Genomic DNA, 115343 nt, shown 5'->3' on the forward strand with positions numbered 1-115343 from the left:
ATCTATGGATGTTGGTTTTTACTACATGGCTAATGCGATGGGACGTCTTGTCGGTACGGTGCTTTCGGGCTGGGTCTTCCAGACAGCAGGTTTTGCAGCTTGTCTCTGGGTGTCGTTTGCATTTCTTGTGTTAGCGAGCTTAATCTCAATAAAATTACCGAGACATGCTGCACAAGTCTCTCCCGTTTAATGCTGAGTTCGTCTGTTTTAGTTGCAGGCTTATAATCGCCATTATTTAGCTAGATACTTGTTATAACAGCAAATTTTTAGAAAAAACAAACAAAAAAGCTGATTAAGGTATCCTTGATCAGCTTTTTTATTGTTATGATACTGGTCGCACAATAAAAGGAAGTGTTGTAATGAGACAAAGGGTTTTGTTTTTTGATCTTGCGAGATGTGTTGCTGCAATTGCTGTCATCGCAATTCATGTGTTGGCCCCTTATCGCTATCAATTTGGTGTCATTCCATTTGACGAATGGTTTACCGCAATAAGTATTAACAGCGTGAGTCGTTGGGCAGTGCCTGTATTTATTCTCATCTCAGGTGCGTTAATGCTTAGTGATAAACGACCTTTTGAGTTTAAGTATTACGTTAAACGCCGCCTTGGAAAGGTATTAGTTCCTTTTATTGTTTGGTCAATTTTCTATGCGTATTTATCGGGTTGGAGCAGTTATGGCTTTGATGCGACTAACGCCAAAGATACCTTGATTGAAGGGTTAGATCATGCCACTTACTACCATCTAGGTTTCTTTTATTACTTCATCCCGCTGTATTTTGTTATCCCGTTCGTGCAGATATTTGTGCGTCGCTATGATGATCAAGCATTGTATGCGCTCACGGCGTTGTGGCTTATTACCAGTACCCTATTTTTACTGCGCATTGATGGTTTGTGGAGCAATCAAATATGGCTTTACTCTGGTTTATTGCCCCTTGGCTATATCCTGTACCAAAAAGTGCCATTGACTAAATCAGTGGTGAGCTTTTTTGTGTTGATTGGGGTCGCCTCTTTTGCCATTACCATTTACCAAGTGGTGTCACTGAGTTTAGAAGCAAATGAATACACTTATGGGCGTTGGTTGTCGTATAAGACATTAAATACAGTATGTGCTGCTAGCATGGTCTTTATGTTGTGTCGTTATTATGGTGAAGGACTGTCAGCGAAAGCCAACAAAGTTGTCGGTTTTATTAGCACACACAGCCTTGGTATTTATATCCTACACCCTATTTTCTTGTGGCCGATGAAAGAGTTAGGTTGGGGGCAAGGACATCCAGCTTGGACTATTCCTTTGTGGATTGTCATCAGTGGTGGTGGCGCATTACTGCTAAGCTGGTTGGTTTCTCGTTCTAGAGAAACCGCGTGGTTACTGCCGTAATAGCTAGGCTAACAAGATAGAAACGAGCGCAAGAATATGGAAATAAGAGCGGTCTCAATGATAGAGGCACGCTCTTATTTTTTATCTTTTTAAGGCAAAATGCATGAACTTGTCACCTTGATAGGTCAATTCACCTTGGTTGCCCGGTGATAAAGCATGATAGTAGTGAACACCGACCTTAAATTCCCGCTTTGGCCCAAAAAGCCCTTTTTGTACGTAAATCCAGTACTCTTGTTCTTCTCCAGGCTGTGCATCAGGTATATCGATGGCTTGTTTATCGATAACGGTCACGCTCGCTTTTTGCTCTGGTGCGTCAACGCCATGCACGTGTTTACTATAAATGTATTTGAATGCGAAGGCTGCTGTAGCAACAAGAATCGCGACCAAAACAAATAGAGATATCGGCATATATGTCTCCTTGTTATCTATTCGCTATAGAATTTTTAGCTATAGAGTGTAGCCCGCCCTTTTTTGCTAATAGAACTATTTACGAAATAGCGTGATCTGAGCGCGAAGTTGCAATGAAAAATGGTAATTAGCTCACAAAGTGAGTTGAACCACAGTTGTAACTAAAGGTCTTATTTTGTGAGGTGAGAGTAATGAAATTATTGCTAAGCTTGATTTAGGTTCAATAATCAGCGCTCTTGCTCGATTTTACTAACAGAATAGTAAAAGATAATACCAATCACACTAAGTAAGTGATCAGAGCTAGCGCAGGAAAAATGCTCGAGAACAAGGCAGAATTTTTTGATAAGTAGTTATTCTACAATCAAAAATTCTAACGCCGTTATCGAGTATTTTAACAAGCTAGAATGATCAGTTATTTAGTACGATTGGTATAATACACAAGAAGAACCATTTGATGGGATCTTTACAGGAATGGACTTTTTGCGGAGGTAAGGATATGTCCGATATTGATCAAGTTGTAACGCGAACAAGGCGTTTAGAGGGCATATTGCGTACTCGTTTTCGCGCTCGTGGTCGTGGGTTGCATCAGTTGATTTCAGATAGTGAAGAACGTTTACCTCGTGAGATTATTGGCAAGCTGCGTTATATCGCGACCATTCGCAATAAAATCGTGCATGAAGAGGGTTTTAAACTCGACGATAAAAAACAATTCGTACAAGCGTGTAATGTGTGTGAGAAAGAATTAACCCCTCGAAGTGGGCGCTTTATTTGGGGTTTTGCTGTTGCATTGGTGATTTTATTAACTGCTGCTGCTGGCCTTTTCTATTATGTAAATTGGGCTGAGTTTAGCGTGCATTTTTAAATGCTCAGATTGCATTTGATTTATGACATAGCCTTTATGCAAAAGCACTGTTAGAGTGCTGAGGTTCAAAATTTAGGAGTCTTTCATGTCGGTACATGCACACAAAATATTAAACCAACTTCGCCAGCAACCAATGTCAAAAGCAGAATTGAAGGACTGGGTTACTGCCGAGTTTGGTGAAAATGCTCAATTCAGAACTTGCAGCCAAGAAGGTTTCGACTTTGAATCTATTTTGGAATTTTTCCAATTAAGAGAAAAAGTAATATTTGCTAACGATAAATTTAGTATTAACGAGCCAAATGTTTGCTCTCACCACTAAATTGCCATCTTATTTGACGCATTGTAAGGCTCCTTTTTAAGGAGCCTTTTTTGTTTACAATTGTGTATCATTTTTACTATTTTTGAACTGTGAAAAATATCGCCAATATGCATATTGTTGGTGTTTAATCTTGTTTTGCATGTGATCTGCATGGTGTTGTGGGTGGTTTTTAAGCTATTTATTGGTTGTTTTTACTGTTGAGGGTGTTGGTGTTTTTGAGCATAAAAATTCGCTATTAGATTTCGTATCTTGTTCTTTTAATTAGTTATTTTATAAATAACCCTAATGATTTGCTAGGGTTGTTCTTTTCTCTTTCTTCGTGCGCATTCAGTTATTTGACTTTTTATTCATGCTATCAATATTTGTATGCACTGATATGTCTTTTATTTAGGGATAAAGCCAACTTTTATCCTTTAAATGTTGCTTTTCTGTGTCTTTTTTGCCAAATTGTGCGTCGAACACAATATTTATCATTGTATTCTGAACGAAGACGCCACTGAAAAGGCGCCGATCGAATATCAAATCGGTCACGTTCATTTCGAATGGATTCAATTTGCAGACAAGGCAGAAAACTGTCCAGCAGTAGAGGTCTGGTAATGTCATTATTAGAAGTAAAAAATCTTCGCATTGAGTACCCGTCAAGGCACGGTGTTCACGCAGCAGTCAAATCACTTTCTTTCAATATAGAGCGAGGCGAAATCGTCGGCGTAGTGGGTGAGTCGGGAGCAGGTAAGTCCACTGTGGGTAACGGTGTGATTGATCTATTGAGCCCTCCTGGTGTTATCGCTAATGGTGAAGTCTTTTTAGATGGAGAGAAAATATCGGGTTTATCTCCTGAGCAAATGCGCAAAGTGCGCGGCTCAAAAATAGGATTTATCTTTCAAGATCCTATGACATCTCTCAACCCTTTGTTTACCGTAGAACAGCAACTTAAAGAAACCATTCATGCCAATATGAAGGTGTCAGAAGCTGAGGCGTATAAGCGCTCTTTAGAGTTGATGAACAAAGTGGGTATCCCGCAACCAGAAAACCGCTTAAAACAATATCCTCATCAATTTTCTGGTGGTATGCGTCAACGTGTCGTTATTGCGATTGCTTTGGCCGGTGAACCAGACCTGATTATTGCGGATGAACCGACAACGGCTTTGGATGTCTCTATCCAAGACCAAATTTTAACCCTGATACGTGATTTATGTATTCAGCAAAACGTGGGTTGTATGTTGGTGACTCACGATATGGGAGTGGTATCGAACGTCACTGACCGTGTGGCGGTGATGTATCGAGGTGATTTGGTCGAATTTGGGCCAACAGAAAAAGTATTGGGTAATCCTGATCACCCCTATACGCGAAGCTTAATTTCAGCGGTTCCGCGCTCTGATATTAAGTTAGATCGCTTTCCATTGGTGAGTTATATCGAAGAAGCGGCAGAGCATCAGCCACTGGATGTAAAAAATCATTGGTTAGGTCAAAGCCAAGATCAGCGAGACTACACAGGACCGTTACTGAATGTAGAAAACGTTGACCTTCGCTTTATCACTAAAGATTCACTATTTGAAAGCCGCCGAGAGTACGTACAAGCATCCAATAATGTCAGCTTTGAAGTATTTGAAGGTGAGACTTTTGGATTGGTGGGGGAATCTGGCTCGGGTAAATCCACTATTGCACGTGTGATCGCGGGTTTATATGCCCCAGATGCGGGTAAAGTGACTTTTGAAGGTATTGATTTAACCGCTTTGAAGAGTGAAAAAGAACGCCGCCCAATGCGTCGTCAAATGCAGATGGTGTTCCAAAACCCTTATACCTCGATGAACCCTCGTATGAAAATCTTCGACATCATCGCCGAACCTATCCGCTTCCATAAATTAACTGCTAATGAGACTGAAACCCGTCAGATCGTCAACGATCTACTTGATCATGTGGGTTTAGGGCGTATGGCTGCCGTTAAGTATCCGCATGAGTTCTCTGGTGGTCAGCGTCAGCGTATTTCTATCGCCCGAGCTTTAGCGACACGTCCACGTCTATTGATTTGTGATGAGCCAACCTCAGCATTAGATGTTTCAGTTCAGGCGCAAATCTTGAACCTGCTAAAAGACTTACAGGATGAACTGAATTTAACCATGCTGTTTATCAGCCATGATTTACCGGTTATTCGCCAAATGTGCGATCGCATCGGGGTTATGCAAAGAGGTGAGTTACTGGAAGTTGCACCGACAGAGCAGCTGTTTAAGTCGCCACAGCATGAATATAGCCAACACCTAATTTCGTTAATGCCTGAGTTTAAAGGGATGCGCGAAGATAACAGTGCAACAACAGAATTAGCTTAAAAATTCTGCACAGAAAACGTTCTAATTAATAAGCTCACTGAGCAAAATACAAGCAACAAATAAGCAAACACAACATATAGCAAACATAACAGGGATTCCATCCCGCATGAAGGAGATATGCAATGAAAACCATTAAGACCAAACTGGCTGTAGCACTTGCAGTCGCTGGCCTTGCATTTGGCGCTGCCGCTGCTGATATCAAAGTTGCCTACGATGCTGATCCAGTATCTCTAGATCCACAAGAGCAACTGTCTGGTGGCACACTACAACTTTCTCATATGATTTTTGATCCATTGGTTCGCTATAAACAAGACCTATCATTTGAGCCTCGCTTGGCAACCAAGTGGGAGCGTATCAATGAGACCACTATGCGCTTTACTTTACGTCAGGGTGTTAAATTCCACTCTGGTAATACGTTGAGTGCTGATGATGTGGTTTGGACTTTTGACCGTTTACAAGATTCGCCAGACTTTAAGGCTATCTTTGCCCCGTTTGACAAAATCGTAAAAGTTGACGATTACACATTTGATCTTGTTTCCAAAGGCGCTTTCCCTCTAGTACTGCAAACAGCAGCTTACATTTTCCCTATGGATAGCAAGTTCTACTCAGGTAAAACAACAGACGGTAAAGATAAGTCTGAGATCGTGAAGCACGGTAACTCTTTTGCTTCTACCAACGTATCAGGTACAGGTCCTTTCATCGTTACGTCTCGTGAACAAGGCGTAAAAGTTGAATTTAAACGCTTTGATGGTTACTGGGATACAGAGTCAAAAGGCAACGTAGATAACCTAACGCTAGTGCCAATCAAAGAAGACGCAACGCGTGTAGCAGCACTTCTTTCTGGTGGCGTAGACATGATTGCCCCAGTTTCACCGAATGACCACCAACGTGTTGAGTCAGCAAAAGGTGTTGAACTAGTAACTCTGCCGGGTACTCGTCTGATTTCATTCCAGATGAACCAAGAAAGCAATCCAGCGCTGAAAGACGTGCGTGTTCGTCAAGCTATCGTGTATGCCATCAACAACGACGGTATCGCGAAGAAAATCATGAAAGGCTTTGCTACAACAGCAGGTCAGCAAGGCCCTGAAGGTTACGCAGGTTACGATGCCGAGCTTAAGCCTCGCTACGATCTGAAGAAAGCGAAAGCACTAATGAAAGAAGCGGGCTACGAAGATGGCTTCTCTCTTTCTATGATTGCACCAAACAACCGTTACGTGAACGATGCAAAAATCGCTCAAGCGGCGGCAGCAATGCTGGCTAAGATTGGCATTCGTGTTGATCTGAAAACTATGCCTAAAGCGCAATACTGGCCTGAGTTTGATAAATGTGCTGCAGACATGCTGATGATTGGTTGGCACGCGGATACTGAAGATTCAGCGAACTTCTCTGAATTCCTAACCATGACTCGTAACAAAGAGACAGGTAAAGGTCAGTACAACTGTGGTCACTACTCTAACCCTGAAGTCGATAAGCTAGTTGAAGCGGCAAACGTAGAAACGGACCCTGCGAAGCGCTCGCAAATGCTACAGAAAGTTGAGAAGACTTTATACGATGACGCAGCATACGTTCCTCTACATTGGCAAAACCTAGCGTGGGGCGCAAAGTCTAACGTTGAGATTAAACCAATCGTGAATGCAATGAACTTCCCTTACTTTGGCGACCTAGTTGTTAAATAAGAAATTGCATAACGAAAAAGGCACGCACTTTTAATCACGTACGTGCCTTGTTGCTAATTAAGTAACGCTTTTAAAAGCGCAGTAATGCGGTTTTCGGTGCCTGATCTTGTTTCAGTCGGATCAGGTACCATTTTTAAGACTGAAAATTTGTTCGATTGGAAAAAAGGGGCAAAGGAATGTTTTCGTTTCTAGTCAAGCGCCTATATCAGGCACTGGTAGTGATGTTTGTGATCAGTTTGGTGGCGTTTGCTATCCAAGATAACCTTGGTGATCCCTTACGTGAGTTAGTTGGTCAGTCCGTTTCAGAGTCGGAGCGTCAAGCATTACGTGATGATCTGGGTTTGAATGACCCGTTTGTGACTAAATACACCCGCTTTATCACCGCCGCAGTGCAAGGTGATTTAGGGACTTCATATTTCTTCAAACGCCCAGCTGTGGACGTTATTTTAGATAAATTGATTGCGACGCTAGAACTGGTGTTCGGCGCGACGTTAATCATCATCGTATTGTCGATCCCACTTGGCGTTTATTCGGCAATAAATCCCAAAAGTTTGTTTACCAAGTTTGTCATGGCGATGAGCTCGGTGGGTATTTCGATACCCGTATTCCTGACCGCAATCATGTTGATGTATATCTTCTCTATCACCTTGGGGTGGCTACCGTCTTATGGGCGGGGGGAGACAGCCAATGTTCTTGGCTGGGAGTCAGGCTTCTTTACCAAAGATGGTCTGCAGCATTTGATTCTGCCGTGTGTGTCTTTGGCCTCTATCATGCTGCCTCTGTTTATTCGTCTTGTACGCTCAGAAATGCTAGAGGTGTTAAGCTCGGAATACATCAAGTTTGGTAAGGCGAAAGGTCTGCCACTTAAGAAAATTCATTACCAACACGCTTTAAAAAATACCCTGTTACCTGTACTGACGGTCGGTGGTGTACAGATTGGTACTATGGTGGCGTATACCATCCTAACTGAGACGGTATTCCAGTGGCCAGGTACTGGCTTCTTATTCTTAGAAGCCATCAACCGCGTAGATACTCCATTGATTACCGCTTACGTTATTTTTGTAGGGCTTATCTTTGTTGTAACCAACACCATAGTGGATTTGCTGTACGGATTAATTAACCCAACCGTCAACATTACAGGTAAAGGAGCATAATCATGGAACAGACAGCACAAGCTCCCACTCGTTGGCAGCGTTTTAAAAACTCAGATATTGTTTACTATTTCGTGCGCGACAAAGTCGCCATGTTCTCGGCGTTTGTTTTTGCCTGCTTTTTAGTTGCCGCTATTGCCGCACCGCTAATTTCACCGACTGACCCTTATGATTTAACGTCCATCGATATTATGGATTCAGAATTACCGCCATCTTGGATGGACGGTGGTGAAGAACACTTCATATTGGGCACCGATGAGCAGGGACGTGATATTTTCTCGACCATTTTATATGGCTCAAGACTGTCCCTCACCATTGGCTTTTTGGCGGTTGGTCTGCAGCTGATCTTAGGCATAGTAATTGGTTTGTCTGCGGGCTATTTCGGTGGTCGTATCGACAGCTTCCTAATGCGCTTTGCCGATGTGCAGTTGTCGTTTTCGACTATGATGGTGGCAATTATTGTCTCCGCCATCTTCAAAGCCAGCTTTGGTAGTGCGTTTTACAGTGAGTATGCGGTGATCATGCTGGTGGTGATTATTGGTGTGGCGGAATGGCCTCAATATGCTCGTACTATTCGCGCCTCAGTATTGGCTGAGAAGAAGAAAGAGTATGTCGAAGCGGCTCGCGTGATGGGCTTTAAAGCTCCACGCATCATGTTCCGCCATATTCTTCCGAACTGTTTGTCACCGATTTTGGTTATCTCAACGGTACAGATTGCCAACGCCATTATGTCAGAAGCGGCGCTGTCCTTCTTGGGCTTAGGGCTTCCTGTTGACCAACCATCATTAGGGGCACTGATCAGCACCGGCTTTAACTACATTTTCTCAGGCGCTTGGTGGATTACCGCCTTCCCAGGTATTGTACTAGTGACCTTAGTGTTGGTGATTAACCTGCTTGGTGACTGGCTACGTGATGTATTTAACCCGAAATTGTACAAAGGTTAATACCTAACTTAAATCCCAGTTTGATTTAAAAGGAAGCGCTCAATACTATGTATTGAGCGCTCTTTTTTCAGCCAATTCTCGACCGGTGTAACAGAGCATTAGATATACCAATCGTACTAAATAATTGCTCATTCTAGCTTGTTAAAATACTTGATAACGGCGTTAGAATTTTTGATTGTAGAATAACTACTTATCGAAAAATTCTGCCTTGTTCTCAAGCATTTTTCCGGCGCTATTCCTGAACACTTACTTAGTGTGATTGGTATGATGCATTGGCGAATAACGCAACACTCGACTAATCTTTCGGAAGTGATTGATTTAACGGGTGAGAGGGTTGTAAGCAAAGTGAAGCCAATAACATTATCTCTGTTTTACAGCATTGCGTTGTTACTTACCTGCAGCAGTGTCCAAGCGAGCAACTTCTTATGTTCGGCAACTCAAGAGTCCTTTGATAAGCCCGCATTGCTAGGAGAAGAGTGCCCGATAGGGGTGTCTTTATGGGGTAAAAGCAAACCCATTTATGCCAAATCCACATTCTGGATCCAGTGCGGCTTTTTCCCTGAAGAACTCACCTTAGAGCAAGTCAATCAAATCTACCCCAACGTCTCATCTTCCATTTGGAACAAAGCCGAAAAGAAAGGCAAACGCTGCTTAATCGGCCCATACGATGACTTTGCTCAAGCCAGCCTTGAGGTGACTCAATTAAGAACCGTCAGTGGTTTCGAGAAGTCGTTTATTCGGGAGGTTGAGAAGTAGATAAATCGAACATCGGCGATAAGAAGGAAGTGGAAGTGCCCGTTTTTTGCCGATGTGATTAATGAGAAAAAGTATTGCCCTTGAATTTAAATATGCCCATCTTAGGGGAGTTATAATTTAGCCTTAAACTCTTCATACTCGCTTGGTACACCACAAAAAATAACTTCGTCATTTTTAATGAGGTGATAATGAATATCTCGTCCCTTTTCAATGAGGTGGTTGTATAAAGGAGCAATGTAAAGCTCTCCTTTCTCCCATTCACTTTGAGGTTTGGCGAGATAATTCTCATAAGCTTCTAAATAATCTTCGATGCGTTTGAAATGATATAGTCCCGTACTGCACAGGTTTGAGATTGGTTTTTTTTCTGCTGTTAGCACCACTTTGGTTGAATCAGCAGAGCTAGGCTTAGCAAATGACCAGTTTGGGCCTTCACCTTTAAATACTTCTAGATAACCATCAGAGCACTCGCTGACTTTTGGCAAAATGAACTCTGGCCTGAATGTATCAATATTAAAGACCGTTATTGAGCCTGAGTATTCAACGCCTTGTGCTTTTAGCTTCTCCAAACCCAAAGTTACGGTTTCGGCTTGGCCTCGTGTATCAATGTCTAGCGCAACAATATGGAACTGTTTAATCCCCATTTCTATAGCTTTATCTTTGACGAAATCAGGAGTGTCAAAAACGTTTTTCACAATAAATAGAAAAGGTTGCGAAGAAAAGTAAGCTTTGAAACTGTCAACTGAATGTTCAAATAGTGTTTTTCCATGAGCTTCTAACATGTACTTAGGTTTTGTATAGCCAGCTTTGAAAAAACGCGAGCTCATGCCCGCCATAGGAATAACGATCACTGTTCTAACCTCACTAGAATTTGATGGAGACGGAATGCGTTGGCAAATAATGCTTGCTGACGTTTTTTATCATCAGCATGCAAAGGCAGCATTGAAAGAAATAACTGAATTTGCATAGCGTAAAGGTTATGAGCCGTTACGTTAAACTTCTTAGTGATTAATTCTATAAAGGATCGCTGAGTTTCTTTATGCTGTTTCTCTTCAGCAATATCAAAGTGAATGTGTTGACCTTCAATTTTGACCATGTAGTAGCCGGCAATAATCCAATCATAAAGACCCAAAATAGAATGACTTAGTTTTGCAAGGTCATAGCGGATATCCCCAAACAGAGATTGCTCATCACTTGGCGTGATTCCTCTTGGGTCAATCGCTTTTACTTTACCTGCTCTAAAGTCATATAGAATGTTGCTAAAACAGAAGTCACCATGTAAAACGGAATCTTGCTCTTCCTGTAACGGTAGATGCTTATGGCTTTCTTCTAGCAAGTCATTGATTGATAGTGGTGCAGAGTGATTGATATGCCACTTTTGATCTAAAGTGATGTTTTGAACTCGGCAATATTCTTCTAAGCGCTGCTTGGTTTTATCCGTGAATAATTGCTCTAAAGAATTACCACTGTCGTTATTTGGTGCTTTAATTTCTTTACAAAGAGACAAAAACTCAACGCAACTTGTCAGTATTTGGGTCCAAATATGGCAAGGAAGTTTAGAAAATACGAAGAGCTCATTTAAGGCTGTAAGGTGTAAATATTCCAAGCGGTATGACGTTTTACCGTCTTCAAATTTTGAGCCAAGATATTGAGGTATATTCCCTCTTAGTTCGTAAGGTAGTTTTGCAAACCAGTTGGCTTCTGCCGCTATCTTCGCGTCTTTAGTGCTTGATTTTTCTATCCACTTTGAGGTGATGGTGAGTTTATTGAAGGCTCTTTGTGTCGTAAATTCTGCTTTTGAATTGTAATAGGTATTTACATGACCAAAATCTAACCAATGATTTGATTCTACAGTCGTAAGGCCAATACCTTTTTGGTAGAGGTTTAAGCTCTTAATAAAGTCCCATTCACTCTGAGTGATATTTTTGATCAACTCTCTAGGATTGCTGAACTTAAAATAACCGTCGATGACTTTTTGTGGTTCAGAACTTTCTAGAGAATCGCGATTGGTTAGCCAGTGACTTTTATCACCACTTAGCGTTGCCCAGTTGTAGCTGCCTTTTGCAATCGAAATACTGGCGATGTCATCGCCAACCGGTAAACTTTGATACAGAGTATCTCCGTAAAGGATGTGCAAAGGTTTATTCAGACTATGTTCAGAGATATTGACGGCAGCCACTAAAGAAGCTCCGAGACTTAACCCTTCAGGAATACGCAGTAGAGTCGTGTTGTGAGCATCTAGCCAAGCTTTATCTATGGCTGAGACCTCAAAGGAATCAGGTACCGATAAGAAAACATCCAGATTATTGGCTGCTAGGGCAACTTGGTGTTGAAAGAGTCGTTTATTTCCCAGAGGCAGAAAGCTTGGTGGGATCTTTCCAAATTCAGACTCTAGTTCTTGGCCTACATAGGCTCCTGACATAATTAAGAACATTGTTTTTCAGCCTTAAACAGTTGATTAATCTCATCGTAGCTTAAGGTAGCAAATTCTGAGGGTCTGACTGCACGATCATCAATATAGAAACCATCGTGTCCACACCATGGCTTTCCAACAATGATTTCGTCATAGGGAACATTATGTTTATTAAGCCATTCGGTGATGATAGGTAAAGTATGAATATTGATCTTACCTACATTCCCCTCGTAAGTTCGCATATTTCTTGCTGTCGATATGACAATTTCGAACCCTTGTTCTTTATAGTGACGAACTTGTTCGATGACATCTAATCTAGGTAGAACGTTCTTATAATCTGAGGTATTAGCTTGGGTTAGCGTTCCATCAAGATCTAAAATTAATTTTTTCATAATAGATATACGGTAGGCTGAGGTATAGGCGGACAATTTACCATAGATAAGGGGCTTATTAGCCCTTTTTATGTGCGTTATGTTTACCTAAGCACTTAATGATGTGTTGTTAAAGTAACGAATATCACTCTAAGATAAAAAACGCCTGATGAATATTATCAGGCGTTTTATTCTTAAATATGCCAACCTAAAATTGAGCTGGCGAAGACGCAAAGCGCGATTATCTCATCGTGACGAACTCTTCCGAGCCCGTTGGATGGATTGCGACTACGGCATCAAAGTCAGCCTTAGTTGCGCCCATCTTCATTGCGACTGCGAAACCTTGAATCATTTCATCAACAGTGAAACCAATGCCGTGTAGACCAACCACTTGTTCATTGTCGCCAGCACAGACCAGTTTCATTTTGCATGGTTGACGGTGCTTAGTGACAGCTGAATACATAGCGGTAAAGCCAGAGGTGTATACCTTAACTTTGTCTTCGCCGTATTGCTCAATAGCTTGTTGCTCAGTAAGACCGATAGTACCGATTGGTGGGTGGCTAAATACCACGGTAGGGACTAGGTTATAGTCCATTTTCGCTTCTGGTTTGTTGTTAAACAAACGCTCAGAAAGTTGACGGCCTGCTTTTACTGCTACTGGTGTTAGTTCAATACCGCCTTCCATGATGTCGCCAACGCAGTACACGCCTTTAACATTGGTTTGTTGGTATTCGTCAACTTTGATGTAGCCACGCTCGTTGGTTGCTACGCCAGTGTTGCTTAGGTTTATAGCATCCGTTGCAGGGTGACGACCAATTGCCCAGATAAGCTGGTCTACATTGTGGCTGCTGCCGTTTTCTAGGTGCAGAGTTAAACTGCCGTCCGCTTCTTTTACCACTTCTTTAGGAACAGAGTGTGTATGTAGCGTTGGACCTTCTGCGGCCATCACTTCTGTTAGGGTATCGATGATCATTGGGTCAAAGCTACGTAGAGGAGACTCTTTACGTACAAACAGGTCAGTTTGAGTGCCTAGAGCGCTTAATACGCCTGCGATTTCTACTGCAATGTAGCCTGCGCCAACAACCGCAACACGTTTTGGTTGTTCGTTTAATTCAAAGAAACCGTTTGAGTCGATGCCGTACTCAGCACCTGGAATGTTAGGAATCGTTGGACGACCACCTACGGCAATCAGGATATGATCAGCGGTGTATTGTGTACCGTCTACTTCAACAGTTTTAGCGTCAATGAATTTAGCAAAGCCTTTGATGACATTTACTTTGTTGTTGCCCAATACACGGTCATAAGATTGATGAATGCGACCTATGTATGCTTGACGGCTTTCGATAAGTTTTGACCAGTTGAAGCTTTTTAGCTCAACGTCAAAGCCGTAATCTTCAGCGTAAAGGTTGATAGCTTCCGCGACTTGCGCGCCATGCCACATTACTTTTTTAGGCACACAACCTACGTTTACACAGGTGCCACCAAGGTCTTTTGCTTCGATTAGAGCAACTTTGGCTCCATACATAGATGCACGGTTTGCTGATGCAATGCCACCGCTACCACCACCAATACAGATATAGTCAAAGTGAGTTGTCATTAAGTTCTCCAGAATTCTTGTAATCTTTATCGTTATATTGGGTGAATTTACTCGGGTACAACCCATTCAACCTTAAAATGCCCTGTCGCAGGGGCGATCGCTTGCTTCAATACTGGTAACAGAGCTTGCATTTGGCTTTCTAGTTTCCATGGCGGATTAATCACAATCATGCCTGATGCTGTCATGCCGCGCTCGTTAGTATCAGGAGATACCCCAAGCTCTATCTGCAATATGTTACGAATACCTAAGCCTTTCAAACCTTTAAGCATGTCGTCGATATCGTAGCGATTAACTACAGGATACCAGATTGCATAAATGCCTGTAGCCCAACGCTTATAACTTTGCGCGATAGCTTGTACTACATCGCGATATTCTTTGGCTAGCTCGTAAGGAGGGTCGATAAGCACCAGTCCGCGACGTTCTTTGGGTGGTAAGCTGGCTTTTAGGCGCACAAAACCATCGTCTTTGAACATGCGAACTTGGCGGTCACGATGAAATTCTTGTAGCAATAACGGGAAGTCGCTTGGGTGCAGTTCAGTGAGAACCATGCGGTCGCCACTGCGAATTTGTGCACGAGCCACACGAGGAGAGCCAGGGTAGTATCTAAGCTCGTCACCGTCGTTTAGGCTGCGAATAGCATCGAGATAACCAGTAAGTTCGGCAGGTAGGTCACTTTGTTGCCATAATTTGGCGATGCCTTGTTTGTATTCACCGGTTTTTTCTGACCACTCGTGGGTCAAATCGTAACGACCTACACCGGAATGAGTGTCGTGATAGACAAAAGGCTTGTCTTTCTGCTTTAAGGCATCAAGTATAAGGCTTTGAACAATGTGTTTTACCACGTCTGCATGATTTCCAGCATGAAAGCTGTGACGGTAGCTGAGCAAGGTGACTCCCAAATGAGTAGGTAATGATCAATTCATATTATACTCGACTATTGAATTTTGCATAAGTCGCCACTATCTAAAGAACAATAAGCCGGAAAATTAAAAGGAACACCTATGTCGAACCCACTTCTCAATATTGTGGATCTGCCACATTTCTCAGAGATCAAGCCTGAGCATATTAAACCTGCGGTTGAAAAGGCTATTGCTGACTGCCGTCAGAAAACAGAGGAAGTATTGAAAGACAACACTCACCCAACTTGGGAAAACGTATGTGTGCCTATCGATGAGGTAGATAACGTTCTTTCACGTTTATGGTCACCAGTAAGTCATTTAAACTCAGTTGCGAACAGCGATGAGATTCGTGAGGCTTACGAGAGTTGTCTACCGATACTTTCTGAATACGGCACTTGGGTTGGTCAACATAAAGGTTTGTATGAGGCTTATAAAGCAATTAAAGCGGATGCAAGCTTTGAACAATTAAGCCAAGCTCAGAAGAAAACAATCACCAATGCATTACGTGATTTTGAACTGTCTGGCATTGGTCTTCCTGCTGTAGAGCAAGGTCGCTATGGCGAAATTAGCAAGCGTCTATCAGAGCTAGGCTCTAAATTCTCAAACAATGTACTTGATGCCACTATGGGTTGGAGCAAGCACATTGAAGACGTTGCTGAGCTAGCAGGTATGCCTGAATCAGCGCTAGAAGCAGCACAGGCTGCGGCGCAAGCAAAAGGTCTTGATGGCTACTTGTTAACGCTAGAGATCCCTTCTTATGTTCCAGTGCTAACGTATTGTGACAGCCAAGAACTGCGTAAAGAAATGTACGAAGCATATTGTACTCGTGCCTCTGATCGCGGTCCAAACGCAGGCAAATGGGACAACACTGAAATTATTGCTGAAGAGCTAAAACTGCGTCATGAAATTGCTCGTATGTTAGGCTTCTCTACCTTTAGTGAGCGCTCACTAGCCACTAAGATGGCTGAATCTCCAGAACAAGTTCTTGGCTTCTTAAATGACTTAGCCACTAAAGCGAAACCTCAAGGCGAGCGTGAAGCGGAAGAGTTGCGTCAATTTGCAGAAAAAGAATTTGGCGTGACTAAGTTAAACGTGTGGGATAACGCTTATTACAGCGAAAAACAAAAACAGAAGCTGTTTAGTATTTCTGATGAAGATCTACGTCCTTACTTCCCTGAAAGCAAAGTTGTTGCGGGTCTATTTGAAGTGTTGGAGCGCGTTTTTGGTCTTGTAGTGCAAGAGCGTCAGGGTGTGGATGTTTGGCATGAGTCTGTTCGTTTCTTTGATATCAAAACCAAGCAAGGTGAACTAAGAGGTAGCTTCTACCTTGATCTTTATGCTCGTGAACACAAGCAAGGTGGTGCATGGATGGATGACTGTCGTCCTCGCCGCATTACTGAAGCGGGTGAACTTGAAACGCCAGTGGCTTACCTAACTTGTAACTTCAACAAACCTGTTGGGGATAAACCCGCTCTATTTACTCACAATGAAGTCGTGACTTTGTTCCATGAGTTTGGCCATGGTATTCACCATATGCTGACTCAAGTAGATGTTGCTGCGGTTTCTGGTATCAATGGTGTTGCTTGGGATGCGGTTGAGCTACCAAGTCAGTTCCTTGAGAACTGGTGTTGGGAAGAAGATGCTCTTGCCTTCATCTCTGGTCACTACCAAACAGGCGAACCATTACCAAAAGAAATGCTGGAAAAAATGCTAGCGGCGAAGAACTTCCAATCCGCTATCTTTATTTTGCGTCAGCTTGAACTTGGTTTGTTCGACTTCACTTTACACACTGATTACGATCCTGAAATTGGAGCTCGCGTACTGGAAACTCTTGCAGAAGTTAAGAGCAAAGTCTCCGTATTCCCAAGTGTAGAATGGAACCGTTTCTCACATGCATTTAGCCATATCTTTGCTGGTGGCTACAGCGCTGGGTACTACAGCTACCTATGGGCTGAAGTGCTGTCTTCAGATGCGTACTCTCGTTTTGAAGAAGAAGGTATTTTCAATACTGAAACGGGTCAAAGCTTCCTAAACAACATCCTTGAGATGGGCGGAAGTGAAGAACCAATGGAGCTATTCAAACGCTTCCGTGGTCGTGAACCAAAAATTGATGCGCTACTGCGCCACGCAGGTATCGACGCTTAATCGCGTAATGTTCTTGTGATTATATAGCCACCTCAATTGAGGTGGCTTTTTTATGGGTTTACGTTTCTGTTGATTGGGTTTTGTAAGGAGATAAGGGTTTCGGTGGATTGCACTTCATCGATAGCTTGTAATTTATTAATCAGTACATGTTGTAATTCTTCAATGGATCGACACATGAGTTTGACAAAAATACTGTAAGCGCCAGTGGTGTAATACGCCTCTACCACCTCATCCAAAGCATTCAATTTTTCTAATGCTGAGTGATAATCTTTAGCCGCATTCAGGTTGATACCGATAAAACAGCACACGTCGTAGCCGAGCTTTTTGGTGTTGACGATAACCTCTGTTCCTTCAATAACCTCGGCAGCTCTCATCTTTTCGATTCGCACATGTATGGTGGCGGGGCTAACATTAAATCGTTTGCCCATTTCTGCGTATGGAGTACGCGCATCTTCCATTAATGTTTTCAAAATGTCTTTATCGAGCTGATCTAGCATCGGGTTATTGTTCATTAACGTTCCTTAAGAGACAGAGATAAGTAGAATGCGGTAAACTAGGAGCATCTTAATACCAATGACGATGATTGGTATAATCAAGGTCTATAGGCCCCTAAACTTTAGAGAGATGATGTTGCAGATTCAACTTCTAGCGCAGTCCGAAGACAAACAACGACAAATTCAAGCCTTAGCTGAGCGTTGGAATTTACAACACGATCCTGATAGTCAGTTTGCACTGCAGTTGGGTGAACGTCTAGAGCTAAAGAAGCTTGATGAAGCAAAGTTGGGTGCTATCTGCGTCGATTTTGTCACTGGAGCAGTAGCGCACCGCCGTAAGTTTGGTGGCGGTAAAGGTCAGGCAATAGCAAAAGCGGCAGGGCTGAATAAAGGAGCAATGCCAACGGTATTAGATGGCACGGCTGGCTTAGGCCGTGATGCGTTTGTGCTGGCGTCTTTGGGATGCAAAGTGCAGATGATTGAGCGTAATCCGGTTGTCGCGGCATTGCTTGATGACGGTTTAGCTCGAGCTCAGCAAGACCCTGATATTGGCGGGTGGATGAGTGAGCGAATGTCCTTACTGCACGCTTCTAGCTTAGATGCGTTATCGCAATTGGCGCAAGATAATGAATTTCAGCGCCCTGATGTTATCTACCTAGACCCTATGTATCCGCATCCTGAGAACAAGAAAAAGAGCGCTCTGGTTAAAAAAGAGATGCGTGTATTTCAAACATTAGTTGGGGCAGACCAAGATGCGGACGGTTTGCTTGCTCCAGCATTGCAATTGGCGACTAAGCGAGTTGTGGTGAAAAGGCCGGATTATGCGCAGTGGTTAGATGGAGTCAAACCGAGTATGGCCATTGAGACCAAGAAAAATCGTTTTGATGTGTATGTCATTTCATCAATGAAATAAAAAATAATAGCATTCCCATTGCTAGGAATGCTATTGCTGTGATTAAAGGCGATATTTGAGTATATCGCCGTTAGGTACTTTTAGCTTTTTAGCGGTACAACCAATAGGTCAACAGGCACTTCGTGAATCATATGGCGAGTGTTAGAAAGCAATTTTCCCCAGAAATCTTGGTTGTGTCCACACACCACCAAATCAAATCCTTTTTCATCAATTGCTTCAGAGAGTTCATCGACTAAATCTCCGCGACCAACCAATATACCGTCTATCGGATAATCAATTTTGTCACCCAGTTCTTGTAACTGTTTAGTTGAGTTTTTAGTTGAGGCGACTTGGCTATCCATTAAGTTTACTTCAATTAAACCTGTGTAGATCTCGGTGTAGTTGATATCGATATGGATGAAAGAAAGCTTGGCATCAAGTGCCCTTGCAAGGTTTGCCGCTCGATTGGCTAAGTACTCACTTTGCTCTCCTAGGTCGAGGGCAACAACAATATGTTTGTAACTCATAATCGGCTCCTTGTTAAAATGATAAATAATGTGTCTATAATTTTATTTTAGCAGGGAGTGACACTATTTTTGTCTCAGTGATCTTAAGTTGAGCTTTTAAACGCACAAAATAAAGAGAATGTTGATTTAGGGCAAAGTCTGGTAACGTATATTCATACCAAATCGGTAGCATATTCGCTTAAACAACACATAAAGCTAATAAGAAGAGGAATGTCTTATGCTGTCACAGCAGATGGTCGAAAATTTAAACGAGCAAATAAACCTAGAATTTTTCTCATCCAATCTATACTTACAAATGAGTGCTTGGTGTGAAGACAAAGGTTTCGATGGTGCAGCAGAATTTATGCGCAAACATGCCGTTGAAGAAATGGAACATATGCAGCGTCTATTTACCTATGTAAGTGAAACGGGTGCATTGCCTATTCTTGGGGCTATTGAGGCGCCAAAACACGAATTTGCGAGCTTAGGAGAAGTTTTCCGCGAAACTTATGAGCATGAGTGCATGATCACTGAAAGGATCAACAAACTCGCTCATGTGGCCTTCACAAGCCAAGACTACTCAACGTTCAATTTCTTACAGTGGTATGTGGCAGAGCAACACGAAGAAGAGAAATTGTTTAAAGGGATTTTAGACAAGCTAGAGTTGGTTGGTGAGAACGGTCAGGCATTGTTCTTTATCGACAAAGACCTAGCAACAATGGCTAAAGAAGGTTCATCCTCTATCATGGATACGGCAGCTGAGTAATTTGTTGTTACTCGCTTAAACAACCGGTTCTCATTGGTTGTCTTGTCGTCTCCCAGAGGAAATAGGGAGGAATAAAGATGATCAGTGGGGATTTGATTATTTTTGCGCTTATGAGCGTCACTGCGGTTAATTGCGTGCGTTACATTAGCACTTTAAGAGCACTTATTTTTGTTATGCGTGAAGCGCACCCACTACTGTATCAGCAGGTAGATGGGCGTGGATTTTTTACCACTCAAGGTAATGTAGTGAAGCAGTTTAGGTTGTTTAACTACTTAAAAAGTAAAGAATACTCTCAACACCATGATCCTGTGTTTGTCGGGAAGTGCGACAAAGTGCGAGAGCTGTTTATACTAAGTTGTGCTTTACTTGGGGTGACATTATTGGCCGCCTTTAGCGTGTAATCATTATGCTGAGCATTGCTCAAATAAGGTTTCGAATCGCTAATAACACAAATCTTGTTTGAAAGTCTGCCTTGCATCTGGGTAGAATGTGCCAATTAAGAAGGGTATGCGATCGTTCGCATGCCCTTTTGTTGTTCTAACAGCCCGAGATATAAAAAATGAGTGAACACTTTGATGTCGTGATTATTGGTGCCGGTGCCGCAGGTTTAATGTGTGCAGCAGAAGCCGGAAAACGGAATAAACGCGTGCTGGTGGTCGATCATGCCAAGAAGCCGGGCCGTAAAATTCTTATCTCTGGTGGCGGACGTTGTAATTTCAGTAACTACGATGTCTCTGCGGCTAACTTTATTTGTAGCAACCCACACTTCGTAAAATCAGCATTGTCGCAATACACCAATTGGGATTTTATCTCTATGGTAAGCAAGCATGGCATTGAATTTGAAGAGCGTGATCATGGACAACTGTTCTGTGTGGATACTGCCAAAGATATCGTCAAAATGTTGTTAGCAGAATGTCCTCCTGCATGGGTTCAATTCCGCTATCAAGTGGCAGTGACAGAGATTGAACAAGCAGAACAAGGCTTTACCCTTTTGGCCAATGGTGAACCAATCCGCTGCGACTCTTTAGTTGTGGCAACGGGCGGCCTATCTATGCCCAAACTCGGAGCTACCCCATTTGGCTACCAAATTGCTGAGCAGTTTGGCCTAGATGTGATACCGACCACCGCAGGCTTGGTGCCATTTACCTTGCACAAACAAGACAAGCTGGATTTTAGCGAACTCTCTGGCATTGCTATCCCTGCAGAAATCACCGCCGAAAATGGCACCGTTTTCAAAGAAGCACTGCTATTTACTCATCGTGGTCTATCTGGCCCTGCCGTCCTGCAAATCTCCTCTTATTGGCGCGCAGGACAAAAAGTGACCGTCAACCTTGTACCAGAAGCCGATATCGCAGAGTTACTGGCTCAAAGTCGAGAAAGCCATCCCAACCAATCGCTGAAAAATGTCTTAGCCAAAGTGCTGCCTAAGCGCCTGATTGAAGTATTGATGGAGCGTAAGCTATTTACCGATAAGCCACTAAAGCAGTTGAACCATAAAGAATACGATCAAATCAGTGAGGCCCTAGAAGGCTGGCAAATAGTACCTAATGGCACTGAAGGTTATCGCACTGCGGAAGTCACTTTAGGTGGCGTCAATACCGATCATCTGTCCTCTAAAACTATGGAGTGCAAAACCATTCCTGGTTTGTACTTTATCGGTGAAGTGATGGATGTAACGGGCTGGTTAGGAGGGTATAACTTCCAATGGGCATGGTCGTCAGGTTGGGTTACAGGTCAAGCTGTATGATATTGTTTGTGAACAATAAAGTTTGTACGGAACTTTAGATAATTTAGGCCAGATAGTTGGAGGGAGTCCCCCCTTCAACAGCTAATAGCATTGCGTGATTGGCTTCTTCCTATGCTAATGAACGGGCAGGTTACGGTAAAATCCAATATTGAATTATAGGAGGCTCAACATGGCTAAAGATCTCACAGAGTCTTTGCATGATAGACAAAATATTCTAAATAATCGTTACGCTTTGCAAAAAGCTGAGCAACACCTCGCTTTAGGTGGTGTGCCGTTTGACGGTGAAACAGTATTTACCAAACAACAGGTGATAGAGCTATATGATATCAGCGATGCCACTGTAGAACGCTACTTGTCTTCACACGGAGATGAGCTAAAAGTAAATGGTTACACCTTACTAAGAGGTGCTAAGTTAAGGAAATTCAAGGAGATAGCTATTGGTACCCTCATCAGTGAGGGTACCAAAACTACGGTGTTAGGGGTTTTTACTTTTCGCGCTATTTTGAACCTAGGTATGCTACTCACTGACAGTGAGCGAGCAAAAGAACTGCGCTCTCGCGTACTCGATATTGTGATTGATGTACTCGCTGAACGCGCAGGAGGTCACACCAAGTTCATCAACCAGCGCGATCAAGACTACTTGATGGCCGCGTTCCAGGAGGAAAACTACCGCAAACTGTTTACCGACGCCTTAGACAAGTACGTAGACGGCAATAAGTGGAAGTATGGCCGCTTTACTAACCTGATCTACCAAAGCATTTTCCATGAGAATGCTGCGGAGTATAAGAAAATACTCAAGCTGGCCGAAAAGGATAAGATCCGTGAAACCATGTACTCCGAAGTGCTCACACTTATCGCCAGTTTTGAATCTGGTATTGCTCACGAGCTAGAGCGCCAGAGTACCAGCATGGGCCGTCCATTGACGCAGAAAGAGGCAGAGCTGTTATTCGGCAGCTTTGAGCAGCATCCACTCTTTAAACCGCTGATAACCGATGCTAGAACAAAAATGGCCAGCAGAGACTTGTGCTTTAGAGATGCTTTGCATGAAAAACTGGAAGCCTATATTAAATCGGTTCCAGAAGCTGACTTTGAGCGCTTCCTTGGTGAGAAAAGCAAGTCTCTAGAGGAGCAACTCAGTGATCCAGATACATTAGATGTATTCAAACGGTTGAAGGATCGTTGATATGATTGGAGAGATTCAACCAAGATTCTTTTATTTTGATGTATCGTATGCTGTCAAAATACATGACTGGATAATTGAGAATGCTGGAGGGAAAGCTGGTACGAAAGACATTGGTCTTTTGGATAGTCCATTGGAGCACATTCAAAACGACACTTACTACCCAGAAATTGAAGACAAACTTACACACTTGGTATTCTCAATCAATAAAAATCACGCTTTTACTGATGGGAACAAGCGCTCTTCACTTGCACTTGGAGCCTACTTTCTGGAGCTCAACGGGTTTGACTACATGGTGCGGCATTTCGTTCGGGAAATGGAAAACATTGTAGTTTGGGTCGCCGATAATGTTATAAGCAAGGAATTATTGCATAAGATTATCAGTTCTATCCTGTATGAGGATGAGTACTCTGAGGTGTTGAGGCTAGAAATCTATGAAGCGGTCCAACGGGCAGAAGAAAGTAAGCAACAATAAGAAATGATTAGTTTTACCTTTAGTTAAAAGTGACATTAGCCTTAAGCCAGTTAGTTTCAACCGGATATTTAGAGTCAGCAGGAAACCATAAAAGCAAGATCTATCATCTAAAGGGAATTGAAGTTCCAACTCTAGATAATGAGGCAGGAAAGAGTATTACTTTTGTTGCTTCTCCTAGTGTTGCTCAATTATCACTGTTTGAGCAAGCAAGTCCGGACCTAGATAAAAAAGTGCCGGACCTAACTCCGGACCTTCCATGTCAAGGTCCGGACTTTCAAAATGAAAGTGATGAATTATTGTGGGATGAGCTAAAGCAAATCGCGTTGCCTATTTCACAAAATACAAAGCGAAACTTAAAAGTTGATGTAGAGGAAACAATCAAACAGCTATGTAATGAAGCGGTTCCTCATTGTTTAAAACTAGCGGATTTGGCTGTGCTGTTGAACATGAAAGCAGACACTTTGAGGAAAAACTATCTTAGCTATATGGTGAAGACTCAGCAGTTATTTCTTGCATACCCCACAACGCCAAATCACCCAGCGCAAGGATATACAACTAAAAAAGTACAGGACGGTAACCTCACAACTTAGTGGGTTAATTCTTGATAACGTTTTTCTGCGCGTTGCATTCTCATCTTTCGTTGCTCAACGTGCATTTTTAGCTCGTTAAGCGCAAGGTTATTGGCTTGTTGTTGGGCTGGGTTTTGACGGTTCATGTCGGCAATTTTGTGCATGAATTCAGTGTGTAATCTTTGGTAGCTGATTTGTGCGTGTCGATACTCTTCTGCCCAGTAATGGGTTTCTTTTAAGTACTGAGTGATCTCTTCTGAAGCTTTATCGCTGCTATTTGGTGTTTTCTTTTTTAGGATTTGTATGGCACCTAAACTTACGCTGGAAACTGCCAATACTGAGTACATCAAAACCATCATCGCGAAACACCTCAAATTACAACTTTGCGCGGACGGGCATTCTGCCATTGATTAATCTTTAATCAAAAGGGTTGTCGAGTAATGTTATTTCTCATTTTTATGCGCATTGAGCATAAGAGTCTTGAATGAGTTCATCTTTATACTGAGTTTACGTGAGACTCAGCAGTTAATGTTCATCTTAACTTGTTATATTTGGTGTACTTTTAGTTTATTAACAATTGTTTCTATGGCGTTGTAATTGGGGGGGAATGTTCGTACTCTGCTCAGTTACGCTGTTTGTACGATAAAAATGGATTGCACTAGGGAAGGAATCTGCGCAATTTGCGACAACCCTAAAGTGAGAAATATGCCTAAATTAAATCTACACCGACCTGATCACACTTCATCACTCAGTTCAGATCTCGACTCCTCACTGCGTAATGAGGCTCTGCAACCTCACTTTGAGCCTCCAACGACAAAACTGACCAAGAGTCCTTATTTAACAGAAAGAAATGTTCAGCGACGTTGGGCGACTCTTGATAATGATGACGCACAGCAGCACCTGTTGGATGAACATACCCAGCAGCACATGTTGACGTATGCGAAAAATATTGAGCACTTTATCGGTACGGTAAAAATGCCAGTGGGTATGGCGGGCCCTTTGCGTGTGAACGGGCTATTTGCTAAGCAAGATTTTTTGGTGCCTTTGGCAACCACTGAAGCAGCATTAGTCGCCTCATACAACCGAGGTTCACAACTGTTGACCGCCGCTGGTGGCGCTAGTGCGATGCTACTTAATGAAGGTGTTACTCGTACACCGGCTTTTGCTTTCTTTGATCTTAGCCAAGCAGGGCAATTTGTGGCTTGGGTTGTGACTCAGTATGCCACCTTCAAATCTATTGCCGAGCAGACCACCTCTCATGGGAAACTAACGGATATTAGCGTTAGCATTGAAGGTAATCATGTGTACTTGGTGTTTGAATTCCTAACGGGTGATGCATCGGGGCAGAATATGGTGACTATCGCCACCAATGCGGTACTTGAGTATATTTTACAGCATACGCCGGTTGAGCCTGAGCATGCGTTTCTTGATGGTAATCTTTCTGGCGACAAAAAAGCCAATGCGCAAACCTTGCGTAGTGTGCGAGGCAAAAAAGTGACCGCAGAAGCGCATATTCCAGCAGCTCTTATTGAAAAGTACCTACATACGACGCCTGAAAAAATGATGCAATTTGCCCAAATTACCACTGTAGGTGGCGCGCTCAGTGGCACGATTGGTATTAATGCTCATTATGCCAATGCATTGGCTGCTTTATACATTGCTTGTGGTCAAGATGCTGCGTGTGTTGCTGAATCTGCGGTGGGTATGACAAGACTCGAAGTGGATAAAAATGGCGACCTGTATGCCAGTGTTACCTTACCCAACTTGATGGTGGGTACGGTCGGTGGTGGTACGGGCCTACCAAGCCAGAAAGCCTGTTTAGATTTAATGGGGTTACATGGCAATGGCAAATCGCAAGCATTGGCTGAGGTAGCTGCCGCTCTTTGTTTAGCCGGTGAGCTGTCTATTGTGGGCGCTTTTTGTGCCGGGCACTTTTCGCGTGCCCATCATAAATTAGCGCGTAAATAATCGATAAGCGATTAAGTCTGCCGTTGTTTAGACGGACGTTTTGCTCGTTTTAGTTGCTGGATAATCAGTCCAGCAACTATTAATACTAAGCCAAATAGGGTAGAAGGATGAATTTCCTCGCCTAAAATATTGGCCAGCAACAACAAAGAGATAAACGGCGAGATAAAAATTAGGTTACTAATTTTTGCAGTGTTTTGAGTCGCTTTGAGTGCGCCCAACCACAACACAAAAGTGATCCCCATTTCAAATAGACCAACATAAGTGACAGCCAACCATCCTTTGCTGCTCATTTGCCAAGCTGCACCTTCCCAAATTGATAAAGCGATAGCCAGCGGTATTGCCACTAAAAACCCAAGCAATACCGCCACCACAGGGTCGGCTTTGTTTTTGGCGTTTAAAATCCAATATCCAGCCCACAATAAAGTAGATAACAGTGCTAATGCAACACCGCTAGGGCTAGAAAACTGCATCCCTAAAATATCCCCTTGGGTGGCAATAACCACCACTCCAAAGTAGCCAAACAGACAAGCTAGCCAATCTTGAGGGCGTATTTTTTGCCCTAAAAAGAGAGCCGCCATTAATGTCAGTGTTATCGCCCAACTGTAGTTTATGGGTTGAGCTTGTGAGGCAGGTAAAAGGTCATAGGCTTTAAATAAAATAAGATAATAAGCCAGAGGGTTAATTAGCCCTAGCATCAGATAATAAAAAGGGTTAGCCACAAAAGTGCGGATAATGAGGTGGGTTTTGTTTTGCAGTATGCACACGATTAGCAGTGCGATTGCCGAAACAATACTGGCACAAGTTAGCATTTGAATTGGCGTGAACTCGGCTAACGTCAGCTTAAATGCGGTTGCAACCGTTGACCAAAGTAATACGGCACTGAGTCCTAAAATAAGAGCTTTACGTTCATTCATTAAGGGCTTTAAAGCTCCAGAAAGTTGAGGGAATCAAACAGAGCTTAGTCTATAGATTTTGTGGTTATGCGCCAATCTTCAATTGAAGAGGCTAGATAGTAAAGTAACAAGATGAGGTGCTGTTGATGTATTTATTCACAGTTATGCAACTTCAATAAAATTGAGCGTATTTCAACAAAGACAAGCGTTGATGTATAAAGTAGACTTGTTGGTTCGTTTGCAACTAGATTTGCGAGCGTGGTAGGGAGGTGTGCTTGAAGTTAATGGCTTTTTGTCATATCTCTCTGAAATATGAATTCAGAGATAGAACATAGATATGAGCGTTAAAGAACCCCTAGAACAAACCTCACAAGACACTACCCATTTTGGTTTTAAGACCGTTGCTAAAAATGAAAAGGTAACTAAAGTGGCCGAGGTTTTTCATTCGGTTGCCAGTAAATATGACCTGATGAACGATTTGATGTCGGGTGGTATTCATCGCTTATGGAAACGTTTCACTATTGATTGTAGTGGTGCACGTTCAGGGCAGAAGATACTTGATCTCGGTGGCGGCACTGGAGATCTTACCGCTAAGTTTTCACGTATAGTGGGTGATACAGGACATGTTGTTCTAGCTGATATCAACAATTCAATGCTGAATGTCGGTCGTGACAAATTAAGAAATACTGGCGTGGTAGGTAATGTTCATTACGTGCAAGCCAATGCTGAGGAATTACCATTCCCAGATGATTACTTTGACTGCATTACCATTAGCTTTTGCCTACGTAATGTAACGGACAAAGACAAAGCTTTGCGCTCAATGTACCGAGTGCTTAAGCCCGGTGGTCGTTTATTGGTACTTGAGTTTTCTAAACCAATCTTCTCGCCACTTTCTAAGATTTACGATGCCTATTCGTTTCACATCCTACCGAAAGTAGGGGGCATCATCGCCAACGATAAAGAAAGCTATCGTTACCTTGCTGAATCGATCCGTATGCACCCAGACCAAGAAACATTAGAAGGTATGATGCAAAACGCAGGATTTGAGCAAACCACCTATTACAACCTAACCGGTGGCATTGTTGCTTTGCACCGTGGTTACAAATTTTAGTGGAACACTTTAATGCCCATTGATTCTTTAGTAACAGCAGCTGTTGAGTTTTCTTTTAATTCGCTGATAAAACAGCAACCTGAAAGTCAAAAACAATTAGCTCGTATGAAAGGCTCGACTATTCGTTTGAACTTAAAAGAGCTGAATAAAAGTCTGATTTTTGTTTGTAGCCAACAAATTGATGTGTTGGCAGCATTTGAGGGGACTCCGGATTGTGAGTTGACCTTAAGTCTTACTGCGCTACGCGATTTACAGCAACAGGCCAACATTAACGAGCTCTTTAAACAAGACAAACTGTCTGTTGCTGGAGATATGCAAGTAGGGCAACAGTTTGCGACTTTGATGCAGTTGAGTAAGCCAGATATAGCAGAGATTCTGTCTAAGGTTGTTGGTGATGTTGCCGCTCACACGCTCGTGTCAGGAGCAAAAAGCGGACTGTCATTTCTACAAAGTAGTGCGCAAAAACACACCACTCACCTTAAACACGTTATTACTGAAGAGTGGGAATTAGCCCCTTCACCGTTGGCGGTCGCCAACTTCTGCGATCAAGTGGACGATGTGCAAGCTAAGTTAGTTTCTCTTGAGCAACGCCTAGCGCGTTTAACGGAGAGCCAGCAATGACTCCTTCTGAGCTAAAGCGTTTATACCAGATTACACGCGTTAAACTTGAATATGGGCTCGATGAGCTGATACCTGAGCATGATCTGGCTAAGTTTCCACGCTTAGCTCGCAAGGCACTGTTTTGGATAAAGAACAAACATCCAGATAAAGAGTTAGGCCATCGCATGCGTTTGGCATTGCAAGAGCTAGGTCCGGTTTGGATTAAGTTTGGGCAAATGATGTCTACCCGTCGCGATCTATTCCCTCCGCATATCGCCGACCAACTGGCACTGCTGCAAGATCGCGTAGGCCCGTTTGAAGGGCACTTAGCAAAGAAGCACATTGAGCTTGCTTTAGGTGGGCCAGTAGAGCAATGGTTTGATGATTTTAATATCGAGTGCTTAGCATCGGCTTCGATTGCGCAAGTGCATACCGCTAAGTTAAAAGATTCTGGTCGAGAAATTGTTCTAAAAATTATTCGTCCTGATATCCGCCCTGTTATTGATGCGGACATTAAGCTGATGTATCGCATGGCGAAGTTATTGGCAAAAGCGGTTCCTGAAGCACGCAGGCTAAAACCTGTCGAGGTGGTTGCCGAGTATGAAAAAACCTTAATTGATGAGCTAGACCTGCGCCGAGAAGCCGCCAATGCAATGCAGCTGCGTCGCAATTTTGAAAATAGCGAAGAGCTGTATGTTCCTGAGATCATTCCAGATCTGAGCAGTAAAAACTTAATGGTGTCTGAACGTATCTACGGCATTCAAGTGTCAGATATTGAAGGGCTAAAAAACAACGGCACCAATATGAAGTTGCTCGCCGAGCGTGGCGTGACTGTCTTTTTCACTCAGGTTTTCCGCGACAGCTTTTTTCATGCTGATATGCACCCTGGTAATGTCTTTGTGCAATATTCCCATCCAGAGAATCCACAATGGATTGGTTTAGATTGCGGTATTGTTGGCACACTTAACGCCGATGATAAGCGTTACTTGGCCGAAAACCTGTTGGCATTCTTTAACCGTGATTATCGAAAAGTAGCTCAATTACATGTCGATTCTGGTTGGGTACCTGCCGATACCAATGTTCAAGAATTTGAGTTTGCGATTCGCATGGTGTGTGAGCCGATATTTGCTAAACCGCTGTGTGAAATATCGTTTGGTCATGTGTTGCTTAATCTATTTAACACAGCCCGTCGCTATAATATGGAAGTTCAACCACAATTAGTGTTACTACAAAAGACCTTATTGTATGTTGAAGGTTTGGGACGACAGCTTTATCCGCAACTTGATTTGTGGGCGACAGCGAAGCCATTTTTGGAAAAATGGATGGGTCAGCAAGTGGGGCCACAAGCTGTGGTGAATTCCATTAAAGAACGCGCGCCATTTTGGGCAGAAAAGTTACCCGAATTGCCTGAGCTACTTTATGACAACTTAAAGAATAGCAAGCATTTATCTCAAAAAGTCGAGAATTTATATGAGGGATATCGACAAACGAAGAGACAACATGCTACAGGCCAATTTATGTTTGGAATAGGGGCTACATTTATCGTATGCTCGTCCATACTTTACGTTAATGATAACCCTTTGATTTCTTCAGGGGTTGGTGGTTTAGGATTGCTAGCTTGGATGTTAAGTTGGTTTACCTACCGTAAATAATTATTTATATAAAAATAGATACAAGGGTTATTACACATGGGTGGAATTAGTATTTGGCAACTTTTAATCATTGCAGTGATCGTAGTTCTATTATTTGGAACAAAGAAATTGCGTGGTATTGGTGGCGATCTTGGCTCGGCAGTGAAAGGCTTTAAAAAAGCGATGTCAGAGGAAGAAGCTGTCACTAAAGAAGCTAAAGAGTCAAATGATGCAGACTTTGAGAAGAAAAACATTTCTGAGCAAAAAACTGCAGAACAGAGCACTGAGAAGCAAAAAGACAAAGAGCAGGTTTAATCTGTGTTCGATATTGGTTTTTGGGAGCTGATACTCATCTCCGTTTTGGGGTTGATTGTCTTGGGGCCTGAGCGCCTCCCTGTTGCTATTCGTAGCGTGGCTCGCTTTGTTAATTCAGCAAAATCTATGGCAAATAATGTCAAAGATGAGTTGGATCATGAGCTCAAAATTCATGAACTTCAGGAAAACCTGAAAAAAGCAGAGCAGTTGGGGATGAAAGATATGTCTCCAGAACTGCGTCAATCTGTAGAAGAGCTAAAAGAAGCTGCACAAAGTGTTCAGCAACCCTACAAGTCTTCAACAAGCACCAAAGAGTCGTCTTCTCCTAAGTCGCAAGATTAATCAATAGGGGCACTGCTGCCCCTTTTGTTATTTATAGAGGTTTCTATGTCTTCGGTTGATTCCAACCAGCCATTGATGAGCCATCTGATTGAGTTACGCACTCGTTTATTGCGTGCAATTAGCGCAGTGATGGTGGTGTTTCTATGCCTGATTTATTTTTCAGGTCATATCTATGAGTTCGTATCGGCTCCTTTAATTGATCGTTTACCCGAAGGGGCAACGATGATTGCAACGGATGTCGCGTCACCGTTTTTTACGCCACTTAAACTGACTTTAATCGCTTCAGTATTTCTCGCCGTTCCGTTTATCTTGTATCAAGTGTGGGCCTTTGTTGCGCCAGGGTTGTATAAGCATGAGAAACGCTTGGTGATGCCACTGCTGTTCTCTAGTTCGCTATTGTTTTACTGCGGTGTAGCGTTTGCCTACTTTGTGGTATTCCCGCTGGTGTTTGGCTTTTTTACTGCCATATCGCTAGGTGGGGTTGAGTTTGCGACGGATATCTCCAGTTATCTCGATTTTGTTTTAGCGTTATTTTTAGCGTTCGGCATCGCATTTGAAGTACCGGTTGCCATCATCTTGCTGTGTTGGACGGGAGCAACAGACGTGCAAACATTAAAAGCCAAGCGACCTTTTGTGGTTGTGGCCGCTTTTGTGATTGGCATGATGCTAACTCCGCCTGATATTATTTCTCAGACCTTGTTGGCTGTGCCAATGCTGCTGTTATTTGAGGTCGGCTTGTTCTTTGCGCGCTTCTATACTCGAAAAGATGAGGACGAAGAGTAATACCAATCGTACTAAATAACTGGTCATTCTAGCTCGTTAAAATGCTCGATAACGGCGTTAGAATTTTTGATTGTAGAATAACTACTTATCGAAAAATTCTGCCTTGTTCTCGAGAATTTTTCCTGCGCTAGTTCTGATCACTTACTTAGTGTGATTGGTATAAGCAAAATAGATACTGCTTTCTCTATCGCTTAATCAATGAAAAAAATCCCCGTTGGGGATTTTTTTTATAGGTTGAATAACTGCACTGCGTTTTGAGTGGTGAGTGCATCTACCTCAGTCAAGCTCAGCTCTCTCAGGTCGGCAACTCGCTGTGCGACTAACTGAGTGTAGGCGGGTTCATTGCGCTTACCTCGGTGAGGAACAGGAGCAAGATAAGGGCAGTCGGTCTCTAGTATCAGGTATTGTAAGTCTAAGTGTGGAATGACTTTATCCATACCGCCATTTTTAAAGGTTGATACGCCGCCAAGCCCTAAATGAAAGCCAAGATCATTGATGGCTTTCGCTTCTTCGACACTGCCACCAAAGCAATGGAATACGCCACGCAAAGAACCGTCTTGTTCCTTCTTCAGTAGGCTAAGTGTTTCCTCGATAGAATCTCTGGTATGGATGACGACCGGAAGGTCGCGTTCTTTAGCCCAGTTTAGTTGGGTGGAAAACGCATATTCTTGTTCTTTACGAAAGGTTTTGTCCCAGTAGAGATCAATGCCAATTTCACCTACCGCGATGAAGTTGTGTTTATCAAACCAACTTTCTATCTCAGTTAAGGTTTGCTTGATGTCTTGGTTTACATAACATGGGTGCAATCCCATCATCGAACGGCAAATATCAGGATAAGCCGCTTCGGTCGCTAGCATAGGCTGAATAGATTCTAGGTCGATATTGGGCAGTAATATTTGATTAATCCCAGCTTGCAGAGCGCGCTCTACCACTTGGTCTCGATCTTGGTCAAATTCACTGGCATAAATATGGGCGTGGGTGTCGATCATGGATAAACATCATTTGTTGGCTATTTGTGCTCCAGTATATGTGCATTCGTTCTATTTTTCATGTTCTGTGCGTTCCTAGTGGAATGGTTAATGTTATGATTTAGCACAGTTGTTTCATACAAGGATCGAACCATGTCCGCACTTATTCAGAGCCCATTTCCTGCGCGTAGAATGCGCCGCATGCGTAAACATGACTTTAGCCGTCGTCTGATGGCAGAAAACAAAATTACCGTTGATGATTTGATTTACCCAATGTTTATTTTGATGGGCAAAGATCGTCGTGAGTCAGTTGAATCTATGCCGGGCGTTGAGCGTCTTTCTATCGATCTCATGTTGGAAGAGGCAGAAAAACTAGCAAACTTAGGGGTTCCTGCCATCGCGCTATTCCCTGTAGTAAACCAAGATGCAAAAAGTCTGTGTGCTATTGAGGCTTATAACTCAGAAGGTTTAGTGCAGCGCGCGGTGCGTTTGCTTAAAGAGCATGTACCGCAAATTGGTGTTATTACCGATGTTGCCCTTGATCCTTATACCACACACGGACAAGACGGCATCATTGATGATGAAGGCTATGTGCAAAATGACGAAACCACAGCGGTTTTGATCAAGCAGGCACTCTCACATGCTGAGGCAGGTGCGGATGTTATCGCTCCTTCAGATATGATGGATGGTCGCATTGGTAAGATTCGTGAAGCATTAGAAAAAGCCGGACACATTCATACTCAGATCATGGCTTACTCTGCCAAATATGCGTCTAACTACTACGGCCCATTTAGAGATGCGGTCGGCTCTGCGAGCAACTTAAAAGGCGCAGACAAAAAGAACTACCAAATGGACCCGGCAAACAGTGATGAAGCGTTACACGAAGTGGCGCTGGATATTGCTGAGGGTGCCGATATGGTCATGGTGAAACCCGGTATGCCGTATCTAGATGTGGTTCGCCGAGTGAAGACAGAGTTGCAAGTTCCGACGTTTGCTTATCAAGTGTCTGGTGAATATGCGATGCACAAAGCGGCCATTCAAAATGGTTGGTTAAAGGAAAGAGAAACAGTTTTAGAATCCTTGCTATGCTTTAAGCGTGCTGGCGCAGATGGCATTTTAACTTACTTCGCCAAAGACGTGGCGCAGTGGTTATCAGAAGACAAATAACCCTATTGCGACATGATGACTGAGGCCCTTTTTAGGGCCTTTTGTATTTGTAGAGGAGGCGACATGTCTATTGTCATTCGTGAAGGTTCATTGGCCGAAGCTTTGCAGGTAATGAGCTCTATTTCTGAATTTAATAAACCAGAGAGTATTGAAACTCTTAGCTTGCGTCTAAACAACAAAAAATCACTAATTCTTATCGCAGAAGAGTGTGGGGTATTGCTCGGCTTTAAAATAGGTTATGCGCAAGACGATGACACTTTTTACAGTTGGCTAGGTGGGGTCAATGCTGAGGCTCGCGGTAAAGGTGTTGCACAATTGCTATTAAACGAGCAGCAACGTTGGGTGAAAGAGGCAGGATATTGCTGGTTAACCGTTAAGTCACAAAATCAGTTTGCGGCCATGTTGAGGCTACTACTGAGAAATGGTTATTGGATTGAAGAATGCGAACCTTATCCAAACCCTCTACATAATCGACTCTATTTTAAAAAATCCCTATAGCGTGAAAAATGAGCTACTCTATTGAGGTTGTTTGTTGCGCAAGCGCGCTGTTTAATATTTCCCCTTTAAAATCTTTGTCCACACACGTCGATCAGGTGAGGATCTTTTAAATGATCGCTAAATTTGATTTAAATTATTGATTTTTAACGATTAAAAATCAATAAAAGCAACTTTATCTACAGGCTTTTGAAGTTCGCAAATAATTTGCTCACACACTTATCCACAGGCAATTCTGTTCAGATTCGCAATATTTGTTAGTGTGATTCAAGGGTATCTAGATAAGCGGAGTGACTCGTGGCATCCTATAGCAAAGTTATACCAATTGTCGTAAGTAAGTGATTGGTATTATCCCTCCTTCTACCTAAGCTGGACACCAATACATGGCAACTATCCCCGAAAATTCGCTGATACTCATTGATGGCTCTTCATACTTATATCGAGCATTCCATGCATACCCTGGCACCATGAGCAATGGTGAGCATCCAACCAATGCCGTTTATGGCGTAATGAATATGCTCAGAAGCATGATGCGTCAATTCTCTAGTGAGCGTATTGCGGTGATCTTTGATGCCAAAGGTAAGACATTCAGAGATGACATGTATCCAGAATACAAAGCGAATCGTCCGCCAATGCCAGACGATCTGCGATCTCAAATCGAACCTTTGCACAACATGATTAAAGCCATGGGCTTACCTTTGATTTCCATCACTGGGGTAGAGGCTGATGACGTGATCGGCACTTTATCTGCCGCAGCATCGAAGAAAGGCATGCCTGTGCTGATCAGTACTGGTGATAAAGATATGGCGCAGCTAGTGGATGAGAACGTTACCTTAATCAACACTATGACCAATGTGGTATCTGATAGAGAAGGGGTGATTGAAAAGTTTGGTATTCCGCCTGAGCTGATTATCGACTACCTCGCGTTGATGGGAGATAAGGTCGATAACATTCCTGGCGTGCCGGGTGTGGGTGATAAAACCGCGACTGCTCTTTTGCAAGGCATTGGCGGGCTTGATGATATTTACGCAAACCTTGATAGCATTGCCGCACTGGGCTTTCGCGGTTCAAAAACCATGGCGAAGAAATTGCTCGAACATAAAGAGTCGGCTTACCTTTCTTATCGCCTAGCGACAATTAAGCTAGATGTAGAGTTAGAAATGACTTTAGATGATCTGGTTAAAGCGACGCCTGATAAAGATTTACTGATTTCTCTATATGGAAAAATGGCGTTTAAATCTTGGTTAAATGAATTGTTAGAAGGTGGCACTGGTGTGGTTGAGGCTGATGAAAAATCAGGTCGAGCCGTCAGCGGTGCTGGGGCGAAAAAAGAGATTACGCCGACCATTTCTGAGAAGGCCATTACGATTGATCGCAGTAAGTACCAAACTATATTGGATGAAGAGAGCTTCAACACTTGGCTAGAGAAGCTAAAACAAGCCGATGTGTTTGCCTTTGATACGGAAACGGATAGCCTAGATTACATGGTGGCTAACCTTGTAGGTTTATCCTTTGCCACTGAAGAGGGTGAAGCCGCTTATGTTCCAGTTGCTCATGATTATTTAGATGCACCAGCGCAACTTGAGCGCAGTTGGGTACTAGAGCAACTTAAGCCTCTACTTGAAGATCCTAAACAGGCAAAAGTGGGACAAAACCTAAAATACGATGCTTCGGTACTCGCTCGATACGATATCGACATGCAGGGTATTGCCTTTGATACTATGCTGGCGTCATACGTCTATAACAGTGTGGGCGGTAAGCATGATATGGATAGCTTGGCACTACGATTTTTACAGCATCCATGCATCTCTTTTGAACAAATTGCCGGTAAAGGCAAAAAGCAGCTTACCTTCAACCAAATTGACTTAGCCGAAGCTTCACCATATGCGGCAGAAGATGCCGATGTGACGCTACGACTGCACAATCATTTGAATGCATTTTTAGAACAGAATGAAAAACTTAACTCTGTTTATCAAGACATTGAAATTCCACTCATACCGGTACTTTCGCGCATTGAGCGTCGCGGGGTATTAATTGATGACATGCTGCTAGGGACTCAATCACAAGAGATTGCCCAGCGTTTGGATGAGTTACAAGCCAAAGCATTTGAGTTGGCAGGTAAAGAATTTAACTTAAGCTCACCAAAACAGTTGCAAGGAATTCTATTTGAAGAGATGGGATTACCGGTTATCAAGAAAACACCCTCTGGCGCACCGTCAACTAATGAAGAAGTGTTGCAAGAGCTTGCCTTGGATTACCCACTGCCGAAACTGATTCTTGAGCATCGTGGTTTAGCGAAATTGAAGTCTACTTACACCGATAAGTTGCCGAAGATGATCAACCCAAGTACCGGACGTGTGCATACTTCTTATCATCAAGGTGTGACTGCAACCGGACGTTTGTCATCGACCGATCCAAACTTGCAGAATATCCCTATTCGTAATGAAGAAGGACGTCGTATTCGTCAGGCATTTGTGGCCCCACACGGCTGGAAAATTCTGGCGGTCGATTACTCGCAAATTGAGCTACGTATAATGGCGCACCTTTCCGGTGATAAAGCGTTATTGGAAGCCTTTAGAACCGGTAAAGATATCCACGCAGCGACTGCCGCCGAGATCTTGGGTGTCGATATTGAACAAGTGACTAGCGAGCAACGTCGCCGCGCTAAAGCGGTTAACTTTGGCCTTATCTATGGCATGAGTGCCTTCGGCTTAGCCAAGCAACTAGGCATTGCTCGTGGTGAAGCTCAGCACTACATGGATACCTATTTTGAGCGTTACCCTGGCGTAATGCAGTACATGGAAGAAACTCGTAGCCAAGCAACGGAGCAGGGCTATGTTGAAACCTTGTTTGGACGTCATCTATACCTGCCAGAGATTAACTCTCGTAACGGTATGCGTCGTAAAGCGGCCGAACGTGCGGCAATCAACGCACCGATGCAAGGCACGGCAGCAGATATCATCAAGAAAGCGATGCTGTTAGTTGATGAGTGGATTGAAAAACAACAAGGTGAACCTAAGGTTCGTATGCTAATGCAAGTACACGATGAATTGGTTTTCGAGGTTCGTGAAGATGCATTACAAGAGATTGAAAGTAATATACAGAATTTAATGGAATCTGCGGCTAAATTGGATGTGCCACTAGTGGCTGATGCAGGTCATGGTGATAACTGGGATGAGGCACACTAGACAATTATTGAAAGCGAATAGGTTGTTAGTGAGAGGTGTATCACTTATACAGCCTATAATCGTCTGTAATTTAAACAACAATAGGTTAGGTAGAATTTTTCAAAGGAAAGGTTTTTTTTGAAAAAAAACTACAAAAAGTGTTGGCATTTGTTCTCAGATCGGGTAGATTTATCTGTGTAGGGTACAGAGGTAAGATGTTTCATCTTTCAGACCTTTTGTTTCACGTTATTAGAATTTATATAAATTCATACGCCTCAGTCGGTATTTGACTGAGGCGTTTTTTATTGCCCAAAAGAAACCAATAACCCTTGTCTGATAAGGGTTTAAGCCACTCTTCTTGTATTAAATTCCGTTAATCTTCCTGTTGCCTTACTTCGGCTGGTATTAAGTCTCTTTCTGTTTGTATTGATCTTACAAAGTGTTGAAAAATAATAAAATCAGCATTTTTATGTTACAAACAGCGCAAATTACTCAATAAGTATTCTGTAATTTAGAAACAAAAAAACGCGACCCAAATAGTGGGTCGCGTTGTTGTCTTTATAAAGCTATTGCGTGATGGCGTTATTCTTGCTCTGGGGTGCTTTGCTCATCATCTTGTTCAAGCTCTGCAAAAGCAGGTGCAAACCAGCTATCTAATCGAGCTCGTAATTGTTCAACACCAAGACCTTTTAGAGATGAGAATACTTCAACGTTAACATCACCACCGAAACCAATCGCATCTTGGCGGATTTTAAGTAATGTTGCTTTGCGAGCGCCACTTTTTAGCTTGTCAGCTTTAGTTAACAGCACTTGTACTGGAATACCTGAATCAACGGCCCAAAAGATCATTTGTTGATCAAGATCTTTCATTGGATGACGAATATCCATCAATACCACTAGGCCCTTTAAACATTGACGCTTTTGTAGGTATTCACCCAAGCTTTTTTGCCATTTCTTTTTCAGTTCTAGAGGAACTTGAGCAAAGCCATATCCAGGTAAATCAACAATGTGGCAGTTTTCATCCACTTTAAATAAGTTGATTAGCTGCGTACGACCCGGGGTTTTACTGGTTTTTGCAAGTGCGCGTTGATTAGTTAGGCGATTGAGCGCACTAGATTTTCCCGCATTAGAACGACCTGCAAATGCGATTTCGATGCCTTCATCTTCAGGAAGGTGACGAATATCTGGGGCACTCGTTATAAAATGGGTATTTTGGTAATGAATTTTTGCGCTCACTGTTAACTCCATCGCGACTTTGTGTAGTCGACTGATTACTTTTTTGTGAATTTGTGTAAAATAACCGTGTTCGGCATTAGTTCGCCTATTCTAGCACGACAAAAGGCGACACCTATGGCTTGTTCATCTTTTCGGGTACTTTTATTCAATCTAGAACATAAAAACTGAGCATACCTTAGCCACGGAAGCTCAAATTATTATAATGGAATGTCATGAAGAAATTAGCGCTAATAGTAACTCTTTTTGCTAGCTGCTCAGTATGGGCTGCAGGTAGCATAGAAGCAGGTAAGCAAAAATCAGCAACATGTGCGGCGTGTCACGGTGCTGATGGAAACAGTCCTGTTGCTCTTTATCCTAAATTGGCTGGCCAACATGAAGGCTACCTTACCAAGCAGCTTAAAGATTTTAAGTTGGGTGCAACCAGTGGCGGTAAGCAAGGTCGTTACGATCCCGCGATGAGTGCCATGGCAATCCCTCTATCAGAACAAGATATGGCTGATATATCAGCTTACTATGCTTCTTTACCAATATCTGAGAATAGCACTCCAGAAGATGTTGTGGAGCAAGGACAAGAATTATACTTAGCTGGCAATGCTGAGCGTGGCATTACTGCTTGTGTGGCATGTCACGGCCCAAGAGGTAATGGTACTAGCTTATCCGGTTTCCCGAAGATATCTGGACAGCATGCTGACTATATTAAGTTGCAGTTACAAAAGTTTGCGTCGATGGATCGTAATAACGACCTTAATGAAATGATGCACGATGTCTCTAAAAAGCTGACCGAAGAAGAAATTGACGTATTGTCTAAATATGTGGGTGGTCTTCACTAATATTGCTTATTAATAGCACTTTTTACTAACAGCATTTTTCCCAATCACATAGAGGCTCGCACAGAGTCTCTATGTCTCATACCCCCCCTACAATCCGGCCATTTCCGATAGCTAGCTCACAGAATGCAAGTAACAGTTAACTTTATGTCATGACAGTTATAACTATATTTAACCTATTGAAAAATAAACATTATCAATCTAATTTGTTGAAAGTGTGATCCATTCGTATTGTTTAGTAATTGCACATTTTTATATCAGTAGTAGAGTAGTGTCAGTCGAAGGATGTGATGATTGAAATTTTCAATCTTACTCAGGAAGAGTAAAGGAAAGCACCGCCTTGGGCGACTTTGGGTAAACAACGGATGGTTTTTTTTCTCATGTTGAGGACCCTGATAGGAATGGCTTAGGATTAGCCCAGCAAATGGATATTTGCTACGGATTTTAAAAATCATCAGGACGATGAATAACAAAATTTTGGCACGGAAAGCATTAATAACAAATGGAATTTTGCGAGCGATAGGGCAACCTATCGCTTTTTTATTTTCTAAGCATAGTTAACAGCCAACCACTACTATGAGTATAAAGACTGGTTGAGAGTAACCTCGCACTGTTTTGATGTTGGCGTCTATTTCCTTTGCAAATAGAAAAAATCCACGAAATTGCAGATTTTTTCTACACTCTTTCTTCATATTTTGGTAAGTTGCGCCTCTTACGCTAAATAGGCATCTTGAATGTTAGATTGTCCACTTTGTCATCATGATGACATCCAATTTTATTGGGAAGATAAGCGCAGGCAATATCTGCAATGCCAGCGCTGTGAGCTAGTATTTGTTGACCCCAATCAGAGATTAGATTCAAGCCAAGAAAAGGCGCATTATGATCTACATGAAAACGACCCTTCTGATGCAGGTTACCGCAGATTTTTGTCTAGAGTTCAGAAACCACTTGCTGAGCGAATTGGCTCCCATAAGCAAGGGTTAGACTTTGGCTGTGGCCCAGGCCCAACATTATCTTTGATGATGGAAGAGGCTGGTCATCATGTAGACTTATATGATCTCTACTACTATCCAGATAGCAGTGTACTGAATAAGCGCTATGACTTTATCACCGCAACTGAGGTGATTGAGCACTTATATAAGCCCGACGAGATTTGGGCGCAGTGGATAGACATGTTAAAACCGGGCGCTTGGCTGGGTTTGATGACCAAAATGGTGCGCGGAGTTGAAGCCTTCGCCACTTGGCATTACAAGAATGACCACACACATGTTGTGTTTTTTAGCAGAAGTACTTTTGAGTTTTTAGCTGTCCGCGACAAGCTAGAACTAGAGTTTATTGAAAACGACGTAATTTTATTGAGGAAGTCGAGCAATGAGTCGACATAAGAAATCGAGAAAGCCAGGTTCAGCCGGTGAAGTAGAACAAGCAGTAACTCGCAACCGATCAGCATCAGATGTTGAAGGGCGTTTACGCAAGAAGCTGAAAAAGCGCAAAGGCCAAAAAGCCGGTAACCGCCACTCGGTAGAAAATGAATCAAAAGATAGCTCGGGCCGCGCTAAACGCGATCCGCGCCTTGGTTCTAAGAAAAAGATTCCACTAATTGTAGAGCCTACAGTTAAACCAACTAAGCAACAGCGTAAATACTCAGCTGAGCAAGAGTTGGATGCGCTAGAAAATGATGCACAATTGAATGTGTTACTTGAGCGTATCGAGAGCGGCGAATCTCTAGGTGGTGGTTTACAAGCTTATGTTGACCAGAAGCTGGATCGTATCGAAGTGCTAATGAACCAATTGGGCTTATTAGAACCAGAAGACGAAATTGAAGTGCCAGTTGAACCGACTAAGAGCAAGAAACCGCGCACAGAAGATGAGCTACTGGCATCATTTGAAGAGCTAGATTTAGGCGATTTCAAGGACTAACAATCAATGGATATGGCTGTGTTGGCTTCTATCGGAGCTATCATCATCCTTGGATTAGCTGCTTACGCTGCTTATTTACTGATAAAACTAAATAAGCAGAAGCAACTAATTCAGCAGCACCAAGCTTTGGCTATTGCTAAGCGTAATGCGAAGATTTTTGAGAGTGTTGATACCTTGTGCCTTGCAGGCATACAGGGTCAATGCGATCTTTCTGAGCTGAGTATTCGTTTGTGCAACATTTTGGACTATGTTCAGGGTGAGCAGCGCATCGATGTGGCAACGCGTTATCCCGCGCTGAGTGAGCTGTTTCAGGTAGTGAAAGATATGGCTCGCGGTGATGATCGCCAACAACTGGCTAAGCAAGAGCGCATGCAACAAAATCTAGCTCGCCATAAAGCGGAAACTCGTTTGAACGATGCCATTATTGCAGAGTTGAAAGATTTGCAAGGCCGAGTGGCTCCACTCAATCAACAGATTTCAGTTCAAATGAAATAGCATCTATTATTGGCGTGATCTAGCTATCAAATATTGATCGCTCTCTATGATATTTTTTGGTTATAAAAAACGCCTCTTTATAGCTGTGGCACAATAACCACCCCTTTCTTAGTTGTTCTTAGGATATTAATATGTCTAGCCGACAAATTATCTGGGATCAGAGTGTATTGGATAAATACAATTACTCTGGACCTCGTTACACCTCTTACCCAACGGCCGTGGAATTTCACGAAGCATTTACTGTTGCTGAGCTAGACATTGCTTATATGCAATATCCAGAACGACCTTTATCTCTGTATATTCATATCCCATTTTGTCACAAGCTTTGCTACTACTGTGGCTGTAATAAAGTGATTACTCGCCATCAAGAAAAAGCCGATGATTATTTGGATGTACTTGAGTTTGAAATTCGCCAACGTGCCGCTTTGCTGTCGCAACGTAAAGTCAATCAATTGCACTTTGGCGGAGGCACTCCAACCTTCTTAACTAAGCCACAAATTACTCGTCTAATGGCGGTGATTTATGAAGAATTTAACTTTAATGCTGATGCCGAAATTAGTATTGAAGTTGACCCGCGTGAGATAGAGCTAGATATGCTGGATCACTTGCGTGACAGTGGCTTTAACCGTTTAAGTATTGGTGTACAGGACTTCAATAAAGAAGTGCAAAAAGTGGTTAACCGTGAGCAAGATGAAGAGTTCATTTTTGCTATGGTGGCGCGAGCAAAAGAGCTAGGTTTCCGCTCAACTAATTTAGATCTTATCTATGGCTTGCCGCTACAAACTGCCACATCTTTTGCGGAAACAATGCGCCAAGTATTAACTATGCGTCCGGGTCGTTTGTCCGTCTTTAATTATGCGCACATGCCACAACTGTTTGCAGCGCAACGCAAAATCAAAGAAGAAGACCTTCCGGTGGCTTCTGAGCGTATGTCGATTCTGCAACAAACTATTGAAACTTTGACTTCTGAAGGCTACCAATTCATTGGTATGGATCACTTTGCCCTTCCAGAAGACGAACTGGCAATTGCCCAGCGCAATGGTGAGCTACACCGAAACTTCCAAGGTTATACCACCCAAGGTGATTGTGACTTAATTGGTTTTGGGGTGTCGGCCATCTCTATGGTGGGCGATACTTATGCGCAAAACCAGAAAGAGTTGAAGCTGTATTACGCACAAATGGAAGAGAAACGTCATGCTTTATGGAAAGGGGTTTCTTTAGACAGTGATGATCTGATCCGCCGTGAAGTTATCAAGCAATTGATCTGTAATTTCACTCTGAACAAGAGCGAGATTGAACAACAGTTTGGGCTTACTTTCGATAAGTATTTTGATGAAGACTTAGGCTTGCTACAAACCTTCGTGACCGACGGTTTGGTGGAAGTGTCTGACTCCGAAATTCATGTGAATTTACGTGGTCGTTTGTTGATTCGAAATATCTGTATGTGTTTTGATAAATACTTCAGAGCGAAGGCGCGTCAGCAACAATTCTCACGCGTAATCTAATTCGTTAATTCTAATCTATTCATTACAAAAAAATCAGGGTAAGAAGCCTTCTTACCCTGATTGATTGCATGTTATTCCATTGAGACAAATAGCTCTCGACCTTTCTTCTCCACTCTAGCTTCACCGGTCACCGAACTTCTAGAGACGTTATTTACTACAATCCTTTCTCCGCGCCATCCATATTGATACAGATAAGGTCGAATATAGTGATAGCGTAAATTAGACGAATTAGTAAACGATCTTGAGCCAGTTTTATCTAGCATATATTGGGTCATTTTCTCTTCATCCACACTGACTGTGACCTTATCAAACGCTTGTGACTGACGAAGATAATGGTGCGGATCGTGCTCTTCTAAAATATGGGTAATCACACTGCGGTTAAATGCATAGTGGTAATTGTAGCTATGCATTTGGTATGAAAACGGTATAAACAAACAGATCAGAGTCAGCAGTCGCCAGTGCTTATTGGTAATCAATAACAGCAGCATTGCCATACCAATCGGCAATGTGACTCCTGAGCGCAATGGTACATCAACCCCTAGTGGCACAACGCTGGCATACAATGACACCACTACAATCAACACTATCGCTGTGTATTTGAAGTGCTTTACCAGTGCCCAGATAAAGGTCAGTGCAATGGGAACATAAAATAACGGGCTTAGCTTGGCTAAGTACTGCACTTCATAGTTAAGGTTGCCAGCACTTTTGCCAATATTTGCCAGCAATGCAGATAAGCTATTGGACGGCGTTTCATGTCGCCAGCTGACAAAATGAATCAGAGTGGCGTGGTCGGTAAATATTGAGGTGTATAAATACACCAAACCATTGGCAACTGCGTACCCCAACACATAACCTAAAACCCAAAAGCACAGAAATTTGCAGATATCGGCATAGCTAGACTTACCTAACTCGGCTACAAACAATAGCGGAATTAAAAAGTAAAAGGCAGGGTAGGTGGCAAAGAGTAAAATGCCTGCCACAACAAGCAGCGCATGACGATTAAACTTATCTTTGTAACATGCAAACAATGCCAACATTAAACAGCCAGTAACAAGCGTCATTGGCCATTTGAGTAGCATAGTAAAGGATGGGACATTGACGATGAGTAAGGCAATCGCAATGGCTAGCCAGCGCTCCTTTTTAACACCCATCACGACTTTATAAGCAAAGATAAAGATAAATAGATTGGCTAAAGAAGCCGCCATTACAGCAGGTAATTCCTTTAACACAGCATATAAAGCAAAGTTAATCCAGCGTCCTTCGGTGACAAATTTTCCGCTGTAACCGTCCATATACGGTAAGGCATCATGTGCGATATTGGACGACATAGCTAAGTGCAAATTGAACACAGTCACACAGGCAAAAATAGCAATCAGTAGCCACTGCAATACAGATAACAGGTCTAGATGACCATCGTCATCATAGAAGCCTTGTAGCAAAGTTGGCATTGAGACCCCTTCAGTAAATATTTTCTTGTAGCCAAGGTAGTTAATTGCCATTGAAACGCACACGGCGAGCGCCTGTCCGACGTAAACGTGCAATCCAACATAATGCACCAATACAAATAAAGCGCCGGTTGAGCAGGATAAGGAGGCTAAATTCACCACACAAAAAGGGATGAATTGACCGCCTTTTTTCTCGCTGTTGAATACAAAGGTGCGATTTAAGACATAGCTGATCAACATGCCAATAAGATATGATAAAACCGAACACACTAAGTAACGTCCAGACAGCTCATACAAAGCCATAAAGGCCAGATAAGCGGCGACGGTATTGACTCCGCCAACCAAAGCAAAACGAATTTTTTGGCGTAGATCTGAATACAGCAGATTACTCAGCAGTTGGGTGGTTTTGGTCAACATCGTGTTCTCGGTTTTTCTTGATGATATACAGTGGGCGATCTTTCGATTCGTTGTAAATACGCGCGATGTATTCCCCCAAAATGCCAATAGAGATCAGTTGAACTCCGCCGATGAATAAAATCGCAACCAGTAATGATGCCCAGCCAGATTCCCAATGGTCGGTCATTAAGCGAATGTAAACAGAGTAAAGCATCATCAACATAGCCACACCCGAGCACATAAAGCCCATCATAATGGAGAGTTTTAATGGTTTGACTGAGAAGGATAAAATGCCATCAATACCAAATTTCAGCATCTTAGTGAGTGGGTACTTAGATTCACCAGCAAAACGAGCATTACGCTCATAGCTAATTGAGGTTTGATTAAAGCCAATCCAACTGACCATGCCGCGAATAAAGCGTGATTTTTCTGGCATCGCAATTAAATGATCAACCACTTGGCGATCCATCAAGCGAAAGTCGCCCGTGTCGAGAGGGATTTTTACTTCTGATAAGTAATTTAATAAACGGTAAAACCATTTTGCGGTAATGAGCTTAAATTTAGATTCACCATCTCGGCTTGCGCGGGTGCCATACACCACGTCGAAACCCTCTTCCCATTTGGCAATCATGTCTTCAATGAGTTTAGGTGGATCTTGCAAATCAGCATCAATCAAGACGACAGCATCACCTGTGCTGACATCTAAACCGGCACTGACAGCTTGCTGGTGACCAAAGTTACGCGAAAAAGAAATCACACGGATATTGTCATGAGCCTTATTGTGTACCAGCAATTTTGCTTCCGTATCGTCAGCACTGCCATCATTCACAAAGATCAGCTCAAATTGATAATTGGCAATATTGCTGGTGACAGAAAGCAATTCTTGCACTGTCGTATCAATGACTTCACTCTCGTTATAACAAGGTATAACTATCGAAACCGTTTTATTCATAATTCACCCAAACTTTATCACGCAGGTCTCCGCTGTTACTTATTAACGGTGAGTTATTAACATACTCATAGCTGTATTAAGCTCAGCGGTTCATATAATCAAAAACGATTCTATAAAAAAATGCACAATTATGGATTAGTACAATCTTACATCTAATCATTAGCTATTAAATAAGCAGTTAAATGTAAATAATTAACGGCTTAACGATCTGTGTGTTTGCTAAACGGTTGCGACGGTGTTAATGCTTTTGCGTATGCAGTATGGTTTAAGCAAAAAAATGCTAGATAGAGAGAATAAACGAAAGGCTAGATAGTGTTGCTGGGATAGATGAAATAACGGCTGTGTTTGGGTTTTGGAGAGTGAAAGTGGTCACCAGAAGGTGACCACTTTTTCCTCACGGATGATCAATGTAGAGGGTTAAGTCATGCTCAACTCTTTTAGCTTGCGAGTGAGGGTGTTTCGTCCCCAACCCAGAACTTTAGCCGCATCTTGTTTGTGTCCATTGGTGTGGTTAAGAGCCACTTTTAATAAGATACGCTCAAACTCTGGCAATGCATGTGCGAGGATTTCGGTTTCCCCCGAAGCGAGCGCCGAGCGTGCCCACATCTCTAATAGTTCCTGCCAATCAGAGCCTTCATTAGTGGAGGCGAGGCTGCGCTCTTCGACTAATTCTTGTGGTAAATCGGCCGGTAATATTTCGCTACCACTTGCCATGACGGTTAGCCAACGACTGGTGTTTTCTAACTGACGTACATTTCCCGGCCAGCTAAGTCGAGTTAGTATTTCGGTCGCTTCTTTGGAGAGGGTTTTCACTTCCACCGCTAATTCTTCGGCGGCTAAGTTTAAAAAGTGTTGAGCCAATTTAGCGATATCTTGCTTGCGTTCTCTAAGGGCTGGTATGTGCACTCGAATCACGTTTAAGCGGTGGAAAAGGTCTTCGCGAAAATCGCCATCTTTTACTAGTGACTCAAGGTTTTGGTGAGTAGCCGCAATGATTCGTACATCCACTTTTATCGCTGAATGTCCGCCCACGCGGTAAAATTGTCCATCGGCCAGTACGCGCAGTAAGCGGGTTTGGATCTCTAGCGGCATATCACCTATTTCATCAAGAAACAGAGTACCGCCATTGGCTTGTTCAAAGCGTCCTTGGCGCACGCTATTCGCGCCGGTAAATGCGCCTTTTTCATGTCCGAAAAGCTCTGATTCTATTAAGTCTTTTGGAATGGCCGCCATGTTCAGGGCAATAAATGGATTTTTACTGCGAGGACTGTGCTTGTGCAAAGCGTGCGCAACCAGCTCTTTACCTGTCCCCGATTCGCCATTGATCAGCACTGAGATTGATGAGCGGGACAGACGCCCTATAGCGCGAAACACTTCCTGCATGGCAGGTGCTTCACCAATAATTTCAGGGGTATCCGTATGCAGGGTGTTAGCGGCATTGTTGGTTTGCTTTTGATCGTGGCTGTGAGTAATGGCGCGAGTTGCCAATGCCAGCGCTTCGTCAATATCAAAAGGCTTAGGCAGGTATTCAAAAGCCCCTTCTTGATAAGCATTTACTGCTGCATCAAGGTCGGAGTGCGCCGTCATAATGATGACAGGTAGCATAGGGTCGGCTTTGTGGATTTGTTTAAGCAGTTCTAAGCCATCCATGCCGGGCATGCGGATATCGGAAATGATGACATCAGGCACTTCACGCTCTAGTGCTAAAAGCACACTCTCTGCGTCAGCGAAGGTTTCACATTTGATATTAGCGTTGGATAAGGTTTTTTCTAGAACCCAGCGTATAGAACTGTCGTCATCGACGACCCATACATAGCCTTTACTCATAATTCTGTCTCCTAGCGCTGTTTTCTAATAATCTAAAATGGGTAGATAAATGGTGAAGGTGGTTTTTCCGGGCCAACTGTCCACATCAATTTTGCCTTGGTGCTGGTCTATGAGATTTTGAGAAATAGACAATCCAAGTCCTGTTCCTCCTTCTCGTCCACTGACCATTGGGTAGAACAAGGTATCTATCAGCTCGGGTGGAATGCCCGGCCCGTTGTCAGTCACTTCAATTCTGGCCGCCAGTTTGATGCGTTTACCGTGAATGTTTACTTGATGCTCGGTGCGAGTGGTTAAGGTAATTCGGGCATCCTCATTACCTTGTAAAATCTGCGCGGCATTGCTGACGATATTTAACAGTGCTTGTTCTATTTGTTCACTATCTATGGCGATATCAGGAAGGCTAGGGTCGTAATCTCGCTCGATACGAACATTCTCTCCCAAATCTAAACTGACCAATTGACGCACTTTTTCTAAGATAACGTGAACATTTTCAGGTTCTTTGGTGCCCAGTTTTTGCGGGCCAAGCAGTCGATCCACTAAGTTTCTTAGCCTATCGGCCTGCTCAATGATGATTTGTGTGTATTCACGCAGTGACTCTGAAGGCAACATTTTTTCAAGCAATTGTGCCGCGCCACGTAATCCGCCTAGCGGATTTTTGATTTCATGTGCAAGGCTGCGTACCAGTAACTTAGCCGCTTGTTGCTGAGCGTGTTGATTGAGTTCTTGATTGAGCCTTCTTTGTTGCTCCACTTGGCGAAGCTCTACTAACAGCATGACTTTCTTGTCCCAAGAAATAGGGCTAATAGTGAGTTCAAGCAGCAGTGGTTTGCCATCGATAACAAAGGTTACGCCGCTGTCTGTTATTCCTTGTCCAGAAATAAGGGGCTGCTCAAAGACTGAAAAGTCTATCGAGGAGTGTTCAACCATCTCAGGAAGATGCTGATGAATACACCGATTTTTGCTTTGCCCAAATAGCTGTTCGGCCGATGGGTTCAAGTAGCAAACGGTCAACGATTCATCGAGCAACAAGGTGGCTGTAACAAGTTGCTCTAAGACAGTTTCAGCTAATGGTTTACTCACAGAAAGTCCTTTTTAGTGCGTAGGGTCAATTCAGTTAAATTATTGCACAAATTTGGTGCAATGAGAGCTTATGAATGTAGTTATTCGCCCATAATCTAAATGATGCAAAAACCTTGCCGTTTTTGGTTTTATTGAGGCTTAATTTGTTACAAGCCTGTGTTCAGAAATAGTGCAGACAAAATGCTTTCTGATGAATACCAATCACACTAAGTAAGTGATCAGAACTAGCGCAGGAAAAATGCTCGAGAACAAGGCAGAATTTTTCGATAAGTAGTTATTCTACAATCAAAAATTCTAACGCCGTTATCGAGTATTTTAACAAGCTAGAATGACCAGTTATTTAGTACGATTGGTATAATAGTTGAGCAAGAAAAAGGGCCTACCAAATTGGCAGGCCCTTACTTAATTAAACTGACTATTTACAGATTAAACTGAGTAGTAAAGTTCAAACTCAACTGGGTGAGTTGTCATGTTCAGTTTCTCTACATCGCTAGATTTTAGAGTGATGTAAGAGTCGATGAAGTCGTCAGAGAATACGCCGCCAGCAGTCAAGAACTCACGGTCACCATCAAGAGCTTCTAGAGCTTCTTGTAGAGAAGCTGCAACTGTTGGGATTTCAGCGGCTTCTTCTGCAGGTAGGTCGTATAGATCTTTATCCATAGCTTCCCCTGGGTGAATCTTGTTCTTAATTCCGTCAAGGCCAGCCATTAGCATTGCAGAGTATGCTAGGTATGGGTTAGCCGCTGGATCACCGAAACGAAGTTCGATACGACGTGCTTTAGGGCTTGGTACCACTGGGATACGGATAGAAGCAGAACGGTTACGTGCAGAGTATGCAAGCATAACTGGAGCTTCGAATCCTGGAACTAGACGCTTGTATGAGTTAGTTGCAGGGTTAGCAAATGCGTTGATTGCGCGAGCGTGCTTAATGATACCACCGATGTAGTAGATCGCTAGGTCAGAAAGGCCGCCGTATTTGTCACCAGCAAACAGGTTTACACCGTCTTTAGCTAGAGATTGGTGAACGTGCATACCAGAACCGTTGTCGCCAACTAGTGGTTTAGGCATGAAAGTTGCTGTTTTACCGTAAGCGTGAGCTACGTTATGAACAACATACTTATAGATTTGAGTTTCATCCGCTTTAGTTGTTAGCGTGTTGAAACGAGTAGCAATCTCGTTTTGACCCGCAGTAGCAACTTCGTGGTGATGCGCTTCAACAACTAGACCCATTTCTTCCATGATTAGACACATTGCAGAACGGATGTCTTGAGAAGAATCAACAGGAGCTACAGGGAAGTAACCACCTTTAACGCCAGGACGGTGACCTTTGTTGCCTTCTTCGTAATCAGTACCTGAGTTCCAAGAAGCTTCGATGTCATCAATCTTGTAGAAAGAACCAGACATGTCAGTGTTAAACTTCACGTCATCAAATAGGAAGAATTCTGGTTCTGGACCGATTAATACGGTGTCAGCAATACCTGTAGAACGCATGTATTCTTCAGAGCGTTTAGCGATAGAACGTGGGTCACGGTCGTATCCTTGCAGAGTCGCAGGCTCAAGAATGTCACAACGGATGTTTAGCGTTGAATCTTCAGTGAATGGGTCAAGGACAGCACTTGCTGCATCTGGCATCATAACCATGTCAGATTCGTTAATACCTTTCCAACCAGCTACAGATGAACCGTCAAACATTTTGCCTTCTTCGAAGAAGTCAGCATCAACTTGATGTGAAGGAATAGAGATATGTTGCTCTTTACCTTTAGTATCTGTGAAGCGTAAGTCTACAAACTTAACTTCGTTTTCTTGAATCAGCGATAATACATTTTCTACTGACATGTTGGATAACCTCCAGTGTTGGTAAACGTGATTGCTCGATAATGGTGAGCGTAAAGTCCTAGAACACAATCTACACTCTTTTTTAGTCATCGAACAATGAATATTTTTCGATTGTTCTCTCTAATACACTCTCTTATGCGAAAGCTGTGCCAACTTTTATATTCCCTTATTGTTCAAGGGGTTGGTGGTATTTTGATAGCATTCCCAAGCACTGATTGCACCAAAATGATCCGCGTTTGCTTTATTTTGGTGCAAGTTTAAGGCTGATTTTAGTGATCTATGTATCGTTGCAAGTTGATTTTGAGAGATTCATCAGCATGTAGAACCGATTCGCCCAATGTTGGTGCGTAATTACAACTACAGAGAGACGGACTTGGATGGCTCTGGTGGTATTTTTTGCTTAAAAATTTGTGGTTTTCGATAAACAGTAAACAGAGGACGGATATGAAAATAATGTTTTCTTACTATATAGATGTGAATTCTTGGTGTGGGAGAGGAATGAAGTTTCATACTAATTTCTACAACCAAGTCTGAATCGGGCTGCCGCTGAGTATTAAAGTATCATGCTGATTATCTTCATCATCCGTTGAAACACATTTCCGGGCAAAACTGTGTCAGTTATATTACTTAATTAGGATATAACGGATTAGCTGAGGTATTGGAAAGTAACGTCCAGTTAAGGTGTGAGCAATGCAATACCTAATTTACGATACTTAGGTGAGGTGAGATATCCAGCAGACACCGAGTCGCTTGCCTGATGTGACTGGAGAAACTGAAAGCTTAAATCAGGTATAAGAAGCGCCGTGGAATGTAATAGTGATCTGTCGGCACTTATAGCTGGAAACATATTAGACTGTGAGTTCTCACCATCTGAACCAAATCAATCTTAGGTAACCGACATCACTTATATCAGGATACACGAAGGTTGACTGTATCTAACTGTAGTGCTCGACCGTATCATGCACGTCCAAATCTAATATTATCGAATGCTTATCCCACGAACGCATCAGAGCGTTTGAGTTCATTGTATTTGGTTCGATATAATTATTTTATGCTCGTCAAATCATAGTCACAGCGTAAATTCAACAGGTATTATATGAGCAATTACTATACAAATTTTATAGATCCTGGAAACAGCGGTGGTTCAGTACCAACGCCAGATACCAGCATCCCTTTTGTTCCTCGGAAAACGGTTTATCCATGTCGTTTTTGCGCAGCTATATTCGACAACGACGAGTTGAGAATTCAACACGAATGGAGTAAGCATCCTAGTAAGAATCCTCAACTACATATTCAAGGAAAGGCTATTGGTTCAGCTCGACTTACAGTTTGTACCAAACTATCTCCCGAAGATATTGAGTTTACGTACTGTGAGCACCTCACCATCAACGGATATGAGGTAACAGTTGAAGATGCGTCACTCCTACTTTCCTCAGAAGAAAAACAGTTTTTTGATATTACAGCGAGCAACCAAAGTATCTCAAGAGAGTTCAAGATAAATGTTGATGTAGCAAACCCAACTGAATTAGCACAAGTTGACACCTTGTTTTGGCTAATTCTCAACCGTGAGGACTTCACCGAGGAGCTTGTGACCCAGTTTGTTCGAGCTTGTTCAGATCTCAGTAGTACTCGCGATTATATAGACGGCATCATCAAATACTTGCAAGGTATAATGGCTAAGGATGGTAAAGCTCAGGTATTAACATTCGAAGATTTTGACCACCGTTTCAGCCAAGCTAGGACAAGGCTGCAACAGTTCAACACTCCATTATCAAGAGCTATTCAAAGTGTTATTGATTTTAACCAAAACCAATTTGATATTAATGGATTAGAATGTGTGCCATTTTTGGCTCAGGCTATGTCACTTTTCCTTAATGATGACCAAATACGCACGGATTTACTCCCTCCAAATGATCCCAAAAAACTACCGGTAGATCGAATCACTGCTTTTTTGCTTGACGATGTTATTGACCAGTTTAACTACCACTCGGTTGAATCTATCCAGGAGCTTCTGAATACTCTCCCAAGGCAAAATGTTAGCCTGAACGACCGTAAGAAACTTCAGTTTTTATTGCTAAAAAAAGCTTACAATAGCGACAATAGCGACCTAATAACATCATTGAAAAATCGATTTTCATCCAATGATGCGTTTAACCTTAATTTTATAGAAGATACTGACTATGAGTAACACACTCTCAATACCTAAAAAGAAACTCATCAACTTCAGTAGCCTTGAAGAACTGATAGCCGATCTTTTTACCTCAGAGCTAGATAGAAAAAATGAGAAAAAGAAACCACTTAAGCTAACAAACTCTCACATCAAAGCTTTGGTCGATATGCCTATCTCTGCAAAACTAACTAGTGAGCAACGTCAATCTTTAAGCAAACTACTCATTGAATCTGACGTTGAGTTAAAAGTTCTGGTTTCGTTAATGGTAGCATCAGCCAAATGTCGCCATTCTGAAGTTCGGAAAGAGATACTCGGCTTTGCAATTCACACGGTTAATAACATTACTTTCCTAAATCCGATGGAAGACGCGAATATATTCTTGCTGAGAGACATCTCTGAAGGAAATTCGGGATACCTTGCTCGTTTGATTAATCAACTACGGAATCGATTTGAAAAATATCAAGGTAAGAACCTCAAACCAGCCCAAAAACGCCATCTAGAGTCAAACATTCTAGCGATTGCTCATATTTGGGCTTTCGAGAATGGTAAGGCTGATATTGACAAAACCTTAGATAGTTTCAGCCGTTTACTGATAACGCTCCGGCCCGACGAGGCTGAAAAAAGTGTGAACATAGAAGTAGACACCCTAGCTGCTACTAGTATGGTGTACTTTTTAGCTTCTCAAACAACTAGTACTTTGTTGAAAGATTTTTCTTTAATTTTGTCTTTTTTTAAAGCTAAGCAAGATGTGGCACAAAGTGAAAGTTCTAGATCAAAGAGAGAGTCACTAGACTTACAAGAAAATTACAAAAAACTTGAAACACAAACTGACATACTAAAAGCAGAGAGCTTCAAAAAAGACGAACTCATCAAGCAATTGGCAGATGAAATACTCTCTCTAAAAGAGCAACAAGTTGAAAGCCACCAATCTATAGCCGCTCAAAAGGTTCACCTAAAAGACGACACCTCTAAAGCAAAGGCTAAGGCATTGAACTTCCTTGAAGAGGAAGTACTACCCAACCTAGAAAATTCATATAAAGCGTTGGATCGCGAAAACCCCAAATTGCACGTAGCTTTACACAATCTGGACGTAATGATTGAACGCGTAGAAGAGGAATTGAAATGGTTCAGAAAATAGGTATCGATTTTGGCACTACCAACAGCTTGATATCTGTTGTTACTAAAGAGAATAAAGTAAAGTCCTATACTGAGCGAGATAGACCCCACCCTTCTGTAGTCTCTTATGAAGGAGGCAGAATTGTGTGCGGTACAAAGGCAAAGAAAAGACTAGAAGACAGCGGTATTGGTGTGTTTGGTCATACGATTCGTGGCCCCAAAAAATTTATTGGTAGCGATCACATCCCTATTGGCGGTGAAATCAAACACCCTAAAGATGTAGTTGCCGATTTAATGAGATTTTTGGTTGAACACGCTGAGGATGAAGATGGACATGAAGTTGCCGACCTCTCTACAGCCGTTGTCACCATACCTGTCGCAATGGATGGTCGTTCTCGACAAGCACTTAGGGAGGCATTCCTAGATGCTGGTATTAACATTGAGTGTATGGTTCATGAACCGCTTGCTGCGCTCTATGGCTATTACCAACGTCAAGAAAACCCTCAGAATGCTCTGCTACGTGATGATGGTAAAACTGTGTTAGTTTTCGATTGGGGTGGTGGGACGCTCGATCTAACCTTATGTCAGATTCGCAATGGTACGATCGTACAAATCATGAATCGTGGGAACAACAAGGTTGGTGGTGATTATTTAGACGATGCTATCTGTAACTATGTAGAAGAGCAACATGCCCTAAAGTTTGGTTGGTCCGAAGATACAAAAAAATCTCGTCATCCAGGCATGAGAGCTAAGCTCCTTGAGAGATGTGAACTAGCGAAGATCATGCTATCTAAACGCGATAGAGATATCTTGTTTATGCCTGATTATTTCAATGCTGATTCAGAGGAAGAGTCTGATATTGAGCTTGAACTAACACGTGAAACACTTGATCAAATTGCGAGTCAAATCGTCAGACAAGGGATTGGAGAGATTGAAACTCTTTTAAGTGTTGAACAAGCGGATATTGATCATCAAATCATAGGTTTGTGTCTAGCCACAGGTGGAATGGTTAATATGCCAATTATTGAGCAACAGCTAAGAGAAATTTTTGGTGTTGCTGTCTTAGAAGTTGCATCTAAAGGTGATCGAATCATCTCAGAGGGTGCAGCGTGGATTGCCTGCCACAACTTAGATTTGACTCTTGCAAAACCATTTGAACTCGTTGAGGCAAGAAACTCACTACTGTCTCTTATCCCTGAAGGAACACAACTACCTAAACGCGGAAACACTAACTTTATGACTCAGGGACTCTATTGCGCTGACCCTCGTGATGGTAAAGCTGTATTAACCTTTAAGCGTCCTCAAATGGTTGGAAAATCAGCAGCTAGTGACAGGCGTACAACCTATGCAAACCTTAGTGTGCCTGTAAACCCAGATTTTCCACCGATGAAGGAGCGAATCGACGTTAAGTTGGAGATCGATGAAAACTACATTGTAACAATAAGCGCTAAAGCAAATGACTTGAAGTACCCAGTTAATCAGCAGATATACGATTTAGAATTTGCACTTCAAACTAAAAGACAAAATCTGGAAGGTTACACCGGAAAAAAGTCGTAAGGGGGCAAGGTGAGCACAATGGTGTGGCAGTGAGATCCAACGTCACTCACCGTTCAAATGCATGGAACCTGGTCCCTGGAGAACTTCTCAAAGAATTTAACGATAAAAACCCTTACCTAAAGCAACCTATGACTAGTGAGCAGTGGGACGAACACTTGTTCTATCAACCATGTTCAAACTGTGGCTCTAGATGGAAAGTTGGGTGTTGTTAAATCAGTTCTGAATTAGTACAGATAATCTGCAACATCAAAGAGCACTTTTTGCTCTTTGATGTTTTAGAAAATCGCTAGAAGTTCCAAGTATTATTACTAAAGAACCTTTCTTTGAATGGAGCAAATGATTTTTCTAATTGTTCTAGGTACTTAGGATCATTTTTTGCTTTTTCTTTTCTTAGATGATATTCCATTACATATAGACTTTTAGCATGTCTATCCTGACCAGCTTTATTTTGCATCTGTTGCCCCAAACGCTCCCAGTTTTTCTCAAGCATTTTCATACCATCGTACATATCTTCCTCGACTCTCAGTTTGTAAAAATATAAAGCTTATATCATACACGATCAGTTTCATCAAAAGTATCATCGTTTTGCAGTGGATGTGTAATTTTGACCACATAATCAGAACTATAGGTATGATTATGTGGTCAAATAACAGGGTTTGAGATAAGAGTAAGTCCACTTCTAGCTCGTTTCGGGGCACAAATGTTTTAGAAAAGGTAGCGTGCCGATGTGATCGCCGCCTTTTTAGTATGACACCTTAATACTCAGTATGATTCTTTATTACTGGGTATGAGACTTTATTACCCTCCCATACTCGGCTTTCGCTGAGGTGTTTTTGCTGTTTATGTGCGGCTGATTTGGCGAGATTTCTTAATCTATAACAAATAAATTAGGAAATAAGTTGGGGGATAGATCACATCTAGTTGGGATTTTGGCTAAAATCTGATACATTAGCGCGAAATTTTTATTCCCTGTCATCGGCACACTGCCGAGACTCTACTGAGTGAACTCTATTCATGTCTACTCCACAGATTGATAAGTTAAGAAACATCGCCATCATTGCGCACGTTGACCACGGTAAAACAACTTTGGTTGATAAGCTGCTTCAACAATCAGGTACGCTTGAATCCCGCGGCGAAGTTGAAGAGCGCGTGATGGACTCAAACGATATCGAAAAGGAACGTGGTATCACCATTTTGGCGAAGAACACCGCCATCAACTGGCACGATTACCGTATTAATATCGTTGATACTCCTGGACACGCAGACTTCGGTGGTGAAGTAGAGCGTATTATGTCTATGGTTGACTCAGTGCTACTTATTGTTGATGCAGTTGATGGTCCTATGCCTCAAACTCGCTTCGTAACACAAAAAGCATTTGCACACGGTCTTAAACCAATTGTTGTAATCAACAAGATTGACCGTCCTGGTTCTCGTCCTGATTGGGTAATGGATCAAGTATTTGATTTGTTTGATAACCTAGGTGCAACTGATGATCAACTAGACTTCCAAGTTGTTTACGCATCAGCTCTAAACGGTTGGGCAACACTTGAAGAAGGTGAAGTTGGCGAAGATATGGAACCATTGTTCCAAGCTATCGTTGATAACGTAGAAAAGCCTAATGTTGACATTAATGGCTCTCTACAAATGCAAGTATCGCAACTTGATTACAGCTCTTACGTTGGTGTTATTGGTGTATGTCGTGTTACTCGCGGTAGCATCAAACCAAACCAACAAGTGACTATCGTTGGTGCTGATGGCAAGAAACGTAACGGTAAAGTCGGTACGGTTCTTGGTTACCTTGGCCTTGAGCGTCATGAAGTTGATCAAGCAAACGCTGGCGATATCATCGCAATCACAGGTTTAGGCGAGCTGAAAATTTCAGACACTATCTGTGACCAAAACAACGTTGAAGCTATGACTCCTCTATCTGTAGATGAGCCAACAGTAACCATGACTTTCCAAGTAAACACTTCTCCGTTTGCTGGTAAAGAAGGTAAATTCGTTACTTCACGTAATATCCTAGAGCGTCTAGAAAAAGAATTGGTTCACAACGTAGCACTACGTGTTGAACAAACTGACGATCCAGATAAATTCCGCGTTTCAGGTCGTGGTGAGCTTCACCTTTCTATCCTGATTGAAAACATGCGTCGTGAAGGCTTCGAGCTAGCGGTTTCTCGTCCTGAAGTAATCCTGAAGGAAGAAGACGGTCAACTTCTAGAACCATACGAAACAGTAACCATCGATGTGCTTGAAGAGCACCAAGGTGGCATCATGGAAAATATCGGCCTACGTAAAGGTGAGCTAACAGATATGTCTCCAGATGGTAAAGGCCGTGTACGTATGGACTTTATGATGCCTTCTCGTGGTCTTATCGGTTTCCAAACTGAGTTCCTGACTCTGACTTCTGGTTCTGGTTTGATGTACCACACATTTGATCACTACGGCCCGCACAAAGGTGGCGTAATCGGTCAACGTAACAACGGCGTTCTAATTTCTAACGCAACAGGTAAAGCACTGACTTACGCATTGTTTAACCTACAAGAGCGTGGTCGTCTATTTGCTCAGCACGCTGATGAAGTATACGAAGGTCAGATTATCGGTATTCATAACCGTTCTAACGACCTTACAGTTAACTGTCTTAAAGGTAAGCAGCTAACTAACGTACGTGCTTCTGGTACGGATGAAGCTCAGGTTCTTTCACCACCGATCAAACACACACTAGAGCAAGCTCTAGAGTTTATCGATGAAGATGAACTAGTAGAAGTAACTCCAGAAAGCATTCGTATCCGTAAGAAACTTCTTACTGAAAACGAACGTAAACGTGCGAGTCGCCCAGCAAAATAAGAGACAATTAGCGTTTCGCTAGTTATCTAACGTATTTAAGCCCCACTGAAGTTGTCATTTGACTTACCTCAGTGGGGCTTTCTTTTATCGACGAATTAGTTTTGCTAAACTGAGACGACTTTTTGATATCAATCTAATATCTGAGTGTGTCAAAAATGACTCGAGGAAACGTTCATATAGTGAAATGTGTATCAGGATTGATATAAGGGTCACTACAAGGGATTGGTATAATTCACCCTAAGTCTTTTAACTTTCTCTGCCTCAGATCGAGTAGGCTAGAAACTAAGTTCGGTGTTACAGCAGGATGCAGAAAATTCCAAATCTTCCAAACCTTCCAAGTTGGGTGCATGTATTACTGCACTATTTCAGCTACCTTTACCAAAGAGCAAAGCATGATAGGTTGCCCGTCAATGCCGGCTATATGGCCTATATTACTTTGCTGTCTTTAGTACCGCTGACCACTGTAACCTTAACGGCATTGTCTCGAGTACCAATGTTTGATGGGGTTGGTGATACCGTTCAGCAATTTGTGTTTAGCAATTTTGTTCCCACAGCGGGTGAGGCGATTCAGCACACCTTAAATGAGTTTATTGCCAATACAGGCAAGATGACGTCGATTGGATTGATCTTTCTGTTTGTGGCTGCGGTATTGTTGATTTCGGCAATTGATAAGAATCTGAATTACATTTGGCGAGTGCGCAAGAAGCGCCGCACCGTGTATTCATTGTCGATTTATTGGATGGTATTGACCTTAGGCCCAATCTTAATGGGCACTAGCTTAGTGTTTTCTTCTTACATTGCCTCACTCAAAGTGTGGAGTGAAGATACCGTCCATCTGGTGTACGGTTTGTTACCGATTATTTTTTCTTTCATCGCATTCTTTGGGCTTTATCTATTAGTGCCTAATATTAAGGTTCGCTTTAATCATGCGCTAGCGGGCGCATTAGTGGCAGGCTGCTTGTTTGAAGTCAGTAAAAAGTTGTTTGCTTATTATGTGTCGCAGTTTCCATCGTATCAGTTAATTTATGGCGCTTTAGCCGCTGTACCTTTGCTCTTTATGTGGATCTATCTGTGTTGGATGATTGTATTAATCGGCGCGGAAATTACCGCAAGTCTTGGTGAAGATGAAGTTTGGCGAGTGGATAAGCCATTTGATATGAGCTCATTTTTGCATTACCAAAATATATTAATGAGAAAAAGGATTCGACGTGATAGCTCTGATACAGAGAGTGAGTGAAGCGGCCGTAAAGGTCGATGGTGAAGTGGTGGGTGAGATTGGCAAAGGCTTGCTGGTATTACTCGGAGTTGAAAAAGACGATGACGAAGCCAAAGCTAAGCGCTTAATGGAGCGCGTCACCACATATCGTGTATTTGGTGATGACGACGACAAAATGAACCTGAATGTGAAGCAGGTTAATGGCAGTGTGTTAGTGGTTTCTCAATTTACTTTGCCGGCGGATACTAAAAAAGGCACTCGAGCGGGTTTTTCGCGTGGCGCTGCGCCCGATGAAGCAAAGCGACTTTATGAATATTTCTCGGACAGATGCGAAGAAGTGTTGCCCACTGAGCGCGGTCGATTTGCCGCCGATATGAAAGTTTCTTTGGTCAATGATGGACCGGTGACTTTTTGGCTGCAAGTCTAGGGTTGCGCCCCATAACTAATGGATTCAATGGACCTGAAACACTATGTTTAAACTAATTACTCCCAGTACCGAAAATCAATTACAGAAGTATTATCACTTTCGTTGGCAAATGTTGCGTGAACCTTGGCAAAGACCAAAAGGCTCCGAAAGAGATGAATACGATGAGTTGAGTCACCACCGCATGATAGTGGACGGTCGAGGTCGCCCAGTGGCGATTGGTCGTTTATATGTGACGGCCGATGATGATGGCCAGATCCGCTATATGGCGGTGAAGAAAAACCGCCAAGGCAAAGGGGTTGGTTCCTTGATTATGGTCGCTCTTGAATCGCTCGCGCGCGAGGAAGGGGTAAAGCGACTGGTGTGTAATGCGCGTGAAGACGCGATTGAGTTTTATCGAAATAATGGCTTTGAAAGTCAGGGCGAATTGAGTGATGAGCGCGGCCCAATGCGTCATCAACAAATGGTTAAAACCATTGACCCTATGGCGAATGTCCTGCGTCGCCCTGATTGGTGTAATGAGTTGCAACGTCGCTGGGAAGAACAAATCCCGATTAGCGATAAAATGGGTATTAAGATCAATCAGTACACAGGATATAAGTTTGAATGTGTGGCGCAGTTGAACCCCAACCTTAATCCTCATAACACTATGTTTGCCGGCTCTGCTTTTACTTTAGCCACTCTTACCGGGTGGGGCATGGCATGGCTACTGATGAAAGAGCGCAATTTGCATGCTGATATTGTGCTAGCGGACAGTAACATACGTTACCGTCACCCCGTCAAAGAAAGCCCTAAGGCCAGTACTTCTTTAGATGGTATTAGCGGCGACTTAGACCGATTAGAAGGTGGTCGCCGTGCCCGAATCATCATTAAAGTGTTTATTTACAGCGGCACTCAAGAGGCGGTTGAGTTTACTGGAACTTACGTACTATTACCTAGCTCTCAGGCTAATGAGACTCTGAGTGTGTAGTGGTTAGCTCGTTACTCTCATCTTCGTTATCCGGTTTGGTACAAGTAACGGCAATATGACTGCGGCCTTTAGGTTGCGCTGAAGAAAAAGAGACGCAGTCGGTGGTCAAGTTAAACATAATATTGCCATCGTTGGGTTTTACTAAGTCGACGCGGCCTTGAATATTGCCTGCAAGGTGGTCACTGACAAATTGAGTATTCTCGACACTTAGCACGCCTCGTTGCGCTGTGAGCTTAATTTCAGGAATGATAAGAGATTGCGACCCTTGTGTGGCAAACGGTAGTTGTACTTGTACATCATGCGGCGCAATCTTCATGGTGCCATCTAAGCTATGTCTAAACATTAAATCATCACCACCTAAGCCGTTCAGATCCGCCGTTAAGTCAGTCACGCCATTCCAATGTATTGCCATGTTCAGCGGTGCAGTGACCGCTTGTAATGGGATGCCATAGGCTTGTACAGAGAGATCCCACGGCATGCTTGGTAGAGCTAGGTTCACATTTGAGTGTACCTTGATCAAGCCATCATCAATTGGCAAGAATAGCTGTTTAATGTTCCACTGCTCATCTTTGCTTGAGGCTTCGATATAAGGGTTAATCGAAGTCACACCCAGTAGGGTAAGGCTGTTGGCGCTAGCGGCTAAACTGCCATTCCAAAGCGCCCATTTATTGTCTTTCTTCAAGCTCAAGTTATCGCCTTCGGCATTCAAGTTAGAAATTTGCCAATGCTTATCAGTGGCAAGGTCGATGACTTGGCTACGTTCAATTTTGAGCTTGTTGATTTGCAGCTGTTGTAGTTGCTTGAGGGGCTGCTCGATAAGTGCATGCACCTGCGCGTCTTTGATGCTCCACTTGAGGTTTTTAATACTCAGGTTATCCAGTGCGATTTTCTCAGGGGATAATTGTCCTTGAGTCGAAATCTGTCCTTCTTCAAATAGAAAGTCCAGTTGCTCTAATTGAATATGTCCTGTTTGCAGTTGAGCAGAAAGTTGCGGCTCGAGGAACAGTTGCTTGTGCCAATCAACACTTTCGGCGGAGAAGCTAAGTTCACTCTCTTGCGCCCAGATGCTTTTATTTACATCCCAATTGCTCAGCTGTAAACGCATTTGGTTGACGGCAAATTGCGCTTGTTGCCAGCTCGATTGCTCGACAGTCAAATGCTCAATATGATGGATTTTATCGAGCAGGCTTAACACAGGTGAAGGGCCCGACTGGGTCATTAAAGGTGCCGATAAATGCAGGTCTCGTACTAAAGCATCGTTGAGTGTCCAACTATCACCATCTTGCTCGGCAATAAGTTGTATTTTCCCTTTACGCCATTCGAAGCTGAGTAGGTCGAGCTGAGTTTTGCCTTTACGGTAGTTTAGATTAGCTTTGAAGTGATTAAAGGCTTCACCTTTCCAATAGACCTGCTCACCATCGATATTGATATACCCTTCAGGAAAACCCTGACTAGGTGAATAGTTTAGTTGCAAATCACGGGCGACTAAATCATGGTCCGCAAAATCCATCCCACGTACTTCAATGTGTTGAGGTTGCCATTGCTTAACCCAAGAGGTTACTTCTTGCGAATCAGGAATGCCGTGGGGCAAATTCACACCAGAAAGAGATACCTTGGTAACAGAAACCGGCTTTGACCAATCTAGGTGGGAATCGAGAGTGATTTGTAGATTATTAACAGTGGCAATAAAATCGTTGGGTTGCTTGATGGTGATGTCAGATAAAACCACCGTATCAGGGTATTGGTAGTGGGAGTGACCAATATGAATGTTATCACTTGTGACGCGCGACAATACCTGTTGGGTTAACCAAGCGGTATGAGAGGTTTGTAAGAATAAAAATAGAGCTAAGCCTCCCGCAAGTAATAGCAGTAGAAGCCAGCCACAGATTTTAAATACTGCTTTCATCTTGTGTCCCAAAAGGTTTTTCGCGTAGGGGTAAAGATGACTTATATCTATTTGTTTATCAATAAAAAGCCCCTAAAAGCAGGGGCTTGATTGGTTATTGATGTGATTAATCTAACAAAGGTCCTGCTTTAACTAGAGCTTTGCCATCATCGTTGTCAGTGTATTTTTCAAAGTTGTTGATAAAGCGTGTTGCTAAATCTTTGGCTTTGCTTTCCCATTGCAGAGGATCGACATACGTATCGCGTGGATCCAAAATCTCAGGATTTACATCAGGTAATGCGGTAGGTACTTCCAAGTTAAACACTGGAATCATTCTGGTTTGTGCGCTTTCAATTGAGCCATCTAAGATAGCGTCAATGATGGCACGAGTATCTTGAATGGAAATTCGCTTGCCAGAGCCATTCCAACCAGTATTGACAAGATAAGCTTCTGCGCCAGCCGCTTCCATTCGTTTCACCAACACTTCTGCATACTTGGTTGGGTGAAGAGTTAAGAATGCCGCACCAAAACAGGCCGAGAACGTCGGAGTTGGCTCTGTGATACCGCGCTCAGTACCCGCTAATTTAGCGGTAAATCCAGAAAGGAAGTGGTACTTAGTTTGTTCTGGTGTGAGCTTAGATACTGGAGGTAGAACCCCAAAAGCATCTGCAGATAAGAAAATCACCTTGTTTGCATGACCGCCTTTAGAGACTGGCTTAACGATATTTTCGATATGCTCAATCGGGTACGAAACTCGGGTGTTTTCTGTTTTTGAATTATCATCAAAATCGATTGAACCATCATTACGTACGGTGACGTTTTCTAACAAGGCATCACGACGGATAGCATTGTAGATATCAGGCTCTGCTTCTTTAGACAGTTTAATGGTTTTGGCGTAGCAACCCCCTTCAAAGTTGAAAATACCGTCATCATCCCAGCCGTGCTCATCGTCACCAATTAAGGCGCGTTTAGGATCAGTGGAAAGAGTTGTTTTACCTGTGCCAGAGAGGCCAAAGAAGATCGCAACATCGCCTTCTTCACCCATATTGGCCGAACAGTGCATGGATGCCATTCCTTGCAGAGGAAGGAAGTAGTTCATCATAGCGAACATACCTTTCTTCATTTCACCGCCGTACCAAGTACCGCCAATCAACTGCATTTTTTCAGTGAGGTTGAATACGGTAAAGTTCTCGGAGTTCAGGCCGTGCTCTTTCCACTTGCTGTTAGTGCACTTAGCGCCATTCATTACCACAAAATCAGGTTCAAAAGTGGCCAGTTCTTCCGCTGAGGGACGCAAGAACATGTTTTTTACAAAGTGCGCTTGCCAAGCTACTTCGGTAATGATTCGCACCGCTAAGCGAGAATCGGGGTTAGCACCGCAATAACCGTCCACAACAAAAAGACGTTTATTCGACAGCTGAGTAGTCACTAGCTGTTTTAAGTCTGTCCATACCTCTTGATTAATCGGTTTATTGTCGTTTTTCACTGTATCTGTCGTCCACCACATGTTTTCACGCGTAGTGTCATCTTTCACAATGAATTTATCTTTGGGGGAACGACCTGTAAATATGCCTGTATCAACGGCAACTGCACCTAGTTCAGTTATAATTCCTTTCTCATAACCTTCTAATGTGTCGCTAGTTTCCTCTGCGAAAAGCATTTCATAACTTGGATTACGAATAATTTCAGTAGAGTCGCTGATTCCATATTGAGTCAGATCGATGTTTGCAACCTTAGTATGTTCTATAACAGTCATAGGTGCTCCTTGTGTAGGGCGTTTTTAGTTAAAAATTTGTGAAGCTACTGAATTTATAAGTATTTGATTTAATCAGTAGTTGTAACATTATTGACTATATATGGCTTTATTGAATGTTTTATAAACAAGGATCACGTTTTTGTAGTTCAGAATGCTAGGTTGGGTGGGGATTGAAGTGATTTGTAAAAACGGTTTTTTACCGCTTTTTGTTGTTAAAAAACGCGGATAATGACGCTTTTTGAGTTTTTTATGCTATGAATAAGAGTGAATATAAAAAGCCGGCTACTTAGAGCCGGCTTTTTAATTATAAAATTGTGAGCTTAGTGCAGTGTGGGTTTATCTACCTGAGCGAATAATTCTTCAACTTCGGCGGCATTAAAGTCGTAAGTTGTCCCGCAATAATCGCAGTGTAAACCTATGCTACCTTCGCTGGCTAAGATGTCGTTAACTTCTTCTTTTGCAATGGTAATAATGGCTGCGCCACTGCGCTCTCTTGAGCAACCACAGAAGAATTCAACCGGTTGAGGATCAAACAATTTAACGGTTTCTTGGTTGTATAAACGATATAGAAGTTCGTTCGCTTCTAAGCCAAATAGCTCTTCATTTTTAACGGTATCGGTAAGCTGTTCTAAGTGCTCAAAGTCATCCGCAGAGCCTGTACCATCGGGAACGACTTGTAGCAACATACCTGCGGCATGTGCTTTACCATCTAATTCACCAATACGGAACCATAAGCGAGTTTTTAGCTGCTCTGAGCGTTCGAAGTAAGTTTCTAGTACTTCTGAAAGAGTATTGCCTTCTAAACCAACCACGCCTTGGTAACGCTCTCCTTTATTTGGAGAAATAGTGATTACTAGGTGACCTTTGCCCAACATATCGTGCAAAGAGGCAGTGTCGGCAATTTCGCCTTCAAAGCGAGCGACGCCACGGACTTTTTGGTTATTGTCACCATTTATTACCGCAAGAGTCACAGGACCGTCACCTTGCAGCTGTAAAGTAATTGAGCCTTCAAATTTTAAGGTAGCGGTGAGCAATGAGGTCGCAACAAGCAGTTCACCAAGTAAGTTTTGAATCGCAACTGGGTATTGTTTGCTATCTAGGATGGCTTGGTAGGCGGTATCTAGCTGTACTAACTCACCACGTACAGATAGGTCTTCAAATAAATAACGATTTAATACGTTGCTTTCCATTAGGAAACTCCAGCTTATTGGTTCTTAAATTTAATCAGATCACGTCGTTGTTTTTTATCTGGACGGCGATCAGGACTTGGATTGTGTGCGTGCATCTTGCGTTCTAGTGCTGTGCGTTCTCGCTTCGCTATACTTTCCGCCGTTTCGGTGTAAAGTAGTTGTGCTTCAGGTGCACCACGTCTTTGGTCCGATATTTTTTCTATCGTGACCGTTTTTTCAACGAGTCCTTGTCGCAGGGTAATTGTAGCCCCTAGTTCTATCATTTTACTTGGTTTGCTACGCTGCCCATTATAATGAACTTTGCCGCCATCGATCATATTTCGAGCGATTGAACGGGTTTTGTAAAAGCGCGCAGCCCATAACCATTTGTCGAGCCGAACAGACTCAATCGTGGAACTCATAATGATCTTTGCTCTCTAAGTGATGTCTGGCAGGAGGGTAATGGTGACGTATATAGCATTTTTCAAGTAAATGTCTTTATTTACAATCGAAATTATTCCCTGTTTAATTATTGGTAATAATATGTATGGTAGTCTTGCTCATCCGTTTAACCCAGTAACACCAATGCCTGCGTGGCATATTGTATAAAAATCGGTATATCAATAGGGACTTGTCTTGTCTAAGTTTTCCACATATTCGCACAAAGCCAATCAATTATTGACGAGTGTCGTGAATCAACAGGCGATCATAGCTAAAATGTTGACGTTTATTTTGCTCGTCAGCACAGCTTGGTTATGTGGTCATTTATTATGGCATCTAATGGGTTCAGAATCAGATGTTGAGCATTGGAGACCTGTTGCAGGCTCCGGCAGCGGTGTCGCTTCGTCACCGCATCAAGGTATGGATATTTCTTCGTTAGTAAACGCAAATTTATTTGGGGTTGAATCGAAAGAAAGCACACCGAAAGTAACACAACAAGTTGTTGACGCACCAAAGACAAGATTAAACCTTGTGCTGGTGGGTGTGGTAGCAAGTTCAATTCAAAAAAACAGCCTAGCGGTTATTGCTAATAAAGGCAGCCAAGATACTTATGGCGTTGGCGAGACTATTGATGGTACTCGCGCGAAATTAAGTAACGTCTTAAGTGATCGCGTGATTATTGAAAATCAGGGCCGTAACGAAACCTTAATGCTAGAAGGTATAGAATACAAACGTGTAGCAAATAATGCGGGGGCGGTTAAAAAACAGCCTCAATCTAATGTTCAAGGTAACAATCCTAAAGTAGACACTGCTAGCCTAGATAAAATAAAAGCAGAAATTTCTGAGAATCCTCAACAGCTTCTTAAATATATCCGCCTTTCTCAGGTAAATCGTGATGGAAAATTAGTCGGGTATCGCGTTCGTCCAGGACGAGAACGTACTTTGTTTGATTCTATCGGTCTGCAAGATGGTGACATTGCGGTAGAACTAAATGGTGCAGATTTAAAGAATCCAGCATCAATGGGCGCCATTTGGAAGTCTTTAGGTGATTTGAGTGAGCTTAACCTCACGGTTGAGCGAAATGGTCAACGCTACGATATTTATTTACAACTATAGTTTGATAGCTGTCTAGCTATCATTGCGAGAGCATGAGCCTAATTATATGCGCCATGCTAGGCACTTTGTGCCATTGATTTTTGGGAGTATCACGTGAAAGGTTGGTTTAGCAAGAGTGCATGGCTACTGTTAGGTAGTTTGGTATGCACACCAGCATTTAGTGCCGATGAATTTAGCGCCAGCTTCAAAGGCACTGATATTGGCGAATTTATTAATATTGTCGGACGAAACTTAGAAAAGACCATTATTGTTGACCCTTCGGTGAGGGGCAAGATTGATGTGCGTAGCTATGATGTTTTGAACGAGAAACAGTATTATCAGTTTTTCCTTAGTGTCCTTGAGGTGTATGGGTTTGCCGTTGTCGAAATGGAAAACGGCGTCATCAAGGTGATTAAATCTAAGGATGCGAAAACCTCTGCTGTTCCTGTAGTCGGGGACAACAAAATCAAAGGTGATGCGGTAGTAACTCGTGTAGTAGCAGTGCGTAATGTATCGGTACGTGAACTCTCGCCACTACTTCGTCAATTGAACGATAATGCGGGTGCCGGTAACGTTGTTCACTATGATCCAGCGAATATCATCCTGATTACAGGTCGTGCGGCTGTAGTAAACCGCTTGGCTGAGATTATTGAGCGTGTGGATAAAGCCGGCGATAAATCAATTGAAGTTGTACCACTAAAATTTGCTTCTGCTGCAGAGATGGTGCGTATCGTTGAAGCGCTAAACAAAACCACGGAAGCGAAAAATACTCCAGCTTTCCTACAACCAAAACTGGTTGCTGATGAACGTACTAACTCCGTATTAATCTCTGGCGATCCACAAGTGCGTAAGCGCTTGAAGAAAGTGGTATCGCAACTTGATAAAGAGATGGAAGTTAAAGGCAACAACCAAGTTATTTACTTAAAAAATGCGAATGCAGAAGATTTAGTCGAAGTTCTTAAAGGTGTGTCAGATAACTTAGCTGCGGCTAAGAAAACAGCACAGGGCGGCGCTGCGACTCGAAACTCCAAGTCTGATGTAATGATTTCAGCGCATAAAGGCACCAACTCCCTCGTTATTACTGCTCCGCCAGATATCATGAAAGCATTACGTGATGTGATCGCTCAGCTAGATATTCGTCGTGCTCAAGTATTGATTGAAGCCTTGATTGTTGAAATGTCGGAAGGTGATGGCGTTAACCTTGGCGTGCAATGGGGTAACTTAGAAACAGGTGCGGTAGTTCAATACGGTAACAGTGGCGCCTCTATTGGTCAGGTTATGGTCGGTAGAGAAGAAGCGAAAGATACTTCTCGTACTGAAACATACACAGATCCATCAACTGGTCTAACTACCACTAAAACCATTGATGAGTCAGGTGACTACTCAACGCTTGCAAGTGCACTTAGCGGCGTAAACGGCGCGGCAGTGAGTTTGGCGATGGGTGACTGGACAGCGTTGATTAGCGCAGTGGCAACGGACTCAAACTCTAACATTCTATCGTCTCCTAGCATTACGGTTATGGATAACGGCGAAGCGTCGTTCATTGTGGGTGAAGAGGTGCCGGTATTAACGGGTTCTACTTCGGGCTCAAACAATGAAAACCCATTCCAAACCGTTGATCGTAAAGAAGTAGGTATCAAACTTAAAGTTGTGCCACAAATTAACGAAGGTGACTCTGTTCAGTTGAAGATTGAACAAGAAGTTTCTAACGTACTTGGTGCAAACGGTGCGGTGGATGTTCGCTTTGCGAAACGTCAATTAAATACATCCGTTATGATCCAAGACGGACAAATGCTCGTGCTGGGTGGTTTGATTGATGAGCGTGCAATGGAAAGTGAATCTAAAGTACCGCTACTGGGTGATATTCCTTGGTTAGGACAACTGTTCAGATCAACCAGCACTCAGGTAGAAAAGAAAAACCTAATGGTATTCATTAAACCAACCATTATTCGTGATGGTATGACAGCCGATGGTATTACCCAGCGTAAATACAACTACATCCGCGCTGAGCAATTGTACAAAGCCGAAGAAGGCTTAAAACTGCTACCGGATGACTTGATTCCGGTAATGCCTAAGTTTGGTGATGAAGCTAGCCGTCCAAAAGAGCTACAAGCCTTTATTGAGCAAGTGGACCACAAGTAATGGACGAAGCATTTTCAACATATAAAGCAGGTACTACACGTCTACCGTTTGGCTTTGCTAAGCGCTTTAGTGTAGTGCTTGAGCCGAACGATAAAGGCGATGCATACCAGTTGTTTTATGTCGATCCAATGCAAACGTCGACACTGTTAGAGGTGATGCGAGTATCCCCTCTGCCAATCCAATTGGTTGAGATGGATAAGCATGATTTTGAATCGAAACTTTCAGATTCTTATCAGCGCGATTCTTCAGAAGCTAGACAGTTAATGGAAGACATTGGTGCAGACAACGATGACTTCTTCTCGTTGGCGGAAGAAATTCCGCACAATGAGGATTTATTAGAAGCCGAAGATGACGCGCCAATTATCAAGTTGATCAACGCCATGTTGGGTGAAGCAATCAAAGAAGGGGCTTCGGATATTCATATCGAGTCCTTTGAGAAGCACCTTTCCATTCGTTTCCGTGTGGATGGCGTATTGCGTGATGTCTTAGCGCCGAGCCGTAAACTGGCCCCTTTGTTGGTGTCCAGGGTTAAGGTTATGGCAAAACTGGATATCGCCGAGAAGCGTGTACCACAAGATGGTCGTATTTCACTATTGATTGGTGGACGAGCGGTGGATGTGCGTGTGTCTACTATGCCTTCCTCTCATGGTGAGCGTGTGGTTATGCGTCTATTGGATAAAAATGCCACTCAGCTTGATCTTGATAGCTTAGGTATGTCCTCGAACAACCACGTGCGTCTACAAAACTTAATTCAAAAACCGCACGGCATTATCTTAGTAACAGGCCCTACAGGTTCAGGTAAATCCACCACCTTGTATGCAGGCTTGCAGGAACTAAACAGTGCCGAGCGAAATATCCTGACGGTTGAAGACCCGATTGAATTTGATATTGATGGCATTGGTCAAACGCAAGTAAACCCTAAGGTTGATATGACCTTTGCGCGTGGTTTAAGAGCGATTCTGCGTCAAGACCCTGACGTAGTAATGATTGGTGAGATTCGTGACCTTGAGACCGCTCAGATTGCGGTACAAGCGTCTTTAACCGGTCACTTGGTAATGTCTACACTGCACACCAACACCGCCGTCGGTACTATCACACGTTTAAGAGATATGGGCATTGAGCCTTTCTTAATCTCTTCTTCTCTATTGGGTATTTTGGCGCAACGATTGGTGCGTACGCTGTGTAAAGAGTGTCGTGAACCTTATCAGGCCGATGCTGAGCAGAAAAAACTGTTCCACCTTGCTGCTGATGACGACTTAGTGCTTTATCGACCAAAAGGGTGTGAGCATTGTAATAACAAAGGTTACAAAGGCCGTACTGGTATTCATGAATTGCTGGTGGTTGACGAAAGCGTCCAGTCATTGATTCATGGTGAGCAAAGCGAGCAAGAGATTGAACACGTCGTGCGTCAATCTACGCCAAGCATTCGCCAAGACGGTTTGAACAAAGCAAGGGCTGGAAAAACGACCCTAGAAGAAGTTATGCGAGTAACTAGGGAAGAATAATGGCTGCATTTGAATATAAAGCGCTAGATGCGAAAGGTCGCCAAAAGAAAGGCGTAACCGAAGGTGATAACGCCAGACAAGTTAGGCAACGCTTGAAAGAGCAAGGCTTAATGCCGATTGAGATCAGCGAAACTCAGACTAAGAAAAAGTCATCAAAGTCTCGTGGTTTTCAGCGCGGTATCAGCACGCCAGATCTTGCGTTATTGACGCGTCAATTATCGACCCTTGTTCAAGCCGGCATGCCTTTAGAAGAGTGTTTAAGAGCGGTTGCGGAACAATCTGAAAAAGCGCACATTCGCAGTATGTTAGTGAGTGTTCGCTCTAAGGTCGTTGAAGGTTACACTTTAGCTGACAGTATGAGTGAATATCCTACCGTCTTTGATGACCTGTTCTGTGCTATGGTCGCGGCGGGTGAAAAATCTGGACACCTAGACGCGGTTTTAGAACGTCTTGCCGATTATGCCGAAAAACGCCAAAAATTACGTTCAAAACTACAACAAGCCATGATCTACCCAATTATGCTGACCTTGATTGCGGTCGCGGTTATTGGCTTTTTGTTGGCTACCGTTGTGCCAAAAATTGTCGACCAATTTGTTCAAATGGGACAAGAACTACCCACCTCAACTCAGATTTTGATCAATGCCAGTGCCTTTGTACAAGACTATGGTGTGCTATTGGTGGTTAGCGTTGTGGTGTTGGTTGTTGGCGTTAAAATTTTATTGAAAAAGCCAGAGTTAAGGCTGCGCTGGGACGGTCGTGTATTAAACGTTCCTGTGATTGGCCGCGTTGCTCGAGGCTTAAATACCTCTCGTTTTGCTCGTACCTTAGCTATATGCTCGGCAAGTGCTATCCCTCTTTTAGATGGGATGATTGTTGCCGCAGACGTTATGGGTAATAAGTTCTTTAAGAAGCAGGTCCTTGAAGCTTCAGATAAAGTGCGAGAAGGGGGAAGTTTGCGTCACTCTTTGCAACAGAGCAAACTGTTCCCACCTATGATGCTGCATATGATCGCCAGTGGTGAGCAATCGGGTGAACTTGAACAAATGTTGACTCGTGCTGCCGATAACCAAGACCAAGATTTTGAGTCTCAGGTGAATATGGCGCTGGGTGTTTTTGAACCACTGCTGATTGTTTTTATGGCAGGGATTGTATTATTTATTGTAGTTGCCACTATGATGCCACTGCTTGAACTGAATAACTTGGTATCGGGTGCTTAGTCATTAACCCGAGTGTATGGAGAAAAAAATGAAACGAAATAAGAAACAACAAGGCTTTACCTTGCTAGAGGTTATGGTTGTTGTGGTAATCCTAGGTATTTTGGCCAGCTTTGTTGTTCCTAACTTGTTAGGTAACAAAGAGAAAGCTGACCAACAAAAAGCGATCACCGACATTGTAGCGTTGGAAAATGCGCTAGATATGTACAAGCTAGACAACAGTGTTTACCCAACCACAGACCAAGGCTTAGATGCATTGGTAAGCCGTCCTACAGGTTCACCAGAGCCTCGTAACTACCGTGCTGATGGTTATATTCGTCGTCTTCCAAAAGACCCATGGGGTTATGATTACCAATACCTAAGCCCTGGTGATAACGGCAATATCGATATCTTCACGCTTGGTGCGGATGGTCAAGATGGAGGCGAAGGTTCATCAACTGATATTGGTAACTGGAACCTGCAAGACTTCCAGTAGCCTTAACTCGTGGTGAAACAGCATAAAAAACAGCGTGGCTTTACCCTGCTAGAAATCATGTTAGTCATGGTTTTAGTTTCGGTAAGTGCCATTGCTGTTGTCATAAACTTACCTCAAAGTGGTTCTGATGCCGCGCAAACGCGCTCACAACAGCTTTTTCAGCGTCTGACCATGTTGCATCAAGATGCAATTCTTAATGGTTGGGATCTTGGCATTCGCTTTGATCCAGCGGGGAAAAAGTATCGCTTATTGAAACTGACTAAAGACGGTTGGCAAGCGTTAGATCATCGCAGAATTCCCGCAGATACTGAACTTGAGGACGGCCTAACACTCACTTGGGAGTTAGGTGACGGCACTTGGGGTAAGCAAGACTCCTTATTTAAACAAGAATCATTGTTTGATGAAGAGATGTTTGCCAAGGAAGAAAAGAAAAAACAAGAACTGCCTCCGCAAGCCTTTATTCTTTCAAGTGGTGAGTTAACCCCATTTGAGGTGTACATCTATCCAAGCTCAGAAGCGCAAGGGGATGATAATTGGCGAGTTGTGGCGTTAGAGAACGGCAGTGTTAAGTTACTTAAGCCGGGTGAGGAGCTGAAAGATGAAGTCCGCTAAAGGCATGACTTTGTTGGAAGTTCTCATAGCTCTAGCTATTTTTGCTACCGCTTCAATGAGTGTCGTTCGAGCGGTCACTCAGCACATTAATAGCATTGGCTATTTAGAGCAAAAAACCTTTGCCGGTATGGTTGCCGATAATCAAATGACATTGATGATGCTCGCTGAGCCACCGAAAAGCCCGCGTAAGGGCACTTCTGAGTTGGCTGGGCAAGAATGGTTTTGGACGCAAACTCCGGTAGCAACCGGTAATGACTATTTGCGTGCGATTGATATTAGCGTGTCTTTAAATCAAAACGGGGATAACCCTCTAGTAACGGTGAGAAGTTATGTTCCGTTGCAATAGTATGGCTCGTTACAATAAAGCGAAAGGCTTTACCTTAATAGAGGTACTGGTCGCAATTGCGGTTTTTGCCAGTTTAAGTATTGCCGCGTATCAAGTGGTATTTCAGGTTCAATTGAGCAATACCCAGTCTCAAGAAAAATTGGGTCGCTTACAGCAATTGCAAGCCACATTAGTTTATTTAGACAGTGATTTTCGTCAAATTGCCGTGCGCCGCTTCCGTAATGATGGAGAGGAAGCGGGTACAGAAGAATCAGGACAATCCCTGTTGTATTGGAAAGACAATTTACTCGACTCTGATGCCAAAGGCGTATTGTTTACTCGTCTAGGTTGGATTAACCCGCAACAGCAATTTCCCCGTGGTGAAATTACCAAAGTGGGTTATCGAATTCAGGGTGACAAATTAGAGCGTGTCTGGTGGCGATACCCAGATACCCCAGCCGCACAAGAAGGCATAGTGACGCCACTTCTGGATAAGGTCGAGAAGTTCGATATGCGTTTTTACAATGGCGAAGCTTGGGTAAAAGAGTGGGTCGACAGTGATGCGTTGCCAAAAGCTATCGCGGTGGATTTAACACTGGAAGATTATGGCAAGTTAGAGCGTATCTACCTTACTGCAGACGGTAAGTTTGAGAGGATCAATGAAGATACGCCAGAATAATCCATCCCAGCTTATTGGTCGAACATATAAAGGCCACAAGCAACAACAAGGCGTTGCTTTGATCATTGTATTGTTGCTATTAGCTGTAATGACTGCCATTGCTGCCACTATGTCTGAGCGTTTAATGCTCAGTGTGGATAGAGCGGGTAATCAGGTGAATAACCAACAAGCCTACTGGTACGCAATTGGTGTGGAAGCATTGGCAAAATATGGTATTCAGCAGAGTCTGGAAGACGGCGAAACGGTAAACTTGAGTCAGCCTTGGGCTTTAGATGAACAAACATACCCGTTGGAATATGGTGAAGCTCGCGGTGTGATTCGTGACATGCAAGCGTGTTTCAATGTTAATGCTCTGGCCGCTGTTCAGTTGGACGCAACCACCAGTGCTCGCCCTTACTTGCTCGAGGTGTGGCGCACTTTATTAGAAGAAGCAGGCCTAGATAACTATCAGGCTGAAGTGGTTGCTGATTCTACGTGGGAATATCTAGACGAAAACGACGTTGTGACCACTCAATCTGGAGTGGAAGATGCCACCTATGAGGGGCTCTCTCCTGCGTATATGGCACCGAATGGTTTAATTGCCGATCTTAGTGAGCTAAGAAGTGTCTATCAAATGACGGGCCCGGCAATGAAACAAATTTCTTGGCTAGCGTGCGCGTTACCAACCGATGATTTGCGTATTAATGTGAATACCATCAGAGCTTGGCAAGCTAAGTTAATTGTGGCTCTGTTTAACTCTGAAATCAGTGAAGAACAAGCACAAAAAGTTATTGAAGACCGTCCATATGACGGTTGGGAAAGTACGGACGAATTTTTATCTGAACCCGATATTGCTGGCGTTAGTGATGACATCAAAAACAAAGCCAAAGCCTATTTATCGGTAGACAGTAAGTACTTTGAACTGGATACAGAAGTATTTGTGCAGGAAGCTCGAGTTCGCTTGAGAAGCCTGCTTTATAGTGAAAATAAAGACGAATCGCGGGTAGTACGCCGTCGATTTGGAGGAATTAGTGAGCGAAATCCTGACAGTTCGGCTCAGTAGGCAGAATTTAAATACAATCCCATGGCTGGTTTGGTCTTCAACCGAAGACGAAATTATCGCGAGTGGAGAACTCAACGGTTTACATGAGCTAGACGATCTCGCCAGTTATGTAACCGACCGCAACGTTGCCTTACTACTGAATGGGCAAGATATAGCCTTGAAAGAGGTTAATGTTCCTGCGGGCGCAACCCGTCAGTTTGCCACCATGTTGCCTTTTCTTCTTGAAGAAGAGCTAGCACAAGATATTGATGAACTCCATTTTTCTATTCTTAAGCTAGCGGGTGATAAAGCGTGGATTGCGGCGGTAGACAAGAGCTACTTCAAACAATGTATTGCACGTTTTGCGGAAGCGGGCATCGAATTACACAAAGTATTGCCCGATGTGCTATCACTTCCTTTGCAAGAAAATGCCATCAGCATACTTCCTTGGGATGGTCATTACCTGATTCGTCAGAATCAATTTCAAGGTATGACCTTACCAGAGCAACTGGTGCCTTTTGCTGTGACGCAGATGTCATCAGCGACAGAATCAGATGAAGACGCAGAGCAAGAAGCGACTCCTGTTGAGCAAGTGACGATTCAATCTTTTGGCGCGCTTCCTGAAGCACTGCAACAGCAAGTGACGGCAACCATTGATGAGCAACCGGCTGAATTGCCAATGGCATTGCTGGCAAAAAATGCTCAGCTTTCCACGGTGAACTTGCTGAGTGGTGAATTTAAGCGACAAGCGTCTTGGCTAAAGAACATTAAACTATGGCGTGCTCCTGCAATTGCAGCCGTCATTCTATTGGTTGTGTTCAGCGTTAATACTTACATGAATGTCAGTCAGATTGAATCAAAAGCAACCGCCTACCGCGCGGAAAGTGAACGTATTTTCCGAGCTGTATTCCCTGGTAAACGTCGAATTCCAACCGTCAGTTATCTGAAGCGCCAAATGACGGATGAAAAAACACGATTGAGCGGTGGCACAGTTGAGGCGCCATTGATTACGTGGATGCTTGAAGTTCAACAGTCATTGAAAGGCTCTGATAAAGTGAAGATCCAGAGTGTGAAATTTGATAGCAACCGTGAAGAGTTACGAATTCAAGCTCAAGCCAGTGACTTCCAAACGTTTGAAAAACTGCGTGTGGCTTTATCTGACAAATTCTCTGTACAGCAAGGCCAGATAAATCGTGATGGTGATTTGGTCAGCAGTAGCTACGTGCTGAAGGTGAAATAATGCGAAAATTACAAGAATCCATCCTTGGTTATTGGAGTGGCATTAGCCTGCGAGAGCAACGCATGCTCATTATTGCCATTGGTTTTGGCTTAGCGGGTTTGCTTTATTGGGGCGGTTTTGCCCCGTTAAAAGAGAAAAGTGAACTAGCTCAAACACGTTTGGTTCGTGAAACGCAGCTATTAAGCTGGGTGCAAAAAGAAGCCAATGAGATCACGGAATTACGTAAAACCAGTAATGCACCAACCATCTCTAATCAGCCATTAAACCAAGTGCTATCAACTTCGACACGTCGCTTTAATATTGAGTTGATTCGACTGCAACCTCGCGACGATATGGTGCAGGTATGGGTGCAACCGGTTGCCTTTAATCAACTAATGAACTGGCTATTGTTTTTGCGTCAAGAAAGAGGCGTTGATGTAGCCTTTTTAGACATCACTGAGACGGAAAAGCCCGGTGTTGTTGAAGTCAGTCGCTTACAGTTTAAGAGAGTAGGTAGTTAATGTTTGGTATCAGTTTTAAAAAGCTGTTTGGCTACAGCTTTTTGTTGTTAATCGTATTTTTGTGCAGTGTCATCGTGCATTTACCGGCAAAGTTCGCCTTAGAACAAGCGCCGCGTATTAATGGCCTAAGCATCTCTGGTGTGAGTGGGACATTATGGAAAGGTACGGCCAAAGAGGTAACTTGGCAGCAATATGGCCTTGGTGAAGTAAACTGGGATCTGCAAGGGTGGAAGCTGTTGCAAGGAAAGGCTGAGCTAAATGTGCGATTAGGCCGTAATAGTGCGCTTGATTTAACCGGCAGAGGCACGGTGGGATACAGCTTTGATGGCCCTTATGCCAGCAGTTTGATTTTATCGATGCCCGCTAAGCAAGTGCTTAAATACGTTGATGTACCTGCTCCAGTGTCTGTTGATGGACAACTCGACTTAGCGGTGAAAGACTACCAGTATGCAAGCCCGTGGTGTCAATCAGGTTCGGCAAAACTGGTGTGGAATAACAGTAAAGCCAGTTCTCCAATGGGAGATTTAGACCTTGGGAACATCGTTTCTGATGTGACTTGTACGGACAATCAATTAACCGCTAAAGGCAATCAAGAAACGGCTCAGGTATCGAGTCAATTTACCGCGTCGCTGCATTCGGATATGAGCTACGATCTCGATGCATGGTTTAAGCCCGGCGCTGAGTTTCCGCAAAAGTTGGGGCAACAGTTAAAATGGCTAGGTGAACCGAACGGACAAGGTCACTACCCATTTGTTTATTCTGGCCGGTTATAGTCGATTCTTTTATAAGTACGTTTCGCTTCTATAAATGATTTAACTGGTAAGAATATTCAGACATTTGCTTGAGTTGGTGTAAAGTTAATTTCGTGAATTAACGAAGAGGCTAATTAGAATGGCAGGTAATAAAAAGCCACAGATTTTACACAAGGCAGAAGTTGCGCGTTCGCGTTTGTTTTGCATTGAGGCTTTGGATCTCGAGTTTTCGAACGGTGAGCGACGTACTTACGAACGAATGCGTCCTTCTGGTCGCGATGCAGTGATGATGGTCCCCCTGACAGCGGATGGGGATCTGTTATTGGTTAGAGAATACGCGGCAGGCACAGAAAGCTACGAACTAGGCTTTCCGAAAGGCTTAATTGATGCTGGTGAAGCACCAGTAGAAGCGGCCAATCGTGAATTAAAAGAAGAAATTGGCTTTGGTGCGAAGGATTTTGTACCGTTAAAACAAGTCATTCTGGCGCCGTCATACTTTTCTAGCAAAATGACGCTGTTTATTGCTCAAGATCTTTACCCAGAAACTTTAGTCGGCGATGAACCTGAACCTCTGACATTGATTCGTTGGCCTCTGGCTCAAGCCGATGAGTTACTCTCACATATGGATTTTTGTGAGGCACGCAGTATTAGCGCCTTGATGCTAGCACAGCGATACTTTGCTCAATTAAAGGATTAACAGTAATGAGACAAGACTTTTCCCACTTATTGCCTAACGTTATAGAAATCGCCCGTTCCGCTGGTCAGCTCATCCTTGATATTTATCTAAAGCGAGATTACGAAGAGTTTATTAAGTCTGACGATACGCCGGTTACCAGCGCTGACTTAGCGGCTCATAAACTGGTTATGGAACGCTTGTCTGAACTCACTCCTGATATCCCTGTACTCTCCGAAGAAGACTCTGATATTAGCTTAGCTGAGCGTGAACAGTGGGAACGTTACTGGCTAGTCGATCCTTTAGATGGTACTCAAGAGTTTATTGCCCGTAGCGGTGATTTTGCCACCATTATTGCGTTAGTTGAGAACAACAAGCCGATTATGGGGGTGGTTTATGCGCCGGTTTCTGGTGTGGTTTACCATGCTTATCAGGGAAAAGGGGCGTGGAAAATTCCTGATATGGATGAGAATATTCGTATCAACACCCATACTCATGAATTGCCTAAACAAAATATTGCGATTGCCATCAGTCGCCGCCAAGACATCAATCGTATTACTGAGCGAATGAGTAACAAGTGGAATTATGAATTGATTCCGTTGGGCTCGGCTGCGTTAAAAGCGTGTTTGGTTGCTGAAGGTAGCGCCGATTGTTATCTGCGTTTAGGTCCAACAGGTGAGTGGGATACTGCGGCCACACAATGCATTGTGGAAGAGGCGGGCGGTACTATCCTTGATACACAACTTGTGCCTCTTTCTTATAATTTGCGTGAAACCTTGGAGAACCCTAACTTCATTGTTATCGGTGATCGCAACCTTCCTTGGAATGAAATCCTAACCCAAGACTGATTGCTCTATAACTGGGTTATCAAATCACAAAAGGCCTGTCTTTCGCTCATAAAAGGAGCGTGCGATGAGGCCTTAAATATATGTGATTCTGTCTGTAATTGTTTATCCAATACCGCTGCAACCTTAACCGGTACCAGTCCATCGAGACGACCGTATAAACGGTGCAGTGGTACGCTAATCTCATTTAATTGTTGGCGATAATCGACACTGGCTAATAATTCTAGTCCAAGGTGCAATGCATCAGGATTGGGCATAGGACGCGATAAAACGGCGCTCTTTAGCTGTTTTACATCTTGTCTTGCTGATGGGCTTCCCATTGCTTGTAGTGCCATAAATCGCTCTATAGTGCCTTGAAAATCATCGGTAAGTTGACTGGTAAAGTCGTCTAGCACTTTAGGGGCAATACCTCGCCATACTCGACCTTCGGCGGAGAAGCGTGGTGAACTGGCAAGAGTAATGAGTTTAGAGACACGCTGCGGCTGATGGAGAGCAACGTGGGTTGCAACCAATCCACCTAAAGACCAACCTAGCCATATTGCTTGTTGTGGTGCATCTTCTAATACCGCTTGTGCGATATCGGCAATGGAAGCACTCGCAACTTGATGGCTGTGCCCATATCCCGGTAGGTCGACCACATGTACACAAAAATGTTGGCTTAATTGCTCAACGACTTGATGCCAAACTGCGCCGTTCATGCCCCAACCATGGATTAGAATGAGGTTTTCACCTTTCCCAAATACATCCCAATGCAGTTTTGTTTTTAAGCTCATCCATTGTACCTATTTATTGAGTGCTTTTACTTAGCCCGTTGATTGGTCGAGCTAAAGTCATATCGTAGCCATGTCATACTCTTTTCAGCCCTGTAATCAATGTCGGTGAGCTAAAAATAACAGTAAGCACTGCTTAACATTAAGGGGAAGATTATTGGAAATCCGTCATTAACTCAATGCTTGAGTTTGCTTGTTCAGCGACTATCTGGTGTTGCATTTACGCTTTTGGGCTCTTATTGCTACGCTTGTGACAATCTACTCAAGGAAGGTGGGACGAGTAAATGGTGCGATGAATGTCTAGAAAGGCTTAAACCGGTAGCTCGTTGTCAGATGTGCGGGGTGAATACGGTAACCCCAATGGAACGGTGTGGACAATGCATTACCGACCCTCCACCTTGGGATAAGTTGATTTGTGTAGGGGAGTATCAAGCTCCGCTGTCTGGATTTATTCAGAAACTAAAGTATCGTCGACAAGTGTGGCACGCTAAAGAGTTAGCCGCGTTACTGGCAAAGCAAATCGAGTCACCTGCGCCTGTATTACTGTCGATTCCATTGCATTGGCGCAGGCATTTATGGCGCGGATTTAACCAAAGTGATTATCTTGCGGAGTCTTTATATCAGTGCCTCACAGAGCGTACTCAAGTGCCAATTTGCTTCCTACCTAAAGCCATTACGCGCAGTAAAATGACGAAAAATCAGATGGGATTGAATCGTCGGCAACGGCTGATTAATCTAAAAAAAGCATTTCTATTATCACCTAAGTATCTAACTAAATTGCAAGACCAACCTCATGTCGCTTTGCTTGATGATGTGGTGACTACGGGCAGTACCGTGGCCGAAATCTGTGTGCTGCTTAAAGAGAAAGGTGTACAACGGATTGATATTTATTGCATTTGTAGGGCATCTCGGCCTATTTTATAGAAGGATTTTTTGACAGTATCGGTTCAAGTTTGCTTGATGTTGGTGATTATCAACTCAAATTGTCACAATGATCTACAGCTAATACATGTTTGAAAAATAAATCGAACAGAGTAGAATGCCCATAATAACCTACAGAATTACTCAGGTATTTATCGTGTCTAATAAAATCACTATTACAGAATCTGCTCAAGCGCACTTTGCTAACTTGTTGTCGCAGCAAGCAGAGGGAACAAACATTCGAGTATTCGTGGTCAATCCCGGAACTCAAAGCGCAGAGTGTGGCGTATCTTACTGCCCACCAGAAGCCATTGAAGCAACTGATACAGAGCTATCATTTGAGGCTTTCTCTGCATACGTAGACGAATTGAGCTTACCATTCTTAGAGGATGCTGAGATCGATTATGTAACGGATAAAATGGGTTCTCAATTAACGTTGAAAGCACCAAATGCAAAAATGCGTAAAGTATCTGACGATGCACCTTTGCTAGAACGTGTCGAGTACGTGATTCAAACTCAAGTGAACCCGCAGCTTGCCAGCCACGGTGGTCACCTAAGCCTAGTTAAAATCACTGATGATGGCATTGCATTGGTTCAGTTTGGTGGCGGTTGTAACGGCTGTTCTATGGTAGATGTAACGCTAAAAGACGGCATTGAAAAGCAACTACTAGAAGAGTTCTCTGGTGAATTAGTTGCGGTTAAAGATGCGACTGAACATGAACAAGGTGAGCACTCTTACTATCAATAATAGTGAGTAGTTCTAGATAGAATTAGTAAAAAGCGGAGTTCAACATGGTTGAACTCCGCTTTTTTAATGCTTATTTTTCAACAAGCTAGAATGACCAGTTATTTAGTACGATTGGTGTTATTTTTGTGTTTCTTGCTGTAGACATCAAAGGTAAGTCTTACCATCAATCCGCCTTCGCTACGGTTGCTCATGTCTATCGTGCCATTGTGCTCAGCGATGATTCTTTTAACGATAGATAGTCCCAAACCTGTGCCTTCGCTGCCACGCGATGTATCACCACGGGTGAAGGGTTCAAATACTTTCTGCATTTGTTCATCATCAATGCCAGGGCCATTATCTTCGATGGTTACCCATACTTTATTGTGCAAAAAGCCAGTCTTGATACCAATCCAGTTATTGCCATAGCGCTTAGAGTTAACGATTAAGTTGCTCAAAGTCCGTCTTATCGGAATATAACTGGCGTAAATATCCGGCAAATCCGGTTGAAGCTGAACATCAAAGGTGTAATTAACAATGTCTTTATTCAGCTCGCTGTCCAACGTCTCATCTTCAATAGATCCGCCAGATTGGTAGATTTTTAGCGCCCATTCGAGCTCTTCAACCATGTTATTGAGGTTGAGGTTAGTAAAGTCGTTGCGATCAACCGGTTTTAAATAATCGATAAACTGCGCAATGATGTCATTACATTCTTCGATATCTTGAATCATGCCATCGGCTAAATAACTGTCTTGATCGGACATCATTTCAGTGGCAAGACGAATGCGTGTTAACGGCGTGCGAATATCGTGGCTGACACCGGCTAACATTAAGCGTCTATCGGTTTCGAGTTCTTCAATGCCGCGCGCCATTTTATTAAAGGATTTGGTTACAGCGCGAATTTCAGTAGTGCCATTTTCCGGTAACGGGTCGGGGATAACGCCATTACCGACACTGATTGCCGCCGATTCAAGATCTTTGAGAGGTCTATTTTGCCAACGAATAAAGCCCCAACCACCTAATATAAAGAAGATGGTTATAAGTAAGCTGTTGATAAATAGAGGTTTGAATTCATCTTGAGTGAGTTCTGTTAACGGGATTCTTAAAATCCAGTTGGGCATAACATCAAGTTTGATCCACAGTAGGTAACTTTGGCTGTCTCTTGCTAAGCGTGCTTCTGCGGGTGAGCCTATCTCTTCGGTGATTTCATCACTCATAAAATCAAGATAGAAGGCTTTTTGAAACTCTTCTTCAGCCACGCCTGCCATAGGGTGAACACTTACTCCAAGCCTAAGCAAAAGGGCTTGTCTTAGAGGACTAGTGCGCTCACTTTCAGGAATGCCAAGTTCTGATTCTTGACGAATTCGCGCGTACTCTTCGGTAACGAGGTTTATCTCGTACGAGAGTATGCGGTTGAACTGCTTAAGGCTGGGAAGTAATGCGTAATTAAAAATCGCGTAGTAAGAAAAGGCTTGGCTAGCAATCAAAAGAGCAATAAAGCCGATGATTGATTGAGTTATCGAACTACGCGATCGCATTAAATTATCCTAAAAATTATACTTTATTACCGTCTGGTACAAATACATAACCTAGGCCCCATACGGTTTGAATGTAGCGAGGGTGGCTAGGATCTTCTTCAAGGATACGACGTAGACGAGAGATTTGCACATCAATCGAACGCTCCATTGCTGAATATTCGCGTCCGCGAGCAAGGTTCATGAGCTTGTCACGAGACATAGGTTCACGAGCATTGGTCACTAGGATCTTTAATACCGCAAATTCACCAGAGGTAAGAGGGATAAGCTCTTCACCGCGATACATTTCGCGAGTACCTAGGTTGAGTGCAAATTCGCCAAATTCTACAATGGCTTCTTCTGAGCTTGGAGCTCCCGGAGCTTCAACAGATTGACGGCGCAGTACTGCTTTAGCACGTGCGAGCAGTTCTCTTGGGTTAAATGGTTTTGGTAAGTAATCATCGGCACCAACTTCTAGCCCGACAATTCTATCAATCTCATCACCTTTTGCCGTTAGCATTAGGATGGGTAACGTGTTGTTTGCGCTACGCAGACGGCGGCAGATGGATAGACCATCTTCACCCGGCAACATGAGGTCGAGAATCATTAAGTTAAAATTTTCGCGAGTTAACAGACGATCCATTTGATCGGCGTTAGCAACAGAGCGAACTTGGAACCCTTGTTCAGAAAGGTAGCGCTCAAGTAATGAACGAAGGCGAGCGTCGTCATCGACAACTAAAATTTTGAAGTTTTCTTGCATTGTATAGAACCTACTTAATCCAATTTTTAAATTTAAAAGTGGGAGTTGGCGAGTGCGAGCAAGTAGTCCGTCACTTTTGCAAATTCGCTCCTTATCACACCTGAATGATAATACTTTTGGAAATGTAACAAAGCTGAATCGATTATAGAGAGATAAAGTGTTAGATAATATTAACAGTATCTAATAAAAAATATTTTTATTGATGTAACTCATTATTTTTACTTGATTTTGTACCAATCAGGTATTTGGTAATTGATTTTGTTCACAAACCACTCTTTTGTGCCTTCTGGGGTTCTAACTTGTACTTCATCGTCCACTTCTTTTTTTAATAGAGCGCGCGCCATAGGAGAATCAATGGAGATATACTGCTTTACATCGTCGCCATAAATCTCATCGGGCCCGACAATGCGAAAGCGTTTTAGCTCACCTTGCTCGTTTTCTATTTCCACCCAAGCACCAAAAAACACCTTACCATCTTGAGCGCTAGCGTAGTCGACCACTTTAAGGTCGGGTAGTCTTTTGCGTAGATAGCGAACGCGACGATCAATTTGGCGTAATAAACGCTTATTGTACTGATAATCAGCGTTCTCGGAGCGGTCACCTAGGCTTGCTGCCCAGGTGACAATTTTGGTGACTTCTGGACGACGTTCGTGCCAGAGGTAGTCATGTTCTTGTTGTAGCTTGTTAAAGCCTTCTCGAGTGATTAAGTTCGTTTTCATCTAATAGTGTCGTTAATAATAAATACCTTATTTACCTAATAAATAGGTCTGGTCACTGCTGACTACAACCCCATATTTAAGGAAATTTTTACCTAATATCATGCTGTATTCAAAGCGGCTTCTATCTTGCAGGTTAACACGCACGCTTTGATTTACCTCACCAAGTTTGACATTCATGAGTACCACTGGGCGCTCATTGGGTTTTTCTCCTGCTTTGGCGCGAATACGCATTACATCGATCACTTCTTTAGTAAACTTTTGCGTAATCCCGTCTGAATTTTGGTAATCAAAGCTCACCATAGGCTTACCATTTTCTTCAAAGCGTTTGATGTTAAGAGCATTGATTGAACTAATGTCGGCACCGGTATCCAGTTTTACGGGGAAGGTTAGGTTTTCCACTTGCGCGGTTTCGATAAAGCCGGCGTGAAACAGAGGGTGTGGAGTGAGCAAGTCTTCGGTTCGGGTGTTAATCAGTACCCCTTGTTTGTGGAAAGCGCGGCCCATGGCAAAGTAAGGGTCACTGCCTTTATCTGTGGCTTCCAAAGCAAATTCTAATGTCATCTCTTTTCCGCCAATAGTGACAGCCTCTTTAAGTACAGGGCGGACGTTATCGCCAATGCGTATTTTTCGCTCCACTTTTTTGATGACTTTCCGGTCATTACCGTTAGTACTTGGGATGTAGAAACTGGCTTGTTCACCACTTTTGCCTTTGCTTAGCTCAAAGCTGTCCACAAATAATACTGGAGTATTGATGGCAAAAGAGGGTTTTGCATCGACAGGAGTGTTGTCGATATAAATCACTTCGTGCGGGGTCACCATTAATGGATTTTTGCTGTCCAGCAGCGAGCTCAATTTTTTGCTTTGAGTGTGCAGCACATGTTTGTCGCCGGTGTTAATCACAAAATATTTGCTGAGGGTATTTTTACCAAGGCGAAGTTGTGAGCTGTATTTAGAGCGGTCTTTAAGGTAAGCCAAAATTGGCGTTTTAAAATCACCTGCTGTTACTGGCACAAATACTAAAGGACGTTTTTCTCCGCCCACTCGGAGCATACGCTCTAATGGTAGAGTCAGCGTAGTGCTGATTTCTTTATTGCCTGTGTCGAAGGTGACGGTGTGTTTGTCTTGATCGACCTTGATATTAGTCGCGTGTATTTGGCTATAGCTATTGACCAGTGAGAAGCTGGTTTTTAACGAGATATCATCAATAAAAAAGGTTTCGCTGCGCCCGACAATGTGCGCGTCACTTTGTGATTGCAGATAATCATAACCGGCAAATACCCATGCATTTTTTTTAAGGAAAGTCTTACCGATCAGAATAGGAGCGGAGAAGTTACTTCTGTCGGTTAAGTTGACGTCGGTATCAACAGTTACCCCTGCAATTTGCAGAGGAATAGTAATTACGGGGCGATATAAAGGGATTTCACTGGTGCGACTGCGGATAACGCTGGTGCGAGCCAGTGGTCTTTCAAGAGCAATCACTTCCCCTGTGGTGGGGTGGCGAAGATCAAACTTCACAATACCTTGGATATTTCTTTCTGGGGTATCAAAACTTTCTAGCCACCAATTACTTTTAGGGCCGCCAAACTCATCGACGATGGTTTGCATCAACTCGGTATCTTGCAGTCCTTTATATTTGGAGTTGTTGCTGTATACGTGGATATTTTCAGCGTGCATAGAGGTGGTATCGGCACCGGTATCGATTTTGCCAATAAAGGCTTGTCCTTCAAGGGCATCAATATCTTGGTAATACACGTTTTCGACACGCCCTAATACAACCTTATCTTGCCATTTTAAGGCGGGGCTGGCGGTGGTATAAGCCTGCTTATTCTCATTCATCATGATTGAAGTGTCGTCTCCTTCGGCCAGCACAGGCAGGCTCGCTAAAGAGGCAATGAGCAATGACAGCGGCTTGGTTATATTTTTCATTATCAACATCCATGTCTAATCCAGTTTCTAGCAACTGAGTATTTGAAGAGTAACCTTGTTTAATTCTAACCAACAATCAGTAACTTGCAGGCAAATGTTAGGTTAAATCTTTAATTTAACTCGTTGACCACAGTTTATTGGGGCTAATCATTGTTTTGAGATCTGGTTTTTCTGACATTTGCCCCCATAGTTAGTTGCAAACATTAAGGAAATAAGTGAATTAAGATGAGTCAGACGATTTTTCAGATTATTGCCACTGAGCTAAACGTCTCCACCCAACAGGTGACGGCTACGGCCAACCTGATTGATGAGGGAAATACCGTACCGTTTATTGCTCGTTATCGAAAAGAAGTAACCGGTGGGCTTGATGATACCCAATTGCGTACTCTAGACAGCCGTTTGACTTACCTTCGTGAGCTTGCCGATCGCAGACAAGCGATCCTTAAATCTATTTCTGAGCAGGGGAAACTGACGACAGAATTAGAAAAAGAGATCAATCAGGCTGACAATAAGACTCGTCTTGAAGATCTTTACCTGCCGTACAAACCAAAGCGTCGCACTAAAGGTCAAATTGCAATTGAAGCTGGATTGGAGCCGCTAGCGGATGCCATCTGGAATAACGCTTCTTTGGTGCCAGAAACCGTGGCGCAGGATTACTTAAACCCAGAGCAAGGTGTTGTTGATACTAAAGCGGCGCTAGATGGTGCAAGAGCCATAGTGATGGAGCGTATCGCTGAAGATGCCGATCTATTGGAAAAACTAAGAGCGTATCTTAATAAACATGCTCAATTACAATCTCGCGTTGTATCTGGAAAGGAAGCCGCAGGTGAGAAATTTAAAGACTACTTTGAGCATGATGAAGCCATTAGTCGCGTTCCATCGCACCGTGCGCTAGCTATGCTTCGTGGCCGTAATGAGGGCTTTTTACAGCTGTCATTAAATGCCGATCCTGCGCAAGACCCTTCTATTCGCAGTTCATATTGCGAAACAATCATTGCCGATCACTACCGCATTTCATTGAGTGATGCTCCTGCTGATACTTGGCGTAAGCAGGTGATTAGCTTTGCGTGGCGGGTAAAAGTATCCATGCATTTGGAAACAGAGCTGATGTCAGCGATGAAAGAGCGTGCCGAAATTGATGCGATTGAAGTGTTTGCGACTAACTTAAAAGATTTGTTGATGGCGGCACCAGCAGGGCCTCGCGCCACTTTAGGTTTAGATCCTGGTTTAAGAACAGGCTGTAAAATTGCCGTGGTCGATGGCACAGGCAAGGTATTGGCTACAGAGGTGATTTATCCGCACGCACCGCAAAAGCAATACGATAAATCGTTGCAAATCATCGACCGCTTAATCAAACAACATAATGTTGATTTGGTGGCGATTGGTAATGGCACCGCTTCTCGTGAGTCAGATAGCTTTATTGGTGAGCTGATTAAAAATGGCACTAAGGTGCAAAAAATAGTGGTGAGTGAAGCGGGCGCTTCGGTGTATTCAGCTTCTGAGCTCGCTGCCAAAGAATTCCCGAATATGGATGTTTCTTTACGTGGCGCGGTTTCTATCGCCAGACGCCTGCAAGATCCGTTGGCAGAGCTGGTTAAGATTGATCCTAAATCTATCGGTGTGGGCCAATATCAACATGATGTGGGTCAATCCTCACTGGCAAAACGTCTAGATGCTGTTGTTGAAGATTGTGTGAATGCAGTGGGTGTGGATGTGAATACAGCCTCTGCTGCTTTGCTTAATCGTGTGGCGGGATTATCGACGACATTGGCACAAAACATTGTGGCTCATCGTGATGAAAACGGCCGCTTTGAAAGCCGTGCTAGCCTTAAGAAAGTGGCGCGTATGGGGCCAAAAGCCTTCGAACAAAGTGCAGGTTTCTTGCGTATTATGAATGGTCGTAATCCATTAGATGCTTCTTCTGTTCACCCAGAAGCTTACCCAGTAGTCAAAAACATTGCTGAGAAAACCAGTAAGCCAATCTCAAACTTGATTGGCGATAGCGGCTTTTTAGGTAAGCTAAATGCCATCGACTTTATTGATGATAAGTTTGGTTTGCCTACGGTTACCGACATTATTAAAGAGCTAGATAAACCGGGACGCGATCCAAGACCTGAATTTAAAACCGCGACTTTTGCTGAGGGAATCGACAAGGTTTCTGATTTAGAAGTGGGAATGGTGCTCGAAGGTGTGGTTTCCAACGTGGCTAACTTTGGCGCTTTTGTGGATATCGGCGTACACCAAGATGGATTGGTGCATATTTCGGCACTGACCGATAAATACGTTTCTGATCCTCGTGAGGTGGTAAAAGCGGGCGATATTGTGAAGGTTAAGGTAATGGAAGTGGATATTCAGCGTAAGCGTATTGCACTGTCTATGCGCCTAAATGATCAGCCGGGTCAAGATAATCGCACCAGTCGCGGGCAGGCTAATAAAGACAATAAACGTCCAGCGCGCAATGAGCGCCGTGATAACCGTTCGTCTGCAGGCTCTAGTCTGGGTGGCGGTTTAGGCGGCGCGATGGCGGCAGCATTTGCCAATGCAGATAAGAAGCGTCGTTAAAAATCGTTTACTTTTAGAACTTAATAAGAGCCTCAATTGAGGCTCTTATTATTTCGATAGTGATTTGTTCAAGGTTCGCTAAGCTTTCGCATACTCATCGCTATTTACTATCCAACGTTCAATGATCTGCTGGGCATTTTCTGGATATTGCTGGTGAATATAGCGCGCCATTTTTTGCACTTGCGGCACTAAATGTTGGTCGCGCATCAGATCGGCAATTTTAAAGTCGGCGATACCGGTTTGCTTGGTGCCAAGCAGTTCACCCGGACCGCGAATTTCTAAGTCTTTTTGCGCAATCACAAAGCCATCATTACTTTCTCTGAGTACCCCTAACCGCTTTTGAGCGGTTTTAGATAAAGGCGCATGATAGAGAAGCACACAATGACTGGCGACGGTTCCACGTCCAACGCGGCCGCGTAATTGGTGTAATTGTGCTAGTCCGAGACGTTCTGGGTTTTCGATGATCATTAAGCTGGAATTTGGCACATCTACGCCCACTTCAATCACGGTGGTAGCGACCAAAAGTTGTAATTCATTGGCTTTAAACTGCTGCATGATGGCTTGTTTTTCAGCGGGCTTCATTCGCCCATGCACCAGTCCCACCTTTAGCTCCGGTAATTTATCAGTGAGTTCTTCGGCTATTTCAGCAGCGGCTTGAGCTTCTAATACTTCGGACTCGTCAATTAGCGTACACACCCAGTACGCTTGCTTACCTTCATGCGCGCAAGCAACTCGGATACGTTCAATAATATCGGCGCGCTTAGTATCGGGTATGGCAACGGTTTGAATGGGCGTTCTTCCCGGTGGCAGTTCATCAATAATCGAGGTTTCAAGATCGGCATAAGCAGTCATGGCTAAGGTTCTTGGAATTGGTGTGGCAGTCATGATTAATTGATGAGGGTAGAACCCTGCCACCGCACCTTTTTCTCGAAGCTCTAGACGCTGGTGGACGCCAAAACGGTGCTGTTCATCAATGATCACTAAAGAGAGGTTATGGAATTTCACCTGCTCTTGGAATAAAGCATGCGTACCGATCACCATTTGTGCTTCGCCACTGGCAATGGCATTCAGTTGTGCTTGTTTGGCTTTGCCGGTGACTTTACCCGCCAGCCAACCAACCTTTATACCCAGTTGCTCAAACCAAGCGGTAAAGTTGATGGCGTGTTGCTCAGCCAATAGTTCGGTTGGTGCCATCATTGCCACTTGATAGCCTTGTTCGATGGCGGTGACGGCGGCAAGTGCTGCTACCAGTGTTTTGCCTGACCCCACGTCGCCTTGTACTAAACGCATCATTGGATGGGGTTTTAGAAGATCGCCTTCGATCTCGTTAACAACCCTAGTTTGTGCCTTGGTCGGGGAGAAGGGCAGTAAATCCAGCAGTTGCGCTTTTAAGCGATTTGATGCGGGCAGTGCAATTGCATCATCAAGCTGTCCTTTGCTTCTGAGCGCTAGCATCGATAGGTTTTGGGCTAATAGCTCTTCGATGATCAAGCGCAGCTGTGAGGGGTGACGACCTAAATCGAACTGCTCCATGTTTATTTCTGGAGAGGGGCGATGCACAATGTGCAGGGCTTGATTTAGGGATAATTGTGCATCATACAACCCGTCGGGCAGTAACTCGTTCACCGCTGATTTATCTAACAGCTCTAACGCTTGATCAGTGAGGTTGCGTAAAGTGAGTTGGCGCAGACCTTCAGTTGTTGGGTAAACAGGGGTCAAACTGGATTCGGTCGTCACCGTTTTACCTTCATTAAAAAATGAAAAATCAGGATGAACGATCTCTAAACCTTGATTACCGCGTTTGATCTCGCCATAAGCGTGTACCCATTTGCCTTCACTGAAATTATTTTTCATTCCGGCGGTAAAGTTAAAAAATCGCAATGTGATAGTGCCATTTCCATCACTGATTTTTACGGTGAGCATTTTTCTTCGAGCAAAAACAGTATCCGCCGTCATAACTTTGCCTTGCACTCCCGCCCATAGGCCAGCGTGCAAACTTATCATCGGATAAACGCGAGTTCGGTCTTCATAACGGTGCGGAAGATGAAATAAAAGGTCTTGAATAGAGATAAGGCCGACCTTAGCCAGCTTTTCAGCGACCTTTGCCCCAACGCCATTTAAGGAAGTCAGTGGGATTGCAGATAAGAGTTGCGACATTCTGACCTCGGTAAGTAAATGATTTATATCAGTATGATGATGAATTCCAAGCTATATTAGGCTAACAATTTGCGCTAGCCAAACACAAATAGTCGTCAAGCTAAATTAAATATAGGTCTGATAGCTAATTAGTGGTTGTAGGGTGTAGGATTTCTGGTAACATACGCGCACTATTTTTGAACAAAAATCAGCTCTGCTCAAAAAAGATCACCAAATTCTGTAAAAAGGATCTGTTCGGGTCTTGAGCAATTCTCGTCAAGTTAGTATAATACGCGACCTTTGATAGCCTTGTATGGATTTTCCATAATGGTTTTCGGCCTCACTAGAGAGGTTCGGCCACCAAGGTTGATATCGAGCTGAAACGATTTGGAGAAGACATTCATGTCCCGAGTATGCCAAGTAACTGGTAAGCGTCCTGTAACGGGTAACAACCGTTCTCACGCACGCAACGCTACTAAGCGCCGTTTTCTGCCGAACCTACAAACTCATCGTTTCTGGGTAGAGAGCGAAAAACGTTTTGTTAAACTACGTCTAACTGCTAAAGGCATGCGTATTATTGATAAGAAAGGCATCGATGCTGTTCTTGTTGATATCCGTGCACGTGGCGAAAACGTTTAAGAGGAATTGAGCAATGGCTAAAGGCATTCGCGAAAAAATTAAACTTGTTTCTTCTGCTGGTACAGGTCACTTCTATACTACAGATAAAAACAAACGTAACATGCCGGGCAAATTTGAGATCAAGAAATTTGATCCAGTTGTTCGTCAACACGTTATGTACAAAGAAGCTAAAATCAAGTAATTGATTTAACACTTCTTTACGCAGAACATAAAAACCCAGCACTTGTTGCTGGGTTTTTTTATGCCTAGAAAACGTTAGAATGATGATTCCATAAAATGAATTGAGCGATGCATGCCAGAGTTACCAGAAGTTGAAGTATCCCGCATGGGGATTAGCCCGCACATTACAGGTCAAACGATCAAAAAAATTGTAGTGCGTCAGCCAAAACTACGTTGGCCTGTGCCAGAGCAACTGCAACAACTCAGTGGTGTGGTGATTGAAGCGGTCACTCGCCGTGCTAAATATCTTCTACTGCATACCGCCAATGGTTGTATTGTGGTGCATTTAGGTATGTCGGGTTCATTAAGGATTCAAGATGACGGTGTGCAGGCAAGCAAACATGATCACGTTGATCTTATTTTGCAAAATGGCAAGTTATTGCGCTATAACGATCCGAGACGGTTTGGATCTTGGCTGTGGATCGAAGCCGGTGAATCACTGTCTATTTTAGATAACCTTGGGCCGGAACCCCTTAGTGATGACTTCTGCTCTGAACATATCATCGCTCTGGCAGCGAAAAGGCGTATCGCCGTAAAGCAATTCATTATGGATAATAAGGTTGTGGTAGGCGTAGGTAATATTTACGCTAACGAATCTTTGTTTAATGCTAAAATTCATCCATTGAGACCCGCTAACTCATTGACACATAAAGAGTGGGATGACCTGGTTAAAGAAATAAAACAAGTGCTTAGCAACGCCATAAAACAAGGCGGAACCACGCTTAATGATTTTGCTCAGCCAGACGGTAAGCCCGGTTATTTTGCTCAAGAGCTACAAGTTTATGGCAGAGCTGGACAAGAATGCCCGGTCTGCGCAACGAACATTAGCCAAAAGATGGTTGGGCAAAGAAATACATTTTGGTGTGAAACATGCCAACAGAAGGAAACAGCATGAAATATTTAGTCACCGGAGCTGCAGGCTTCATTGGTAGTGCAGTCGTCGAGCGCTTAACGCAAGCAGGACATGATGTTGTCGGTATCGATAATATGAATGACTATTACCAAGTTTCTCTAAAGGAAGATCGCTTAAAGCGTATTGAACATGACAAATTTACCTTTAAGCTGCTTGATTTAGCTGATCGTGAAGGCATTGCTGCGCTATTTGCTGAAGAGCAATTTGATAAAGTGATTCACTTGGCCGCGCAAGCAGGCGTGCGTTATTCCATTGATAATCCGCTAGCGTATGCCGACAGTAACCTTATCGGGCATTTGACTATCTTAGAAGGTTGTCGTCACCATAAGATCAAACACCTTGTGTATGCCTCTTCTAGTTCAGTTTACGGCTTGAACAAAAAAATGCCGTTTGATACTGCAGATTCAGTCGATCACCCGGTATCACTTTACGCAGCAACTAAAAAATCCAATGAGCTGATGGCTCATACTTACTCGCATCTCTATGGCGTACCTACAACAGGATTAAGATTTTTCACTGTTTATGGCCCATGGGGACGTCCTGATATGGCGCTATTTAAGTTCACTAAAGCTATCGTAAATGGTGATGCAATTGACGTGTACAACAACGGCGATATGCAGCGTGATTTCACCTATATTGATGATATTGTTGAAGGTATCCTGCGTATTCAAGACGTAATCCCTGAGGCGAATGCCGACTGGAATGTTGAACAAGGTTCTCCTGCAACCAGCTCTGCGCCATACCGAGTGTATAACATTGGTCACGGCAGCCCAGTGAAGCTGATGGAATATATTGAAGCGCTAGAAGAGGCTTTGGGTATTGAAGCGAAGAAAAACTTCATGCCAATGCAACCAGGTGATGTGTATGCCACTTACGCTGATACAGCAGACTTGTTTAAATCGACCGGTTACAAGCCTGAAGTGAAGGTGAAAGAGGGCGTACAAGCTTTTGTTGATTGGTACAAAGCTTATTACACCCTATAGTCTGGTATTAGGTTTAGTTCTTGCTTCTTGCTTCTTGATTCTTGGTTCTTTTAGTTGGAATAAAAGAATAGAAGAGCTAAACCTTTTCTTTAATGCGTTTAAATACCGAAGACGGCACAAAACCTTCCACATCCCCACCGTGAATCGCAACTTCCCTAACAATGGTTGACGACAGAAAGGCAAACTCTTCAGACGGCGTTAAGAAGATACTTTCTAATGTCGGCATCAGTTTTCGGTACATGCTAGTTAGACCAAACTCATATTCAAAATCCATCGTAGTACGCAAACCTCGAATAAGCAGGTTCGCTTGCTTTTGCTTGGCAAATTCAATTAGTAACCCAGAAAAGCCTTCCACTTTGACATTGTTTAGATGCACGACAGATTCTTGAAGCATGGCTACCCGTTCTTCTAGGGTGAACATTGTATTTTTACTTGGACTGGCGGCAACACATACTGTGACTTGCTCAAAAAGATTGGCTGCGCGGGTGATAATGTCTAAATGACCATTGGTTAAAGGATCAAAAGTGCCAGGGTAAAGGACATGGTTTTTCATAAATTAATTCTTCTCTAATGCTCTATCGAGTAGGTGGCAGACTTGTTCGGTACTAATTGCAATCATTAGATCATCGCCTTTCGCGCGAGTTCCCCAAGGAATGTCCGACAGTGACTTATTAGTTTGCTGTTGAATATGCTCATCATAGGCATTCGCTACCAGTTCCAGACTATTATAGGGGCCAGTGCGTCGCGGATCGCTGTGAGCATAAAGCCCTATCACAGGCGTGCCTTGCGTAGTGGCTAAATGAGCGGGTCCTGAATCGGGTGCGAGTACTACGCTCGCTTCATTAAGTACTGCAGTCAGTTGTTTTAATGAGGTTTTCCCCACCATGTTATTCACATCACCTTGCATCAAGTGAGCAATGTTTTCGGCTAATTTGATTTCCCTGTCAGCAGGTGAGCCACACAGTATGACTTGCATGCCTTTGTCTATTGCATAATCAGCGACGGCAGCATAGCGCTCAGTTAACCAGTTGCGGCTATCTTTACTTGCTGCGGCAGAAATCACTAACGTTGGCTGGTTATTGATAACATTTTTAGCAAATTCAGTGTCGTCATGGCTAACGGGAATGTGCCATTGCGGAGCCCGAAACGGAACCCCAATGTATCGCGCAAAATCAGCAAAATTATCTAAAACATGAAAGCTTTGTGAGTTTGGAATGTGTTTGTTAGTAAACAACCACTGACCTTCTTTGGTTCTATTCTTACCAAAGCCGATTTTATAATCCGCTTTAATGCCAAAGGAGAGGGCGCTTGCTCGAAGTGCGGCTTGCATATGTAGCAAAGCATCAAAGCGAGTCGATGACAGCTGTTTCCACACGGCCTTCATACCTTTAAATCCGAGCTTTTTATCGAACACCACAATTTCAATGTTGGGTAAATCACCGATAAGCTGAGCTTCAATTTTTCCGCAAATCCAAGTGATCTTAGTGCTTGGCCAATAGTTTTGGATTGCCTGTACAACAGCGATAGCATGGCAAACATCACCGATGGCAGAAAGGCGAAGAATACAGAGTGATTTTGGTGGTGATTTAAACAGTGTCATGCAATTGGCTCATAAAGGAGATAGATAAATTATGCAGGTGCTAGAGTTAATTGTAAAATCAGGAAAGAATTGAATTGATTGGGGTTGTAGATTGGAAACATTAAATAATGGGTCAGAAGTCATTTGGTATGAGCCTAGCTTACTCAATGTCCCACCAGAAATGTGTTTTGAAGCCCCATATTGGTTTGTGCAGGACAAAATAACCGGTAGCGCAAAAGGCCGAGGCACCACTTGGTTTGTACAACTTGATGGTTTACAAGCCGCACTGCGTCATTATCGTCGTGGCGGACTGTTTGGCAAATTAGTCAAAGATCAATACTGGTTTTCTGGTTGGCAGAACACCCGTAGCTATCAAGAGTATAAATTGCTACAGCATCTGCGTCAGCAAGGAGTTAACGTCCCCAGACCCATTGCCGCTAAGGCCGATAAATTTGGCCCTTTTTATACTGCGGATTTATTGAGTGAAAGAATACCGAATGCTCAAGACTTAGTGGCACAGCTACAACACTCACCGGTGAGTTCTGAGATATACCAATCCATTGGCAGGCAAATAAGCAAGCTTCATCAAGCACAAGTTAATCACACCGATCTTAATATCCACAATATCTTGCTCGATAGTAGTGATCAGGTATGGATCATAGATTTTGATAAATGCTATCAACAGGCTGGTGATGATTGGAAGCAGGCAAATTTAGAAAGATTAAAGCGCTCATTCCTAAAGGAAGTACAGCGCTTTTCGATTCACTGGCAAGAGAGTGATTGGGAGCAGTTATTGCTTGGTTATCACGCTAGAGAGGGCCTCTAAGGTTTTGGCTACCGCGCCTTGGTTTTGCGCGACCACTTTTAATGCATTTTCGCCCATTTGTTCAGATAACGTAGAGTCACTTAATAAGCGAACGAGCTGATGATTGATCTCGTCAGCAGAGTGACAAATAACTAAAGCTTGCTCTTTGATTAATTGATGTGTGATTTCTTTAAAATTAAAGAAACTAGGGCCATTTAGTATAGGCTTTCCGAGTGCAGCCGGTTCTAGCACATTATGCCCTCCTACTTTATCGCCGATAAGGCTTCCGGCCATAAAGCAAATGTCGGCTGCACTAATGAAGGTGAGCATTTCTCCCATAGTATCGCCAAGATAAACTTGAGTCGTTGAGTCTATTTTATTTTCACTGGTTCGACGTACGACATTGAAGCCATATTCTTCCCCAAATTTAGCGACGCCTTCAAATCTTTCTGGGTGACGAGGAACTAAAATTAGCAATGCTTCGGGATAGGCTTGTAATAGCTTTTGATGAGCATCATAAAGTATCGCATCTTCTCCTTCATGGGTGCTGGCTGCAACCCAGATAGGTCTATTTATCCCTAATTGATGACGAAGTGTTAAGGCATTTTCATGAACAGTGTTCGGTATAGATATGTCAAATTTTAGAGAGCCAGTAACGGATGATTTTTCAGGTAAAATACCTAATGATTTGAATCTCTCTGCATCAGCCTGATGTTGACAAAGAATTTGGTCAAGGTTTTGTGAAATAAGATTAAATACAGATTGGAACTGGCGATACCGTTGACATGAGCGTTCGGACAGGCGAGCGTTGATAACTGAAATTGGAATATTGCTATTCGCTACCGCTTGTAATGTATTTGGCCATAGCTCTGTTTCCATGATTAGCATACATTTTGGATTAGCGGTTTTTAGAAACCGACTGACACACCAGGAAAAATCAATAGGAATAAACCTGTGTTCAGCAATGTCATCGAGTTTAGCCGCTTGTTCTGCACCCGTGGTGGTGGTGGTGGTGATTAATATATCTTGATCAGGGTACTTTGCTTTAATTGCTCTTATTAGTGGGGTAGCTGCAATAGTTTCTCCAACAGAAACGGTATGGATCCAGATTGGTTTTTTTCCGACTAAAGCAGGGCAGGAACCAAAGTATTCAGTCCAGCGACTTCCTACGCTAGGTTTCCCATTCTTCGATTTGAGTAAAGTGTATAATAGCACTGGTGATAATATTATAAGAGCTATGTTGTAGAGTATTCTGATCAAACTAATGGTCTTAATAGAGTAAGCTTAAAGTGTAGTTTGAAAGGTTATGGAGTAAAATCAAGTATTTTTAGCTTTATGGCGGTTTAGAAAGGCATTTGCTCTTTTCAAGCTAGAAAACTTGCTGGATAGTCCTCTTTCTCACTATCAGGGAAGTATGAATACGGTATAAATTTAGCCATTGTAGGCTTACATAAGTCAGTTTAGATGGAGTACAGACTTTGCATATATGTCATGTCAACTTAGCGTCAGGCTTTAGTGGTGGAGAACGACAAACCCTTGAAATGATAAAGCAGCAGTTGAAATTGGGTGTCAAGCTGAGTGTAGTTGCAAACCCCTACAGCCCATTTTTTTCAGAAGTAAAAGCGTTAGGGTGTAAAGTTTTTGTAGCGAAGAAATTTTGGAATGCTCATCTTCAAGTGAAAAGTGAACATTTTGATGTTATCCATGTACATGATGGAAAAGCAGTGCATTGGGCTTATATACAGAATTTGTTAAGTAAAACTCCGTACATAATAACGAGAAGAATTGATAATCCTTTAAAAAGTAAATCATATCGCCAGTATCGTAAAGCCGCAGCCTTAGTTGGCTTAAGCACGGCAATTTGTCAGCAGCTAAAAGAAGTTAGCGCAGAGACTAAAATAGAAAAAATTCCTAGCTCTCCAATTGATTACCCATCGGATACACGCAAGATTCAGGATATAAAAGCTCGTTTTGGCAACAGAGCTTTAGTTATTCAAGCTGCAAATATGTATGAGCACAAAGGTTTTGATGTATCGATTAAAGCAGCTGAAATAGTAGAGAAAATAGCGCCAGAGATTCAATTTGTTTTCCTCGGTGACGGCCGTATGAAAGCAACGTTAGAGCTCCAAGCGAGTCACCTTTCCAATGTCTGTTTTGTGGGAAAGCAATCGAATATGGGAGACTGGTTTTCAGCAGCAGATCTGATGATACATCCAGCTTATAGCGAAGGGTTAGGTTCGGTGATTTTAGAGGCCCTTCATTGCCACTTACCTGTTATCGCAACAAGAGCTGGTGGGATACCTGACATTATTGATGACGGTATTAATGGCTTTCTCGTTGATATTGGTGATGCGAAGTCTTTGGCGGAGAAAGTACAGCTTGTTCTGAATGAAAATGAATTAAAACAACAGCTTATTGATAATATAGAGAGTAGCCTAGAAGAATTTCGCATTGAAAATACAGCCCAAAAATATATGACAATATATAGGGCACTGTAAGAAGGTTATTAGTGCTAAGCGGATGAAGCGTAAATTTAAAATAATTAAATATAGGAGTTTGTCTCATCCCCGTTGGGATTGTTAATATTATATATTTATCCCAAAGAAAAGGGGAATATTGATATATAGTGCGATTAGAAAGTATTTGGGTGAAACCTTTCATGAATTAGCGAAACGTAAAGGTATTGTGATTGAGGAGGGGCATCTGATGAAAGACTATGTTCATTTGTGTATTAGTGTTCCACCAAAATATGCAGTTTCGAACGTGGTCGGGTATCTAAAGGGAAAAAGTGCCATTTCAATAGTAAAGAAGTTTAGAGGCAGACAGTGGAACTTCAATGGAGAGCATTTTTGGGCAAGAGATTACTTCGTCTCAGCAGTAAGTAAGGTTGGATTAGCAGATGGTTCTTGATTACATTAGAAATCACGAACAAGAAGATGAGCATCGTGATCAATTGACGTTCGGAATTTAGCGCCTTGGGCGCTTACCTAAGCTCTTTGAGGGTGTCATATAAGCCTCTGGCTCAGCCGGAGGTCATTCAATACCCCTGTTTTATGTTTATTTTTACCGGGAGAGCCACATCGAACTTTCCCGCAAGGAGGGAAAGTTTGGGATATTATTCATCATGACAATCCGTCAGAACTTAAAGTTACTGAAGTCTTGAGGGTTGCAGGTAAGCTATTGAAGTAATGAAACTATTTTAGCTTATGATTGGGCTTTATCTTTTTTGGACTCTTCTCTGACCCACAAATCAGCGTAACGAGTAAATACGGTGTTTGCGCTTAGTATCGCAAGCAGTAGTCCATGTTTTCCATCTAGGAATCCAAGCTTTAAAATGTACATTTTTATAAACCTAAAAAATGCATGTGATATCGCTTTTCCTAGACTTGAACGCTTTTTACCTTCTCTTTGATCTGCCCATGATTTGATATATAGATTTGTTTTTGAAGTATATTGAGACAAACTATCAATAGTGAAGTGCAATAGATCGCCTTCCAATTCGATAACCTTATGCCCCTTAGGAAGCTCTACTTTTTCATGAACTTGTGCATCATTATAAGTTGTTAATGTTCTTGGATAAAGACGAACAATTCTGTCTGGATACCAGCCTGAATGACGGATAAATTTACCAAATGCCCAAGTAAGTCGATTTATTGAATAGCAGGTATTAAGATCGGATTGCTTGATGACATTTTGAATTGAATTTTTTAGTTGATCACTAACGACTTCATCAGAATCGATCGCTAATACCCAATCAGTTGTGAGGTATGTTTGGGCGACTTGTCGTTGTATACCAAATCCTTCCCAGTCATGCTTACTCTGGATATTGCTAGTATACTCTTTTGCTATGCTAAGGGTGTCGTCGGTACTTCCTGAGTCGAGTATTGCGATATCATCAGTCCATCCAGAAACCGATTCTAGGCATTCTCGTAACGTTTTTCCGGCATTTTTAGTGATTAAAAGTATACCAATTGTCGACATTTCTTATTCGCTCTACTCTTTATGTATACGGTATTATACAATAAAGTTCGATCTTTAGAGTAGTGCTGAGGGAAGTATGTCTCGCCGAAAATTGTTATTTAGTCTAACTGTAATGGGATAATAGCCCGATGGAACGCTTTTTAGAAGCTTAAAGACAGAATGAATAATTGTGGTTGATTAGCGAAACTTTACAATAGCGAAACAAGAGATCATAAAATATATTGTAGGCTACTACAGTCAACTGAGGTCGTATCAGTATAACGATGCTTTAACCCCGAATGAGTCGGAACGGTTGTATTGGAAGACCACTAAGAAAGTGGCCAGTTTTTTGAGAACTACACTTTAATGTGAAGACATCAACCAAAAATGGGCTGCTGACATCACATATTTAGCAACAAGCGAAGGTTGGATGTATTTTCCCTAGACTGCAGTTGATAATAGTAAATGTTATATCATATTATGATATACTACTCTTTAGTATCAAGTTATGTAGTGCACAGTAAACTGAGTCGCAAAAGATATAGAATGAAAACGTTTGTTATTTCACTTAAGAACTCACCTCGTCGAGAACGGGTAAAAACTCTTCTAGGAGAGACTAATCTTAAGTATCAATTTTTTGATGCTATATCAACTAAATCCTCTATCTTTCATATGCATAATCGAGCTAACCCTACCAAGACTTTTTGGAGAAAAGGCTTTATATTAAAAGACACTGAAATTGCTTGCTTTGCTAGTCATTACTTATTGTGGCAAAGGTGTATTGCGTTGGATGAGCCTATAGTCATATTCGAAGATAATTTTGAGTTGATAGAAGGTGCAGTATTGCACACTGAAAATGCATTCAGTCATATTAATAAGTATGGCTATATTAAGCTTTCAACAACAGAAAATATAAATAAGCCACCAATATTCCATAAAATAGAAGATATCGATGACTTAGTTGGTATTGGGTATTACAATCAAGAAACCGCTGGAACAACAGCATATATTATTTCGCCTAAAGTGGCAAAATCTCTAATTGATGGAGCTAGTGAGTTTATTGATCCTGTTGATAATTATATGGAAAAACCATGGTTACATGGTGTCCAAACATTTGCTGTATTCCCTAATGTTTTCTATCGAGCGAATATTCCTTCTGAAATAGGGAAGAGAAAGGATAAAAGCAATCGCTTTATCTTAGCTAGAATTAGTAAAGAAATATATAGAACCTACGAATTATTAAAAAGGAAATTAACTTGGCATAAGTGATAGTTTATTTTTTAAATCTAAGCTTCAACTTTTGCCACTGATATAGTGTACCTATAATTCCGAGATGTTTACTTTTTAAAAAGTATTCATGTTTGGGTTTCTTCCAACTATGTTGGAACCAATGGATTAAATACGTTTCTTTAGGTGTGTTAAATAATGATTTGTCTCCTTTATATGGGTAGAAGAAGGAGGTAGGGAAAATTTCAATATTATTATTTGAAGTGGAATTTAGAATGTTAGTCATTATTTTAGGCCCAAGAAACTCGCTAGATGACATAATTTCATTTTCATAGAATGAAACTAAATCATTTATCATTTTTGAACCTTTAATTGAGTAAATTACCGCTGTTCCAATTTGATTATTATCATTTTCATAACCTACAGCAAAATCAATATTTTCAAATAATTCAAATGGGTTCTTTTCAATCGTTACATCTGTATCTAAATACAAACCACCATATTCTTGAAGTATTTTTAACCTTAAGTAGTCTGTAACAAATGCATATAATTTTCTTTTATGGCATTCTCGAGCAAATTCACAGTTTTTAATCCAACTTTTAATTTTAGGGTCATTTTCTAACCAGAGCTTACTAAAGTAGCCTTGTTTTTTCCAATCATTTATACAGATTAAAGGTAAAGGAGGAATGTTTTTTCCAAGCCAAATTGCATGTATAGTATATTTTTCCATTATCTTTCTCTATTGTATATTATCTCAGTATTCAATATATACGATCATAATTGTATAAAATAATCAATATGATCTAATACGGATTTTTCTAAACTAAAGTTTTTCATCATAATTTCTTTTGATATTTTGCCTAGTTTAACTAAATCTATTTTGCAGGAAATAAATCGTTGTATAGCTAAATGTAATGACTCTGCATCACCAGTTTCTATAACTTGACCGTTTTTGTCACTAATCAGTTCTGATGAACCTCCCGCAGTAGTAACTATTGATGGCTTCGATGCAACCATTGCCTCAATAATTGTTTTTGGAAGCCCCTCCCCACTTATTGATGGTTGAATCTGAAAATCAGCCATAGCCATTAGGTTTGAAATATCTTTTCTAAACCCTAAAAAGTGTATGCGTTGTGCCATTTTTGATTGTTTAGCTTGTTCGGCAAGTGCTTCCATACCATTTCCAGCTAAAACTAGATGAAAATCAGGGTTATCGATATCCTTGACTGCTTCTAGTAAAACATGAACGCCTTTTGAGGGGCGTGAGTTAGCGACACATATTCCTACTTTAGCTCGTTGTGGAATACCTAAAGTTGAGCGATCTGTTGGTGTTGCATTGTACCAATTAATATCATGTCCTTTGTAAATTGTGACGACATTTTGTCTATTTCTCCAAACTTTTTTTAGTACATCCTGTCGGACAGCTTCGCTTACACAGATTACACCATCAATGCGTGGATGGAGAATTGTCAGATATGCGGAAGGATCATGACGATATAATCCCCCAGTTGTCCCCCTGTATGCAATAAGCTTAACTTTCGAGCCTATTGCAGCAAAAGCGGCATTTGGAATAGTTTTTGAGTTAAAGGCGTAACATATTTCAATTTGTTTTTTAGAAATTACATGTTTAAGAGTTCGTATTGTATTTAGGCAAATCTTTTTTGTTGGATAAGCATCAATAACATCAATGCCGTGTTCTTTAAATCGCTGAACATACTCTGCATCACCTTGAGTAGCAATGGTAATATTATGTCCTTGTTTAGCTAACTCAATAAAAACTTCAGCTTCTGGCCTTACTGCATGCCAGCTGTTTTTATATGAGCTACAGATTAATATATTCATACATGTTCCTCTGTATAATGCTGACTATAGGCATAAAATAAAACAGTAAATGCAATGTAAAATAGCATTCCAGACTGATGATTTATGAAGTTCTGGGTGAGGCTATATCCCAGTATTGAAGTAATGTGAACTATACCTAGTAACGAGTATATATTATTATTCACTTGATAACCTTTGATAAATACGAATAAAGGTAAGCAGAAAAACAACAATAAAATAGCTATGCCTATGACTCCCTTTATTGAGGCCTCTTCTATGTAACTATTGTGAAGACGTGAGTGGCGAAGAATAACTTTACTTGCCCAACCATCTTTAATTGCTTCTAGTTTACTTTGATAACGATTTTCATAACCAGTACCAAAGATAGGATTATGGATAAAGGCATGTACTCCTCCTTTCCATAGATCGAAACGGGTGCCAACAGAAGTACTGGGATTATTATTAGCTATATAGTTATCAATATCATTAACAGCTAACTCAACTCTCTTTTCTACCATCGGGTAGCTTAAAAAAACCACAACAGTGATACCTAAAAGAGCTGTAATTTTTAGCTTATTATTTATATGTTTTCTATAGCACCATAAGATAAATAATAGAATAAAAGGACTTAGTACCCAACCACCTCTAGCACCGGAGATAAGGCTAGCGAATATGCCAGAGGCAGCAGCAATAAAAGCCATTAGAGTTACTATATTAGAGCTATTTTTCCGTTTGAGATAAAAAGCAATAACTAAAGAAAATAACCCCATACTCATTGCAATATTTCCTGATTGGATAACCATAAATCGCCAGACGGCTAAGGGTCTTACATGCAAGATTAGGTGATGATAAAGCGCGACGCCGCCAACTACGATTGAGCCTGTAATAATACCGTATATTAATACTTTACGGTTGGGTTTTGCGTGTAATAATAATAGTAAGGTAGGTAAGATCAGAATAGCTCGACTTGGGGCATCGAGGTTTCCAAAGCTTCCTCCTTTTAACAGCAATGATATAAGGGTACATGCGAAGTAAGCAAAAAAACTTAATCCGATTAGTTTTGCATTTCTATCAAATTTACTTTTATCACACCAGTAGGCACATATTAAGCCTATCACCATAAAGGGAAGGATAGCGAAGGAGTAACTTTTTCCATAAGCAAGAAGTGACGCTGGGATTATAAAACAGAAAAAACTATTAATTAAAGATAAATTAAACATGGGCTATTCTTCTGAATATAGTTTCAGGAAGTATCTCTTGTAAGCACTTTAAATGACCTAGCGGGCATTCTCGTTTGAAGCAAGGACGACATTCGATATCGGTGTTAATAATATCGATTTGAGTAGCTAATGGTGGAGTATAGTTTGGTGAGGTTGAGCCATAAATACCTATTACATGGCAACCAGTTGCGGCGGCTACATGCATTAATCCAGAGTCGTTACTGACAACGTGCTGGCACAAGGAAAGTAAGTCTACAGCTTCTTCTAGTGAGGTTTCACCTGCAAGGTTTTTGATATGTATTTTATATTCAGTAGATTGTGACTCTAGAATCTCTGTCGTTGTACTAGAGTCTTTTTCAGAGCCAAATAGCCAGACTTGGAAACCGTTTTCAAGTAATTGCTTTGCTAGAGTTGCATAATGTGCGGTGGGCCATTTTTTTGCTGGGCCAAACTCGGCTCCTGGACATAGACCGACAATAGGCATGTCAGAATTTAGGTTAAACTTTAAAGCTGTGTTACGTACAACCTCTTCATTAAGCGCTAATTTAGGCCATAAAATATTATTTAGTCCTCCTAGGCTAGACGAGTCCAGCATTTTTTCTTTAGGGTAAGCTAATGCTACATACCTTTCTGCCATAAAAGTAAATGACTTCTTATTTTCTCGTAAGTCATTCAGTAGCCCGTAGCGAATTTCCCCTTTCCACCCTATCCGTGAAGGGATTGCAGCGAAGAAGGGTATAAGTGCAGATTTAGCTGAATTTGGTAGTACATAAGCATGGGTATAATGTTTATTTCGTAGTGCTGTACCTATTTTATATCTTTCTATTATCTTTAAGGCACCGTGCCCAAGAGGCATTTCAATAGCCTGATTAACTTCCGGCATGCGAGATAATATTGGTTTACACCATGCGGGTGCGAGTACATCGATAATAGCGTCAGGGTTTTGCTCTTTTAACGTACGATAAAGCGACTGGCTCATCACCATATCACCCACCCAAGAAGGACCAATTATTAGTATTTTTTTCATTGAGATTAATTGCTCACAGGATTGTTGTAGATATATGTCCCATCTTGCTGGGAAAGTAGTAGTTTTAAATTCCACATATACTGTTCAGGCTTATCTTCGCAACACTGTTCAATAAACTTATTCATCGCCAAAGCATCCCCTTCCGGTGAAGTTGTGGGGAAGTTTTCTAGGGCAGGGTATACGTCAATTTCAAATTTACCAGTTTCAGCATTAAATTCAGTCCATAGCGGGACGACTTTAGATTTTGTGGCTTTAGCTAAGAACCCCATGACAGGAAGCGTTGCTTTGGTTGTGGCACAAAAATCAACAAAGACACTTTTATCTGGGCCATGATCTTGGTCAGGTAAAAAATAGCCAGTATAGCCATCATTGATGGCTTTGATGAAAGGTTTTATGCCTCCAGAACGTTCATAAAGGCGACCGCCATAATGCTTGCGCTGCTTAGACATTGCCCATTCGCTAAGCTGATTTTTTTGGCTCTTGACCATGGTACACATAGGGTACCCTTTTGATGCAAGTAGCATTGCGAATACATCAACAGACCAAGTGTGAGGAACCAAGAAAATGACATTTTGCTCGGCTTCTTTTAGCTTAGTGAAATGCTCTATACCATTAACGACTGTATTGCGGTCTAGCCAATTTCGGCTGCGCAATGTTAGTAATGGAAAGCGCATTAAATACGTTCCTGCAGTAGTCAGCATCTTAGAGATAATTTGTTCTCTTTTGCTGCTAGGCATGTCTGGATAGCAATAGCTAAGATTAACTCTTGCTCTTTGTGCTTGCCCACGCGTTTTTGCACTAATCTTTTTAGCCGCATACGAAGCTAACTTGCGATGCAGTGCAATAGGTAAAAAGCTAAATGGAATAGAAAATAGAATCCCTAGCCAGGTCGTCCAGAATTTAGGCGCAAGAAAAGACCATTTAAACTCTGGGTTATAGGCTTTGGGATCAAAATCATTACGAGTTTCTTTCATTGTTCTTCGCAACTACTTATTAATGATATCTAGATACTCAGCAACGCCTTGGGCTACTGATTTAAAGGTGTGGTTGCAACCTGTCGCTCTTAACTTGGTTAGATCGGCTTGGGTATATTCCTGATATGCACCTTTTAAGTGTTCTGGAAAAGGAATAGTTTCAATTTGTCCTTTTTGATGGTGTTTGATGACGGCTTTTGCCACTTCATCAAAAGATTCTGCATGACCTGTACCTAAGTTAAAGATACCAGACACCTCATTTTCTAAGAACCAAAGGTTTACTGCAGCTACATCGCCGACATAAACAAAATCGCGTTTAAAGTGTTCGCTACCGGCAAACAGCTTTGGATTTTCGCCAGCATTTAATTGATTGTTCAAATGAAAGGCAACAGAGGCCATTGAGCCTTTATGTTGCTCTCTAGGGCCGTAGACATTGAAATATCGGAAGCCAGTGATTTGCGACAGGGTTTCATTATGTGCTTTGGCATCTGCAACGAGTCTACGTACATAGTTATCAAACTGTTGTTTTGAGTAACCGTATACATTTAATGCACCTTCATATTGTTTTTCTTCGATAAAGGTGTCGGTTTCGCCATAGGTAGCCGCTGATGAAGCGTATAAAAATGGGATTTGTCGCTCTAGGCAGTAGTGAAGTAGCTCTTTTGAATACTCATAGTTATTCAACATCATATACTTGCCGTCCCATTCGGTAGTTGCTGAGCAAGCACCTTCATGGAAGACCGCATCGATAGGGCCAAAATCGTCGCCGGCCATAATCTGAGTTAGAAAATCATCTCGATCCATATAGTCAGTGATATCAAGATCAACCAGATTGACAAACTTTTTGCCATTCTTCAGGTTATCAACAACCAAAATATCGTTTATGCCTCTATCGTTTAGGGCCTTCACAATATTGCTGCCAATCATTCCAGCACCACCGGTTACTATGATCATTTTGTATTTTCCTTCAAATTCAACTATTCCTGAGTATAACAAGGAACTAAAATCTAGGGAATTAAAGCTCGATTTATGAGAAACTTAAATTCAATGTAGATGATCAATAGCCTAGTTTATTGATGTTGATTATTACTCCCGTAGAAACGATAAGATAAAGTTATAGAGGAATGAACTTGAATCAATCTAACCACCCGACATCATCCAATCAGCAGCCTGCAATGGATGCTTATTACCAAGATGATGAAATCGATCTTCGTGATTTGTTTGTAGCGCTCTGGAAGGGCAAGTTTCTAATTATTATTTCTACCTTTATCTTTGCTTGCGTAGCTGTCGTGTATGCACTGAATGCGCAAGAGTGGTGGAGTTCTAAAGCGAGAATTGTCGAGCCTCAAGTCAATGATTTTGCGATTTATCGCCAACAAGTAAAATCCTTCCAGCCGATTTTTGATACTTATCAAGATGACGGTACTGTGCGCGTTAGTAAGGAGTTGGACAACTTAGTCAATCCAAGTCAGATTTTTGCGCAGTTTGTTCGTTCATTTAATGCCACCGCCAACAAGAAGACTTTTTTTGATAATAATGAAACGTTTTTGGCGTTTAAAAATCAACTTGAGCAAGACGCCGATGCGGATACAGACGCACAACAAAGACGTCTTTATAGTGAGTGGTATCAAAAAATCTCGGCATCACCTGCAGAAAAGGGACGTCGTGATGAATACAGTTTGTCATTGCAAGCAACGACTCAATTAGACAGCTATAAGCTGCTGAATGATTATGTCGCAATGATCGAAAAGAAAGTAAAAGCCGATGCATTTAGAAACTTACAAGCGACATTAGATGCTAAACAAGTGCAGTTGCAACAACAAAAAACCATTTTAGAGTCTCAAGCCAAACAGGTTTTAAGTGTTGAATTGCAACGAGCTAAATATGCTTATGACATTGCTAAAGCGGCATCAGTGAACTCTCCTGTGCAGAATCTAGGTGATAAAGAATTGTTTGCCATAAACTTAGGGGCAAAAGCGATCAAAGCTAAAATAACGGCTTTGGAGAGCGTTAAAAACTTAGCCGTGATTGAGCCAAGGTTGCAACAGATCGATGCCAAATTGGACTTGATGAGTAAGTTGTCTATTGATGACAATATAAACTTTAAATCATATCGTTTTATTCAAGATGTAGAGCAGCCGATTAATCGTGATGCGCCTAAACGAGCACTTATCGCTGTATTAGGTGTTCTATTTGGCGGTATGTTTGGTGTGGGTATTGTTCTAGTTCGTTTTGCCTTTGGCCGCAAAGAAGATAATTAATTTAAGAGAAAAAGCATGAAAATAGCTATCGCAGGAACAGGCTACGTAGGCTTGTCGAACTCAGTGTTGCTAGCGCAGCACAATGAAGTGGTTGCAGTGGATATCATTCCTGAGAAGGTTGAGCTGTTAAACAAGAAAAAATCTCCAATTGCTGATGTAGAGATAGAACAGTTTCTTGCCGAGAAAGAGCTGAATTTTGTGGCGACTTTGGATAAAGAACTGGCATACAAAGACGCTAAGTTTGTCGTGATTGCAACGCCAACTGATTACGACCCGCAAACGAATTATTTCAATACTTCGTCAGTAGAAGCGGTCATTAAAGATGTCATGGCGATTAACCCACAAGCGGTCATGGTGATTAAGTCAACAGTTCCAGTTGGCTATACTGCTCGCATTAAGCAAGAGTTTGGCTGTGACAATATCATCTTCTCACCAGAATTTCTGCGTGAAGGTCGAGCTTTGTACGATAACCTGTACCCATCTCGTATTATCGTTGGTGAGCGCAGTGAACGTGCTGAAACCTTTGCTGGCTTATTGGTTGAAGGTGCACAAAAAGAAAATATCGATGTTTTGTTTACTGATTCAACAGAAGCAGAAGCTGTTAAGCTATTTTCTAATACGTATTTAGCACTGCGTGTTGCTTACTTTAATGAGTTGGATTCTTACGCTGAAGCTATTGGTCTAGATTCTCGTCAAATCATTGAAGGTGTAGGCTTAGACCCACGCATTGGTAATCACTACAATAACCCTTCTTTTGGTTACGGCGGTTATTGCTTACCTAAAGATACTAAGCAGTTACTAGCAAACTATCAGGAAGTGCCAAACAATATTATTGGCGCGATCGTTGATGCTAACCGTACTCGTAAAGATTTTATTGCCGATTCCATCATTAAGCGTAGCCCTAAGATTGTTGGGATTTACCGTCTTATCATGAAAGCGGGTTCCGATAATTTCCGTGCTTCTTCTATTCAAGGCATCATGAAACGCTTGAAAGCCAAAGGGATTGAAGTGGTTGTGTATGAGCCTGTGCTGCAAGAAGAGCACTTCTTTAACTCACGCAATATTCGCGACCTAGAAGAGTTTAAAGCGGTGTCTGATGTGATTGTGTCTAACCGTATGGTTGAAGAGATCAAGGACGTAGCCGAGAAAGTTTATACTCGCGATTTATTTGGTAGCGATTAATTGATCTCGATATTAAATACAATGAAAGGCGCTCATTTTTAGCGCCTTTTCTATTTTGGGTAGTCAGTCTTGAGGATTTCGAGCTACAGAATAAAGCGACTCAAATCTTCGTCTTCAACCAGCTTACCTAGTTTACTTTCTACATAGCTAGCATCAATTTTCAGTTCAGAGCCTGATTTTTCCGTGGCGTCATAAGAGATTTCATCCATTAGACGTTCCATCACTGTATATAAGCGACGTGCACCGATATTTTCTGTGGTTTCATTGACTTGCCATGCCGCTTCCGCGATATGCTTGATACCATCTTCGGTAAATTCTACGTTTACATCTTCGGTTTTTAGAAGGGCAACGTATTGCTCAGTCAAAGAGGCTCTAGGCTCGGTTAGAATGCGTTCAAAGTCGTGGCTTGAAAGTGCTTCTAGCTCTACACGGATTGGCAGGCGACCTTGCAACTCAGGGATAAGGTCAGAAGGCTTAGCCACTTGGAATGCGCCTGAGGCGATAAACAAGATATGGTCAGTTTTTACCATGCCGTGTTTGGTCGATACTGTGCTGCCTTCAATCAGTGGCAACAAGTCACGTTGCACGCCTTCACGAGATACGTCAGGGCCAGAGCTTTCACCGCGTTTACAGATTTTATCGAATTCGTCGATGAAAACGATGCCGTTGTTTTCAACGTTGAAGATAGCGTCTTCTTTAAGCTCTTCTTGGTTGACTAACTTAGCCGCTTCTTCTTCAACTAATGCTTTGAATGCTTCTTTAATCTTTAGCTTACGGCTTTTCTTAGTATTACCAGCAAGGTTTTGGAACATTCCTTGTAGCTGGTTAGTCATCTCTTCCATGCCTGGAGGTGACATGATTTCTACGCCCATTTGTGGCGCAGCAACTTCGATATCAATTTCTTTGTCGTCCAATTTACCTTCACGCAGTTTCTTACGGAAGATTTGACGAGTATTTGAGCTGTTATCTTGTGGCTTTTCGTTTTCACCCCATGCATCGCGCGCCGGTGGCAATAATGCATCGAGAATACGTTCTTCGGCTTGCTCTTCAGCGCGGTACTTCACTTTTTCAGTAGCTTGTTGGTGAGTCATTTTCACCGCAACTTCAGTTAAGTCGCGAATGATAGTTTCGACTTCTTTACCTACATAGCCCACTTCAGTGAACTTAGTGGCTTCTACTTTCATGAAAGGTGCGTTGGCCAGTTTTGCTAGGCGACGAGCAATTTCTGTTTTACCTACACCGGTTGGGCCGATCATTAGGATATTTTTTGGTGTCACTTCAGCGCGTAAATCTTCGTCTAATTGCATGCGACGCCAGCGGTTACGCAGGGCAATAGCAACTGAACGTTTGGCGTTATCTTGGCCAATGATGTGACGGTTGAGTTCATGAACAATTTCACGAGGAGTCATCTCAGACATATTAATTCCTTAGTATTCAAGTTCATCAATAGTGTGATGATGGTTGGTAAAGACACAGATATCACCTGCAATATTGAGAGACTTTTCTGCAATTTCTCTGGCGCTTAAATCGGTGTTTTCTAGTAGTGCGGTAGCAGCTGCTTGAGCAAAGTTGCCACCAGAACCAATAGCGACAAGGTCGTGCTCTGGTTGAACTACATCACCATTACCAGTAATGATAAAAGAAGCGGTATCATCGGCGACCACAAGCAGTGCTTCTAAGCGACGCAGAGCGCGGTCGCTACGCCAATCTTTAGCTAGTTCAACAGCGGCGCGAGTAAGGTGGCCTTGATGCATTTGCAGTTTGCTTTCTAGTCGCTCAAATAGGGTAAATGCGTCGGCGGTACCGCCAGCAAAACCGGCAAGAACTTTGTCGTTGTAGAGTCGGCGAACTTTCTGAGCGTTGCCTTTCATTACTGTGTTGCCTAGAGATACTTGTCCATCACCAGCGATGACGACTTTATTATTTCGGCGTACGGATACTATGGTAGTCACGAGGTTTCCTTCTAATTCTAATTTCACCAGTGAGATTAAAATGAAGTGGGGACGGACAGGAGTAAATTCAAGGTGATGACACAGAGGAGTAGCGGCTTACCGCAAATCAAAGTAAATCAGCCTCGGTTAGCATGCTAACCGAGGCTGATAGATTAGTAACCTGGATCTTTTAAGATCATACAAGGTTCAATTTTAGCGCGCTGCAGTTTGTGCTTGTCACGCTCTGCGTTACGTTTGCGAGGGTAAGGCCCTAGAATGACGCGATGATAATGGCTACCAGGCTTCTGTCGTATTTCGCTTTTTATACCTTGAAAAGCAATATCGACTTTGCGTGACTTCGCTTGTGCAAGAGTACGGTAAGCGCCACATTGCATCACGTAAGGTATTTTCGGTAGAACTTCTTCTTTGGCAACGACTTTAATTTCACGTTCAGGCAGTGTTTTAACATATTCCCACTGTTCTTCTGGAGGAGGTGGCAGGTTTTCTTCACCCTTCTTCGCAGTCGATTCCTCTTTTGCCGTTAAGTTCACGTCTACTGGTTGTTGAGGTTCAGGGGTTTTACTTAAGGAATATAACCCGTAGCTAAATACCCCAATCAATGCGCCAGCAAAGACGATCATCTTCCAAGGTTTTTTGGATTGTTTTGATGGGGTTGGCTTACGCGTTTTTTTAGGTTGCGTACGGCCACCCTTTACATAGTCTTTTCTTGCCACTCGAATTAATCTATTCCATTGATCACGTTTTCTATGGTAATGCAGAAAACGTTCAGATAACAGACCCTAATAACTTGGAGGTAGGGTACTTTGTCGAATGATCAGCTCTGTTTCTAATAGTCGTGAGTCAGAACTGATCTCGTTGCCACTGAGTATCTCAAACAACATTTGTGTGGCTTGATAGCCTATATCATAACGGGGTTGAGAGACGGTTGTAAGTGGCGGATCGCAGTATTCTGAGAACTCTATATTATCAAAGCCAATAAATGAAATATCTTGTGGAACTCTAAGCCCCATATTTTTGGCTTCTTTGATTGCACCAATGGCCATCATGTCATTGTGGCAAAAGATAGCGCTAGGTGGAGAACCGGCATTCATGAGTTTACGCAGTGCGGCAGCGCCAGATTCAAAGCTAAAATCACCGCTAGCAGAGTTGCTTAGGTCGATGTTTAATCCGGCGCGGCGTAATGCTTGTTGGAAACCTTGGCTACGGAAACTAGAAAGTGGCGCATTGTCTGGGCCACAGATCTCTCCAATGCGTTTGTGTCCTAATTTAGCAAGATAGTTTACCGCCTGAAAAGACGCAGTCAGGTTATCAATATGTACAGTTGGTAGCTCTAATTCAGGGGCGTATTCACATGCCATGACCATTGGCGGCAGATTTTTTTGCTCCGCGATACTGGCATCGATAGGCAAGTCGGTGCCGAGCAGAATCAGTCCATCCGCTTGTTTTGAGTATATTAAGTTGACCAGTGAATTATCACGGCATTTTTGTTGTGAACTGTCACCATGCAATACAAGGTAGCCTTGCTTTGAAGCCGCTACTTCTATGCCGCGAATAATTTCAGAAAAGTAAGGGTCACAAAGGTCGGGGACGATAACGACGAGAGTTTTTGACTCATTGCGCTTCATGCTGCGCATGATAGTGCTAGGGCAATAGCCAGATTCAATGACCGCATCTTCTACTCGTTTACGAGTGGAAGAGGATACTTTTTCTGGGTTCATTAATGCCCTTGATACTGTCGCTGTTGATACTCCAGCAAGTCCAGCAACATCCTTCATCGTCGCCATAGTACGTCGTCCTCTATGAAATTTAGCGCGTGTTTGATTCAATCCATGACGCAAACTTATTTCAACTACTTAAGCTTAATTGCGAGTGAAAAATAAGTGTAACGAGTTTTTGCCAAACAGTTTAAGGGGCATGTAGCAAAATTGCACAACTTACTGTGAAGTGACTCGCATTTCGCCATATGCATGTGGTTTAACTTAGGTCCATTGGTTCTACATCTATGTTCCAACGAACTTTTTTTGCATTAGGCAGCATATCTAGTGCAGGTTTTGCACTCATAAGTAGTTTTTGCATGGTTGAACGTAGTTGGCATTGTAAAATAAGTTGCCAACGAGATTTTCCTGCTCGTTTCGCCATCGGTGCTGGTGTTGGCCCAAGTACCCAACATTGCTCATCAAACAAAGGGTGCGCTTCTAAGGTTTGCCTTACTTGCCTTAAAAAATCTTCCGCGAGTTGCGAATTATTCGATTCAGCTCGAAACAAAGACAGGCTGGCATAGGGAGGCAATTGCGCCACTCTACGTTCCATTAAGGCGCTTTGGGCAAACTCAGGATAGCCTTTGTGTAATAAAGCTTGTAGCAGTGAATGTTCTGGGTGATGAGTTTGTAGCACCACGTGTCCAGGCTTACTGGCGCGTCCCGCACGTCCTGCCACCTGAATAAACAATTGCGCTAGCTTTTCTGAAGCCCGAAAATCACTGCTATATAATGATGAATCCACATCAAGTAAAGCCACTAACGTCACGTCTGGAAAGTGATGCCCTTTGGCAAGCATTTGCGTACCAATCAGAATTTGATACTCACCATTGCGAATTGACTCTAATGCGCTCTCTAGACTGCCTTTACGACGCGTATTGTCTCGGTCAATGCGAATGGTTTTAAACTCTGGAAATAAGGTTTCTAAGTGCGCTTCAAGCTGTTCTGTGCCAACTCCGACCGTAACTAAATGAGTTGAACCACAGCTATGGCACTGATGAACGACCGGCTTTTGTGAGCCACAGTGATGACAGCGCATCTCACTGCTTCCTTGGTGGAAGGTATAGTAAGCGTCACATCGAGTACACTCAGCAATCCAACCGCACTCGTGGCACATTAATGCGGGAGAGAAACCACGGCGATTTAAAAACAGCATCACCTGATTGCCTTGTTGCAGGTGTTTACGCATTTGTGCAATCAGTGGCGCGCTTAAGCCACTTTCTAGATATAAACCTTTTACATCAATCACGCTGTTTTTGGTTGGGCTAGCACCGCCAGCACGTTCAGTCAGTTTAAGATGCAGGTATTTTCCTGAAAGGGCGTTGTTTAAGGTTTCTAGAGAT

The 115343-nt window shown here is 42.6% G+C and carries 108 protein-coding genes and 2 pseudogenes (2 of these 110 cut by a window edge); 67 read left to right on the forward strand and 43 right to left on the reverse strand.

Going from position 1 to position 115343, the window contains the following annotated elements:
* On the forward strand, positions 1-190 hold the 3' portion of the coding sequence (gene arsJ, locus QV280_RS00270; protein WP_023405058.1) for an organoarsenical effux MFS transporter ArsJ. 1034 nt of this gene lie to the left of the window's left edge; only the last 190 of its 1224 coding nucleotides appear in the window; its start codon lies beyond the left edge, outside the window; the stop codon is at positions 188-190.
* Between the two features lie 169 nt (positions 191-359).
* Positions 360-1373 carry an acyltransferase gene (locus QV280_RS00275; protein WP_152822060.1) on the forward strand — a complete coding sequence of 338 codons (1014 nt, stop codon included), beginning with the start codon at positions 360-362 and terminating at the stop codon, positions 1371-1373.
* A gap of 81 nt (positions 1374-1454) precedes the next feature.
* Here the strand turns inward: QV280_RS00275 and QV280_RS00280 are convergent, their stop codons facing one another.
* Positions 1455-1781 (reverse strand): DUF2500 domain-containing protein, encoded by a 327-nt coding sequence (locus QV280_RS00280; RefSeq protein ID WP_152822062.1) that lies wholly within the window; start codon positions 1779-1781, stop codon positions 1455-1457.
* 496 nt (positions 1782-2277) lie between these two features.
* Here QV280_RS00280 and QV280_RS00285 point away from each other — a divergent pair, with 496 nt between their 5' ends.
* The 7 genes from QV280_RS00285 to QV280_RS00315 all read left to right on the forward strand — a co-directional run bounded on the left by QV280_RS00285 (position 2278) and on the right by QV280_RS00315 (position 9813).
* Complete coding sequence (locus QV280_RS00285) at positions 2278-2643, forward strand: DUF4145 domain-containing protein (protein ID WP_152822065.1); 366 nt, start codon at positions 2278-2280, stop codon at positions 2641-2643.
* A gap of 85 nt (positions 2644-2728) precedes the next feature.
* On the forward strand, positions 2729-2962 hold the full coding sequence (locus tag QV280_RS00290) for a YecH family metal-binding protein (protein ID WP_023405684.1): 234 nt from the start codon (positions 2729-2731) through the stop codon (positions 2960-2962).
* Positions 2963-3558: 596 nt separating this feature from the next.
* Entirely contained in the window at positions 3559-5286 is a 1728-nt protein-coding gene (locus QV280_RS00295; RefSeq protein ID WP_023405685.1) for a dipeptide ABC transporter ATP-binding protein, read from the forward strand.
* Between the two features lie 122 nt (positions 5287-5408).
* The gene (locus QV280_RS00300) at positions 5409-6962 is read left to right on the forward strand and encodes an ABC transporter substrate-binding protein (protein WP_023405686.1); all 1554 of its coding nucleotides are present in this window, start codon (positions 5409-5411) and stop codon (positions 6960-6962) included.
* Between the two features lie 176 nt (positions 6963-7138).
* A complete protein-coding gene (locus QV280_RS00305; protein ID WP_152822067.1) occupies positions 7139-8116 on the forward strand; it encodes an ABC transporter permease in 978 nt (325 codons plus the stop codon).
* Between the two features lie 2 nt (positions 8117-8118).
* On the forward strand, positions 8119-9057 hold the full coding sequence (locus QV280_RS00310) for an ABC transporter permease (protein WP_152822070.1): 939 nt from the start codon (positions 8119-8121) through the stop codon (positions 9055-9057).
* 345 nt (positions 9058-9402) lie between these two features.
* Positions 9403-9813 carry an SPOR domain-containing protein gene (locus tag QV280_RS00315; RefSeq protein ID WP_367869615.1) on the forward strand — a complete coding sequence of 137 codons (411 nt, stop codon included), beginning with the start codon at positions 9403-9405 and terminating at the stop codon, positions 9811-9813.
* A 110-nt stretch (positions 9814-9923) separates the two neighbouring features.
* Here the strand turns inward: QV280_RS00315 and QV280_RS00320 are convergent, their stop codons facing one another.
* The 5 genes from QV280_RS00320 to QV280_RS00340 form a co-directional block, all read right to left on the reverse strand.
* The gene (locus QV280_RS00320) at positions 9924-10661 is read right to left on the reverse strand and encodes a glycosyltransferase family 2 protein (RefSeq protein ID WP_367869616.1); all 738 of its coding nucleotides are present in this window, start codon (positions 10659-10661) and stop codon (positions 9924-9926) included.
* Entirely contained in the window at positions 10658-12244 is a 1587-nt protein-coding gene (locus QV280_RS00325; RefSeq protein WP_152822071.1) for a capsular biosynthesis protein, read from the reverse strand. The genes QV280_RS00320 and QV280_RS00325 overlap by 4 nt, the downstream gene beginning before the upstream one ends.
* Positions 12235-12615 (reverse strand): HAD hydrolase family protein, encoded by a 381-nt coding sequence (locus QV280_RS00330; protein WP_152822073.1) that lies wholly within the window; start codon positions 12613-12615, stop codon positions 12235-12237. The genes QV280_RS00325 and QV280_RS00330 overlap by 10 nt, the downstream gene beginning before the upstream one ends.
* Positions 12616-12835: 220 nt before the next feature.
* Entirely contained in the window at positions 12836-14191 is a 1356-nt protein-coding gene (gorA, locus tag QV280_RS00335) for a glutathione-disulfide reductase (RefSeq protein WP_152822075.1), read from the reverse strand.
* Positions 14192-14238: 47 nt separating this feature from the next.
* Positions 14239-15078, reverse strand: a complete 840-nt coding sequence (locus tag QV280_RS00340) for a 23S rRNA (adenine(2030)-N(6))-methyltransferase RlmJ (protein ID WP_023402325.1) — start codon at positions 15076-15078, stop codon at positions 14239-14241.
* 114 nt (positions 15079-15192) lie between these two features.
* Here QV280_RS00340 and prlC point away from each other — a divergent pair, with 114 nt between their 5' ends.
* Entirely contained in the window at positions 15193-17235 is a 2043-nt protein-coding gene (gene prlC, locus QV280_RS00345; protein WP_152822077.1) for an oligopeptidase A, read from the forward strand.
* A 50-nt stretch (positions 17236-17285) separates the two neighbouring features.
* On the opposite strand, the gene asnC is transcribed toward prlC, so the two are convergent.
* Positions 17286-17747, reverse strand: a complete 462-nt coding sequence (gene asnC, locus QV280_RS00350) for a transcriptional regulator AsnC (RefSeq protein WP_023402327.1) — start codon at positions 17745-17747, stop codon at positions 17286-17288.
* A 115-nt stretch (positions 17748-17862) separates the two neighbouring features.
* Between asnC and QV280_RS00355 the strand changes: the two genes are divergently transcribed.
* On the forward strand, positions 17863-18642 hold the full coding sequence (locus QV280_RS00355; RefSeq protein WP_023402328.1) for a class I SAM-dependent methyltransferase: 780 nt from the start codon (positions 17863-17865) through the stop codon (positions 18640-18642).
* Positions 18643-18722: 80 nt separating this feature from the next.
* Here the strand turns inward: QV280_RS00355 and QV280_RS00360 are convergent, their stop codons facing one another.
* Positions 18723-19148, reverse strand: a complete 426-nt coding sequence (locus QV280_RS00360; RefSeq protein ID WP_023402329.1) for a universal stress protein — start codon at positions 19146-19148, stop codon at positions 18723-18725.
* A gap of 217 nt (positions 19149-19365) precedes the next feature.
* Here QV280_RS00360 and ftnA point away from each other — a divergent pair, with 217 nt between their 5' ends.
* From ftnA to QV280_RS00390, 6 genes are all read left to right on the forward strand, one after another.
* Positions 19366-19893 carry a non-heme ferritin gene (ftnA, locus tag QV280_RS00365; protein WP_023402330.1) on the forward strand — a complete coding sequence of 176 codons (528 nt, stop codon included), beginning with the start codon at positions 19366-19368 and terminating at the stop codon, positions 19891-19893.
* Between the two features lie 77 nt (positions 19894-19970).
* Complete coding sequence (gene uspB, locus QV280_RS00370) at positions 19971-20294, forward strand: universal stress protein UspB (protein ID WP_023402331.1); 324 nt, start codon at positions 19971-19973, stop codon at positions 20292-20294.
* 158 nt (positions 20295-20452) lie between these two features.
* The gene (locus QV280_RS00375) at positions 20453-21640 is read left to right on the forward strand and encodes a BaiN/RdsA family NAD(P)/FAD-dependent oxidoreductase (protein WP_152822079.1); all 1188 of its coding nucleotides are present in this window, start codon (positions 20453-20455) and stop codon (positions 21638-21640) included.
* Positions 21641-21809: 169 nt separating this feature from the next.
* Complete coding sequence (locus QV280_RS00380) at positions 21810-22823, forward strand: DNA-binding protein (RefSeq protein ID WP_152822082.1); 1014 nt, start codon at positions 21810-21812, stop codon at positions 22821-22823.
* A 1-nt stretch (position 22824) separates the two neighbouring features.
* Positions 22825-23295 (forward strand): type II toxin-antitoxin system death-on-curing family toxin, encoded by a 471-nt coding sequence (locus QV280_RS00385; protein WP_152822084.1) that lies wholly within the window; start codon positions 22825-22827, stop codon positions 23293-23295.
* A gap of 29 nt (positions 23296-23324) precedes the next feature.
* The gene (locus QV280_RS00390; RefSeq protein WP_152822086.1) at positions 23325-23885 is read left to right on the forward strand and encodes a hypothetical protein; all 561 of its coding nucleotides are present in this window, start codon (positions 23325-23327) and stop codon (positions 23883-23885) included.
* On the opposite strand, the gene QV280_RS00395 is transcribed toward QV280_RS00390, so the two are convergent.
* Positions 23882-24223 (reverse strand): hypothetical protein, encoded by a 342-nt coding sequence (locus QV280_RS00395; protein WP_152822088.1) that lies wholly within the window; start codon positions 24221-24223, stop codon positions 23882-23884. The two genes, QV280_RS00390 and QV280_RS00395, sit on opposite strands and share 4 nt — an antisense overlap.
* A gap of 346 nt (positions 24224-24569) precedes the next feature.
* On the opposite strand from QV280_RS00395, the gene QV280_RS00400 reads away from it, so the two are divergent.
* Positions 24570-25832, forward strand: a complete 1263-nt coding sequence (locus QV280_RS00400) for a hydroxymethylglutaryl-CoA reductase (RefSeq protein WP_152822090.1) — start codon at positions 24570-24572, stop codon at positions 25830-25832.
* A gap of 11 nt (positions 25833-25843) precedes the next feature.
* On the opposite strand, the gene QV280_RS00405 is transcribed toward QV280_RS00400, so the two are convergent.
* Positions 25844-26746 carry a DMT family transporter gene (locus tag QV280_RS00405; protein ID WP_152822092.1) on the reverse strand — a complete coding sequence of 301 codons (903 nt, stop codon included), beginning with the start codon at positions 26744-26746 and terminating at the stop codon, positions 25844-25846.
* A 316-nt stretch (positions 26747-27062) separates the two neighbouring features.
* Here QV280_RS00405 and ubiE point away from each other — a divergent pair, with 316 nt between their 5' ends.
* Genes ubiE through tatC form a run of 6 tightly spaced genes read left to right on the forward strand, consistent with a single transcriptional unit; the run spans position 27063 to position 31507 of the window.
* Positions 27063-27836 (forward strand): bifunctional demethylmenaquinone methyltransferase/2-methoxy-6-polyprenyl-1,4-benzoquinol methylase UbiE, encoded by a 774-nt coding sequence (ubiE, locus tag QV280_RS00410; protein ID WP_023402336.1) that lies wholly within the window; start codon positions 27063-27065, stop codon positions 27834-27836.
* Between the two features lie 12 nt (positions 27837-27848).
* Positions 27849-28457: a ubiquinone biosynthesis accessory factor UbiJ gene (locus QV280_RS00415; protein ID WP_023402337.1), complete on the forward strand. Its 609-nt coding sequence runs from the start codon at positions 27849-27851 to the stop codon at positions 28455-28457.
* Positions 28454-30088: a ubiquinone biosynthesis regulatory protein kinase UbiB gene (gene ubiB, locus QV280_RS00420; protein ID WP_152822094.1), complete on the forward strand. Its 1635-nt coding sequence runs from the start codon at positions 28454-28456 to the stop codon at positions 30086-30088. Before QV280_RS00415 ends, ubiB begins: the two co-directional genes overlap by 4 nt.
* A gap of 36 nt (positions 30089-30124) precedes the next feature.
* Positions 30125-30382, forward strand: coding sequence for a Sec-independent protein translocase subunit TatA (gene tatA / locus QV280_RS00425; protein WP_152822097.1), 258 nt, complete (start codon positions 30125-30127; stop codon positions 30380-30382).
* 3 nt (positions 30383-30385) lie between these two features.
* Complete coding sequence (tatB, locus tag QV280_RS00430; protein WP_261823363.1) at positions 30386-30724, forward strand: Sec-independent protein translocase protein TatB; 339 nt, start codon at positions 30386-30388, stop codon at positions 30722-30724.
* 45 nt (positions 30725-30769) lie between these two features.
* On the forward strand, positions 30770-31507 hold the full coding sequence (gene tatC, locus QV280_RS00435; protein WP_152822099.1) for a twin-arginine translocase subunit TatC: 738 nt from the start codon (positions 30770-30772) through the stop codon (positions 31505-31507).
* A 227-nt stretch (positions 31508-31734) separates the two neighbouring features.
* Here the strand turns inward: tatC and QV280_RS00440 are convergent, their stop codons facing one another.
* Positions 31735-32496, reverse strand: a complete 762-nt coding sequence (locus tag QV280_RS00440; protein WP_152822102.1) for a TatD family hydrolase — start codon at positions 32494-32496, stop codon at positions 31735-31737.
* Positions 32497-32628: 132 nt separating this feature from the next.
* On the opposite strand from QV280_RS00440, the gene hemB reads away from it, so the two are divergent.
* From hemB to polA, 3 genes are all read left to right on the forward strand, one after another.
* Positions 32629-33642, forward strand: coding sequence for a porphobilinogen synthase (hemB, locus tag QV280_RS00445; protein ID WP_152822104.1), 1014 nt, complete (start codon positions 32629-32631; stop codon positions 33640-33642).
* A 63-nt stretch (positions 33643-33705) separates the two neighbouring features.
* Positions 33706-34140 (forward strand): GNAT family N-acetyltransferase, encoded by a 435-nt coding sequence (locus QV280_RS00450; protein WP_152822106.1) that lies wholly within the window; start codon positions 33706-33708, stop codon positions 34138-34140.
* Between the two features lie 380 nt (positions 34141-34520).
* Positions 34521-37325, forward strand: coding sequence for a DNA polymerase I (gene polA, locus QV280_RS00455; protein ID WP_152822108.1), 2805 nt, complete (start codon positions 34521-34523; stop codon positions 37323-37325).
* Positions 37326-37886: 561 nt separating this feature from the next.
* On the opposite strand, the gene yihA is transcribed toward polA, so the two are convergent.
* Positions 37887-38540, reverse strand: a complete 654-nt coding sequence (yihA, locus tag QV280_RS00460; protein WP_367869617.1) for a ribosome biogenesis GTP-binding protein YihA/YsxC — start codon at positions 38538-38540, stop codon at positions 37887-37889.
* A gap of 212 nt (positions 38541-38752) precedes the next feature.
* Between yihA and QV280_RS00465 the strand changes: the two genes are divergently transcribed.
* The 5 genes from QV280_RS00465 (at position 38753) to hemN (ending at position 43287) form a co-directional block, all read left to right on the forward strand.
* The gene (locus tag QV280_RS00465) at positions 38753-39370 is read left to right on the forward strand and encodes a c-type cytochrome (RefSeq protein ID WP_152822112.1); all 618 of its coding nucleotides are present in this window, start codon (positions 38753-38755) and stop codon (positions 39368-39370) included.
* Between the two features lie 731 nt (positions 39371-40101).
* Positions 40102-40752, forward strand: a complete 651-nt coding sequence (locus QV280_RS00470; RefSeq protein WP_152822114.1) for a class I SAM-dependent methyltransferase — start codon at positions 40102-40104, stop codon at positions 40750-40752.
* Positions 40739-41287 (forward strand): Der GTPase-activating protein YihI, encoded by a 549-nt coding sequence (yihI, locus tag QV280_RS00475; RefSeq protein ID WP_152822117.1) that lies wholly within the window; start codon positions 40739-40741, stop codon positions 41285-41287. The genes QV280_RS00470 and yihI overlap by 14 nt, the downstream gene beginning before the upstream one ends.
* A 6-nt stretch (positions 41288-41293) precedes the next feature.
* Complete coding sequence (locus tag QV280_RS00480) at positions 41294-41782, forward strand: DUF2489 domain-containing protein (RefSeq protein ID WP_152822118.1); 489 nt, start codon at positions 41294-41296, stop codon at positions 41780-41782.
* Positions 41783-41913: 131 nt separating this feature from the next.
* The gene (gene hemN / locus QV280_RS00485) at positions 41914-43287 is read left to right on the forward strand and encodes an oxygen-independent coproporphyrinogen III oxidase (protein WP_152822120.1); all 1374 of its coding nucleotides are present in this window, start codon (positions 41914-41916) and stop codon (positions 43285-43287) included.
* A 71-nt stretch (positions 43288-43358) separates the two neighbouring features.
* Here hemN and QV280_RS00490 read toward each other — a convergent pair whose 3' ends face one another.
* The 5 genes from QV280_RS00490 to glnA all read right to left on the reverse strand — a co-directional run bounded on the left by QV280_RS00490 (position 43359) and on the right by glnA (position 50823).
* Complete coding sequence (locus QV280_RS00490) at positions 43359-45149, reverse strand: GtrA family protein (protein ID WP_152822122.1); 1791 nt, start codon at positions 45147-45149, stop codon at positions 43359-43361.
* On the reverse strand, positions 45118-46080 hold the full coding sequence (locus QV280_RS00495; RefSeq protein ID WP_152822124.1) for a glycosyltransferase family 2 protein: 963 nt from the start codon (positions 46078-46080) through the stop codon (positions 45118-45120). Before QV280_RS00495 ends, QV280_RS00490 begins: the two co-directional genes overlap by 32 nt.
* A 417-nt stretch (positions 46081-46497) precedes the next feature.
* Positions 46498-47907, reverse strand: coding sequence for a nitrogen regulation protein NR(I) (gene glnG / locus QV280_RS00500; protein WP_152822126.1), 1410 nt, complete (start codon positions 47905-47907; stop codon positions 46498-46500).
* A gap of 24 nt (positions 47908-47931) precedes the next feature.
* Positions 47932-48987, reverse strand: coding sequence for a nitrogen regulation protein NR(II) (gene glnL / locus QV280_RS00505; RefSeq protein WP_261823372.1), 1056 nt, complete (start codon positions 48985-48987; stop codon positions 47932-47934).
* Between the two features lie 426 nt (positions 48988-49413).
* Positions 49414-50823, reverse strand: coding sequence for a glutamate--ammonia ligase (glnA, locus tag QV280_RS00510; RefSeq protein WP_152822129.1), 1410 nt, complete (start codon positions 50821-50823; stop codon positions 49414-49416).
* 1096 nt (positions 50824-51919) lie between these two features.
* On the opposite strand from glnA, the gene QV280_RS00515 reads away from it, so the two are divergent.
* From QV280_RS00515 to QV280_RS00525, 3 genes are read left to right on the forward strand one after another with little or no spacing between them, the layout of a single operon-like run.
* On the forward strand, positions 51920-53011 hold the full coding sequence (locus QV280_RS00515) for a hypothetical protein (protein WP_152822131.1): 1092 nt from the start codon (positions 51920-51922) through the stop codon (positions 53009-53011).
* On the forward strand, positions 53004-54131 hold the full coding sequence (locus QV280_RS00520; RefSeq protein ID WP_152822133.1) for a hypothetical protein: 1128 nt from the start codon (positions 53004-53006) through the stop codon (positions 54129-54131). Before QV280_RS00515 ends, QV280_RS00520 begins: the two co-directional genes overlap by 8 nt.
* Positions 54116-55666 carry an Hsp70 family protein gene (locus QV280_RS00525; RefSeq protein ID WP_152822135.1) on the forward strand — a complete coding sequence of 517 codons (1551 nt, stop codon included), beginning with the start codon at positions 54116-54118 and terminating at the stop codon, positions 55664-55666. The genes QV280_RS00520 and QV280_RS00525 overlap by 16 nt, the downstream gene beginning before the upstream one ends.
* 286 nt (positions 55667-55952) lie before the next feature.
* Here QV280_RS00525 and QV280_RS00530 read toward each other — a convergent pair whose 3' ends face one another.
* Positions 55953-56174 (reverse strand): hypothetical protein, encoded by a 222-nt coding sequence (locus tag QV280_RS00530; protein WP_152822137.1) that lies wholly within the window; start codon positions 56172-56174, stop codon positions 55953-55955.
* Positions 56175-56680: 506 nt separating this feature from the next.
* On the opposite strand from QV280_RS00530, the gene typA reads away from it, so the two are divergent.
* The 4 genes from typA (at position 56681) to QV280_RS00550 (ending at position 61120) form a co-directional block, all read left to right on the forward strand.
* Positions 56681-58510, forward strand: coding sequence for a translational GTPase TypA (gene typA / locus QV280_RS00535; protein WP_152822139.1), 1830 nt, complete (start codon positions 56681-56683; stop codon positions 58508-58510).
* A gap of 304 nt (positions 58511-58814) precedes the next feature.
* A complete protein-coding gene (locus QV280_RS00540) occupies positions 58815-59747 on the forward strand; it encodes a virulence factor BrkB family protein (protein WP_152822141.1) in 933 nt (310 codons plus the stop codon).
* Positions 59719-60153 (forward strand): D-aminoacyl-tRNA deacylase, encoded by a 435-nt coding sequence (gene dtd, locus QV280_RS00545; RefSeq protein WP_367869618.1) that lies wholly within the window; start codon positions 59719-59721, stop codon positions 60151-60153. The genes QV280_RS00540 and dtd overlap by 29 nt, the downstream gene beginning before the upstream one ends.
* Positions 60154-60196: 43 nt before the next feature.
* The gene (locus QV280_RS00550; protein ID WP_152822143.1) at positions 60197-61120 is read left to right on the forward strand and encodes a bifunctional GNAT family N-acetyltransferase/hotdog fold thioesterase; all 924 of its coding nucleotides are present in this window, start codon (positions 60197-60199) and stop codon (positions 61118-61120) included.
* Here the strand turns inward: QV280_RS00550 and QV280_RS00555 are convergent.
* The 4 genes from QV280_RS00555 to hslR form a co-directional block, all read right to left on the reverse strand.
* Positions 61098-63026 (reverse strand): AsmA family protein, encoded by a 1929-nt coding sequence (locus QV280_RS00555; RefSeq protein WP_152822145.1) that lies wholly within the window; start codon positions 63024-63026, stop codon positions 61098-61100. The genes QV280_RS00550 and QV280_RS00555 overlap by 23 nt on opposite strands.
* Before the next feature lie 106 nt (positions 63027-63132).
* Positions 63133-64761 (reverse strand): phosphoenolpyruvate carboxykinase (ATP), encoded by a 1629-nt coding sequence (gene pckA, locus QV280_RS00560; RefSeq protein WP_152822147.1) that lies wholly within the window; start codon positions 64759-64761, stop codon positions 63133-63135.
* Positions 64762-65081: 320 nt separating this feature from the next.
* Positions 65082-65951, reverse strand: coding sequence for an Hsp33 family molecular chaperone HslO (gene hslO / locus QV280_RS00565; RefSeq protein WP_023402363.1), 870 nt, complete (start codon positions 65949-65951; stop codon positions 65082-65084).
* A 14-nt stretch (positions 65952-65965) separates the two neighbouring features.
* Entirely contained in the window at positions 65966-66352 is a 387-nt protein-coding gene (gene hslR, locus QV280_RS00570) for a ribosome-associated heat shock protein Hsp15 (RefSeq protein ID WP_023402364.1), read from the reverse strand.
* A gap of 295 nt (positions 66353-66647) precedes the next feature.
* Between hslR and gspC the strand changes: the two genes are divergently transcribed.
* From gspC to cysQ, 14 genes are all read left to right on the forward strand, one after another.
* Positions 66648-67487: a type II secretion system protein GspC gene (gene gspC / locus QV280_RS00575; protein ID WP_084309009.1), complete on the forward strand. Its 840-nt coding sequence runs from the start codon at positions 66648-66650 to the stop codon at positions 67485-67487.
* 93 nt (positions 67488-67580) lie between these two features.
* On the forward strand, positions 67581-69608 hold the full coding sequence (gene gspD / locus QV280_RS00580) for a type II secretion system secretin GspD (RefSeq protein ID WP_023402366.1): 2028 nt from the start codon (positions 67581-67583) through the stop codon (positions 69606-69608).
* Positions 69608-71113: a type II secretion system ATPase GspE gene (gene gspE, locus QV280_RS00585; RefSeq protein ID WP_023402367.1), complete on the forward strand. Its 1506-nt coding sequence runs from the start codon at positions 69608-69610 to the stop codon at positions 71111-71113. The genes gspD and gspE overlap by 1 nt, the downstream gene beginning before the upstream one ends.
* On the forward strand, positions 71113-72330 hold the full coding sequence (gspF, locus tag QV280_RS00590) for a type II secretion system inner membrane protein GspF (protein WP_023402368.1): 1218 nt from the start codon (positions 71113-71115) through the stop codon (positions 72328-72330). The genes gspE and gspF overlap by 1 nt, the downstream gene beginning before the upstream one ends.
* A 28-nt stretch (positions 72331-72358) precedes the next feature.
* Positions 72359-72802 (forward strand): type II secretion system major pseudopilin GspG, encoded by a 444-nt coding sequence (gspG, locus tag QV280_RS00595; RefSeq protein WP_021714224.1) that lies wholly within the window; start codon positions 72359-72361, stop codon positions 72800-72802.
* Between the two features lie 9 nt (positions 72803-72811).
* On the forward strand, positions 72812-73414 hold the full coding sequence (gene gspH, locus QV280_RS00600; RefSeq protein WP_023402369.1) for a type II secretion system minor pseudopilin GspH: 603 nt from the start codon (positions 72812-72814) through the stop codon (positions 73412-73414).
* Positions 73401-73760 carry a type II secretion system minor pseudopilin GspI gene (gene gspI, locus QV280_RS00605; RefSeq protein WP_023402370.1) on the forward strand — a complete coding sequence of 120 codons (360 nt, stop codon included), beginning with the start codon at positions 73401-73403 and terminating at the stop codon, positions 73758-73760. Before gspH ends, gspI begins: the two co-directional genes overlap by 14 nt.
* Position 73761: 1 nt before the next feature.
* On the forward strand, positions 73762-74418 hold the full coding sequence (gene gspJ / locus QV280_RS00610) for a type II secretion system minor pseudopilin GspJ (RefSeq protein ID WP_039969886.1): 657 nt from the start codon (positions 73762-73764) through the stop codon (positions 74416-74418).
* Positions 74399-75460 (forward strand): type II secretion system minor pseudopilin GspK, encoded by a 1062-nt coding sequence (gene gspK, locus QV280_RS00615; protein WP_023402372.1) that lies wholly within the window; start codon positions 74399-74401, stop codon positions 75458-75460. Before gspJ ends, gspK begins: the two co-directional genes overlap by 20 nt.
* Positions 75429-76679 (forward strand): type II secretion system protein GspL, encoded by a 1251-nt coding sequence (gspL, locus tag QV280_RS00620; protein ID WP_023402373.1) that lies wholly within the window; start codon positions 75429-75431, stop codon positions 76677-76679. Before gspK ends, gspL begins: the two co-directional genes overlap by 32 nt.
* Positions 76679-77179, forward strand: a complete 501-nt coding sequence (gene gspM / locus QV280_RS00625) for a type II secretion system protein GspM (RefSeq protein ID WP_023402374.1) — start codon at positions 76679-76681, stop codon at positions 77177-77179. The genes gspL and gspM overlap by 1 nt, the downstream gene beginning before the upstream one ends.
* Complete coding sequence (locus tag QV280_RS00630) at positions 77179-77952, forward strand: type II secretion system protein N (RefSeq protein ID WP_023402375.1); 774 nt, start codon at positions 77179-77181, stop codon at positions 77950-77952. Before gspM ends, QV280_RS00630 begins: the two co-directional genes overlap by 1 nt.
* Positions 77953-78070: 118 nt before the next feature.
* Positions 78071-78628 carry an ADP compounds hydrolase NudE gene (gene nudE, locus QV280_RS00635; protein WP_023402376.1) on the forward strand — a complete coding sequence of 186 codons (558 nt, stop codon included), beginning with the start codon at positions 78071-78073 and terminating at the stop codon, positions 78626-78628.
* A gap of 5 nt (positions 78629-78633) precedes the next feature.
* Positions 78634-79452 carry a 3'(2'),5'-bisphosphate nucleotidase CysQ gene (cysQ, locus tag QV280_RS00640; RefSeq protein ID WP_023402377.1) on the forward strand — a complete coding sequence of 273 codons (819 nt, stop codon included), beginning with the start codon at positions 78634-78636 and terminating at the stop codon, positions 79450-79452.
* 5 nt (positions 79453-79457) lie between these two features.
* Here the strand turns inward: cysQ and bioH are convergent, their stop codons facing one another.
* Positions 79458-80222 carry a pimeloyl-ACP methyl ester esterase BioH gene (gene bioH / locus QV280_RS00645; protein WP_023402378.1) on the reverse strand — a complete coding sequence of 255 codons (765 nt, stop codon included), beginning with the start codon at positions 80220-80222 and terminating at the stop codon, positions 79458-79460.
* Positions 80223-80579: 357 nt separating this feature from the next.
* On the opposite strand from bioH, the gene QV280_RS00650 reads away from it, so the two are divergent.
* Positions 80580-81143 (forward strand): ComF family protein, encoded by a 564-nt coding sequence (locus QV280_RS00650; protein WP_152822149.1) that lies wholly within the window; start codon positions 80580-80582, stop codon positions 81141-81143.
* 115 nt (positions 81144-81258) lie between these two features.
* A complete protein-coding gene (gene nfuA, locus QV280_RS00655; RefSeq protein WP_023402380.1) occupies positions 81259-81888 on the forward strand; it encodes a Fe-S biogenesis protein NfuA in 630 nt (209 codons plus the stop codon).
* A 98-nt stretch (positions 81889-81986) separates the two neighbouring features.
* Here nfuA and envZ read toward each other — a convergent pair whose 3' ends face one another.
* The 4 genes from envZ to QV280_RS00675 form a co-directional block, all read right to left on the reverse strand.
* Complete coding sequence (gene envZ / locus QV280_RS00660; RefSeq protein ID WP_023402381.1) at positions 81987-83402, reverse strand: two-component system sensor histidine kinase EnvZ; 1416 nt, start codon at positions 83400-83402, stop codon at positions 81987-81989.
* A gap of 16 nt (positions 83403-83418) precedes the next feature.
* Positions 83419-84138 carry an osmolarity response regulator transcription factor OmpR gene (gene ompR / locus QV280_RS00665; RefSeq protein WP_023402382.1) on the reverse strand — a complete coding sequence of 240 codons (720 nt, stop codon included), beginning with the start codon at positions 84136-84138 and terminating at the stop codon, positions 83419-83421.
* Positions 84139-84356: 218 nt separating this feature from the next.
* Positions 84357-84857, reverse strand: a complete 501-nt coding sequence (greB, locus tag QV280_RS00670) for a transcription elongation factor GreB (RefSeq protein ID WP_023402383.1) — start codon at positions 84855-84857, stop codon at positions 84357-84359.
* A 27-nt stretch (positions 84858-84884) separates the two neighbouring features.
* Complete coding sequence (locus tag QV280_RS00675; RefSeq protein WP_023402384.1) at positions 84885-86783, reverse strand: ATP-dependent zinc protease family protein; 1899 nt, start codon at positions 86781-86783, stop codon at positions 84885-84887.
* Between the two features lie 225 nt (positions 86784-87008).
* Between QV280_RS00675 and QV280_RS00680 the strand changes: the two genes are divergently transcribed.
* Entirely contained in the window at positions 87009-89345 is a 2337-nt protein-coding gene (locus QV280_RS00680; RefSeq protein ID WP_152822152.1) for a Tex family protein, read from the forward strand.
* A 78-nt stretch (positions 89346-89423) separates the two neighbouring features.
* Here the strand turns inward: QV280_RS00680 and recG are convergent, their stop codons facing one another.
* Positions 89424-91502, reverse strand: coding sequence for an ATP-dependent DNA helicase RecG (gene recG, locus QV280_RS00685; protein ID WP_152822154.1), 2079 nt, complete (start codon positions 91500-91502; stop codon positions 89424-89426).
* Positions 91503-91883: 381 nt separating this feature from the next.
* On the opposite strand from recG, the gene rpmB reads away from it, so the two are divergent.
* The 4 genes from rpmB to QV280_RS00705 all read left to right on the forward strand — a co-directional run bounded on the left by rpmB (position 91884) and on the right by QV280_RS00705 (position 94235).
* Positions 91884-92120 (forward strand): 50S ribosomal protein L28, encoded by a 237-nt coding sequence (gene rpmB, locus QV280_RS00690; protein ID WP_004728407.1) that lies wholly within the window; start codon positions 91884-91886, stop codon positions 92118-92120.
* Between the two features lie 13 nt (positions 92121-92133).
* Positions 92134-92301: a 50S ribosomal protein L33 gene (gene rpmG / locus QV280_RS00695; RefSeq protein ID WP_017029383.1), complete on the forward strand. Its 168-nt coding sequence runs from the start codon at positions 92134-92136 to the stop codon at positions 92299-92301.
* 111 nt (positions 92302-92412) lie between these two features.
* The gene (mutM, locus tag QV280_RS00700; protein WP_152822156.1) at positions 92413-93234 is read left to right on the forward strand and encodes a bifunctional DNA-formamidopyrimidine glycosylase/DNA-(apurinic or apyrimidinic site) lyase; all 822 of its coding nucleotides are present in this window, start codon (positions 92413-92415) and stop codon (positions 93232-93234) included.
* Positions 93231-94235: an NAD-dependent epimerase gene (locus QV280_RS00705; RefSeq protein WP_152822158.1), complete on the forward strand. Its 1005-nt coding sequence runs from the start codon at positions 93231-93233 to the stop codon at positions 94233-94235. The genes mutM and QV280_RS00705 overlap by 4 nt, the downstream gene beginning before the upstream one ends.
* Before the next feature lie 76 nt (positions 94236-94311).
* Here the strand turns inward: QV280_RS00705 and coaD are convergent, their stop codons facing one another.
* On the reverse strand, positions 94312-94788 hold the full coding sequence (gene coaD, locus QV280_RS00710) for a pantetheine-phosphate adenylyltransferase (RefSeq protein ID WP_021714245.1): 477 nt from the start codon (positions 94786-94788) through the stop codon (positions 94312-94314).
* Positions 94789-94791: 3 nt separating this feature from the next.
* Positions 94792-95835, reverse strand: coding sequence for a glycosyltransferase family 9 protein (locus QV280_RS00715; protein WP_152822160.1), 1044 nt, complete (start codon positions 95833-95835; stop codon positions 94792-94794).
* Between the two features lie 91 nt (positions 95836-95926).
* Here QV280_RS00715 and QV280_RS00720 point away from each other — a divergent pair, with 91 nt between their 5' ends.
* A complete protein-coding gene (locus QV280_RS00720; protein WP_152822162.1) occupies positions 95927-96640 on the forward strand; it encodes a 3-deoxy-D-manno-octulosonic acid kinase in 714 nt (237 codons plus the stop codon).
* On the opposite strand, the gene waaA is transcribed toward QV280_RS00720, so the two are convergent.
* A complete protein-coding gene (waaA, locus tag QV280_RS00725) occupies positions 96605-97879 on the reverse strand; it encodes a lipid IV(A) 3-deoxy-D-manno-octulosonic acid transferase (protein WP_152822164.1) in 1275 nt (424 codons plus the stop codon). The two genes, QV280_RS00720 and waaA, sit on opposite strands and share 36 nt — an antisense overlap.
* A gap of 218 nt (positions 97880-98097) precedes the next feature.
* Here waaA and QV280_RS00730 point away from each other — a divergent pair, with 218 nt between their 5' ends.
* On the forward strand, positions 98098-99117 hold the full coding sequence (locus QV280_RS00730) for a glycosyltransferase family 4 protein (protein ID WP_152822166.1): 1020 nt from the start codon (positions 98098-98100) through the stop codon (positions 99115-99117).
* A gap of 91 nt (positions 99118-99208) precedes the next feature.
* Positions 99209-99590, forward strand: a pseudogene (tnpA, locus tag QV280_RS00735) (IS200/IS605 family transposase).
* Between the two features lie 233 nt (positions 99591-99823).
* Here the strand turns inward: tnpA and QV280_RS00740 are convergent.
* Positions 99824-100600 (reverse strand): glycosyltransferase family 2 protein, encoded by a 777-nt coding sequence (locus QV280_RS00740; RefSeq protein ID WP_152822168.1) that lies wholly within the window; start codon positions 100598-100600, stop codon positions 99824-99826.
* A gap of 113 nt (positions 100601-100713) precedes the next feature.
* On the opposite strand from QV280_RS00740, the pseudogene QV280_RS00745 reads away from it, so the two are divergent.
* Positions 100714-100946 (forward strand): annotated as a pseudogene (locus QV280_RS00745) (IS3 family transposase); the annotation flags it as partial.
* Positions 100947-101125: 179 nt separating this feature from the next.
* Positions 101126-101848, forward strand: a complete 723-nt coding sequence (locus QV280_RS00750) for a glycosyltransferase family 25 protein (protein ID WP_152822170.1) — start codon at positions 101126-101128, stop codon at positions 101846-101848.
* Between the two features lie 4 nt (positions 101849-101852).
* Here QV280_RS00750 and QV280_RS00755 read toward each other — a convergent pair whose 3' ends face one another.
* The 6 genes from QV280_RS00755 to rfaD are packed head-to-tail and all read right to left on the reverse strand — an operon-like array spanning position 101853 to position 107802.
* Positions 101853-102536 carry a glycosyltransferase family 32 protein gene (locus QV280_RS00755; protein WP_152822172.1) on the reverse strand — a complete coding sequence of 228 codons (684 nt, stop codon included), beginning with the start codon at positions 102534-102536 and terminating at the stop codon, positions 101853-101855.
* A 44-nt stretch (positions 102537-102580) separates the two neighbouring features.
* On the reverse strand, positions 102581-103648 hold the full coding sequence (locus QV280_RS00760) for a glycosyltransferase family 4 protein (protein WP_152822174.1): 1068 nt from the start codon (positions 103646-103648) through the stop codon (positions 102581-102583).
* Entirely contained in the window at positions 103645-104847 is a 1203-nt protein-coding gene (locus QV280_RS00765) for an O-antigen ligase family protein (protein ID WP_152822176.1), read from the reverse strand. The genes QV280_RS00760 and QV280_RS00765 overlap by 4 nt, the downstream gene beginning before the upstream one ends.
* Positions 104840-105874: a lipopolysaccharide heptosyltransferase II gene (gene waaF, locus QV280_RS00770; protein ID WP_152822178.1), complete on the reverse strand. Its 1035-nt coding sequence runs from the start codon at positions 105872-105874 to the stop codon at positions 104840-104842. The genes QV280_RS00765 and waaF overlap by 8 nt, the downstream gene beginning before the upstream one ends.
* Positions 105875-105879: 5 nt before the next feature.
* On the reverse strand, positions 105880-106848 hold the full coding sequence (gene lpxM / locus QV280_RS00775; protein ID WP_152822180.1) for a lauroyl-Kdo(2)-lipid IV(A) myristoyltransferase: 969 nt from the start codon (positions 106846-106848) through the stop codon (positions 105880-105882).
* A 12-nt stretch (positions 106849-106860) separates the two neighbouring features.
* Positions 106861-107802, reverse strand: coding sequence for an ADP-glyceromanno-heptose 6-epimerase (rfaD, locus tag QV280_RS00780; RefSeq protein ID WP_152822182.1), 942 nt, complete (start codon positions 107800-107802; stop codon positions 106861-106863).
* A 170-nt stretch (positions 107803-107972) separates the two neighbouring features.
* Between rfaD and QV280_RS00785 the strand changes: the two genes are divergently transcribed.
* Both QV280_RS00785 and QV280_RS00790 read left to right on the forward strand, forming a co-directional pair.
* The gene (locus QV280_RS00785) at positions 107973-109109 is read left to right on the forward strand and encodes an LPS O-antigen chain length determinant protein WzzB (RefSeq protein ID WP_039969891.1); all 1137 of its coding nucleotides are present in this window, start codon (positions 107973-107975) and stop codon (positions 109107-109109) included.
* Between the two features lie 15 nt (positions 109110-109124).
* Positions 109125-110291 carry a nucleotide sugar dehydrogenase gene (locus QV280_RS00790; RefSeq protein WP_021714260.1) on the forward strand — a complete coding sequence of 389 codons (1167 nt, stop codon included), beginning with the start codon at positions 109125-109127 and terminating at the stop codon, positions 110289-110291.
* Positions 110292-110374: 83 nt separating this feature from the next.
* On the opposite strand, the gene hslU is transcribed toward QV280_RS00790, so the two are convergent.
* The 5 genes from hslU to priA all read right to left on the reverse strand — a co-directional run.
* Positions 110375-111709, reverse strand: a complete 1335-nt coding sequence (gene hslU / locus QV280_RS00795; protein ID WP_023402415.1) for an HslU--HslV peptidase ATPase subunit — start codon at positions 111707-111709, stop codon at positions 110375-110377.
* Between the two features lie 9 nt (positions 111710-111718).
* On the reverse strand, positions 111719-112243 hold the full coding sequence (hslV, locus tag QV280_RS00800; RefSeq protein WP_023402416.1) for an ATP-dependent protease subunit HslV: 525 nt from the start codon (positions 112241-112243) through the stop codon (positions 111719-111721).
* A 152-nt stretch (positions 112244-112395) separates the two neighbouring features.
* Positions 112396-112956, reverse strand: coding sequence for an SPOR domain-containing protein (locus tag QV280_RS00805; RefSeq protein WP_367869619.1), 561 nt, complete (start codon positions 112954-112956; stop codon positions 112396-112398).
* A gap of 66 nt (positions 112957-113022) precedes the next feature.
* Positions 113023-114027, reverse strand: coding sequence for a DNA-binding transcriptional regulator CytR (gene cytR, locus QV280_RS00810; protein ID WP_152822188.1), 1005 nt, complete (start codon positions 114025-114027; stop codon positions 113023-113025).
* A gap of 190 nt (positions 114028-114217) precedes the next feature.
* A protein-coding gene (gene priA, locus QV280_RS00815; protein ID WP_152822191.1) for a primosomal protein N' crosses the window boundary here: on the reverse strand, positions 114218-115343 show its 3' portion. The gene runs 1076 nt beyond the window's last position; the window shows 1126 of its 2202 coding nt (coding positions 1077-2202); the start codon falls outside the window, past its right edge; its stop codon occupies positions 114218-114220.

Source organism: Vibrio sp. B1Z05 (genome assembly GCF_052955985.1).

Bases quoted from the DNA above. Each gene is read 5' to 3' on its own strand.
- QV280_RS00275 (WP_152822060.1), top strand. From the start codon at position 360: ATGAGACAAAGGGTTTTGTTTTTTGATCTTGCGAGATGTGTTGCTGCA.
- QV280_RS00280 (WP_152822062.1), bottom strand. From the start codon at position 1,781: ATGCCGATATCTCTATTTGTTTTGGTCGCGATTCTTGTTGCTACAGCA.
- QV280_RS00285 (WP_152822065.1), top strand. From the start codon at position 2,278: ATGTCCGATATTGATCAAGTTGTAACGCGAACAAGGCGTTTAGAGGGC.
- QV280_RS00290 (WP_023405684.1), top strand. From the start codon at position 2,729: ATGTCGGTACATGCACACAAAATATTAAACCAACTTCGCCAGCAACCA.
- QV280_RS00295 (WP_023405685.1), top strand. From the start codon at position 3,559: ATGTCATTATTAGAAGTAAAAAATCTTCGCATTGAGTACCCGTCAAGG.
- QV280_RS00300 (WP_023405686.1), top strand. From the start codon at position 5,409: ATGAAAACCATTAAGACCAAACTGGCTGTAGCACTTGCAGTCGCTGGC.
- QV280_RS00305 (WP_152822067.1), top strand. From the start codon at position 7,139: ATGTTTTCGTTTCTAGTCAAGCGCCTATATCAGGCACTGGTAGTGATG.
- QV280_RS00310 (WP_152822070.1), top strand. From the start codon at position 8,119: ATGGAACAGACAGCACAAGCTCCCACTCGTTGGCAGCGTTTTAAAAAC.
- QV280_RS00325 (WP_152822071.1), bottom strand. From the start codon at position 12,244: ATGTTCTTAATTATGTCAGGAGCCTATGTAGGCCAAGAACTAGAGTCT.
- QV280_RS00330 (WP_152822073.1), bottom strand. From the start codon at position 12,615: ATGAAAAAATTAATTTTAGATCTTGATGGAACGCTAACCCAAGCTAAT.
- gorA (WP_152822075.1), bottom strand. From the start codon at position 14,191: ATGACAACTCACTTTGACTATATCTGTATTGGTGGTGGTAGCGGTGGC.
- prlC (WP_152822077.1), top strand. From the start codon at position 15,193: ATGTCGAACCCACTTCTCAATATTGTGGATCTGCCACATTTCTCAGAG.
- asnC (WP_023402327.1), bottom strand. From the start codon at position 17,747: ATGAACAATAACCCGATGCTAGATCAGCTCGATAAAGACATTTTGAAA.
- QV280_RS00355 (WP_023402328.1), top strand. From the start codon at position 17,863: ATGTTGCAGATTCAACTTCTAGCGCAGTCCGAAGACAAACAACGACAA.
- QV280_RS00360 (WP_023402329.1), bottom strand. From the start codon at position 19,148: ATGAGTTACAAACATATTGTTGTTGCCCTCGACCTAGGAGAGCAAAGT.
- ftnA (WP_023402330.1), top strand. From the start codon at position 19,366: ATGCTGTCACAGCAGATGGTCGAAAATTTAAACGAGCAAATAAACCTA.
- uspB (WP_023402331.1), top strand. From the start codon at position 19,971: ATGATCAGTGGGGATTTGATTATTTTTGCGCTTATGAGCGTCACTGCG.
- QV280_RS00375 (WP_152822079.1), top strand. From the start codon at position 20,453: ATGAGTGAACACTTTGATGTCGTGATTATTGGTGCCGGTGCCGCAGGT.
- QV280_RS00380 (WP_152822082.1), top strand. From the start codon at position 21,810: ATGGCTAAAGATCTCACAGAGTCTTTGCATGATAGACAAAATATTCTA.
- QV280_RS00385 (WP_152822084.1), top strand. From the start codon at position 22,825: ATGATTGGAGAGATTCAACCAAGATTCTTTTATTTTGATGTATCGTAT.
- QV280_RS00395 (WP_152822088.1), bottom strand. From the start codon at position 24,223: ATGATGGTTTTGATGTACTCAGTATTGGCAGTTTCCAGCGTAAGTTTA.
- QV280_RS00400 (WP_152822090.1), top strand. From the start codon at position 24,570: ATGCCTAAATTAAATCTACACCGACCTGATCACACTTCATCACTCAGT.
- QV280_RS00405 (WP_152822092.1), bottom strand. From the start codon at position 26,746: ATGAATGAACGTAAAGCTCTTATTTTAGGACTCAGTGCCGTATTACTT.
- ubiE (WP_023402336.1), top strand. From the start codon at position 27,063: ATGAGCGTTAAAGAACCCCTAGAACAAACCTCACAAGACACTACCCAT.
- QV280_RS00415 (WP_023402337.1), top strand. From the start codon at position 27,849: ATGCCCATTGATTCTTTAGTAACAGCAGCTGTTGAGTTTTCTTTTAAT.
- ubiB (WP_152822094.1), top strand. From the start codon at position 28,454: ATGACTCCTTCTGAGCTAAAGCGTTTATACCAGATTACACGCGTTAAA.
- tatA (WP_152822097.1), top strand. From the start codon at position 30,125: ATGGGTGGAATTAGTATTTGGCAACTTTTAATCATTGCAGTGATCGTA.
- tatC (WP_152822099.1), top strand. From the start codon at position 30,770: ATGTCTTCGGTTGATTCCAACCAGCCATTGATGAGCCATCTGATTGAG.
- QV280_RS00440 (WP_152822102.1), bottom strand. From the start codon at position 32,496: ATGATCGACACCCACGCCCATATTTATGCCAGTGAATTTGACCAAGAT.
- hemB (WP_152822104.1), top strand. From the start codon at position 32,629: ATGTCCGCACTTATTCAGAGCCCATTTCCTGCGCGTAGAATGCGCCGC.
- QV280_RS00450 (WP_152822106.1), top strand. From the start codon at position 33,706: ATGTCTATTGTCATTCGTGAAGGTTCATTGGCCGAAGCTTTGCAGGTA.
- polA (WP_152822108.1), top strand. From the start codon at position 34,521: ATGGCAACTATCCCCGAAAATTCGCTGATACTCATTGATGGCTCTTCA.
- QV280_RS00465 (WP_152822112.1), top strand. From the start codon at position 38,753: ATGAAGAAATTAGCGCTAATAGTAACTCTTTTTGCTAGCTGCTCAGTA.
- QV280_RS00470 (WP_152822114.1), top strand. From the start codon at position 40,102: ATGTTAGATTGTCCACTTTGTCATCATGATGACATCCAATTTTATTGG.
- yihI (WP_152822117.1), top strand. From the start codon at position 40,739: ATGAGTCGACATAAGAAATCGAGAAAGCCAGGTTCAGCCGGTGAAGTA.
- QV280_RS00480 (WP_152822118.1), top strand. From the start codon at position 41,294: ATGGATATGGCTGTGTTGGCTTCTATCGGAGCTATCATCATCCTTGGA.
- hemN (WP_152822120.1), top strand. From the start codon at position 41,914: ATGTCTAGCCGACAAATTATCTGGGATCAGAGTGTATTGGATAAATAC.
- QV280_RS00490 (WP_152822122.1), bottom strand. From the start codon at position 45,149: ATGTTGACCAAAACCACCCAACTGCTGAGTAATCTGCTGTATTCAGAT.
- QV280_RS00495 (WP_152822124.1), bottom strand. From the start codon at position 46,080: ATGAATAAAACGGTTTCGATAGTTATACCTTGTTATAACGAGAGTGAA.
- glnG (WP_152822126.1), bottom strand. From the start codon at position 47,907: ATGAGTAAAGGCTATGTATGGGTCGTCGATGACGACAGTTCTATACGC.
- glnA (WP_152822129.1), bottom strand. From the start codon at position 50,823: ATGTCAGTAGAAAATGTATTATCGCTGATTCAAGAAAACGAAGTTAAG.
- QV280_RS00515 (WP_152822131.1), top strand. From the start codon at position 51,920: ATGAGCAATTACTATACAAATTTTATAGATCCTGGAAACAGCGGTGGT.
- QV280_RS00520 (WP_152822133.1), top strand. From the start codon at position 53,004: ATGAGTAACACACTCTCAATACCTAAAAAGAAACTCATCAACTTCAGT.
- QV280_RS00525 (WP_152822135.1), top strand. From the start codon at position 54,116: ATGGTTCAGAAAATAGGTATCGATTTTGGCACTACCAACAGCTTGATA.
- QV280_RS00530 (WP_152822137.1), bottom strand. From the start codon at position 56,174: ATGTACGATGGTATGAAAATGCTTGAGAAAAACTGGGAGCGTTTGGGG.
- typA (WP_152822139.1), top strand. From the start codon at position 56,681: ATGTCTACTCCACAGATTGATAAGTTAAGAAACATCGCCATCATTGCG.
- QV280_RS00540 (WP_152822141.1), top strand. From the start codon at position 58,815: ATGCAGAAAATTCCAAATCTTCCAAACCTTCCAAGTTGGGTGCATGTA.
- QV280_RS00550 (WP_152822143.1), top strand. From the start codon at position 60,197: ATGTTTAAACTAATTACTCCCAGTACCGAAAATCAATTACAGAAGTAT.
- QV280_RS00555 (WP_152822145.1), bottom strand. From the start codon at position 63,026: ATGAAAGCAGTATTTAAAATCTGTGGCTGGCTTCTACTGCTATTACTT.
- pckA (WP_152822147.1), bottom strand. From the start codon at position 64,761: ATGACTGTTATAGAACATACTAAGGTTGCAAACATCGATCTGACTCAA.
- hslO (WP_023402363.1), bottom strand. From the start codon at position 65,951: ATGGAAAGCAACGTATTAAATCGTTATTTATTTGAAGACCTATCTGTA.
- hslR (WP_023402364.1), bottom strand. From the start codon at position 66,352: ATGAGTTCCACGATTGAGTCTGTTCGGCTCGACAAATGGTTATGGGCT.
- gspC (WP_084309009.1), top strand. From the start codon at position 66,648: ATGTTGACGTTTATTTTGCTCGTCAGCACAGCTTGGTTATGTGGTCAT.
- gspE (WP_023402367.1), top strand. From the start codon at position 69,608: ATGGACGAAGCATTTTCAACATATAAAGCAGGTACTACACGTCTACCG.
- gspF (WP_023402368.1), top strand. From the start codon at position 71,113: ATGGCTGCATTTGAATATAAAGCGCTAGATGCGAAAGGTCGCCAAAAG.
- gspG (WP_021714224.1), top strand. From the start codon at position 72,359: ATGAAACGAAATAAGAAACAACAAGGCTTTACCTTGCTAGAGGTTATG.
- gspI (WP_023402370.1), top strand. From the start codon at position 73,401: ATGAAGTCCGCTAAAGGCATGACTTTGTTGGAAGTTCTCATAGCTCTA.
- gspJ (WP_039969886.1), top strand. From the start codon at position 73,762: ATGGCTCGTTACAATAAAGCGAAAGGCTTTACCTTAATAGAGGTACTG.
- gspK (WP_023402372.1), top strand. From the start codon at position 74,399: ATGAAGATACGCCAGAATAATCCATCCCAGCTTATTGGTCGAACATAT.
- gspM (WP_023402374.1), top strand. From the start codon at position 76,679: ATGCGAAAATTACAAGAATCCATCCTTGGTTATTGGAGTGGCATTAGC.
- QV280_RS00630 (WP_023402375.1), top strand. From the start codon at position 77,179: ATGTTTGGTATCAGTTTTAAAAAGCTGTTTGGCTACAGCTTTTTGTTG.
- nudE (WP_023402376.1), top strand. From the start codon at position 78,071: ATGGCAGGTAATAAAAAGCCACAGATTTTACACAAGGCAGAAGTTGCG.
- cysQ (WP_023402377.1), top strand. From the start codon at position 78,634: ATGAGACAAGACTTTTCCCACTTATTGCCTAACGTTATAGAAATCGCC.
- bioH (WP_023402378.1), bottom strand. From the start codon at position 80,222: ATGAGCTTAAAAACAAAACTGCATTGGGATGTATTTGGGAAAGGTGAA.
- QV280_RS00650 (WP_152822149.1), top strand. From the start codon at position 80,580: ATGGAACGGTGTGGACAATGCATTACCGACCCTCCACCTTGGGATAAG.
- nfuA (WP_023402380.1), top strand. From the start codon at position 81,259: ATGCCCATAATAACCTACAGAATTACTCAGGTATTTATCGTGTCTAAT.
- envZ (WP_023402381.1), bottom strand. From the start codon at position 83,402: ATGCGATCGCGTAGTTCGATAACTCAATCAATCATCGGCTTTATTGCT.
- ompR (WP_023402382.1), bottom strand. From the start codon at position 84,138: ATGCAAGAAAACTTCAAAATTTTAGTTGTCGATGACGACGCTCGCCTT.
- greB (WP_023402383.1), bottom strand. From the start codon at position 84,857: ATGAAAACGAACTTAATCACTCGAGAAGGCTTTAACAAGCTACAACAA.
- QV280_RS00675 (WP_023402384.1), bottom strand. From the start codon at position 86,783: ATGAAAAATATAACCAAGCCGCTGTCATTGCTCATTGCCTCTTTAGCG.
- QV280_RS00680 (WP_152822152.1), top strand. From the start codon at position 87,009: ATGAGTCAGACGATTTTTCAGATTATTGCCACTGAGCTAAACGTCTCC.
- recG (WP_152822154.1), bottom strand. From the start codon at position 91,502: ATGTCGCAACTCTTATCTGCAATCCCACTGACTTCCTTAAATGGCGTT.
- rpmB (WP_004728407.1), top strand. From the start codon at position 91,884: ATGTCCCGAGTATGCCAAGTAACTGGTAAGCGTCCTGTAACGGGTAAC.
- rpmG (WP_017029383.1), top strand. From the start codon at position 92,134: ATGGCTAAAGGCATTCGCGAAAAAATTAAACTTGTTTCTTCTGCTGGT.
- mutM (WP_152822156.1), top strand. From the start codon at position 92,413: ATGCCAGAGTTACCAGAAGTTGAAGTATCCCGCATGGGGATTAGCCCG.
- QV280_RS00705 (WP_152822158.1), top strand. From the start codon at position 93,231: ATGAAATATTTAGTCACCGGAGCTGCAGGCTTCATTGGTAGTGCAGTC.
- coaD (WP_021714245.1), bottom strand. From the start codon at position 94,788: ATGAAAAACCATGTCCTTTACCCTGGCACTTTTGATCCTTTAACCAAT.
- QV280_RS00715 (WP_152822160.1), bottom strand. From the start codon at position 95,835: ATGACACTGTTTAAATCACCACCAAAATCACTCTGTATTCTTCGCCTT.
- QV280_RS00740 (WP_152822168.1), bottom strand. From the start codon at position 100,600: ATGTCGACAATTGGTATACTTTTAATCACTAAAAATGCCGGAAAAACG.
- QV280_RS00750 (WP_152822170.1), top strand. From the start codon at position 101,126: ATGAAAACGTTTGTTATTTCACTTAAGAACTCACCTCGTCGAGAACGG.
- QV280_RS00755 (WP_152822172.1), bottom strand. From the start codon at position 102,536: ATGGAAAAATATACTATACATGCAATTTGGCTTGGAAAAAACATTCCT.
- QV280_RS00760 (WP_152822174.1), bottom strand. From the start codon at position 103,648: ATGAATATATTAATCTGTAGCTCATATAAAAACAGCTGGCATGCAGTA.
- QV280_RS00765 (WP_152822176.1), bottom strand. From the start codon at position 104,847: ATGTTTAATTTATCTTTAATTAATAGTTTTTTCTGTTTTATAATCCCA.
- waaF (WP_152822178.1), bottom strand. From the start codon at position 105,874: ATGAAAAAAATACTAATAATTGGTCCTTCTTGGGTGGGTGATATGGTG.
- lpxM (WP_152822180.1), bottom strand. From the start codon at position 106,848: ATGAAAGAAACTCGTAATGATTTTGATCCCAAAGCCTATAACCCAGAG.
- rfaD (WP_152822182.1), bottom strand. From the start codon at position 107,802: ATGATCATAGTAACCGGTGGTGCTGGAATGATTGGCAGCAATATTGTG.
- QV280_RS00785 (WP_039969891.1), top strand. From the start codon at position 107,973: ATGAACTTGAATCAATCTAACCACCCGACATCATCCAATCAGCAGCCT.
- QV280_RS00790 (WP_021714260.1), top strand. From the start codon at position 109,125: ATGAAAATAGCTATCGCAGGAACAGGCTACGTAGGCTTGTCGAACTCA.
- hslU (WP_023402415.1), bottom strand. From the start codon at position 111,709: ATGTCTGAGATGACTCCTCGTGAAATTGTTCATGAACTCAACCGTCAC.
- cytR (WP_152822188.1), bottom strand. From the start codon at position 114,027: ATGGCGACGATGAAGGATGTTGCTGGACTTGCTGGAGTATCAACAGCG.